Annotated in this window: 103 protein-coding genes, 3 tRNA genes, 1 pseudogene and 2 riboswitches (2 of these 109 cut by a window edge); of the genes and pseudogenes, 54 read left to right on the top strand and 53 right to left on the bottom strand. The window is 60.9% G+C overall.

Going from position 1 to position 115343, the window contains the following annotated elements:
- Nucleotides 1-433, top strand: partial view of a hypothetical protein gene (locus E3U23_RS02090; protein WP_279349524.1) — the 3' portion only. It extends 164 nt beyond the left edge of the window; 433 of the gene's 597 nt are visible here — the last part of the coding sequence; its start codon lies beyond the left edge, outside the window; its stop codon occupies nt 431-433.
- Between the two features lie 73 nt (nt 434-506).
- Here the strand turns inward: E3U23_RS02090 and E3U23_RS02085 are convergent, their stop codons facing one another.
- Nucleotides 507-812: a hypothetical protein gene (locus tag E3U23_RS02085; RefSeq protein WP_279349522.1), complete on the bottom strand. Its 306-nt coding sequence runs from the start codon at nt 810-812 to the stop codon at nt 507-509.
- Nucleotides 813-888: 76 nt separating this feature from the next.
- Complete coding sequence (locus E3U23_RS02080; RefSeq protein WP_279349521.1) at nt 889-3801, bottom strand: M16 family metallopeptidase; 2913 nt, start codon at nt 3799-3801, stop codon at nt 889-891.
- Between the two features lie 191 nt (nt 3802-3992).
- Here E3U23_RS02080 and E3U23_RS02075 point away from each other — a divergent pair, with 191 nt between their 5' ends.
- From E3U23_RS02075 to E3U23_RS02065, 3 genes are all read left to right on the top strand, one after another.
- Nucleotides 3993-5441 (top strand): ATP-binding protein, encoded by a 1449-nt coding sequence (locus E3U23_RS02075; protein ID WP_279349520.1) that lies wholly within the window; start codon nt 3993-3995, stop codon nt 5439-5441.
- 136 nt (nt 5442-5577) lie between these two features.
- Nucleotides 5578-8154: an ATP-dependent chaperone ClpB gene (clpB, locus tag E3U23_RS02070; protein ID WP_279349519.1), complete on the top strand. Its 2577-nt coding sequence runs from the start codon at nt 5578-5580 to the stop codon at nt 8152-8154.
- A gap of 293 nt (nt 8155-8447) precedes the next feature.
- Nucleotides 8448-11906, top strand: a complete 3459-nt coding sequence (locus E3U23_RS02065; RefSeq protein ID WP_347710003.1) for a TonB-dependent receptor domain-containing protein — start codon at nt 8448-8450, stop codon at nt 11904-11906.
- A 114-nt stretch (nt 11907-12020) separates the two neighbouring features.
- Here E3U23_RS02065 and E3U23_RS02060 read toward each other — a convergent pair whose 3' ends face one another.
- Entirely contained in the window at nt 12021-12461 is a 441-nt protein-coding gene (locus E3U23_RS02060) for a hypothetical protein (RefSeq protein WP_279349517.1), read from the bottom strand.
- Nucleotides 12462-12693: 232 nt separating this feature from the next.
- Between E3U23_RS02060 and E3U23_RS02055 the strand changes: the two genes are divergently transcribed.
- Nucleotides 12694-15414, top strand: a complete 2721-nt coding sequence (locus E3U23_RS02055) for a TonB-dependent receptor domain-containing protein (RefSeq protein WP_279349516.1) — start codon at nt 12694-12696, stop codon at nt 15412-15414.
- A gap of 95 nt (nt 15415-15509) precedes the next feature.
- Here the strand turns inward: E3U23_RS02055 and E3U23_RS02050 are convergent, their stop codons facing one another.
- The 3 genes from E3U23_RS02050 to E3U23_RS02040 all read right to left on the bottom strand — a co-directional run bounded on the left by E3U23_RS02050 (nt 15510) and on the right by E3U23_RS02040 (nt 18864).
- Nucleotides 15510-16259 (bottom strand): class I SAM-dependent methyltransferase, encoded by a 750-nt coding sequence (locus E3U23_RS02050; RefSeq protein ID WP_431732647.1) that lies wholly within the window; start codon nt 16257-16259, stop codon nt 15510-15512.
- Between the two features lie 173 nt (nt 16260-16432).
- Nucleotides 16433-18124, bottom strand: a complete 1692-nt coding sequence (locus E3U23_RS02045) for a 2OG-Fe(II) oxygenase family protein (RefSeq protein ID WP_279349514.1) — start codon at nt 18122-18124, stop codon at nt 16433-16435.
- Complete coding sequence (locus E3U23_RS02040) at nt 18121-18864, bottom strand: 2OG-Fe(II) oxygenase (RefSeq protein WP_279349513.1); 744 nt, start codon at nt 18862-18864, stop codon at nt 18121-18123. Before E3U23_RS02040 ends, E3U23_RS02045 begins: the two co-directional genes overlap by 4 nt.
- Nucleotides 18865-18993: 129 nt before the next feature.
- On the opposite strand from E3U23_RS02040, the gene E3U23_RS02035 reads away from it, so the two are divergent.
- Genes E3U23_RS02035 through E3U23_RS02020 form a run of 4 tightly spaced genes read left to right on the top strand, consistent with a single transcriptional unit; the run spans nt 18994 to nt 22341 of the window.
- Nucleotides 18994-20166, top strand: a complete 1173-nt coding sequence (locus E3U23_RS02035; protein WP_279349512.1) for an acetyl-CoA C-acetyltransferase — start codon at nt 18994-18996, stop codon at nt 20164-20166.
- 26 nt (nt 20167-20192) lie between these two features.
- Complete coding sequence (locus E3U23_RS02030) at nt 20193-20978, top strand: SDR family NAD(P)-dependent oxidoreductase (RefSeq protein WP_279349511.1); 786 nt, start codon at nt 20193-20195, stop codon at nt 20976-20978.
- The gene (locus tag E3U23_RS02025; RefSeq protein WP_279349510.1) at nt 20903-21622 is read left to right on the top strand and encodes a TIGR04282 family arsenosugar biosynthesis glycosyltransferase; all 720 of its coding nucleotides are present in this window, start codon (nt 20903-20905) and stop codon (nt 21620-21622) included. Before E3U23_RS02030 ends, E3U23_RS02025 begins: the two co-directional genes overlap by 76 nt.
- Nucleotides 21619-22341, top strand: coding sequence for a glycosyltransferase (locus E3U23_RS02020; protein WP_279349509.1), 723 nt, complete (start codon nt 21619-21621; stop codon nt 22339-22341). The genes E3U23_RS02025 and E3U23_RS02020 overlap by 4 nt, the downstream gene beginning before the upstream one ends.
- On the opposite strand, the gene E3U23_RS02015 is transcribed toward E3U23_RS02020, so the two are convergent.
- Nucleotides 22338-23351 (bottom strand): SDR family oxidoreductase, encoded by a 1014-nt coding sequence (locus tag E3U23_RS02015; RefSeq protein WP_279349508.1) that lies wholly within the window; start codon nt 23349-23351, stop codon nt 22338-22340. The genes E3U23_RS02020 and E3U23_RS02015 overlap by 4 nt on opposite strands.
- Entirely contained in the window at nt 23345-24400 is a 1056-nt protein-coding gene (locus E3U23_RS02010; RefSeq protein ID WP_279349507.1) for a methyltransferase domain-containing protein, read from the bottom strand. Before E3U23_RS02010 ends, E3U23_RS02015 begins: the two co-directional genes overlap by 7 nt.
- A 78-nt stretch (nt 24401-24478) precedes the next feature.
- Here E3U23_RS02010 and E3U23_RS02005 point away from each other — a divergent pair, with 78 nt between their 5' ends.
- The 3 genes from E3U23_RS02005 (at nt 24479) to E3U23_RS01995 (ending at nt 27464) form a co-directional block, all read left to right on the top strand.
- Complete coding sequence (locus E3U23_RS02005; RefSeq protein WP_279349506.1) at nt 24479-25894, top strand: dihydrolipoyl dehydrogenase family protein; 1416 nt, start codon at nt 24479-24481, stop codon at nt 25892-25894.
- Nucleotides 25891-26880 carry a radical SAM protein gene (locus tag E3U23_RS02000; protein ID WP_279349505.1) on the top strand — a complete coding sequence of 330 codons (990 nt, stop codon included), beginning with the start codon at nt 25891-25893 and terminating at the stop codon, nt 26878-26880. Before E3U23_RS02005 ends, E3U23_RS02000 begins: the two co-directional genes overlap by 4 nt.
- Nucleotides 26881-26948: 68 nt before the next feature.
- The gene (locus E3U23_RS01995; protein ID WP_279349504.1) at nt 26949-27464 is read left to right on the top strand and encodes a DUF421 domain-containing protein; all 516 of its coding nucleotides are present in this window, start codon (nt 26949-26951) and stop codon (nt 27462-27464) included.
- Here E3U23_RS01995 and E3U23_RS01990 read toward each other — a convergent pair.
- Entirely contained in the window at nt 27461-28144 is a 684-nt protein-coding gene (locus tag E3U23_RS01990; RefSeq protein ID WP_279349503.1) for a queuosine precursor transporter, read from the bottom strand. The genes E3U23_RS01995 and E3U23_RS01990 overlap by 4 nt on opposite strands.
- 149 nt (nt 28145-28293) lie before the next feature.
- On the opposite strand from E3U23_RS01990, the gene E3U23_RS01985 reads away from it, so the two are divergent.
- The 6 genes from E3U23_RS01985 (at nt 28294) to E3U23_RS01960 (ending at nt 36103) form a co-directional block, all read left to right on the top strand.
- Nucleotides 28294-29613 carry a NupC/NupG family nucleoside CNT transporter gene (locus tag E3U23_RS01985; protein WP_279349502.1) on the top strand — a complete coding sequence of 440 codons (1320 nt, stop codon included), beginning with the start codon at nt 28294-28296 and terminating at the stop codon, nt 29611-29613.
- 10 nt (nt 29614-29623) lie between these two features.
- Nucleotides 29624-30553: an isopenicillin N synthase family dioxygenase gene (locus tag E3U23_RS01980; protein ID WP_279349501.1), complete on the top strand. Its 930-nt coding sequence runs from the start codon at nt 29624-29626 to the stop codon at nt 30551-30553.
- Between the two features lie 258 nt (nt 30554-30811).
- The gene (locus E3U23_RS01975; protein WP_279349500.1) at nt 30812-33376 is read left to right on the top strand and encodes a TonB-dependent receptor; all 2565 of its coding nucleotides are present in this window, start codon (nt 30812-30814) and stop codon (nt 33374-33376) included.
- A gap of 121 nt (nt 33377-33497) precedes the next feature.
- On the top strand, nt 33498-34214 hold the full coding sequence (locus tag E3U23_RS01970; protein ID WP_279349499.1) for a TonB family protein: 717 nt from the start codon (nt 33498-33500) through the stop codon (nt 34212-34214).
- 60 nt (nt 34215-34274) lie between these two features.
- Nucleotides 34275-35300 carry a mannose-1-phosphate guanylyltransferase gene (locus E3U23_RS01965; RefSeq protein WP_279349498.1) on the top strand — a complete coding sequence of 342 codons (1026 nt, stop codon included), beginning with the start codon at nt 34275-34277 and terminating at the stop codon, nt 35298-35300.
- Between the two features lie 23 nt (nt 35301-35323).
- A complete protein-coding gene (locus tag E3U23_RS01960) occupies nt 35324-36103 on the top strand; it encodes a class I mannose-6-phosphate isomerase (RefSeq protein WP_279349497.1) in 780 nt (259 codons plus the stop codon).
- Here the strand turns inward: E3U23_RS01960 and E3U23_RS01955 are convergent.
- The 6 genes from E3U23_RS01955 to E3U23_RS01930 form a co-directional block, all read right to left on the bottom strand.
- On the bottom strand, nt 36087-38654 hold the full coding sequence (locus tag E3U23_RS01955) for an HWE histidine kinase domain-containing protein (protein ID WP_279349496.1): 2568 nt from the start codon (nt 38652-38654) through the stop codon (nt 36087-36089). The two genes, E3U23_RS01960 and E3U23_RS01955, sit on opposite strands and share 17 nt — an antisense overlap.
- Complete coding sequence (locus E3U23_RS01950) at nt 38651-39208, bottom strand: biliverdin-producing heme oxygenase (RefSeq protein ID WP_279349495.1); 558 nt, start codon at nt 39206-39208, stop codon at nt 38651-38653. Before E3U23_RS01950 ends, E3U23_RS01955 begins: the two co-directional genes overlap by 4 nt.
- A 137-nt stretch (nt 39209-39345) precedes the next feature.
- Nucleotides 39346-39648, bottom strand: a complete 303-nt coding sequence (locus tag E3U23_RS01945; protein WP_279349494.1) for a polyhydroxyalkanoic acid system family protein — start codon at nt 39646-39648, stop codon at nt 39346-39348.
- Complete coding sequence (locus E3U23_RS01940) at nt 39626-40408, bottom strand: hypothetical protein (RefSeq protein WP_279349493.1); 783 nt, start codon at nt 40406-40408, stop codon at nt 39626-39628. The genes E3U23_RS01945 and E3U23_RS01940 overlap by 23 nt, the downstream gene beginning before the upstream one ends.
- A gap of 1 nt (nt 40409) precedes the next feature.
- Nucleotides 40410-41618: a toxic anion resistance protein gene (locus E3U23_RS01935; RefSeq protein WP_279349492.1), complete on the bottom strand. Its 1209-nt coding sequence runs from the start codon at nt 41616-41618 to the stop codon at nt 40410-40412.
- Nucleotides 41619-41709: 91 nt separating this feature from the next.
- Nucleotides 41710-43443, bottom strand: coding sequence for a fatty acyl-AMP ligase (locus tag E3U23_RS01930; RefSeq protein ID WP_279349491.1), 1734 nt, complete (start codon nt 43441-43443; stop codon nt 41710-41712).
- Between the two features lie 132 nt (nt 43444-43575).
- Between E3U23_RS01930 and E3U23_RS01925 the strand changes: the two genes are divergently transcribed.
- Genes E3U23_RS01925 through E3U23_RS01910 form a run of 4 tightly spaced genes read left to right on the top strand, consistent with a single transcriptional unit; the run spans nt 43576 to nt 45624 of the window.
- A complete protein-coding gene (locus tag E3U23_RS01925) occupies nt 43576-44175 on the top strand; it encodes a regulatory protein RecX (protein WP_279349490.1) in 600 nt (199 codons plus the stop codon).
- Nucleotides 44130-44648: a DUF192 domain-containing protein gene (locus E3U23_RS01920; RefSeq protein ID WP_279349489.1), complete on the top strand. Its 519-nt coding sequence runs from the start codon at nt 44130-44132 to the stop codon at nt 44646-44648. Before E3U23_RS01925 ends, E3U23_RS01920 begins: the two co-directional genes overlap by 46 nt.
- Before the next feature lie 59 nt (nt 44649-44707).
- Nucleotides 44708-45130 (top strand): NADH:ubiquinone oxidoreductase subunit NDUFA12, encoded by a 423-nt coding sequence (locus tag E3U23_RS01915; RefSeq protein ID WP_279349488.1) that lies wholly within the window; start codon nt 44708-44710, stop codon nt 45128-45130.
- A gap of 2 nt (nt 45131-45132) precedes the next feature.
- Nucleotides 45133-45624 (top strand): DUF2155 domain-containing protein, encoded by a 492-nt coding sequence (locus E3U23_RS01910; protein WP_279349487.1) that lies wholly within the window; start codon nt 45133-45135, stop codon nt 45622-45624.
- Here the strand turns inward: E3U23_RS01910 and aat are convergent.
- A complete protein-coding gene (gene aat / locus E3U23_RS01905) occupies nt 45573-46259 on the bottom strand; it encodes a leucyl/phenylalanyl-tRNA--protein transferase (RefSeq protein WP_279349486.1) in 687 nt (228 codons plus the stop codon). The genes E3U23_RS01910 and aat overlap by 52 nt on opposite strands.
- A gap of 82 nt (nt 46260-46341) precedes the next feature.
- On the opposite strand from aat, the gene E3U23_RS01900 reads away from it, so the two are divergent.
- Together E3U23_RS01900 and E3U23_RS01895 are read left to right on the top strand one after the other, a co-directional pair.
- A tRNA-Trp gene (locus tag E3U23_RS01900) sits at nt 46342-46417 on the top strand.
- 52 nt (nt 46418-46469) lie between these two features.
- Nucleotides 46470-47354 carry an LOG family protein gene (locus E3U23_RS01895; RefSeq protein ID WP_279349485.1) on the top strand — a complete coding sequence of 295 codons (885 nt, stop codon included), beginning with the start codon at nt 46470-46472 and terminating at the stop codon, nt 47352-47354.
- Between the two features lie 5 nt (nt 47355-47359).
- Here the strand turns inward: E3U23_RS01895 and thiD are convergent, their stop codons facing one another.
- Both thiD and glmM read right to left on the bottom strand, forming a co-directional pair.
- Nucleotides 47360-48178, bottom strand: coding sequence for a bifunctional hydroxymethylpyrimidine kinase/phosphomethylpyrimidine kinase (gene thiD / locus E3U23_RS01890; RefSeq protein ID WP_279349484.1), 819 nt, complete (start codon nt 48176-48178; stop codon nt 47360-47362).
- A complete protein-coding gene (glmM, locus tag E3U23_RS01885) occupies nt 48175-49512 on the bottom strand; it encodes a phosphoglucosamine mutase (protein WP_279349483.1) in 1338 nt (445 codons plus the stop codon). The genes thiD and glmM overlap by 4 nt, the downstream gene beginning before the upstream one ends.
- 177 nt (nt 49513-49689) lie before the next feature.
- Between glmM and E3U23_RS01880 the strand changes: the two genes are divergently transcribed.
- Nucleotides 49690-50301, top strand: coding sequence for a superoxide dismutase (locus tag E3U23_RS01880; RefSeq protein WP_279349482.1), 612 nt, complete (start codon nt 49690-49692; stop codon nt 50299-50301).
- 53 nt (nt 50302-50354) lie between these two features.
- Here E3U23_RS01880 and E3U23_RS01875 read toward each other — a convergent pair whose 3' ends face one another.
- The 3 genes from E3U23_RS01875 to E3U23_RS01865 are packed head-to-tail and all read right to left on the bottom strand — an operon-like array spanning nt 50355 to nt 52351.
- Nucleotides 50355-51512, bottom strand: coding sequence for an AI-2E family transporter (locus E3U23_RS01875; RefSeq protein WP_279349480.1), 1158 nt, complete (start codon nt 51510-51512; stop codon nt 50355-50357).
- Between the two features lie 45 nt (nt 51513-51557).
- Nucleotides 51558-52163 carry a sigma-70 family RNA polymerase sigma factor gene (locus E3U23_RS01870; protein WP_279349479.1) on the bottom strand — a complete coding sequence of 202 codons (606 nt, stop codon included), beginning with the start codon at nt 52161-52163 and terminating at the stop codon, nt 51558-51560.
- Complete coding sequence (locus E3U23_RS01865; RefSeq protein ID WP_279349478.1) at nt 52163-52351, bottom strand: NepR family anti-sigma factor; 189 nt, start codon at nt 52349-52351, stop codon at nt 52163-52165. The genes E3U23_RS01870 and E3U23_RS01865 overlap by 1 nt, the downstream gene beginning before the upstream one ends.
- Nucleotides 52352-52658: 307 nt before the next feature.
- Here E3U23_RS01865 and E3U23_RS01860 point away from each other — a divergent pair, with 307 nt between their 5' ends.
- A complete protein-coding gene (locus E3U23_RS01860) occupies nt 52659-54209 on the top strand; it encodes a CHASE domain-containing protein (RefSeq protein ID WP_279349477.1) in 1551 nt (516 codons plus the stop codon).
- 75 nt (nt 54210-54284) lie between these two features.
- On the opposite strand, the gene E3U23_RS01855 is transcribed toward E3U23_RS01860, so the two are convergent.
- The gene (locus tag E3U23_RS01855) at nt 54285-55076 is read right to left on the bottom strand and encodes a response regulator (RefSeq protein ID WP_279349476.1); all 792 of its coding nucleotides are present in this window, start codon (nt 55074-55076) and stop codon (nt 54285-54287) included.
- Nucleotides 55077-55212: 136 nt separating this feature from the next.
- Between E3U23_RS01855 and E3U23_RS14325 the strand changes: the two are divergent.
- A pseudogene (locus E3U23_RS14325) lies at nt 55213-55530 on the top strand (cyclic nucleotide-binding domain-containing protein); the annotation flags it as partial.
- Between the two features lie 48 nt (nt 55531-55578).
- Nucleotides 55579-55959, top strand: coding sequence for a Crp/Fnr family transcriptional regulator (locus E3U23_RS01845; RefSeq protein ID WP_279349474.1), 381 nt, complete (start codon nt 55579-55581; stop codon nt 55957-55959).
- Nucleotides 55960-56188: 229 nt separating this feature from the next.
- Here E3U23_RS01845 and E3U23_RS01840 read toward each other — a convergent pair whose 3' ends face one another.
- Together E3U23_RS01840 and E3U23_RS01835 are read right to left on the bottom strand one after the other, a co-directional pair.
- The gene (locus E3U23_RS01840) at nt 56189-56614 is read right to left on the bottom strand and encodes a response regulator (protein ID WP_279349473.1); all 426 of its coding nucleotides are present in this window, start codon (nt 56612-56614) and stop codon (nt 56189-56191) included.
- An 81-nt stretch (nt 56615-56695) separates the two neighbouring features.
- Nucleotides 56696-57865 carry an N-acetyltransferase gene (locus E3U23_RS01835; RefSeq protein ID WP_279349472.1) on the bottom strand — a complete coding sequence of 390 codons (1170 nt, stop codon included), beginning with the start codon at nt 57863-57865 and terminating at the stop codon, nt 56696-56698.
- Nucleotides 57866-58018: 153 nt separating this feature from the next.
- On the opposite strand from E3U23_RS01835, the gene E3U23_RS01830 reads away from it, so the two are divergent.
- Complete coding sequence (locus E3U23_RS01830; RefSeq protein WP_279349471.1) at nt 58019-59116, top strand: fatty acid desaturase family protein; 1098 nt, start codon at nt 58019-58021, stop codon at nt 59114-59116.
- A gap of 190 nt (nt 59117-59306) precedes the next feature.
- Here E3U23_RS01830 and lptG read toward each other — a convergent pair whose 3' ends face one another.
- The 4 genes from lptG to E3U23_RS01810 form a co-directional block, all read right to left on the bottom strand.
- Nucleotides 59307-60404: an LPS export ABC transporter permease LptG gene (lptG, locus tag E3U23_RS01825; protein WP_279349470.1), complete on the bottom strand. Its 1098-nt coding sequence runs from the start codon at nt 60402-60404 to the stop codon at nt 59307-59309.
- Between the two features lie 5 nt (nt 60405-60409).
- The gene (gene lptF / locus E3U23_RS01820; protein WP_279349469.1) at nt 60410-61648 is read right to left on the bottom strand and encodes an LPS export ABC transporter permease LptF; all 1239 of its coding nucleotides are present in this window, start codon (nt 61646-61648) and stop codon (nt 60410-60412) included.
- Nucleotides 61649-61725: 77 nt separating this feature from the next.
- The gene (gene clpS / locus E3U23_RS01815; RefSeq protein WP_279349468.1) at nt 61726-62091 is read right to left on the bottom strand and encodes an ATP-dependent Clp protease adapter ClpS; all 366 of its coding nucleotides are present in this window, start codon (nt 62089-62091) and stop codon (nt 61726-61728) included.
- Between the two features lie 145 nt (nt 62092-62236).
- Nucleotides 62237-62686 carry a phasin family protein gene (locus E3U23_RS01810; protein WP_279349467.1) on the bottom strand — a complete coding sequence of 150 codons (450 nt, stop codon included), beginning with the start codon at nt 62684-62686 and terminating at the stop codon, nt 62237-62239.
- 46 nt (nt 62687-62732) lie between these two features.
- Here E3U23_RS01810 and E3U23_RS01805 point away from each other — a divergent pair, with 46 nt between their 5' ends.
- The gene (locus tag E3U23_RS01805; protein WP_279349466.1) at nt 62733-63002 is read left to right on the top strand and encodes a hypothetical protein; all 270 of its coding nucleotides are present in this window, start codon (nt 62733-62735) and stop codon (nt 63000-63002) included.
- Between the two features lie 169 nt (nt 63003-63171).
- On the opposite strand, the gene E3U23_RS01800 is transcribed toward E3U23_RS01805, so the two are convergent.
- Complete coding sequence (locus E3U23_RS01800) at nt 63172-65004, bottom strand: PHA/PHB synthase family protein (RefSeq protein WP_431732653.1); 1833 nt, start codon at nt 65002-65004, stop codon at nt 63172-63174.
- A 175-nt stretch (nt 65005-65179) separates the two neighbouring features.
- On the opposite strand from E3U23_RS01800, the gene E3U23_RS01795 reads away from it, so the two are divergent.
- Both E3U23_RS01795 and E3U23_RS01790 read left to right on the top strand, forming a co-directional pair.
- On the top strand, nt 65180-66382 hold the full coding sequence (locus E3U23_RS01795; protein ID WP_279349465.1) for an LL-diaminopimelate aminotransferase: 1203 nt from the start codon (nt 65180-65182) through the stop codon (nt 66380-66382).
- The gene (locus tag E3U23_RS01790) at nt 66379-67185 is read left to right on the top strand and encodes a crotonase/enoyl-CoA hydratase family protein (protein ID WP_279349464.1); all 807 of its coding nucleotides are present in this window, start codon (nt 66379-66381) and stop codon (nt 67183-67185) included. Before E3U23_RS01795 ends, E3U23_RS01790 begins: the two co-directional genes overlap by 4 nt.
- A 22-nt stretch (nt 67186-67207) precedes the next feature.
- Here the strand turns inward: E3U23_RS01790 and E3U23_RS01785 are convergent, their stop codons facing one another.
- Nucleotides 67208-67987: an acyl-CoA thioesterase gene (locus E3U23_RS01785; protein ID WP_279349463.1), complete on the bottom strand. Its 780-nt coding sequence runs from the start codon at nt 67985-67987 to the stop codon at nt 67208-67210.
- Nucleotides 67988-68086: 99 nt separating this feature from the next.
- Between E3U23_RS01785 and E3U23_RS01780 the strand changes: the two genes are divergently transcribed.
- Nucleotides 68087-68160 (top strand) — tRNA-Cys (locus tag E3U23_RS01780).
- Between the two features lie 13 nt (nt 68161-68173).
- On the opposite strand, the gene E3U23_RS01775 is transcribed toward E3U23_RS01780, so the two are convergent.
- From E3U23_RS01775 to E3U23_RS01745, 7 genes are all read right to left on the bottom strand, one after another.
- The gene (locus tag E3U23_RS01775) at nt 68174-69406 is read right to left on the bottom strand and encodes a serine hydrolase domain-containing protein (protein WP_279349462.1); all 1233 of its coding nucleotides are present in this window, start codon (nt 69404-69406) and stop codon (nt 68174-68176) included.
- A gap of 1 nt (nt 69407) precedes the next feature.
- Nucleotides 69408-70478, bottom strand: coding sequence for an acyl-CoA dehydrogenase family protein (locus E3U23_RS01770; protein ID WP_279349461.1), 1071 nt, complete (start codon nt 70476-70478; stop codon nt 69408-69410).
- Nucleotides 70479-70497: 19 nt separating this feature from the next.
- A complete protein-coding gene (locus E3U23_RS01765; RefSeq protein ID WP_279349460.1) occupies nt 70498-71709 on the bottom strand; it encodes an acyl-CoA dehydrogenase family protein in 1212 nt (403 codons plus the stop codon).
- A 107-nt stretch (nt 71710-71816) separates the two neighbouring features.
- Nucleotides 71817-73016, bottom strand: a complete 1200-nt coding sequence (locus E3U23_RS01760) for an ABC transporter permease (RefSeq protein ID WP_279349683.1) — start codon at nt 73014-73016, stop codon at nt 71817-71819.
- Between the two features lie 8 nt (nt 73017-73024).
- Nucleotides 73025-73744 (bottom strand): ABC transporter ATP-binding protein, encoded by a 720-nt coding sequence (locus tag E3U23_RS01755; RefSeq protein ID WP_279349459.1) that lies wholly within the window; start codon nt 73742-73744, stop codon nt 73025-73027.
- Nucleotides 73741-75063 carry an efflux RND transporter periplasmic adaptor subunit gene (locus E3U23_RS01750; protein ID WP_279349458.1) on the bottom strand — a complete coding sequence of 441 codons (1323 nt, stop codon included), beginning with the start codon at nt 75061-75063 and terminating at the stop codon, nt 73741-73743. The genes E3U23_RS01755 and E3U23_RS01750 overlap by 4 nt, the downstream gene beginning before the upstream one ends.
- On the bottom strand, nt 75060-76496 hold the full coding sequence (locus E3U23_RS01745; RefSeq protein ID WP_279349457.1) for an efflux transporter outer membrane subunit: 1437 nt from the start codon (nt 76494-76496) through the stop codon (nt 75060-75062). The genes E3U23_RS01750 and E3U23_RS01745 overlap by 4 nt, the downstream gene beginning before the upstream one ends.
- A 229-nt stretch (nt 76497-76725) precedes the next feature.
- Here E3U23_RS01745 and E3U23_RS01740 point away from each other — a divergent pair, with 229 nt between their 5' ends.
- Nucleotides 76726-78150: an aldehyde dehydrogenase family protein gene (locus E3U23_RS01740; RefSeq protein ID WP_279349456.1), complete on the top strand. Its 1425-nt coding sequence runs from the start codon at nt 76726-76728 to the stop codon at nt 78148-78150.
- Between the two features lie 3 nt (nt 78151-78153).
- On the opposite strand, the gene E3U23_RS01735 is transcribed toward E3U23_RS01740, so the two are convergent.
- Nucleotides 78154-80154, bottom strand: coding sequence for a glycoside hydrolase family 3 N-terminal domain-containing protein (locus E3U23_RS01735; RefSeq protein WP_279349455.1), 2001 nt, complete (start codon nt 80152-80154; stop codon nt 78154-78156).
- A gap of 250 nt (nt 80155-80404) precedes the next feature.
- On the opposite strand from E3U23_RS01735, the gene E3U23_RS01730 reads away from it, so the two are divergent.
- The 11 genes from E3U23_RS01730 (at nt 80405) to E3U23_RS01680 (ending at nt 93052) form a co-directional block, all read left to right on the top strand.
- Nucleotides 80405-81376, top strand: coding sequence for an ArsR/SmtB family transcription factor (locus E3U23_RS01730; protein WP_279349454.1), 972 nt, complete (start codon nt 80405-80407; stop codon nt 81374-81376).
- On the top strand, nt 81373-82293 hold the full coding sequence (gene metF, locus E3U23_RS01725) for a methylenetetrahydrofolate reductase [NAD(P)H] (protein ID WP_279349453.1): 921 nt from the start codon (nt 81373-81375) through the stop codon (nt 82291-82293). Before E3U23_RS01730 ends, metF begins: the two co-directional genes overlap by 4 nt.
- Nucleotides 82294-82296: 3 nt before the next feature.
- Nucleotides 82297-83337, top strand: coding sequence for a homocysteine S-methyltransferase family protein (locus E3U23_RS01720; RefSeq protein WP_279349452.1), 1041 nt, complete (start codon nt 82297-82299; stop codon nt 83335-83337).
- Nucleotides 83338-83433: 96 nt separating this feature from the next.
- On the top strand, nt 83434-86040 hold the full coding sequence (gene metH / locus E3U23_RS01715; RefSeq protein ID WP_279349451.1) for a methionine synthase: 2607 nt from the start codon (nt 83434-83436) through the stop codon (nt 86038-86040).
- Nucleotides 86016-86954, top strand: a complete 939-nt coding sequence (locus E3U23_RS01710; RefSeq protein WP_279349450.1) for a sulfite exporter TauE/SafE family protein — start codon at nt 86016-86018, stop codon at nt 86952-86954. The genes metH and E3U23_RS01710 overlap by 25 nt, the downstream gene beginning before the upstream one ends.
- Before the next feature lie 76 nt (nt 86955-87030).
- Nucleotides 87031-87121, top strand: a riboswitch (glycine riboswitch).
- Nucleotides 87122-87230, top strand: a riboswitch (glycine riboswitch).
- Nucleotides 87231-87283: 53 nt separating this feature from the next.
- On the top strand, nt 87284-88456 hold the full coding sequence (gene gcvT / locus E3U23_RS01705; RefSeq protein WP_279349449.1) for a glycine cleavage system aminomethyltransferase GcvT: 1173 nt from the start codon (nt 87284-87286) through the stop codon (nt 88454-88456).
- Between the two features lie 4 nt (nt 88457-88460).
- On the top strand, nt 88461-88832 hold the full coding sequence (gene gcvH, locus E3U23_RS01700) for a glycine cleavage system protein GcvH (RefSeq protein ID WP_279349448.1): 372 nt from the start codon (nt 88461-88463) through the stop codon (nt 88830-88832).
- A gap of 13 nt (nt 88833-88845) precedes the next feature.
- Complete coding sequence (locus E3U23_RS01695; RefSeq protein ID WP_279349447.1) at nt 88846-89238, top strand: RidA family protein; 393 nt, start codon at nt 88846-88848, stop codon at nt 89236-89238.
- Nucleotides 89239-89277: 39 nt separating this feature from the next.
- Nucleotides 89278-90639 carry an aminomethyl-transferring glycine dehydrogenase subunit GcvPA gene (gene gcvPA / locus E3U23_RS01690; protein ID WP_279349446.1) on the top strand — a complete coding sequence of 454 codons (1362 nt, stop codon included), beginning with the start codon at nt 89278-89280 and terminating at the stop codon, nt 90637-90639.
- Nucleotides 90636-92288 carry an aminomethyl-transferring glycine dehydrogenase subunit GcvPB gene (gene gcvPB, locus E3U23_RS01685; protein ID WP_279349445.1) on the top strand — a complete coding sequence of 551 codons (1653 nt, stop codon included), beginning with the start codon at nt 90636-90638 and terminating at the stop codon, nt 92286-92288. The genes gcvPA and gcvPB overlap by 4 nt, the downstream gene beginning before the upstream one ends.
- Nucleotides 92289-92308: 20 nt before the next feature.
- Nucleotides 92309-93052 carry a hypothetical protein gene (locus tag E3U23_RS01680; RefSeq protein WP_279349444.1) on the top strand — a complete coding sequence of 248 codons (744 nt, stop codon included), beginning with the start codon at nt 92309-92311 and terminating at the stop codon, nt 93050-93052.
- Here the strand turns inward: E3U23_RS01680 and mmsB are convergent.
- The 9 genes from mmsB to E3U23_RS01635 all read right to left on the bottom strand — a co-directional run bounded on the left by mmsB (nt 93036) and on the right by E3U23_RS01635 (nt 101122).
- The gene (gene mmsB / locus E3U23_RS01675; RefSeq protein ID WP_279349443.1) at nt 93036-93905 is read right to left on the bottom strand and encodes a 3-hydroxyisobutyrate dehydrogenase; all 870 of its coding nucleotides are present in this window, start codon (nt 93903-93905) and stop codon (nt 93036-93038) included. The two genes, E3U23_RS01680 and mmsB, sit on opposite strands and share 17 nt — an antisense overlap.
- A 275-nt stretch (nt 93906-94180) precedes the next feature.
- On the bottom strand, nt 94181-94963 hold the full coding sequence (locus tag E3U23_RS01670) for an enoyl-CoA hydratase-related protein (RefSeq protein ID WP_279349442.1): 783 nt from the start codon (nt 94961-94963) through the stop codon (nt 94181-94183).
- Nucleotides 94964-94984: 21 nt separating this feature from the next.
- Nucleotides 94985-96034 carry an enoyl-CoA hydratase/isomerase family protein gene (locus E3U23_RS01665; protein ID WP_279349440.1) on the bottom strand — a complete coding sequence of 350 codons (1050 nt, stop codon included), beginning with the start codon at nt 96032-96034 and terminating at the stop codon, nt 94985-94987.
- A gap of 4 nt (nt 96035-96038) precedes the next feature.
- Complete coding sequence (locus E3U23_RS01660) at nt 96039-97190, bottom strand: acyl-CoA dehydrogenase family protein (RefSeq protein WP_279349439.1); 1152 nt, start codon at nt 97188-97190, stop codon at nt 96039-96041.
- A gap of 55 nt (nt 97191-97245) precedes the next feature.
- A complete protein-coding gene (locus tag E3U23_RS01655; RefSeq protein WP_279349438.1) occupies nt 97246-98196 on the bottom strand; it encodes a polysaccharide deacetylase family protein in 951 nt (316 codons plus the stop codon).
- Nucleotides 98197-98252: 56 nt separating this feature from the next.
- Nucleotides 98253-98564 (bottom strand): I78 family peptidase inhibitor, encoded by a 312-nt coding sequence (locus E3U23_RS01650; RefSeq protein WP_279349437.1) that lies wholly within the window; start codon nt 98562-98564, stop codon nt 98253-98255.
- Nucleotides 98557-99063, bottom strand: a complete 507-nt coding sequence (locus tag E3U23_RS01645) for a hypothetical protein (protein ID WP_279349436.1) — start codon at nt 99061-99063, stop codon at nt 98557-98559. The genes E3U23_RS01650 and E3U23_RS01645 overlap by 8 nt, the downstream gene beginning before the upstream one ends.
- Complete coding sequence (locus tag E3U23_RS01640) at nt 99060-99596, bottom strand: hypothetical protein (RefSeq protein ID WP_279349435.1); 537 nt, start codon at nt 99594-99596, stop codon at nt 99060-99062. Before E3U23_RS01640 ends, E3U23_RS01645 begins: the two co-directional genes overlap by 4 nt.
- A 20-nt stretch (nt 99597-99616) precedes the next feature.
- A complete protein-coding gene (locus tag E3U23_RS01635; protein WP_279349434.1) occupies nt 99617-101122 on the bottom strand; it encodes a CoA-acylating methylmalonate-semialdehyde dehydrogenase in 1506 nt (501 codons plus the stop codon).
- 367 nt (nt 101123-101489) lie between these two features.
- On the opposite strand from E3U23_RS01635, the gene E3U23_RS01630 reads away from it, so the two are divergent.
- Nucleotides 101490-102767, top strand: a complete 1278-nt coding sequence (locus tag E3U23_RS01630) for a DNA cytosine methyltransferase (protein ID WP_279349433.1) — start codon at nt 101490-101492, stop codon at nt 102765-102767.
- Here the strand turns inward: E3U23_RS01630 and E3U23_RS01625 are convergent.
- Both E3U23_RS01625 and E3U23_RS01620 read right to left on the bottom strand, forming a co-directional pair.
- Nucleotides 102666-103577 (bottom strand): response regulator, encoded by a 912-nt coding sequence (locus E3U23_RS01625; RefSeq protein WP_279349432.1) that lies wholly within the window; start codon nt 103575-103577, stop codon nt 102666-102668. The genes E3U23_RS01630 and E3U23_RS01625 overlap by 102 nt on opposite strands.
- Complete coding sequence (locus E3U23_RS01620; protein WP_279349431.1) at nt 103574-105931, bottom strand: ATP-binding protein; 2358 nt, start codon at nt 105929-105931, stop codon at nt 103574-103576. Before E3U23_RS01620 ends, E3U23_RS01625 begins: the two co-directional genes overlap by 4 nt.
- Nucleotides 105932-105959: 28 nt before the next feature.
- Here E3U23_RS01620 and E3U23_RS01615 point away from each other — a divergent pair, with 28 nt between their 5' ends.
- Nucleotides 105960-106367: a very short patch repair endonuclease gene (locus tag E3U23_RS01615; RefSeq protein ID WP_347710002.1), complete on the top strand. Its 408-nt coding sequence runs from the start codon at nt 105960-105962 to the stop codon at nt 106365-106367.
- A 129-nt stretch (nt 106368-106496) separates the two neighbouring features.
- On the opposite strand, the gene E3U23_RS01610 is transcribed toward E3U23_RS01615, so the two are convergent.
- Complete coding sequence (locus tag E3U23_RS01610; RefSeq protein ID WP_279349429.1) at nt 106497-107036, bottom strand: hypothetical protein; 540 nt, start codon at nt 107034-107036, stop codon at nt 106497-106499.
- 427 nt (nt 107037-107463) lie between these two features.
- Complete coding sequence (locus E3U23_RS01605) at nt 107464-107592, bottom strand: helix-turn-helix transcriptional regulator (protein WP_279349681.1); 129 nt, start codon at nt 107590-107592, stop codon at nt 107464-107466.
- 49 nt (nt 107593-107641) lie between these two features.
- On the opposite strand from E3U23_RS01605, the gene E3U23_RS01600 reads away from it, so the two are divergent.
- From E3U23_RS01600 to E3U23_RS01570, 7 genes are all read left to right on the top strand, one after another.
- A complete protein-coding gene (locus E3U23_RS01600; RefSeq protein WP_279349428.1) occupies nt 107642-108442 on the top strand; it encodes a recombinase family protein in 801 nt (266 codons plus the stop codon).
- A complete protein-coding gene (locus tag E3U23_RS01595) occupies nt 108439-109119 on the top strand; it encodes a hypothetical protein (RefSeq protein WP_279349426.1) in 681 nt (226 codons plus the stop codon). The genes E3U23_RS01600 and E3U23_RS01595 overlap by 4 nt, the downstream gene beginning before the upstream one ends.
- A gap of 37 nt (nt 109120-109156) precedes the next feature.
- Nucleotides 109157-109726: a hypothetical protein gene (locus E3U23_RS01590; RefSeq protein ID WP_279349425.1), complete on the top strand. Its 570-nt coding sequence runs from the start codon at nt 109157-109159 to the stop codon at nt 109724-109726.
- 18 nt (nt 109727-109744) lie between these two features.
- Complete coding sequence (locus tag E3U23_RS01585) at nt 109745-110266, top strand: hypothetical protein (RefSeq protein ID WP_279349424.1); 522 nt, start codon at nt 109745-109747, stop codon at nt 110264-110266.
- A gap of 204 nt (nt 110267-110470) precedes the next feature.
- Entirely contained in the window at nt 110471-110974 is a 504-nt protein-coding gene (locus tag E3U23_RS01580; protein WP_279349423.1) for an HNH endonuclease signature motif containing protein, read from the top strand.
- Nucleotides 110975-111213: 239 nt separating this feature from the next.
- Complete coding sequence (locus E3U23_RS01575; RefSeq protein ID WP_279349422.1) at nt 111214-112323, top strand: tyrosine-type recombinase/integrase; 1110 nt, start codon at nt 111214-111216, stop codon at nt 112321-112323.
- A gap of 47 nt (nt 112324-112370) precedes the next feature.
- A tRNA-Gly gene (locus tag E3U23_RS01570) sits at nt 112371-112444 on the top strand.
- 24 nt (nt 112445-112468) lie between these two features.
- Here the strand turns inward: E3U23_RS01570 and E3U23_RS01565 are convergent.
- Together E3U23_RS01565 and E3U23_RS01560 are read right to left on the bottom strand one after the other, a co-directional pair.
- Complete coding sequence (locus tag E3U23_RS01565) at nt 112469-113815, bottom strand: efflux transporter outer membrane subunit (RefSeq protein WP_279349421.1); 1347 nt, start codon at nt 113813-113815, stop codon at nt 112469-112471.
- Nucleotides 113812-115343 carry the end of an efflux RND transporter permease subunit gene (locus tag E3U23_RS01560; RefSeq protein ID WP_279349420.1) on the bottom strand. Its footprint extends 1570 nt past the window's final position, so 1532 of the gene's 3102 nt are visible here — the last part of the coding sequence; its start codon lies beyond the right edge, outside the window; the stop codon is at nt 113812-113814. Before E3U23_RS01560 ends, E3U23_RS01565 begins: the two co-directional genes overlap by 4 nt.

Here is a 115343-nt window from a genome sequence, read left to right as displayed (position 1 = left end):
TCCGGTAAAAAAGAGCGAGATCTGGACCCTCGACGGGATCAATCTCAACGAAATGTATTTCGTCTCGGGTCTGAAGAAGGGCGAAACGCTCTACAAGGATGCGAACAAGAAGGCTCAGCCCCTCCCGAAATTCGACGGTAGCATGGATCTGACCGAGGTTCCGGAATTCATGGAAAGCTCGATCCGGCTCGCTCTGAACACCTCGGCTTTCACGACGACGAACGTCGCACCGACGACGCTGGGCGGCCATCAGGCGGTCCGTTTCGAATATGAATATTCGATCGACGGCAGCCCGCTTTTGCGAAAGGGGATGGCCGTCGGCTCGATCGTCAACGGCGAGCTTCACATGATAAGCTACACCGCGCCGGCGACGTATTTCTACGATCGCGATCTTGCCAAAGCGGAACGGATCATGGCGAGCGTCCGCTTCTAGGATTCCAAGCTTGGAGAAGAAAAAGGGCCGCCGGAGCATATCCGGCGGCCCTTTCCTGTTTCGGCGAAAATGATCAGCCTTTTCGTTCGCCCGTCAACGGCATGTCGCCGAAGGCGCCGGCATTGACGGTGCCGGTCAGCTGGTCGCCATTGACGTCGGCCTTGCAGTCCAGCGTCATCGGCATTGGCGAAGTCATGTCCATCTTCCAGTTCAACGTGTCGCCGTCGATGGTGCCGTCCTTCACGTCCATCGAGCCGAGGCCGCCTGCCATGGATCCGGTAAAGGTCTTGCCGTCATCGCCGGGGACGACGGTGAAGGTGCCCTTCTGATCGCCCATCGGGCTTTTGACGACGGTATCGTAGGTTCCGGCTACGGACATGTGTATTCTCCTCTGATTGCGATCGGCGGATCGATCGACCCGCCGATCTTATTTGCTGACACTTATGTCAATAACTCTACTGTTCGAGCGAACGTTCCTCGACATCGAGGCCGAGGCTTTCGAGCTGCGGGCGCACCACGTCCGCATCGCCCACCACGACATAGACGAGATTGCCTTCGTCGAAATTTTCGCGGGCGATGGCGTCGAGCTGCGGTGCGGTCAGGCTGCCATAGGTTCCCGCAAGCGTTTCGTAATAGTCGTCGTTGCGGTTGTAGCGCACGATATAGGTCAATCCGCTCAGCACGTCGGATGCCGTTTCGAACCGGCCCGGAAGATCGCGCATGTTGGAATTGACGATCCGCTCCAGTTCGTTGGCCTGCACGCCTCGGCTGTCGGTGAAGTCGTTGATCTCACGCCGGATCTCGCTGATCGAATCAGCGGTGCGATCGGCCTGGACCGGTGCGCGCACGCCGTAGAAGACCCGGTCGAGCGCCGTGCCGACGCCGCCGCCCGCCCCGTAGGACCAGCCCTTGTCTTCGCGCAAGTTCATGTTGACGCGGGCGAGGAAGCCGCCGCTCAGGGCCTGGTTCGACGCGTTGAGGATCGTGAGATCGTCCGTTCGGCCACTCAGCCCCAGAACGCTGCCGCCATAGATGATCGATTGCGGCGAATTGGGCCGGTCGATCAACACCACGCGCTGTTTCGCCGCCGGAATGGCCGCGCCATAGTTGCGCTGCGGAATGGCGGTGCCGGGTGCCTGCCAATTCCCGAAGCTCGCTTCGAGAAGGCGGGTGACTTCGGCGAGGTTCGTATCGCCGACGACATAGATGCGCGCATTATCCGGACGCAGCCACGTATCGTGGAACCGCTGGAGATCGGCTGCTTCGAGGTTTTGAAGAGTTACTTCCGTTCCAAGACCGGAACTGGGAAGACCATACGGATGATCGGCATAAAGCGTGCTGCGAAGCGCGCGATCGGCGATGCTGTTCGGGTCCTTCAATTCGGCACTGAGCGCGTTCTGCAACTGGGTGCGCTTGCGCTGGATATCGTCAGCACGAAAACCCGGCTGGCGGATGTATTCTGCCAGTAGTTCGAGCGAAGGCGCCAGATTGGGTGCGAGCCCGGCCAGCGAGAACGTGGTCCAATCGGCATCGAAACCGTTATACAGGTTGGCCCCCAGCCGTTCCTGCGCGATCGCAAATTCGTTCGCGGTAAGGCGCTGCGTTCCCTCGTCCATCGTGCTGAGCATCAGGCGCTGCGTGCCGAGCGTATCGCGCGTTTCGGCGGCGCGGCCTGCATCGAATTCCACAGTGACGGCAACCGTCGGGACGGCATCGCGCTGCGCGAAATACACCTCCATGCCGTTCGAAAGAGTGGCGCGCTCGATGTCGGGGAAATCGAGATTGGAGAGCGGGGCGAGATCGGGCAGGGTCGCCCGGTCGGCCTGCTGAAAGGTCGCGATCGCCATCATGTCGCATTCTTCGGGGCGGCAGTAGTTAGCCGTAGCGATGTCTGCGATATTGGCTTCGCCGACGACCGCACCGCCGCGGTTCTCGCCGCCTTCGGTCCGCTCGCCCGGCTGGAATTCGAGATTGAAGACGGGGCGCGTCAGCCACGTCTGCATCAGGCTGCGGACTTCTTCGGGCGTCGTTGCCGCCATCTGGGCAAGCTGCTTTTCGACGAATCCCGGATCGTTCATGTAAAGCTCGCCCGCGGCTAGCTGCGGGGCCTTGCCGCCGAAGCCGCCGACCGATTCCAGTCCGCGAATGACGCCGGCCATTGTGCTGATCTTCGCGCGCTCCAATTCGTCCGCCGTCGGACCTTCGGCGATGAACTTGGCGATTTCAGCGTCGAGCTTCTGCGCGACCGTGGCAGTGTCCTGCCCCGGAGCGACATCGGCCTGTACAAGGAACACGCCGGCGTCGTTCATCGTAAAATTGAACGAGGATACGCTGACCGCGACCGGATCGTTGCGCACCAGCGCCTCGTCGAGCCGCGAGCTTGCAAGACCGCCAAGCACGGAGGATGCAAGGTTGAGCGGTACCGATTCCTCAGCGCTCTCGCCCGGGACCGTCCACATGCGATAAAGCCGCGTGGTCGAGATGTTGTCCGTCGTCACCTTGCTCTTCGGGGCATCGAGCGTCGGTACCGTGATTTCCGGATGCACGACTTCGGGGCCGCGCGGGATATCGCCGAACCACGTCTGCACCTTCTCGCGCGCGGTTGCCGCATCGATATCGCCGGCCAGCACCAGCACAGCATTGTTGGGACCGTAGTGATCCTTGAACCAGTTTTGCACGTCGGTCATCGAAGCGGCGTCGAGATCACCCATCGAACCGATGGTCGAGTGGTGATAGCGATGACCCTGGGGGAAAAGATTTTCGAATATTTCGTAACGGAGCAGGCCGAAAGGCTGGTTGTCGCCTTGGCGCTTCTCGTTCTGCACCACGCCGCGCTGGTTATCGAGCTTCTCCTGCGTGATTGCCTCGAGCAGGTGCCCCATCCGGTCGGATTCCAGCATCAGCACCCGGTCGAGCGCGCCGGTCGGCACGGTCTGAAAATAATTCGTGCGGTCAGGGTTGGTCGTCCCGTTCACATCGGTGCCGCCCATTTGCTGGATATATTCGAACCAGTCGGCCGGCGCGTTTTCGGTGCCGTTGAACATTAGGTGTTCGAACAGGTGGGCGAACCCGGTCTTGCCGGCGGGCTCATCCTTCGAGCCGACATCGTACCACACCGAAACGCCGACGAGCGGGGCCTTGCGATCCTCGTGGACGACGACGGTGAGGCCATTGTCGAGCGTGAACTTCTCATAGGGAATATCGACCTCGGCCACGAGTTCGTCGAGGCTGGCAGGCTGGGGCGCAACATCGGCTGCGGCTTGTGTCGGGCGCTCCGATGCCGAAGCGACCGAGTTGTCCATCGGCGCGGTCGAACATGCCGATAGCGCAAGCGCGGCGGTGCTTGCCGTTACGAGTAGAAAACGCATTGTTGCAACTCCCCTGAAATCCGTGCGGACGGTAGCCTATCGGTTTACCTTTAGTGCGTCACCGTCTTTTACGGATCGACGCGAAACTGCAAGCATAGTCGGACCAACGACATAGAACGCTCGGCATAAGATGGGCAAAACCGCGTGGGGGGCCTTCACGCCGATGGATTCGCCTCGCTAGCCCGGCCACCGTGACAGCCACCATCACCATCGGACACGAAGCGGGCGGCAAGCCGGTCGACTTCGATATCGAGGAACTGCTCGCTACCCGGCTGCTCGTTCAGGGCAATTCGGGCAGCGGGAAGTCGCACCTCCTGCGCCGGTTGCTGGAGGAAAGTGCCCGGCTGGTGCAACAGGTGGTAATCGATCCGGAGGGCGATTTCGCCTCTCTGGCGGACGAGTTCGGCCATATCGTGATCGACGGATCGGCCTATTCCGCCGGTGAGATCGAGGCGCTTGCCCGACGGGTGCGCGAACATCGCGCCAGCGTCGTGCTCGATCTGGAAGGGCTCGAAGTAGAGCAGCAGATCCGCTGCGCCGCGGGATTCCTCACCGCCCTGTTCGATGCGCCGCGCGAACACTGGTTCCCTGCGCTGGTGGTCGTGGACGAGGCTCAGATGTTCGCCCCCGTCGCGGCGGGCGAGATGGCGGAAGATACGCGCCGCATGACCTTGGCCGCGATGACCAACCTGATGTGCCGCGGGCGCAAGCGTGGATTGGCAGGGATCGTGGCGACGCAGCGGCTGGCAAAGCTTGCCAAGAACGTCGCCGCCGAAGCCTCGAATTTCCTGATGGGGCGCACCTTTCTCGATATCGACATGGTCCGCGCCGCCGACCTGCTTGGGATGGAACGGCGCCAGGCGGAGCGTATCCGCGAACTCGACCGCGGCCATTTCCTCGCTCTCGGACCGGCGATCACGCGACTGCCTGTGGCGGTGAAGATCGGGCCGGTGCGCTCCGGCCTGAAGGCGCGCGCAGAGGGCCTGATGGCGCTTCCCGAAACCGCGCCCGCCGATATGGAGGCGCTGCTGACCGGCGACCTTGCTGCAGATATTCGAGAGACCGCTCCGCCGCCTCCGCCCGCTCCGCGCATCGAGGAAGTGAGCGAGGCGATCGACCGGGCCGAGGCGCGGCAGGTCGCGCCCGAACCGCTCGAACCCGATAGCAACCCGAATACGGTGGCCGAACGGATCGCTGAAATTATCGCCCACCTTGCGCGCGACGAGAGCGTAGCCTTTCAGTCCTCCAGCGCGCAATACCAGACGTTCCTCACGCGCTGCCGCCGCGAACGCCTGATTGGCCCCATGCCCGACATGCGTGCCTTCCATCGCCGCTTTTCGATAGCGGGCGCCGGCCTCGCCGAACTGGCGGACCAGACGCAATCGGCGATCCTGCGGCTTGCGGAAAGCGTGGAGGAGGATCTGCTTGCCCCGTTCCTCGTCATCGCCAAGGCGGCCCATGCGGGGGAAACCAAGGTGGACGAAAACGCCATCGCCCGCGCCTACGGCACCAGCTCGCCGGGCCGCATCCGCCGCCTGCTCGATCATCTCGAACGGCAAGGCATCATCGTGGTACGCGAAGAATACGGGGGAGGACGCACCGTTCTCGTCCCCGGGCTGGATCATCTACCCGCCGAATAATTCCGGCACCTCTGGCGATTTGCCGCATTCGACTCCTATATACGACTAACACACCGTTTCATGCGGAGTAGCGTCTTGTGTTGCGATTATGCAACACCATATCGGATGTACCAGTTTCAATGGGGCAATCGACAGTATGAATATCGAAAAATTCACCGACCGCGCGAAGGGTTTCCTGCAGAGCGCGCAGACCGTCGCAATCCGCATGAACCACCAACGGATCACACCGGCGCACCTTTTGAAAGCCTTGCTCGAAGATAGCGAAGGCATGGCTGCGCAATTGATCCAGCGCGCCGGGGGCAATCCCGGGGTGGCGATCACCGAAGTCGATACGGCGCTGGGTAAGATTCCGGCCGTTTCGGGCGGGGGCGCACAGCAAACGCCCGGACTGGACAACGACGCCGTGCGCGCGCTCGACCGTGCCGAGCAACTGGCCGAAAAGGCGGGCGACAGCTTCGTGCCGGTGCAGCGGCTGCTGCAGGCGCTCACCATGGCCGATGACGCTGCGGGCCGTGCACTTAAATCCGCGCACGTGGATGCGAAGGCGCTGGAAGCCGCCATCCAGGAAGCGACCGGCGGCCGCACCGCCGACAGCGCGGGCGCGGAAGAAAGCTACGACGCGATGAAGAAATATGCCCGCGACCTAACCGAAGCGGCGCGGGCCGGCAAACTCGACCCTGTAATCGGCCGCGACGAGGAAATCCGCCGCACCGTGCAGATCCTCGCCCGCCGCACCAAGAACAACCCGGCCCTTATCGGCGAACCCGGCACCGGCAAAACCGCGATTGCCGAAGGTCTCGCCCTGCGCATCGCCAACGGCGACGTGCCCGATAGCCTGAAGGGCCGCACCCTCATGGCGCTCGACATGGGCGCGCTGATCGCCGGCGCGAAATATCGCGGCGAGTTCGAAGAGCGGCTTAAAGCCGTGCTCGACGAGGTGAAGGGCGCGGAAGGCCAGATCGTCCTGTTCATCGACGAGATGCACACCCTGATCGGCGCGGGTGCGTCGGAAGGTAGCATGGATGCAGGTAACCTGCTCAAACCCGCGCTTAGCCGCGGCGAACTGCACTGCATCGGCGCGACCACGCTCGACGAATACCAGAAATATGTCGAGAAAGACCCCGCGCTCCAAAGACGTTTCCAGCCCGTCTATATCGACGAGCCAAGCGTCGAGGACACGGTCAGCATCCTGCGCGGCATCAAGGACAAATACGAGCTGCATCACGGCGTGCGCATCACCGATGGTGCGATCGTCGCGGCGGCGCAGCTTTCCAATCGCTACATCCAGAACCGGTTCCTGCCCGACAAGGCAATCGACCTGATGGACGAGGCCGCCAGCCGCATCCGTATGGAGGTGGAGTCGAAGCCCGAAGAGATCGAGGCGCTCGACCGGCGGATCATCCAGCTGCGGATCGAGGAACAGGCGTTGCAAAAGGAAAGCGACAGCGCCTCGCAGGATCGGCTGGCCAATCTGCGCAAGGAATTGTCCGAACTCGAGCAGCAATCGTCCGAACTCACCACACGCTGGCAGAACGAGCGTGACAAGATCCACGCCGAAGCGCGGGTCAAGGAAGCGCTCGACCAGGCACGGATCGAAATGGAGCAGGCGCAGCGCGCCGGCGACCTCGCCAAGGCGGGCGAGCTGCAATATGGCAAAATTCCGCAACTCGAAAAGCAGCTTGCCGAAGCCAGCGGGCAGACCGAGAACGCGCTTCTGAAGGAGGAAGTGACCGAGGACGACATCGCCGGCGTGGTATCCCGCTGGACGGGCATCCCGGTCGATCGGATGATGGAAGGCGAGCGCGAAAAGCTGCTCGATATGGAAAATATCCTGTCGAAGCGGGTGATCGGCCAGAGCCAAGCTATCGACGCGGTTTCGAAGGCCGTTCGCCGTGCGCGGGCAGGCTTGCAGGACCCGAACCGGCCGCTCGGCAGCTTCCTGTTCCTCGGTCCCACCGGCGTCGGCAAGACCGAACTGACCAAATCGCTCGCCGCATTCCTGTTCGACGACGACCAGGCGATGGTCCGCATCGACATGAGCGAGTTCATGGAGAAGCACGCGGTCGCCCGCCTGATCGGCGCGCCTCCGGGCTATGTCGGATACGAGGAAGGCGGTGTGCTGACCGAAGCTGTGCGTCGTCGGCCCTATCAGGTTGTGCTGTTCGACGAGGTCGAAAAGGCGCACTCGGACGTGTTCAACGTCCTGCTGCAGGTGCTGGACGACGGGCGACTGACCGATGGGCAGGGCAGGGTGGTCGACTTCTCGAACACACTGATTATCCTGACCAGTAATCTCGGCAGCCAGTACCTTGCCCAAATGACCGACGAGCAGCAGGTCGAGGATGTCGAGCCGCAGGTGATGGACGTCGTGCGCGGCCATTTCCGCCCCGAATTCCTGAACCGGCTGGACGAGATTATCCTCTTCCACCGCCTGGCGCAGGAGCACATGGCGCCGATCGTCGATATCCAGGTTGCCCGTGTGCAGAAACTATTGCGCGACCGGAAGATCACGCTCGACCTCACGGAGGCGGCGAAGAAGTGGCTCGGCCGGGTGGGCTACGATCCAGTGTACGGCGCACGACCGCTGAAGCGCGCGGTGCAACGCTACGTGCAAGACCCGCTGGCCGAGCGCCTGTTGCAGGGAGAGGTGCCAGACGGCTCGACGGTGCACATCGACGAGGGGGATGGGGCGTTGGAGATGCAGATAGATTGAGAAACGCTAAGCAAACGTGTCGGCGTCGCTCGAACTCACCCTTAAATTTATGTCAGCGATTTCCCCGATGAGAAGGGGAAGTTCGACCAAACAGACGTGCCGAATTTTTGGGCTTCGTCGTGGCCGGTTGCTTCACACAACAACAATGCGTGGGAATTACGCAACACCCTGATGAAAAGCGAATTGGCGCTTTGACAGTCATCAAAGCTTAACGCAGAAGGAACGTGTTGGGACTGGGGGTCTCTTGCCCGGAAATTTCACGCATCGTGTAGCATTGATAGGAATGTTGCGTGATGCTGGGGGGAGATACAGTCCAGTTGTCGCGACTGGAGTATCAAATGCGCAAAACTCATACGAACACGTTTAGAGGTCTCGCCTTTACAGCCTCTGCTCTGGCTCTCGCTGTGGCGGGTCAGGTTTCGGCTCAGGATAGTGATCAGGCGGATGGCGTTGTCACCAACGATCCGCTGGATGACGAGGTTCTCGACGAAAGCGAAACCGACGCGGCAGGGGAGCCTGCTTCCGGTGCAATCGTCGTTACCGGTTCGCGTATTCAGCGCGACGATACGTATAATAGCATTTCGCCGCTGCAGGTCCTCGAAACCCAGACCCTTCAGGATACGGGGCAGTTCGATACGACTGCTATTCTTCAGCAGAGTGTGGCGGCAGCCGGCCAACAGATCGATGCCTCGTTCCAAGGCTTCGTTCTCAACAATGGACCGGGTTCGCAGACTTTGAACCTTCGCGGCCTTGGTGCGGATCGTACCTTGGTGCTGCTCAACGGGCGGCGATTGGCGCCAGCAGGTGTTGAGGGTGCGCCGACCAACCCCTCTATCAATCTGATCCCGTCAACGCTGGTTCAGCGGTATGATCTTCTTCTTGATGGTGCGTCGTCGGTCTACGGCTCGGATGCTGTGGCCGGTGTTGGTAATATCGTACTTCGCAAAGATATCGACGGCGTAGAACTGTTCGCCAGTGGCAATCTGAATGAGCAGGGCGGAGGCGACGATTATCAAATCAGTGCCGCCTTCGGTCGCTACGGATCCAACTGGAACTTCGGTATTGGTGCGGAGTACGCAAAGCGCGACGAGATCCAGCTTGGCGACCGCGATTTCCTCGCCGGGTGTAATACCAATTACGAAATTACCCAATCAGGCGAAATCCGTACGCTCGGAATTGCAGATGATGCAAACACGCGTGCGGATAGCGGCGGCGCAATCGGCGAAATTCCCACGTCATGCACGATCGACGCGGCCGCGCGCCGGATAATTCCGGGTAGCCCGTTGTTCTTCAGTTCCATTTATTACGATGAACAGGTTTATCCGAACACGGGTATAGCCGGGAACACGGGAATTCCGTTCTTTACCGATGCACTCGATGCGTTTGGCCTACCCGTCGATCGGGATGGCGACGGCCTTCTCGACGTGAATTTTGCCAATGTTACGCGTAACGGCACCGATCTGACGCCTTCCTTCATTTCGCCAGAAGATCGTTACAATGTTCTCGCATACGGTGAGTATACATTCGCAGGTGCGGCGAATATCACTCCGTATTTCGAGGCGAATTACAGCCGTTCCGAGGTTGCTGCCCGTAGCAGCGCCCCGCAGCTTTTTCCCTATGTTCCCGGGAATAACCAATTCAATCCTTGTAATATCGCAAATAACGACTGCGGCGATTTGCAGAACCAGTTCGACGGTCTTTACGACTTTCAGGGAGGTGCTTTCGCGATCCCAACCGGGCGTTCGTTCACAGTTCGGCCTGTCGTAAGTGTTCAAGGTGACCGTAACTTCACCGAATCAACGTTGGAGCAGTATCGCGGTGTCGTCGGCGTTCGCGGCGAACTTCCGTTCATCGACTTCGGTCGCGCAAACGATTGGACGTTTGACGTTTCAGGAAGCTATTCGCGCTCCGAGGGTACGTCCTCGCGTAGCGGCATCCGGAATGATCGACTGGCTCTCGCCTTGGGAATTGATCCGACCGTTTCGAACCCGACTGGGCGGGCAACTCCGATCACCTTGGCGGGCGGCGCTTGCGCAACGAGCGGTTTCTTCGATCCGGACGCGCTTCAGCCCGACGTAATCGACGGCTGTGTGCCGGTGAACCTTTTTGCGCCGTCGCTCTACCAAACCGCCGTGGGTGACTTCGCCACACAGGCGGAGCGCGATTATCTTTTCGATACGCGTGATTTCGACACGACTTACGAACAAACTATCGTGTCCGCATCCGTGCAGGGCAGTCTATTCGATCTTCCCGGAGGCGTAGCGAAAGCGTTCGTCGGGGTGGAGTATCGCAACGACACGCTTAATTCGCAGCCTGACGTTGTAGCTTCCGAAGGTTTGTTCTTCGGCTTCTTCGCCGATCAGGGCGCTCAAGGAAGCAAGAACATCTATGAGGCGTTCGGCGAACTCGACCTTCCCCTGATGGCAGGTCGCACGCTGGTCGACGATCTTCGACTCAACCTTTCGGGTCGTGTAACCGAAGATGAATTCTACGGTACGAACTTTACGTACTCGTTGAAGGGCGGTTGGCGTCCGGTGGAACAACTTCTGTTGAAGTTCTCCTATGGTACTTCGTTCCGCTCGCCGAACCTGCGCGAACTGTTCCTGGCCGGGCAATCGGGCTTCGGTGGTATCACCGATCCTTGTGCCGTACCTACGGATGCGTATGCCCCCTTGAACGGCGGCTACATCGAAGCGAACGACGATCGTGATCCTTTCGTCTTGCGTAACTGTCTCCGCGAAGGCCGCGATCCGACACGGGTGGGTACGGACGGCGCCAATACGGTTCAGGTTCCGAGCGTTGAAATCACGTCGGGCGGTAGCTTCGATCTCGATCCCGAAACCTCGACCTCTATCACCACTGGGTTCTCTTTTGGTGAGAGCTTTGGCGCAGCCGACGTCGACTTCAACTTCAACTACTACGACATCCAAGTCCGGGGTGCGATCGCGGAACCGACGGGTCAGTTCGTCGTCAACGAGTGTTTCCTGAGAGAACAGGAATCCCGTTCGTCATTCTGCGATGACATCTCGTTTGATGACGATCCTGCTTCGCGTCAGCTAATTACGGACGTTTTCGCAGGGTTCGTTAATATCAATGCCGAGTCCGTCCGTGGTCTGGATCTGAATACCAACCTCGGATATGATTTGAACGCGTTCGGCAAGGACATCAGGCTTGGGCTTAACGTGCAGGCCAACCATCTGATCGAACGTACTTCGGTATTCCTCGATGATTTCGGCGTTCCGGATATTGAAGACGAAACTGGAACATTCGGTTTTCCGGATTGGACAGGTCGGGCTACCTTCTCGGCGAACGTCGACTTCGTGACTTTCACCTGGTCGACCCGTTACATAGGCAAAACCGAACAGCAGGCCGACGGGATCGACGATTTTTCGGATGCGTTCGGTCGTGGTCCGGACGGTCAGCCGACCGGATTCATCGGCGATACCTGCCTCGGTAATGGTTCGGGCATCAATGATCCGGTAACCGGTGAATTCATTCCTGATGGCGTGGTGCAAGGTGATGGCGTATTCTGCCGGGATGTCGGGTTTGCCGATGATTATTTCGTCAGCACGGCCTCGCTTCGTTTCGACTTCGACCAGTTCGACGTTCGGGTCGGTGTCTCGAACATTTTCAACGAAAGTCCTCCGCTCGTCGACACGAACGAGGTGCTCGGAATCTCGAACTTCCCGATTGGCAACGGCTATGATTATGATGGTCGCGAATACTTCGCGTCGGTTGGTTTCAAGTTCTGATAGATGTCAGAACAGGACTGATTTCGGATTAGGTTAGAAGTATTTTCGAGCACGCTACGAGCTAACAGTAGCGATCAATAGAAACCCGGCGGGCGACCGCCGGGTTTCTTTTCTTTAATTAACTCTCCGTCCCTTGACACCGGTCTGCCCGTCAATTCGGATGAAATACGAACCTAGAGATGCTTTCCGGAAGATCACGGGATCGCCGACTTCGGGAGGCTTGAGGCGCATGGGGGCGCTGTTGATCTGCCATTCGCTACCTTCGGCAATTGTCAGCACATAACCATTGCGACCGTATCGGCGAACACCGGTTATCGTCGATTCCAGTTCGGTCAGCTCGTCGTCTCCGCCACCGAAAAGGCCTAGCTTTGGCAACGAGAAGCCGAACAAACCCCGCCGGGTTTCCTCAACACCCTCTTTTGAGACCAAGCTAACCGACCCTTCCTCACTCGCGTCGACGAGTGCGGACACCCCTTGATCGTAGCAGGCCAATCTGGCGCGATCGTCGTCCAGCCTTCGGCAACTTTCGAGAGCACTCAGGAGAGTTTCGGGCATTTTCGTTTCGGAGCCATCACCCGAAGATTGCGCTTCAACCGGGGCTGCTACCAGGACGGTTACGGTTAACGCCGCGGCCGTCAAAAGGGCGAGGCTTCCGCCCCTTCGGGGCAAAGACAGTCGGCACAGTCTCATCCTTAAATCCTTCCTTGAATGGCGAGAAAGCTAATCGGTAGTCGACATCCCTGCGTGCGCAAAGCCGCACGGACAAGGGGTGTAACTTCGATGCAACATGACCCAAGGAACGCTCGGCCAAACAGTTTGTGCAGTTGCGGCATCTGAGGAACATCCCGTAAGGCGGCGAAATTCAGCCTATTTCCGAATTGGTTTGCAACGGTTTTCGCCTGCGGGTGAAACAATCCGGGGGACTTTAATGTCTACTTTCAAAAAATCCTCGCTGCTCGCGGGTACGTTTATCGCCGGCGCCATGATCGCCTCGCCTGCCTTCGCGCAGACGACCGACGACAGCACGACCGAGCCTGGCTTCGAAGCTGCGCCGGATGACAGCATTGGCGCCCCCATTGTCGTCACCGGATCGCGTATTCAGCGCCGCAACGTCGAAACGGCTGCGCCGATCGCGGTCGTGAATGCCGAAGAGTTCGAGCTGTCCGGGACGGTCAACGTCGAAAACGTAATCAACACCCTTCCGCAGGTCATTCCGGGTACGACGTCTTTCTCGAACAACCCCGGTAACGGCGCGGCGACCCTTAACCTTCGTGGTCTGGGCGCGGCGCGTACGCTCGTCCTCGTAAACGGTCGACGTTACCTTTCGTACGACACGAACCAGATCGTCGACCTTAACACGATCCCGTCTTTCTTGGTTGAGTCGGTTGATGTTGTGACCGGCGGTGCTTCCGCCGTCTATGGTTCGGATGCACTCGCCGGCGTCGTGAACTTCCGTTTGAAGCGTCTCGAAGGCCTCGAGATCGGTGGTCAGTACAACATTACCGAACGTGGCGACGGTGCGCGCTATAACATCAATGGAGCGATCGGCTCCAGCTTCGACGACGGTCGCGGCAATGCGACGGTCTATGCCGAGTACTTCAATCGCGAAGCGATATTTCAGGGTGACCGCGGTTTCTCGAACTTCGCTCTTGGTGGAAGTCAGGCCAATGGCACTCTATCTCAAGGTGGTTCTTCACTGCCCCCCGAAACACGCTTAACCTACCTGGGTGATGGCGACACGACTGGAACGGCTTTCGATACCAACGGCCTTGCAATCTTTGGAACGCCGGGCACCCTTCGTCCTTTCCAGAGCCCGGGCGATCTTTATAACTATGCTCCTGCAAACTATTTGCAGTTGCCGCAGGAACGTTACCTGTTCGGCGGCTATGCGGATTATGAGATTTCCGACGGGCATTCCGTCTTCGGCGAAGTTACATATGTGAACAACCGGGTCGCGGCCGAACTCGCGCCGACTCCGATCCTCGTGAACATTGGGCTTCCAATTGATCGCGCTGCTCCTTTCCTTAGCGACGAGACCATCGCGGATCTCCGCGCTCTCGATGCGAGCGAAGAGTCGACGCTTCAAGTCGCAACTGCAGCAGTCAGCGGTACGTTCGGCGATTTCGCGATTGGCGACAGCACGCCCGTTGGTTTTGCTCTTGGTGGCGAATACCGGAAAGTTTCGGCGAACTATACGCCGGATGAGTTCTTGTCTTCCGGTGACGTGCAGGGCTTCAACGCTGGTCAGCCGACTGGTGGATCCTACGACGTGAAAGAATTGTTCGGCGAGCTCAATGTACCGATCGAGTTCGGTTCGGCTCGTTTGGAACTGAACGGCGCTGCCCGCTATTCCGATTATTCGCTGGATGCGGTCGGAGGTGTCTTCACCTATGCAGGCGGCGTTCAGTTCGCCCCGATCCCTGATGTCGTCTTCCGTGGCCAGTACCAGCGTGCCATCCGTGCGCCTAACATCGCAGAGCTCTACCAGGGCCTCGCGGTCAACTTCCCGAGTGCACTCGATCCCTGCGCGGATGAAGACATCAACGCCTCCACGGCTGCGTTCTGTATCCTTGCGGGTGTGCCCGAGGCGAATATCGGGGAGGGCGCGCAGGGCCCTGGCGACCTACAACCCGATACGCAGATTCAGTCGCAGCTTGGCGGTAACCCTGCCCTGCAGGAAGAGACTTCGGAAAGCTTCACCTTTGGTGTTGTTTTACAGCCGAGTTTCGTACGTGGATTGACGATCACCGCCGACTATTTCGACGTCAAAATCGAAGATGCGATCAGTACACTGGCATTGCAGACGGCTTTGGATCTCTGCTTCATTCAGGCACAGGATCTGAATAGCCCTCTCTGTGCGAACTTTATCGGTATCCGTGATGAGACGACCGGCGCGTTTAACCGTATCAATCCGCCGCAGCAGATCGGTGCTAACATTGCGGAGATCGGGGTGTCGGGTATCGACCTTGAGGTCAGCTACGACTCTTCGCTACCCTTCTCATTCTTCACCGATACGGGCGAGCAGCGTGTGAATCTCTCGTTCCTGGGAACATGGACCGAAAGTTCGACGTTCAGCCCAGTTCAGGGTGGTGATCAGACCTTCGAATGCTCGGGCTTCTTTGCAGGTAACTGTGGTCAGCCTACGCCGGAATTCAAGTGGGTCAGCCGTGCGTCGTTCATCGACGGTCCGGTCACGAGCTCGCTTCGCTGGCGGCACCTCGACGGCGTCGATGGTGAGGGTATCCGCGCGGCCGAGCGTATTTCGAGCTACGACCTGCTTGACGTGACGTTCTCGTTCCGGGCTGCCGATGCGCTTACCCTGACGGTTGGTGTGAACAACGTGTTCGACACGCTCCCCGATACGCCGCGTTTCGACGCTGCCGGCAACGTGATCAACAATGTGAACAACCTGCTCCAGGGTGATGCTCAGGAACAGGCCAACACTTACCCGAGCACATACGACGTGCTGGGTCGTGACTTCTTCGTATCGGCAGCCTTCCGCTTCTGATCGATCAAGGCGAATGAAAAGAAGGGCGGCGGACTTCGGTCCGCCGCCCTTTTTCGTTATCTTTCAACAAGGGTGTCGCTAAGATAAGTGAGAGTTCACTCGCATCGAGCCTTCAAAACGCGGAAGGTGGCAAAGGCACGACTTTCGCCTGGGGCGCAAACTTCGTTTTCTTGTTGAATAACGAGTCCAGCGTTTTCGAAAGCAGAATTTAAAGCACCTGCATCCCCCGCTTTGTGGCAGGCCTTTTCCAGTGACGCGATGCGACCCATTTCGTTTTCGGCCTGTTCTGTTATCCGGCGCAATATAGCGGCGACATTTGCCGCATGATCGGTAGCACCCAGTTCAAGGGTCTGAGCCACCGCTTCGGGAATTTCCCATGCGGCGCTTCCTGCGCCAAATCGGCGATGTCCTTCTTGCGCGATCGCACGAATCTGCTCCGGGATTGCTGACAGTCCGGTCGCACGTATTTGCAAATGCCGCTGGGCCATTGCGAGAACATTCTTCTCTTTCAAAGCCCATTCGATCTGCCTCCGTCGTCGAAGGTTGTGTTCCAAGATCGGGCTGTCGGGCCGATGCATCAGAAGACCGATCAATCCGCCTTGGACCAGCACGCGAGCCAGTTCACGAGCCGCGATAGACATATCGGCATATTCGAAGCCGAATTGACTGGTCACTGCAGCGAACCGGTTGTCGGGGAATGGCAACTCCTCCATCGAAACACCGGCTTTTAGGCGCGTCCCGCGTGGCGGCTCTGGGAGCCGGGGGGCGAGATCGGTTCCGATAAGCTTTAGGTCTCGGCGCTTGGCCAGCAGATGGGCCATCACCCTGCCATCGCCGGTTGCCACATCCAGTACGCGCGCGTTTCGCGACAGATTTTCCGCAAACGCCCCCCAGACCTGCCTTTGAGCCGCATCTATCGCAGCGTAGGCATCGGGAAGGCACCCGCCGCTTTTTCCGCCTTTCGTCTTGTTTGCCGCCTCACGAGTCCAGAAATCGCCCCAGGCACGCTTCTGGTCCATCACGCAAATTCCCTTGAGATCGACACGTCGAAGGCGACACTCATACGGCTTCCGGACTGGAATGGTCTCGTTCCATGGAAGAAAAAGCTTGGAAACAAGGCAAGCAATCCCGGTTCCGGTTTGATCATGGTCAAGGGCTCCAAGTCGACATTCAGGTTGGGAGGCGGGCGGCCAAGCTCCAGCCATCCCGCCTTTTCGTCAGCTAGTGCGGTGTCGTCGGGAACGCGGACGTACAAGGCGCTCGATAGGACTCCTCCTGGATGGATGTGGGCAGCATGATAAGTTCCGCCTCCCTGCAACCGGACCGACCAGGAACCGCGCAATTCCCACGGGGCATCCCGGTATCGTAGAAATGGATGGCTTGGGTCCGCGGGGGGAAGCATATCACGATACTCTTCGAGGGCGTTTTGAACCGCCTCTCGCAGATTCCCTAATTCCGCTTCGGTTCGATCGAAAAGTATACCACGCGTCTGCGTGCCACCCCGCAGCGACTGACCCAACGGGAATGGCGACCTGTCGTGTAGCTCATCCAGAACCGGAATTGTCGCCGCAAGCAACTGATCCGCGTCCGCGAGGCGAACAGGCCGCGCTAATTTGCCGCCCCCCGCAAGCCAATCTGCCCGTGGATCATCCTTCAATCGCCAGCAAACGAGGCGGAGTGCCCACGCCTGCTGATCCCATGGCTTGCGCTGGAGCGCTGTATCCAGTCGTCGGCAAGCGAGGTAAAGTCGGCCCGTCCTTATGGCGTGCCGTGCCAATTCCACGGCAATATCTCGTTCGGGCATTTCTAGACGTTCGAAAATAGCCGCGGCGGTTTGATGATCTCCGGCAGCATCTCGCGCCGTCGCCTCTAGCAGTGCGAACTGCACGTCGCCATGATGCGACCAATTTTCAGAAGCGATATTCGCTGCATCGTCGTATCGTTCGACCGATATAAGCAACGAGATATGACCCAAGGCAATCCGCGGATCATCAGGCGCCGACTTGGCCGCACGCGCAAAGATTTCGTCGTAACCGTGCTCGCCACGATCCGAGCGAAGCTGCGCATTGAAGCGTAGGCCATCGACAAATCGCGGTGCTTTCTGCGCGAGTTGTTCCGCAATGGCAAAGGCGCCGTCTTTATCACCTATCATGTCGAGCGCTTGGGCTTTGCCGAGCCATAAATTTGGATCTTGCGGTGTTTGCGCAAGCAATTGGTCGTAAAGATGGGTGGCCATCGGTTCGCCGCGTTCCAGTGCAACCCGTGCTCGCCCGTGCAACGCTTTGGTTCTGTGCGGTTCAAGGGCAAGTGCCCGATCGTACCAAACCGCCCCATTGCCTGGTCGCCCGGCACCGCGCTCCGCCGTTCCGCGCGTTGAGCAATAGGAGGCGGACTCTCTTCCCATCTGTTCGCATTGCCGCAACTTTTCGCAGGCAGTTTCGTGCTCGCCTGCTCGCGACAATGCGATGGCTGCGTTGACGACCAGATCAATTCGTGATGGGTCGAGGGCGGCTGCCTTCGAAAACCACTTCGCAGCTTCGATTGCCTGGCCTTGCCTCATACGAAGATTGCCGCCCAGATTATGCAGATCGGCGGACTTCGGATGAGCATCTACCGCTTGGATGGATAGAGCGTTTGCTTCGTCGGTGTCACCAGCGCGCTCTGCATTCGTGATGCGGCTGGCCCATTCAAACGGCGTGGCTGAACTCATCGATCACGTAACCAGCCGGTGATGGCGAAGCGGCTTGCCGGGGCGAATGGAGACACGAACGATACGGCATGAGGGCGAGGCACCAGAAACATGTTCAACGCATTGAACCGCGGTTTGTAACCAGCGGTGATATCGCCGTTCTCGTCGTAAAAATTTAGATAGCCTCCCCAGTCGGGATGCCAATCGTCCGGGGCAAAATTGAGCACATAGGCTATACGCCAGCCTTCGGCGACATGACTATCGATGTGGCGGCCAAGATAATGCTGTGGCCCGAACAGCGTGGCCTGCCCATCCGTTTTCACAAGGTCGGAGATTCCGGTCACCTCGCGTACCAACCCGAGAAACGAAGGGGCATTTAGGTGTTCGAGAAGGATCTCGAAGGGGTTGCCGTCCTGTCTGGCTGCGGCCTCCACCAACGAAAAATGCGCGTAGCGAAAGGCGTAGGCCCCGTTCTGTGATGCTTTGTGGGTCGCGAGTAACAATTGCTGCGCGTGCTCACGTCCGGCTTCACTGGTCAAGAAGGGGGCATCGATCTTTTGCGCGCCTTTGATGCCGCTTCCATCGGCCTGAGCGGCCATTCCCCATGGCGTATGTCGAGACAACACTTCGCGTATCTCCGTCGCGCTTTCGGCCGTCAGAACGTTGCGTACCTGGATGCGATTATCTTCCGCAAACTCCCGCGCCAATGCCGCCCGATCAAGGTCCGGGTTGAGAGCGAACAAGGTTTTCGGTTCCGCCATGAAGCATTCGCATAGTCTGAAGGTTAAGCCGGGAGCAAGCACGGGCTGCACGTCGGACCGCTGATGCCTTGACTCTCTCCGTCGCTCTCCTAACCGGTCTCGAAACGAAACCGACAGCCGGAGAGAGCCATGCCAGAAGCCTATATCGTCGAAGCCGTTCGTACGGCCGGGGGGAAGCGGGGCGGGCGGCTTGCAGGTGTCCATCCGGTCGATCTTGCCGCACACTCGCTCGATGCGGTGATGGCGCGCAGCGGGCTCGATGCGAAAGCGGTCGACGATGTGGTGATGGGCTGTGTCAGCCAGGGCGGTGAGCAGGCGATGCAGGTCGGGCGCAATGCGGTGCTTGCGGCGAAGCGGTTGGGCGAAGGCGTGCCCGCCGTCACGATCGACCGGCAGTGCGGTTCCTCTCAGCAGGCGATCCAGTTCGCCGCGCAGGCGGTGATGAGCGGGACGCAGGACGTGGTTATCGCCAGCGGCGTCGAAAGCATGAGCCGGGTGCCGATGGGCTCGACCGCGATGTTCCATATGAAAGAGGGCCTCGGGAACTACAAATCGCCCGGCCTCGAAGAGAACTATCCTGGCATCCAGTGGTCGCAATTTGCCGGTGCCGAGATGATCGCGCAAAAGCACGGCTTCTCGAAAGACGATCTCGACCGCTTCGCCCTGCACAGCCACGAGAAGGCGGCTCGGGCGACGAAGGACGGCGCGTTCGAGGACGAGATCGTGCCCGTCGAGGTCGACACGCCCGAGGGCGAACAGATGCATACTGTGGACGAGGGAATCCGCTTCGATGCGACGCTGGAGGGCATCCAGTCGGTCAAGCTGCTGAGCCCCGAAGGCAAGATCACCGCCGCCTCGAGCAGCCAGATCTGCGACGGATCGAGCGCGGTGCTGGTCGTCAGCGAGCGGGCCTTGAAGGAGCACGGCCTCACCCCGCTTGCGCGCATCCATAATCTCACCGTCACCGCCGGCGATCCGGTCATCATGCTGGAAGAGCCGTTGTTCGCGACCGACCGCGCGTTGGAACGGGCGGGCATGACGATCGGCGATATCGACCTATACGAAGTCAACGAGGCCTTCGCTCCGGTACCGCTAGCCTGGCTCAAGCACACCGGCGCGGACCCGGAGAAGCTCAATGTGAATGGCGGGGCCATCGCCCTCGGACATCCGCTGGGCGCCAGCGGGACAAAGTTGATGGCCACGCTGATCCATGCGCTGAAGGCGCGCGGCAAGAAATACGGCCTGCAGACGATGTGCGAAGGCGGCGGCGTCGCCAACGTCACCATCGTCGAGGCGCTTTGATCACCGATAATTCGAGAGGATATTACATGGAAGTCAGCAGCAATACCCCCGCCATCGTCACCGGCGGCGCATCCGGCCTTGGTGCCGCCACCGCCCGCGCGCTTGCAGCGAAGGGCGCGAAGGTCGCTCTGTTCGACATGAACGAGGAAAAGGGCAACGCGCTCGCCAGCGAACTCGGCGGCGTGTTCTGCAAGGTCAATGTGACCAGCGAGGAAGAGGTCGACGCCGCCTTCGCCACGGCGCGCGAAGCGCACGGGCAGGAGCGCATCCTTGTCAATTGCGCGGGCATTGGCAACGCCATCAAGACTGCCAGCCGCGACAAGCAGACCGGTGAGATCAAGCACTATCCGTTGCAGGCGTTCGAATTCGTCATCCAGGTGAACCTCATCGGCACTTTCCGCTGCATCGCCAAGTCGGCGGCGGGCATGATGACGCTCGACCCGCTTTCCGACGACGGCGACCGCGGCGCGATCGTCAATACCGCTAGCGTGGCGGCGGAAGACGGACAGATGGGTCAGGCGGCCTATTCCGCATCGAAGGGCGGGGTGGTCGGCATGACGCTGCCCATCGCGCGCGACCTGATGCGCGAAGGCATCCGCGTGAACACCATCCTCCCGGGCATCTTCAACACCCCCCTGATGAACGCCGCCCCGCCGCAGGTGAAGGACGCGCTGGCCGAAAGCGTTCCCTTCCCCAAGCGCCTCGGCAATCCGGACGAATACGCCAAGCTCGCCATGTGCATGATCGAGACCGGCTATTTCAACGGCGAGGACGTACGCCTCGACGGCGCAATTCGTATGGCGCCGCGCTAAATCGCCGGGAGGGAGCGGACTGTCAGCACGGTCAGTCCGCTCCAAATCCGATCGCGCGAAAGCATAAGAGTATCACACCGAAACTTTCCATTTTCGCCCGCCTACCTGTACCCGGCAAGGTCAAGACGCGGCTGATCCCGGCACTGGGCGAAGAGGGGGCGGCGCGGCTTTATGCGCGGCTACTGGCGATGACGGTTGAGGCGGCACGAGAAAGTGACGTCGATTTCGAATTGCGGGTCACGGGCGGTGCGCCCGAACTTTTCAAGCGCATCTATGGCAAGGATGTTTCGGTCTGCGAGCAGGGCGAAGGCGATCTCGGCGAGCGGATGGCGCGGGTCGAGGCACCGGCGCTCATCATCGGGAGCGACTGCCCCGCCATGTCGCCCGAATTGCTGAACGCAGCCGCCGGGGCGCTGGACGATCGCGATGTCGTGCTCGGTCCGGCGACGGACGGCGGCTATTATCTTATCGGGTTCAACCGGGCCGTGCCGTTCCTGTTCGAGGATATGGAATGGAGCACGCCCAAGGTTTTCACCGAGACCCTTTCGCGGCTCGCGGACCGGCGCATCGGCCCCGCCATCCTGCCCGAGCTTGCCGACATCGATACCGGCGAGGATCTCGCCCGTTGGCCCGAGCTCCAATGAGCGTCACGATTCTGGTGCCGACGTTGGACGAGGAAAAGGCGCTTCCAGCGTTGATCGAACGATTGGCGGCACTGGAACCGGCTCCGAGCGAAGTCCTGCTTGTCGACGGCGGCAGTGCGGATGGCACCATCGCGCTGGCCGAAAGTATGGGATGGCGAATACTCGAAACTCAGGCTGGTCGGGCGATCCAGATCAATTCGGGTGTCAAGGAAGCGCGGGGCGACATCGTCTGCATACTTCATGCAGACACCTTGCCGCCCGCCGACATGATCGCGGTGATCGAACGCACGCTGGCGGACAGGCGCATTGCGCTCGCCAGTTTCACGCCACTGATTCGCGGGCCGCAGCGCACCCGATGGGGCACCACGCTGCATAACTGGGCGAAGACTTGGTACGCGCCGCTCCTAACCCGGCCGCACCTGTTCCTGCGCGGCGTGCGCCTGTTGTTCGGCGACCATGCGATGTTCTTCCGCCGGGACGACTTTCTGGCCGTCGGGGGCTGCACGTCGGGGGACGCGGTGATGGAGGAGGCGGACCTGTGCGTAAAATTTGCCGCGCTGGGCCGGGTGAAGATGGTGCCGCGATTCGTCGAAACGTCCGACCGCAGGATTGCCGCGTGGGGTGTGCTGAAGGCGAACTGGATCTATTTCAAGGTCGGGATGCTGTGGGCGTTCGGTCTGCGGCACCGGATGGCGAAACACTATCCGCATATCCGCTAAGGCGAGGGCAGGAAGCCGGTGTCGATGCAATAGTTGATCAGGCGGCGGATATAGGCGGGGCCGGTCGGCGGGCAGCCCTCGCCGAGCAGGGTTCGCGCATTTCTGTCGTCGAACTGCGGGCTGCGCGCGAAGTAGCTCGCATAGAGGCCCGCGATGCGCGTGTAGAGGCGGCGTTCCAGCGGGGCGAGCGCGGCAGGGTCGAACCGATCAGGCGGAACTAGGTTCGGCTCGTGGAAATGCGGATAGGCGCCGATGGCGGCGGCGAAGCCCTCTACCGGTAACGGTTGAGCCGAGACGAGATGTACGGTTTCGCCGCGCGCATTCTCGCTATCTACCAAGGCGGTAATACCTTTCGCCACATAATCCAGCGGCACGAAATCGAGCGTCGCGCCGGGGCGCGCGGGCATCGAGCGCACACGCCCCTCCGCGATCAGTTTGAAGGCGGCGTAGGTCGTGTCGAACTGGCGGATCGCGCCGCTGTCATATTCGCCGACGACGATGGAGGGACGGGCGATCGTCCAATCGAGACCGCTTGCCCGAACCAAACGCTCCCCCGCCGCCTTGCTCGCCTCGTAGCCATTGGCGAAGCCGGTTTCGGGCAGCGGATCGTTCTCGCTAACGGGGCCATCGCGCGCGCCGCAGACATAGGCCGTGGAGACGTGAAGGAATCGCATCCCGCCTGCCTCGGCCAAGGCGACGGCATGGCGGACCCCGTCCACGTTGACGGCGCGGTAGTCCTCTTCTGCCAAATCGAACCGCACCGTTGCGGCGCAATGGACGATGAGATCGTGCTCGGCTGCGACGGCACACCATTTCGCCTCGTCCCAGCCGAAGCGCGGCCGGGACACGTCGCCACTGAGCGTGCGGATGGGGACGGCCGTGCCGCTATTGGCACGCACATCGGGATTGCGATGGACGAGGCCCGTCACTCGGTGCCCAGCCGCCAGTAGGCGCGCGCAAACCTCTCCGCCGAGCAGGCCGGCGGCTCCGGTGACGAGGACGCTCAGCAACAGGCGGTGTTGGCCATATCGCTCGCGATGCCGTCCGCGCCGAACGGCACCGCGATACCGCAATCGGGAAAGACCCCGTAATGGGTCGAGAAATCGCCGAAGAATTCGAAGTGCGGCGCGAAGCGGGTATCGGCCAGCATCTTCCAGCTATTGCCGCAGATCGGGAACATCCGCCCCGCCTCGATCCGGTGATGCCCGTCGAGCAGGAAAGCGCGCTCCTCACCCACCACTGTGCCCTTGTAGCGGACCGCCTGCCCGTAATCCTCGCACTGGCTGTCGAGGTCCGGTAACTTGAACAGGCGGTAGGTCGCGGAATGGAAGGCGATCTTGTCTAATTTCTCGGCCACCTCGGCATTCTCGATACCCAAGGGTCGGCTGGTGACGAGGCGCGGATCGGCGAAGCCTGCAGCCTTGGCGAGCGCGATGAAGTCGCCCCAATAGAGCGCGCCGGACAGGCATTCGCCGTGCAGCACCGGATCGTTCAGCAAATGCTCGGGCACGCGGCGTTCGGAATAGACGTCGGAGAAGTAGAGCTCGCCGCCGTCCTTCAGCATGCGAAACGCGGCTTCGAACACGGCGCGCTTGTCGGCGACGAGGTTGATGACGCAGTTGGAAACGATGACGTCGAAGCTACCTTCGGCAAGGTCGAGATCGCCGAGCTTCTCGATGTCGCCTTCGAGGAAGCGGACGTTGGACCGGGCGTAGCCGAACCGTTCCCGGTGCCATTCCTCGTGCTGCCGCGCGACGGCGAGTTGCTCGGGCGTCGCGTCTACACCGGTCACGCTGCCGTTTTCACCGACCATTTGCGCGAGGATGTACGCATCCTGTCCGCTGCCGGAACCGAGGTCGAGAATGTGGCATCCCTCGATTGCCTGCGGGGCGACGAGGCCGCAGCCATAGTAGCGGGCGCGGACGTCCTCGTGCACGTTGCGCATTGCCGCCATGACGGCAGGCGGCGGGGCTTCGGCGGTGCAACAGGCATCGGTCTGCAAATCCGCCGAGCCGGTCAGCACCTTGCCGTAATAATCCTGCGAGTTCTGGAGGTTCATGGCCTTGCCCGTTCCGTTTGCGCGGCGAATGGCCGCATTCGGTTCGCATACAACGCAAACTCGGCTACGGGGCAAGAGATGAAATTCACGCATGACGTTATCGTGATCGGCGCCGGGGCCGCAGGGCTTACGGCAGCGGGCGGCTGCGCGCTGTTCGGACTCGACGTGGCACTGATCGAGGCGCGAAGGATGGGCGGCGAGTGCCTGAACGATGGCTGCGTTCCGTCGAAAGCTTTGCTGGCAGCAGCAGCGCGGGCGGCGAAAGCGCGGACGGCGGAGCGCTTCGGCGTGACTCTGGGCAAGCCGCAGGTCGATTGGGCAGGGGTGAAGGCGCATATTCGCAGCGTGATCGCGGCCATCGAGCCGCATGATTCCAAAGAAACCTTCGAAGGAATGGGCTGCGAAGTGTTGCGCGGCTGGGCGAAGGTGACGGGGCGGCAGAGCGTGACGGTAGACGGGCGAGAACTGCGCGCGCCGCGCATCGTGATTGCCACAGGTTCGAAGCCGGCGGTGCCTCCGATAGCGGGCATCGCCAACGTGCCGTATCTCACCAACGAGACGATCTTCGACATTCCAGAGCTGCCGCGCCACCTCGTGATCGTGGGCGGCGGCAATATCGGCATGGAGATGGCGCAGGCGTTTCGCCGACTGGGTAGCGAGGTGACGTTGGTGGAGCCGGGCGAGGTCCTCTCGCGCGACGATCCTGAAAATGCGGCCGTGGTGAAAGCAGCGCTCGAGGCCGAAGGTGTGCGCTTCGTGAAGGGCGAAGCCGGAGCGGTCGAGCGGGCAGGCGGCGGGGTGGTGCTGACTGCGGGCAGCGAACGGATCGAAGGCTCGCACCTCCTGATCGCGGCGGGGCGCACTGCGAATTGCCGAGGCTTCGGTCTCGAAGAGATCGGGGTTGCGATGGGCGACAACGGCATCGCGGTCGACAAACGGCGGCGCACGTCGGTGAAAGGCATTTACGCTATCGGCGACTGCCGCGACGGACCGCGCCTGACCCATCTTTCGGGCTATGAAGGATCCAATGTCGCGCTGGAGATTACGCTCGGGATACCCACCAAGGTCGATTGGTCGGCGCTGCCGTGGTGCACCTATACCTCGCCCGAAATCGCTCAGGTCGGAATGACCGAAAGCCAGGCGCGTGAGCGGCACGGCGATGCGATCACGGTCGTCACCGAAGGCTTCGACGACAACGAGCGCGCGATGACCGAGGACGCCACCAGAGGCCGGCTCAAGCTCATTCTGAAAGGCAAGAAGGTGCTGGGTGCCAGCATCGTCGGACGCAGCGCCGGCGATCTTTTACTGCCTTTCAGCCAGGCGATCACCGGCAAGTCCTCCACCTTCGCGCTCGGAAGCGCGATCATCGCTTATCCTACTCGCAGCGAAATCGCCAAGGCAGCGGCATTCAGTGCATGGGAGCCGACCGTGTTCGGCCCGATCCCGAAGCGTTATGCGCAGTTCATCGCAAAAATGCGACGGCGCTTCGCATGAGCGAAACACGTACCAAGTCCCGCAACGCGCCTGCCGGTGCATCGCCCTTTGCGGTGGAGGCCGGGGCGCTCCCGGCAGAGAAGTTCAGCGATCCGCAGGTGACGGCGAAGGGCGAACCGCGCGCCTCCGTTCCCCTGACCAAGCTTGAAACGCTGTGGCTCAATACCGGCACGCTGTGCAATCTCGCCTGCGCCAGCTGCTATATCGAGAGCAGCCCGACCAACGATGCGCTGCTCTACCTCTCGCAGGCCCATGCGGAGCGGTTCATGAACGAGGCGCGGGGGATGGGAACGCGCGAGATCGGGTTGACCGGCGGCGAACCGTTCATGAACCCTGATATTCTCGCGATCCTGTCCGGTGCGCTGGACAGGGGGTTCGACGTGCTCGTCCTCACCAATGCGATGAAGCCGATGCGCCGGCACGAAGCCGCCTTGCTCGCTCTGCGTGCGGAGGCGGGCGACCGGCTGACCCTGCGCGTCAGCCTCGACCATCACACCAAGACCGTCCACGAGGCCGAGCGCGGACCGAGGAGCTGGGACGCGGCGATGGACGGGCTCCGTTGGCTGTCGGTATGCGGCTTCTCGCTCGCCGTCGCGGGGCGCCTGCTGCCGGGCGAAGGCGAGGGCGAAGCCCGCGAGGCCTATGCCGCGCTGTTCGAAGCCGAGAGCATACGTGTCGACGCGCACGATCCCGCCCGCCTCGTCCTCTTTCCGGAAATGGACGAGAGCAAGGACATCGCCGAAATCACCACCGCCTGCTGGGGTATCCTTGGCAAGCGCCCGGAAGACATCATGTGCGCCACCAGCCGCATGGTCGTCCATCGCAAGGGCGAGCCCTCCCCGCGCGTCGTTTCCTGCACGCTCCTCCCTTATGCCGAGGGCTTCGATCTTGGCGAAACGCTCGCCGAAGCGACAGAGGACATAGCTCTCAACCATCCCCACTGCGCGCGCTTCTGCGTACTGGGCGGAGCGAGCTGTTCGGCCTGATATCGGTTTGTTCGGAGGCAACCCGCCGCGCCATGCGTTGATGCTCTGACACGAAACGGGGCTCTTGCATGTTTTTTACTGATCCTACCGCCGATCTCATCACGCGTGGCATACTGCTGACAGCGTTCGGCCTGATCTTCATCGTCATCATGATCCGTATCGTCGGGCTGCGATCGCTATCGAAGATGACTACTTTCGATTTCGTCATGACGATCGCGCTCGGCTCGCTTCTGGCAGGCGGAGGCCAGGCGACCGACTGGAGCACGTTCGCGCAAATCGCGGTCGCCATCGTAACGCTGTTCTGCGTTCAGGTGACGGCGGCACTGATCCGGCGCAGTTCGGATACGGCGGAATCACTCATGCAGAACAAGCCGATCATGCTGATGCGCAACGGGGTTATCAACGAAGCTGCGCTTGAAGAAACCCGCGTGGCGCGAAGCGATCTCATTGCGAAATTGCGCGAGGCGAATGTGCTCGAGATGTCGAAAGTGCGGGCAGTCGTGCTGGAGTCGACGGGAGACGTCTCCGTCCTGCACGGCGACGTGCTGGAAGATGAATTGATCGAAGGGGTCGAAAAGACCTAAGTCGTCCCATCCAGTTTCCGCGCCAAGGCCACGCCGCCCGTGATGAGGAATGGCACGAGGACGATACTGAGCGCTACCTTGGCTAGCACCTGGCCGATCAGCAGGTTCGTTATGTCGAACTCGCCATAGAAGGCGAGTGTCACGAAAATCACCGAGTCGATCGCTTGGCTGAGCGCGCTGGCGATCGCTCCGCGCGCCATCAGGCCGAGCGTATTGACCTCACCCGAACCGCGCAAGCGGGAGAAAATCCACACATTGAGCAGCAGTGAAACGATATAGGCGGCAGGCCCGGCTGCCATGATCCGCGGCGTTTGCGCCAAAACGGTGTTGAACGCCTCGAGATCGGGACCACGATACGCCACCATGTCGGGCGAGGGGGGCAGCGACAGAACGAGATAAATCAGCGCCGCCGATATCGCGAGCGGCAGGAAGCCCCACCATACGAGCCGGCGTGCAAGCTTCTCGCCATAGAGCTGCGCGATGGTACTGGAAATCACGACCAGCCCGAGAAACGCGAAGATGCCGGATTCCACCGCCAGATCGGTCGGCCAGAGCTGCACCTGCTTGAAGGCCAGCACCCCGGCAATAACGGTCAGCCCGCCATACAGGACGAGGAACACGAACAGGCCGCGGGGTATCGCATTCGCATGGATGCGCGTTTCGTTATGGGGTTCGGGCATGGTCTTGATCCGCTTTCTGGCGCGAAGCTGTTGACGGCCACGCTTCGATTGGCCTGCGGAAATTGACTATGTGCCGCGCACGCGCAAGACAGCGCGGCGATTCTTCCGCAGATTGTCGGGGAACGCCGAATTTGGTTTGAGGGGTCCTCGTGCCGCATATCCTGATCAATATCGCGGGCATCGCGGCCATCCTGCTGATCGCCTTCCTGCTTTCGACCGGCAAGCGGCGCATAAAACTGCGCATAGTCGGCGCGGCTTTCGCACTTCAGGCGCTGATGGCATTCCTCGTGCTGGCGACCGGATGGGGCCGGGCAACGATCCAAGGCATGTCGAACGGCGTGGCCGCGCTTCTGTCCTATGCCGACCAGGGGACGCAATTCCTGTTCGGGCCGAACGAGACGAACCCGTTGGCCAACACCTTCGCGCTCGGCGCACTGCCGGTCATTATCTTCTTCGCTGCGCTTGTCTCGATCCTCTACCATGTCGGCATCATGCAGCGCGTGGTGCGCTGGGTCGGCGGGGCAATCGGTTGGGTGACCGGCATTTCCAAGGTCGAATCGCTCGGCGCGGCGGCGAACATCTTCGTCGGCCAGTCGGAAAGCCCGCTGGTTGTCCGCCCCTATCTCGCGGCGCTCGCGCCAAGCAGGCTGTTCACCCTCATGAGCGTTGGGATGGCCGGTGTCGCGGGTACAATCCTTGCCGCCTATGCGGGGCTGCTCGGCAACGACTACCTACCCTTCCTTCTTGCCGCCGCCTTCATGTCGGCCCCGGGCGGGATACTGATGGCCAAGATCATCATGCCCGACGACGGTGAGCCGTCGCCGCAGGCCGAAGGCGAACTTGCCCTGCCGCGCGGCCGGATCAGCGCGGAAGGACCCGCCGCGATAACGGAGAGCCACCGCGCGCACGAAGTGGAGGTGGCAGAAACCTTCGAAGACGGCGAGAAACCGGCGAACATAATCGAGGCGGCGGCGCAAGGGGCGCAGACGGGCGTGAAGCTTGCCGTCGCAGTCGGCGCGATGGTGCTGGCTTTCGTGGCGCTGGTGGCGCTCGCCAACGGTCTTCTCGGCTGGGTCGGCGGTTTGGTCGGCTATCCCGGACTGAGCTTCCAGATGGTGCTCGGCGCGGTGTTCGCGCCAGTCATGTACCTGCTCGGTATTCCATGGGACCAGGCAGGTATCGCGGGCGGTTTGTTCGGGACGAAGATCGTGCTCAACGAATTCGTCGCCTTCATCGAACTGGGCGCGCTCGATCCCGGTGCCTTGACCGAGCGCAGCCGCGCCATCGTAACCTTCGCGCTGTGCGGCTTCGCCAATTTCAGCTCGATTGCGATCCAGATGGCGGTGACCGGCGGCTTGGCACCGAACCAGCGGCCCGTTATTGCACGTCTCGGCCTCCGGGCGCTCGCCGCCGGATCGCTCGCGAACCTCATGAGCGCCGCGCTCGCCGGCCTGTTCCTGCCCTATTGAGATCCAAGCCATGTCCGATATTGCCACCGTTTCCCTCGCCCGCCCGCTGGAAGATGTGGCCGACGAACTGGGTCGCAGCTTCGAGGAATACGGGTTCGCGGTGGTCCGCGATCACGGTATTTCTCAGACCTTGATCGACCGGGCGGAAGGGCTTTCGAAAGCCTTCTTCGCCCTGCCGGACGAAACCAAGCGCGCCTATCACATTCCGGGCGGAGGCGGCGCGCGCGGCTATACTCCGTTCGGGACGGAAAAGGCCAAGGACGCGAAGGTTCACGACCTCAAGGAGTTCTGGCATGTCGGACGCGAACTGCCCGAGGGTCATGAGTTGGCGCAATACATGGCCGACAATGTATGGCCGTCCGAATTGCCCGAATTCCGCGAAACGTTCCTTTCGCTGTACGATGCGTTCGACGAAGCGGGCGGCCGGGTGCTGGAGGCCATCGCCATCCATCTCGGTCTGGCTCGCGATTTCTTCGCGCCCACGGTTGCGGACGGCAATTCCGTCATGCGCCTGCTCCGCTATCCACCCATCGAAGGCGCGGAAGCCGAGGGTGCGATCCGCGCCGCCGCGCATGGCGACATCAACACGATCACGCTCCTGCTCGGCGCGGAGGAAGCGGGCCTCGAACTGCTCACCGCGCAGGGCGAGTGGAAAGCGATCGATGTGCCCGAAGGCGCGCTGGTCATCAATGTGGGCGACATGCTCGACCGGCTGACGGCGGGCAAGCTCCGCTCGACCCAGCACCGCGTCGTCAATCCGCGGGGCGAGGCTGCGTACCGGGCACGCTATTCCATGCCGTTCTTCCTGCATTTCCGGCCGGACTACGTGATCGAGCAACTGCCCGACTGCCGCGCGGAGCGTCCGGAGAGCGAAAGGCTGCCGCCGATCTCGAGTCACGATTATCTGATGCAGCGACTCCGAGAGATCAATCTCGCCTGATTGTTGCGGTGCAGCGAAAGCTGAAACCAAAAGCTCGATAAACAAATTGAAGCAGTGGTGTGATGATTCTGCCACATGCGTAAATGACGGATTTCAGGCTCTAATTCACCTTATGCTGCGATGCGGCAAAATTGATGGGTGGGCCTGTCTTGACTGTGTAACAAAACCCCCGCTTTGGGCGTCGTCGAACCGGCGACGGGGCCGGTCGGCTTGCCTCGGCAGGCCAAACCGAACGAAATTGACAAGGGATCTTCGTCCATGAAGTGCAAGTTTTTGCTGGCGACCAGCCTCGTCGGCATCACCGCAGCCACCGCTACACCGGTATTCGCGCAGTCGACCGGCTCTGTTGAATTCGAAGAAGACGTGATCGTCGTGACGGGCGCCCGTGCTAGCGACGTCGGTGGCATCAATATCCCTGATACGCCTAAGGCGCAGCAAACGCTCGAAGCTGAAATCATCCAGCGTCAGCGCCCTGGCCAGACGATCAATGATATCGTGAACCTCGTTCCCGGCGTCAGCTTCCAGAACAACGATCCCTGGGGTTCTTCGGGGGGCGGCTTCACCATTCGTGGTTTCGGTGCCGACCGCGTTTCGCAAACGCTCGATGGTTTGCCGCTGAATGATTCGGGCAACTATGCCCTTTATACGAACCAGCAAGTCGATTCCGAAGTACTCGAGCAGGTGAACGTTAATCTTGGTACGACGGACATCGACAGCCCGACTGCATCTGCAACGGGTGGTACGATCAACATTCGGACCCGCGAACCCGGCGACGATTTCGGCATCTTCGGCACGATGACGTTCGGTGACGTGCTCGCTGAAGGGGCAGAAGACACCGTCTTCATGCGCGCATTCGGCATGGTCGACACTGGCGATCTGACCGGCATGGGCACCAAGGCGTTCGGATCGCTCAGCTATACGACCTACGGGGTTCCTTACAATCCGTACGGCAAGATCGACAAGACGCAGGTTAATGCCCGGATTTGGCAGGACATCGGCAATAACGGCGATTTCGTTTCGGTCGCTGGTCACTTCAACCAGAACCGCAACAATTTCGCCGGTTCGGAATCGCTGAGCGATCTCTTGTCCTACTACGATGGCGACTTCACCAAGGAAGAGCGTTTCACCGTTTATGCGAAACCTGCAGAGGCACCGTTTCCCTGCTCAGTTCCGCAGGGGCAGCTTTTCGGTCAGGGCGGTGTCAACGGCGTGGCCGAGCAATACGACGATCGTAACGGTTGTGGCGCGCCCTTCTATCGTCGCTATAATCCGTCCGACACGGGCAACATTCGCGGTGCTTCGCGCTTTACGCTTTCCGATAACCTGATCTTCACGTTCGATCCTAGCTACCAGTACGTGAAGGCAAACGGTGGCGGTCCCGATGATCTTCGCGAAGCATTTTTTAACGTCGGCGGTACCGGTTACACCGGCGCCTTCAATGGCGGCTATTATTTTGGCCGCGACCTAAACGGTGACGGCGATCTCCTGGACCGCGTTGCCGGCAACGATCCAAGCCAGACGCAGACCAATCGTTATGGCGTGGTTGCGAACCTGATTTACGAAATTAATCCGGATCAACGTGTTCGTTTGGCCTATACTTGGGATCGTGCGCGCCACCGTCAGACCGGTGAGACGACTTTCATGCTTCAGAACGGCGAGCCGAGCGATGTATTTGCGATCGACAACCCCGTTCTCGATGTGAACGGCGTGGAAGTGAACAAGCGTGACCGTCTGTCATTCGCCATACTGCATCAGGTCTCGGGCGAATATATCGGTCGTTTCGGAGGCTTCACGGCGAAGCTCGGCCTGCGCGCTCCGTTCTTCAAGCGCGAATTGAACCAAAACTGCTACACAACGTCCGTAAACGGTTTCGTCGATTGTCCCAATCCTGGTGCCGATCTTGCTGCCTACGAAGCAGCGAATCCAGACTATGCGCCGCCTCAGACGCGTACTTATAATTACGATAGAGTCCTTCCGCAGGCCGGATTTACGTATGAGTTCGGTGATGCCTTCTCGACCTTCGTGAACTACGCAAAGGGCATCTCCGTACCGGGCACCGATCCGCTTTATGACTCGCTCTACCTCCCGGACAGCGACTTCGCGCGCCCCGTTCCGGAAACGACGGATAGCGTCGATGTCGGCCTTCGGTACATCACGCGCCGCATCGAAGCGCAGTTGGGAGTATGGTACACCCGCTACGAGAACCGGTTGGCGTCTGCCTTCGATCCGAATGCAAACCGCGGCGAAGGCGCGACGGTTTTCCGTAACCTCGGCCGCGTCGACAAATACGGTCTCGACGGATCCATCGCGTTCCGCCCGACCGACAACACCCTGCTTTACCTGTTCGGCTCCTTGAACGAATCGGAGATCAAGGCAGACGTTCTCGGTGGGAATTGCTCGCTTGATCGTGATGGGAATGTCCAGAACACGGAATTCGGATGCACCCTAGATACTATCGGTGACCCCTTCTTCTTCCCGACCGAAGGTAAGAACGAATCCGGCACACCGAATTACTCCTTCGGTGGTCGTGCGCAGGCAAGCCTTGGCCCCATCGAACTTGGAGTTCAGGCAAAGCGTACCGGACGGCGTTTCGTTGACGACATCAATCGGACCGAAGCCCCGGCTTACACACTGGTCGATCTCGATGCCCGCTTCGTTCTCGGCGAAGGACCGACGGGTGGCGATGCTGCTATCCAAGTCAACATCACCAACCTGTTCGATGAATACTATATCGGTTTCTTCGGTGGCGGGGTGACTGGTGAGGGTTTCGCGCAGATCGGTTCGCCGCGCGCGGGAAGCATCTCGTTCACTCTGGGCTTCTAATCAGCCTTCAAAAAGGTAAACGAAACGGCGGCCTTCGGGTCGCCGTTTTTTTATGTGAAGCGTAAGGGTGAAGCAGGAACGACGCACGTTTCGAGCGAGTATTGTTCGAGTGAACCGAAGCGTGTCCAAATTTTCCGAAGGCAGGGTTCGCCCGAATGTTTGGGTGATAATCGCCACCATTCTCCTGCATCTCGCCATCCTTTACGCTTTCATTCGCGCTCTTGCGCCGGAGACTGTTGCTTCGGTGGAGGGCGAGGTTATGGCGGTGTTCGATGTGTCGGATTCCGTGACCGAGGCAACACCTCCACCCGATCCCGAACCGCAGGCCGATGAAGGGGCGCAAGGCGAGCCGGGACGCGAGGCTGTGCCGCGACCCGTGACGGCACCTCAGCCCAAACAGGTTTTACGGGAAGACCGTCCGGCACCGCGCGCTTCTTCGACCGGCGAGGCATCCACGACTGGAGCAACCGCAAGCGGCGAAGGGACGGGAGCAGGTGGCTCGGGTTTCGGAACCGGCGCAGGCGGATCGGGCAGCGGGCAGGGCAGTGTCGCCGTATCGAAACCGCAATTGTTACAGGACATTCGAGACATCAGGGCGTTTCCCATACCGCCGGGTGGACGTCAGGCGCGGATTGGGGAGTCGGTAATCGTAAGGCTGCAGGTCTCGGCCCAAGGTCGGGCTACTTCATGCTCGATCTATCAGCCGAGCCCTTTTCCCGAAACCGATGCCACGGTCTGCCGCCTCGCTATAGAGCAGACGCGTTTCGAGCCGGCCCGCGATGCAAACGGAGTGCCTGTCGCAGCTTCATTCTATTATCGGCAGCGCTTCTTTAATTGACGGATCGCGTTGCGCTCTTAAGCGTTGAATTTGCTGCCAGAAGGAGGCGCGATAGACTGAATGCAACGCATCCATCCTGTAATTCTGTGTGGGGGCAGCGGAACACGGTTATGGCCGCGTAGCAGACCTGCTTTACCCAAGCCCTTTCTCCGCTTGCTCGGTGAGCGGACCCTGTTTCAGATGGCGCTGGACCGGGTAGAGGATGGGGTACTTTTCGCGGAGCCGCTGATTGTCGCCGGATCGGGACATGCGGATCATATCTCCGATCAGGCCAACACGCACGACCTCATCGTAGAACCTGCCGCGAAGAACACGGCCGCCGCAATTGCTCTTGCTGCACATCGTTTACCCCCCGAAGCACTCATGCTCGTTTGTCCAAGCGACCATCATGTGGGCGATGTCGAAGCGTTTCGCGCTGTGGTGCGTAAGGGCGCGGCGCTGGCAGAGCAGGGTTATCTGGTATCGCTGGGTATCGCGCCGACGCGACCCGAAACCGGTTACGGTTATATCAAGCAGGGGGAACGGTTCGGCGAAGGATTTCTCGTCGAGCAATTCGTCGAGAAACCCGACGCGGTGCGCGCCAAGGCGTTTCTCGACGATGGTGGCTATGTCTGGAATGCAGGGATCTTCATATTTCGCGCGGGAGACCTACTCGAGGAACTCGAACGTTTCCGTCCATCCCTTGCTTCCGCTGTTGCCCGATCCGTGAGGATCGGCCGGGAAGATAGGCACGTATTCTACCCTGATGCAGATAGCTTCGGCAAGGTGGAGGGTGAGTCGATCGACTTCGCCGTCATGGAGCATACGGAACGAGCGGCAGTCGTGTCTGCCGAGATGGGCTGGTCCGACATAGGGGATTGGGATGCGCTGATGGCGGCGCGTGAGGACTGGGACAGGCGCGACTGGTACAATGCCCGCGGCGACGTGGTCGAAGGGCGCAATGTGACCATCGATAGCGACGGGCCGAGGGTGTCGGTTGTCGGGTTGGACGATGTAATCGTCGTTGTGGACGGCGACGAAATACTGGTGATGCGACGCGGCGCGGCGCAACACGTAAGAAACTTACCGGGAGCGAACGGACAATGAGCGCCTTGTTATCAACGAAGCGAGTGGAGAAGCCTTGGGGGCGATCGACGCTGCCGGACCCGTTCGAAAACGCCAATCGCGACAGCAAGACAGGCGAAATCTGGTTCGAACCGACCGCTATGACCGATGCCTTGTTGGCCAAATATTTGTTCACCTCGGAAAAGCTGTCGGTTCAGGTCCATCCGTCGGACGAGACCAGTCCAACCGGAAGGGGAAAGGACGAATGTTGGCTGGTCCTCGATGCGGACCCCGGCGCCGTCTTGGCTGTCGGCTTTCGGGAGGAGGTTTCGCCGGAGCAGATCCGCAAGTCGGCAGAGGACGGTTCGATCGAGGAATTGCTCGAATGGCATCCGGTCAAGGCCGGCGATTTCGTCTATCTGCCCTCCGGTACTGTTCACGCGATCGGCGCGGGGCTGACCTTGCTGGAAATTCAGCAAAACACCGATATCACATACCGTTTGTACGACTACGGCAGGCCGAGGGAGTTGCATCTCGACGAGGCGCTTGCCGTCGCGAAGACTGGGCCTCATCCCGCGGAAAACTGGCAGCAAATCGACCCGGATCGTTCGAAGCTTCTTGTCGATGGTCCGAAGTTCCGCCTGGCTCATATAGCGGGCAATTCGAGGCCCGAAGACTTCGGGTTCGATGAAAACTTGCTCGTCTTACCTCTTTCGGGAACGGTCAGGGTCAATGGGCAAGAGATCGAAAATGGCAGTGCGGCCGAAGCTTCCGCGGCCGCAAAGGTAGAAATCGATAGCGAAGCGCGATGCATGATCGCGTCGGTCGTCAGGAACGCTGATTGAGCTCCGCAATCAATTTCGCGAGTTCGTCCTTGCCATAGGGTTTGGTAAGCAATCCACTTGCGCCGATCTCATCGAGGCGTTCGCTCATCTCGCCGTAACCGGTCGCGAGCCAGAACGGCACGCCCTTTTCGGCGAGCCTTTCCGCGACCCGTTCGCTGCTTTCCTTGCCGAGATTGTAGTCGAGGATAGCGAGGTCCGGCAAACCGCGGTCCAAAGCAGCCAAGGCACTTTCGACCGAGCTTTCCACCTGCACTGTCTTTACCCCAAGATCGCGCAGGCAATCCTCCGTATCCAGGGCAATGATCATGCTGTCTTCGACCAGCAGCACGTTTTCGGGCGGCTGTAGCGTATCGACGTCCTCGCCCGTGTGACCAGATTGGGCCGCGGCGACTTTCGCCTTGCGTGCCTTTGCCGCTTTCCATGTGATGTAGCGTGCCGGGATCATGAAGCGCGCCTCGACACCAGATAGCTTGTATTCGATTTTCGCCTCACCGCCGAGTTCGAACGGGATCGAGCGTTCGATGATCGTGCTGCCGAAGCCCCGGCGGGTCGGCGGCTTCACCGGAGGGCCGCCACGCTCCCGCCATGTAATAACGAGACCGTCGAGATCGTCGCGCGTCACATCGATGTCGAGCATGCCGGTGGAATCGGTCAGCGAGCCGTATTTTGCGGAATTGGTGATCATCTCGTGGATGACCAGTGCGAGGACCGTGTAGGCTTCGGGCGAAACCAGCGGTTCCGGCCCGGTTAACGCCACACGGTCGCTATTGCCCGAAGTGTAGGCTTCGACTTCCGTTTCGATCAGTTCGCTCAATGGCGCGGACGACCAGTTCCCCTTGGTGATATTGTCATGCGCCGATGCGAGCGAAGAAATACGTCCGCCAACAATTTCGGCAAAGGTTTCGATATCCTCGGCCTCGCTGCGCGACTGGTTGATGAGGCCGCGGATGAGATTGAGGATATTGCGCACGCGGTGGTTGAGTTCGGCAATCAGCAATTCCTGCTGCTGCTGCGCTTTCGCCCGCTCCTGAACAGCCTCGTCGGTCAGGCGCAGGATAATTTCCAACAGGGTGACCCGAAGGCCTTCCGCGATGCTCACCTCGGCATCGGTCCAGGGGGAACTACGCCCTTCGACCGATTGCTGCCATGCCTCGAAACTCTTGCGCGGCGTGAGACGCTGCCCGTTCGGCCCGAACTCGACCGGCTTTTCAGGATTGCCAGCCCAGGTCACCGTCTGCGTCAACGGTTTGCGCCACAGAACGAGGAAATCGCGCGGTGTGCGCGAGACCGGAATGATGAGAGCGCCCGTCGCGCGATCGGCGAAGGCTTCCGCGCGCGGCATGCGCTCCGCAACGGAATCAAGCGCGAGCACCTTGCTGGTCGCCGCACTGTTCAATTGCGGGAGCAGTGCGCGAAACTCTTCCTCGTTCGGGGTGCGGCCGCGCGATTGGTAGCGGTCTTCTAGGAAGATACTCGCCCCGTCATGCGGGATGATCTTCTGGATGACCGGATCGAGCGTCGGCAGGCTTTCCGTCAAAGGCGTGCCCGCAGCGATATCGCGCATCAGGCGGTTATGCACTTCGCGACCCTTGTCGCGCAGCGCCCGCTGTTCGGCAGAGATAACACGGTCGAGAACGAGCGAAAACAGTTCGGAGAAGAGCTCCGCCGCCGTGCGCTGCGAATAGGGCAGGACCTTGGGTGAATAATGGTGACAGGCGAACAGGCCCCACAATTTTCCGCCGATCACGATCGAGATCGAGAGCGAAGCATCGACGCCCATATTGCGCAGATACTCGATGTGGATGGGCGAGACGGCGCGCAACGTGCTCATGGAAAGGTCGAATTCCTCGCCTTCCATCGAAGTGCCCGGGACGATGTCGACTGGTTCGCTCTGCACATCGCTGATGATGCGGAAGCGATTGCGCACGTAGAGTTCGCGCGCCTGTGCCGGAATGTCGGTCTTTGGATAACGCAGGCCGAAAAACGTCTCGAGATCGTCGCGCCGCGCTTCCGCGATCACTTCGCCCGACAGATCGCCATGGAAGCGGTAGACCATGACTCGGTCGATCCCGAGCGTCATGCGAAGCTGCCTCGCTCCTTCGGCGGTCAGCGTTTCGACGGAATCGTACTTTTCGAGCCGTGTCATGATCGGACGCAAAACGGCGATTTGCCGGTTCACGTCGCCGTCGACGTGCGGTTCGATTTCGATAACGGAATACGGACCCGAGCAATGCAGCGCGCAATCGAACAGCTTGCCGTTATCGAACAGGTCGACGCCGAACAAACGCTCCGTCTGGTCGCTGTCGAGCAAGGCGGATACGCCGCTGCGCAGCCGCCGGACGGCGGCGGGCGAGAATACGTTTTCCAGCCTCGCACCGATCTCTGGCTGCTGCGAAGCGCCCGTAATCTCGCGGAAATTCTCGGAAAGCTGCGCTAGAAACCAATCGCTGTTGACGGCTAGAAGCGCGCCGAAAGGCTGTATCTTGCCGAGCTTGTGGATCGGTTCGCGATCGCAGTTGGTGAGATCGACCTGCATGTCCTGCGTATTCATTCGACCTCTTCCGCCAATTCCCGTTCCGCCACGCTTTCGAACCGTGCGAACACGGCCTTGGCGCCTTCTATGGCATTCTGCTGATGTTCGGATGAATGGCTTTTCTGCAAAAACGACAACATCTTATGAAAATACGCGGCCATATCTTCCGAAGCAAGGAAGCCCACCGGACCATCGAGATCGCGACGACGACGTTGCTTGAGGAGCATCCGATTGCCGAGAGACGATCCTGCAAGCACCCAAGCCGCTCCGATCCAGCCAGATTTATCGAGTTCAAACGGGGCTTGCACGTTCGGCGTCGGAATATCCAGGACCCTCAAATCTTCCGCAATCAGGCCGCACTGTGGGGGAGGCGCTGCGATAGCGTCATCGTCTAGTCGCTCGAACCATGCTTCGATCGGTTTGCGCGCCCGGTACTGGATGCGCAGGAAGCGCGTGTATTGCGCGTCGTTTCTGACAGGCAAATCGCCCAGGGTTGCATCGAGCCTGTCATGCTCTTCGCGCGTGTGGCGCCGCAGCGCGTCTCTCAGTTTTTCGGTAGCCAACTGCTGCAAAACGACCCGCCTGTATTCCGATCCGGTGATGGGATCGTTACCCCGAATACAACGCGAATCATCATGTCCCAAATCTATGGGGACTGTCTCCAGTTCACAATTCTTCAGCTAGGATTCTGTTCCGCTTCCGATCGGTCTTACTTCGGCGCAAGCAGCTTCTGTCCCTTGCTTTCGATTGCGCCGCGGATCAGCGGTTCGACGAAGGAGAGGGCGAGCGGCAGGTCGACCTCGAACACGACCTGCCGTTCCTCGATCAGGACCCGCCCGTCGACCGATTGGCCGAGTGCACGCACATTCAAGGTCATGCAGTCCTCGTTCGGCCAGGCAGTGGTTACATCTGCCATGCCGCCCGGCACCGCATCCTTGATTTCGGGGCTGCGCGTCCTGAGGCGGTGGCGCACTTCCTCTTTCGAAAGGCTATGCTGGATCGGTACGCGCATCGTCGGGGCCCTTCAATTGCGGTGCGCCATCCTGGGCGGAGCCGAACTTATAATCGAGAAAACGGTGGCGGATGGCGAGATCGTCGAGCGAGCCTTCGGCCAGCTGACGCGTGATCGAATCGATCTCACCGCTGATTTTCGACAGACTGTCGGTCAACTGCTCGTCCGGCGTTTCACCGCTGCGCTTCTCGCCCCGCAGGTTGGCGGGAATACGGCGATAGCTGTCGATCATTTCGGGCAATTGCTCGCCGACCAGGCTGCGCACCTCACGCGCTTTCGGATGGTTCTGATCGAGACCTTGAAGCTGCAAGCCGAGCGCGTCGAGCTGCACGCCCATATCGTCAACGATCCGCGCGGCGGGCGGGGGCAGGGCGGGGCGCTGGGCTTCCAGCCACAATTCCGTGCGAGTGACCATCTGGCCGACATCGCCCTTGTTGAGATCGGCGCGCTTGGGTGTCGCCATTTTTGGGTAGTTCGCGAATAGGGCCACAGCGACGACGCTGGCGACGATCAGCGCCATCACCCCGAGGAAGCCAATCCCGTCGAGCATCATGCCGAGCACGCCGGTCGACACCCAGATTGCGAGCAGGGCGATCGCAATGTTGCGCCCCCGCTTGATCCAAAGCTTGCGCCGCGCATCGGCGGAATGCTTGCCGATCGATTTCCCGCCACGCCGATGGCGCCCGCCCGCACGGTTGTCGTCGCGCACGACCCGCGCGTCCTGCATGATCCGGTCGCTGTCTCGGGTGAGGTCGGCCATCTCAGCCTTCGATGCTTAAGAGGCCGCTTTCGGCAACCTGGCGATCCGCCTGCGCTTGTCCTTCGGCACGGGCGATGTAGCCTTTCGACTTCTCGACCTCGTCGGACAGGACATTGACCGTCTGCTTCATCGAATCGAGCGCGCGCAGTTTGAAGCTGTCGACCTCGTCCATTGTGTCGTAGATGTTCTGGAAGGCGCGCTGCAGCGTTTCCATCGGGATGGTGCTAGACGCGGCCTGTTCGTGGATCTTCGCCGTCTGGTCGCGCAACAGCGTGCCGGTGCTGTCGATGATGCCGGCGGTTGTGTCGTTAAGCGCCGTAATCTGGCCGAGGACAAGGCGCTGGTTGGTCATCGCCTCGGCCACCGTCACTGCCGTGCGCAGCGCGCTGACCGTGGTGGTGCTGGCCCGGTCGACGCCCTTCACCAGTTCCACATTGTTCTTCTTGACGAGATCGAGCGCGAGATAGCCCTGCACGCTCACCGCCATCTGGGTCAGCAGGTCCTGCGTGCGCTGACGGATGTAGAACAGGGCCGTTTCGCGCAGCGCTTTGGCTTTGGCCGGATCGGTCATGTCGAGCTCGGCAGCTTTCTCTTCCAGCCGCGTATCCAGCGTCTTGGAGATATGGATCATCTGTTCCAGATTGCCCATCGCCTCCCACAGCTTCTGCCGCTCGACGTCGATCGCCGCATTGTCCATCAAGAGCTCGTCGCGCCCGCTGGCAAGGTTGCCGAGGATCGACTGGATATGCGTCTGCGCGCTTTGGTAACTGCGGAAATAGTTGGTTAGCTTGTTGCCGAAAGGGATGATGCCGAGGATCTTGCGCGTGCCCGACAGCTTGCCGCGCTTGCCCGGGTCAAGGTCTTCCACCACGCGGCGCAGTTCGGCGAGGTCGGAGCCGACGCCCTCGTCCTTGTCCATCGCGCGCACCGGGCGGTCGAGGAAGCGGTTCGACATGCCGGCCGCGGCCGCGATTTCCTTGCGGCCCATATTGGTGAGCTGGTCGACCTTCTTGCCGAATTCGGGTGAGTTCGCATCCTGCGAGACCAAGTCGTTCACGAACCCGTCCACCTTGGCGTCGAGCTTGCTTTTCACCTCGTCGCTGACCGGGACCAGTCCCGCGGCCTTTTCCGCCGAAACGGTCGGCACGGGATCGGGCGGCGTGAGATCGAAATCGGTCGCCGTGGCGGTCTGCGTCTGGTTCTGGCTCATCGAACTCCCTCACGAACGGTCTCGCGGGGGGATGCCCCGCCTCATTCTGTATTAGGGCGATAAGACAGGGCTTTCAAGTCGCCAGTCGCCGCTAGGCCGCGATGTCGAGCGGCTGCAATTCGCCCGAAAGATACAGCCGCTTCGCCTTGGCGCGGCTCAGTTTACCCGAACTCGTACGCGGCAGGCTGCGCGGCGGAACGAGTTCGATCACGCAACTCATGCCGGTGACCCCGCGCACCTTGTCGGCGATCTGTTCGCGCAGCTTAATGCGTTCTTCGGGGTCGGACACGCGGCAGTGCACCAGCACGGCGGGCGCTTCCTCGCCGTCCTCCGCCTCGATTGCGAAGGCGGCGATATCGCCATGGTTGAAGCCGGGCAGCTGTTCCACGGCCCATTCGATATCCTGCGGCCAGAGGTTCTTGCCATTGATGATGATCATGTCCTTCGCTCGCCCGACGATGAACAGGTAGCCGTTTGCCATGTATCCCATGTCGCCCGTATCGAGCCAGCCGTCGACGAGACAGGCGCGGGTCGCCTCCTCGTTGCGGAAGTAGGAGTGCATGACGCTTTCCCCGCGGCACCAGACCGTGCCGATCTGGTGATCCGCCTTGGCCGCGCCCTGTTCGTCACGGATTTCCACTTCCATACCCGGCAGCGCCTTCCCGCAATTCACGATGGCGCGATAGCGGGCCGGACGGGCAAGGTTGCGGGGCGCGCCCGAGAGGCGTTCCTCCTCCACCAGTTCGACGCGGATGCCTTCGCCCGGCGGCATGACCGTGACGGCCAGCGTCGCCTCGGCAAGGCCGTAACTCGGCGTAAAGGCGGCGGCCTTGAAGCCGGCGGGCGCAAAGGCGTTGACGAAGCTCTGCATAACGTCGGGCCGGATCATGTCCGCTCCGTTCCCCGCGGTGCGCCAGCGCGACAAGTCGAACCGATCGGAGACGCTGCTCTGGCTCGAGATGCGCCGCGCGCAAATGTCGTACCCAAAGGTAGGCGAATAGCTGAGCGTATTTCCCCGGTTGCGGCTGATCAGATCGAGCCATGCAAGCGGACGGCGTGCGAAATGTTCGGTTTTGAGGTAATCGACCGAAGCCTGGTTCGCGATAGGCGAGAGGAAGCAGCCAACCAGACCCATATCGTGATACCATGGCAGCCAGCTAACCACGCGGTCGTTCTCGCCCAGATCGACGCCTGCGGCATGGCCGTGCAGGTTATGCAGAAGCGCCTTGTGCGTCACCGCGACCCCGGTGGGAAACCGCGTCGATCCGCTGGAATATTGGAGGTAACAGATGTCGTCCGGCTGCGCTTCGGGCAGGTCGCATTCGGGATCGGGGCGGGCGGCGAAGTCTTCCCAACTCGTACCTTCGCAGCCTTGTTTATTCGCCGCCGCTTGCGCCATTTCGGCAATGTCGCCGGGATAGATCAGCATTTTCGGATCGCTGCTTTCGAGCTGGACCGAAAGCTGATCGATATAGCTTTCCTTGCCGCCGAAGGTTGTTGGCAGCGGCAGGGGCACGGGCCATGCACCGACATAGGTGCACGCGCAGAACAGCGCAGCGAATTCGGGGCACGTTTCGGCGATGAGCGCCACCCGATCCCCCTTCGCGATGCCCGATGCGACGAGCTGCCGCGCAAGCTTCAGCGCATCGCCGCGAAGTTCGGAAAACGGATAGGGTCGGGCGAGATCGCCGCGCATATCATGGAAATTGAGACCCTTCTCGCTTTGCGCCGCATAATCGATCGCTTCGGTCAAAGTCGCGAAATCGGACCGCCGACGAGGCAGGCTGCAATCGTTCGGCGTCGGCGTCAAAGCGTCGTCGGTCATAGAAGTTACCTGCAAAATCCGTGAAATTCTCGCACCCTGCGGTGCTTTCGGCTATTTGTTCAGCCGCCTCTCCCTGGCGGTCGTGTCTTCGATCTTTCCCATTTCATAAGGAACATGGCAGTAATATGGCAAATGGGTGAACCACGAACAACATACGATAAGAAACGCCGCGCGCCTAAACCGCTCGATCCGGTACGGCTGAACGATCTGGCGCTGGCATACGTGGCACGTTTCGCGACGACGGCCGCCAAATTGCAGCGTTACCTTATCCGAAAAATACGGCAGCGAGGCTGGGAAGACGAGACGCAGCCCGACATCGACGGTCTCGTCGCCCGGTTCGTGGAGAACGGATATGTGGACGATGCCGTATACGGACGGGCAAAAGCCGGCGGGCTGGTCGCCCGAGGTTATGGAGAGCGCCGCGTCGAGCAGGCGCTGCGCGCCGACGGTATCGACGAAACCTTGCGGGCGCGCTTCGCTCCGGGCGAATACGAGGCGCGCGGGGCAATCCAGCATCTCGCGCGGCGGCGGAAATTCGGCCCATTCGGGCAGCCGCGCGCCACGCTAGACCGGGAAGCGGGTGCCAAGCTCTACGAAAAGCAGCTTGCCGCGATGATCCGTGCGGGCCATAATTTCGAGATGGCGCGCCGCGTACTCGATGCCGCCACCGAGGAGGAGTTGGACGAATGGGTCGCCGAAGCATCGGATTTGGATTACGAACGGCGGGATTAAGCGCAGCATTTCTCGCGCTTGCGGCCTGTTCGCCGCAGGCACAGACGGCCAATGCCACGCAATCATCCAACGCACCGGCAGAGGCGTCGGTCCACCCGGTCAGCGGGTTAAGCGTCATTCCCCTGACCGTGACTAGCGGAAACACCGTTCACCGCTTTCAGGCCGAACTCGCCGATACGCCCGCGGCGCAGCAGCGCGGTCTAATGTTCCGTACCGAACTCGGCCCGAATGAGGGGATGATCTTCCCCAGCAACCCGCAGACCGCGCGCAGCTTCTGGATGAAGAACACGCCGCTCCCGCTCGACATTATCTTCATCGGACCCGACCGGCGCATTCTCAATATCGCTGCCGAAACCCCGCCCTATACCGAAGAAAGCGTATCGTCGGAGGGAATCACCAGCGGCGTGCTCGAACTGATCGGGGGGCGCGCGGCGGAATTGGGACTGGAGCCGGGCGACAAGGTCGACTGGTAACATGCGGCTCGCGATTCATCAGCTTGGCCAGCGGCGTGTAATCGGCTAACCGGCGGCCCATGAACTTTCTCGGCAAGATATTCACGTGGTGGAACGGCGCCACCATCGGCACGGCGCTTTGGAGCTGGCGCAATGGCGAGCATGTCGGCACCGATGCGATGGGTAACAAGTATTATCGCTCCAAGAACAAGCGCGACAATCTTACCACCGACGGTTCCTATACCGGCAAGGAACGACGCTGGGTGATCTATGACGGCGCCAACGATGCGAGCCGCGTGCCTGCTGAATGGCATGGCTGGCTGCACGGGGCGGGCGAAGATGTGCCCGAAAGCTTCCTTCCTCCGCCGCGTATCTGGGAAACGGATTATTCGCCCAATGCGACCGGCACGAACGAAGCCTACCTTCCGCAGGGCGCCTTGCAGAAAGGCGGCAACCGCGCGCGGGCTGTAGGCGATTACGAAGCCTGGAACCCGGACGCCTGACCATGCGCCGCGCCGCCGCGCTCATCCTGCCGCTTGCGGTGCTGGCGGGCTGCGACGCCGAAGCGCCTCCCGCGCAGCCGACAGAGACGGCTACCGCTATTCCCGCCGATCTCGAGACGGTCGAGATGCCCGATATCCCCGCGGAAGAAGTCGGCATCGGCACCCCGCTTCAGGAGCGGGTGGCTACGCTCGGCATATTGAACAAGCGCAACAATTTGAGCGAGGATATCGAGCTTAGCCCCGGCCAATCCCGCCGGATCGGCGATGTGATCGTGCGCCTGCAATCGTGCGAGCGAACCGCGCCTTGGGAAATGCCGAAGGAGACCGGTGCGTTCGTGCAGGTTCTGGTCAAGCAGCGCGGCACTGAAAATAGCTTCCGAAAGATCTTTTCAGGCTGGCTGTTCAAGAACTCGCCCAGCCTCAACGTGGTCGAGCATCCGATCTACGATGTCTGGATCAAGGACTGCGCGATGGAGTTTCCGGGCGAGGAGTGAGCGTTGAAGGCCGCGACGGCTTCGGGAATGCCTGCCCGAGGTGATCCGCGCGCTTCGATCAACTTCGCGACATAGGCGCTTTGCGTCATGGCGACCGCGCCCATGCTGGCGAGATGGTCCGTCATGAACTGGCAGTCCAAAAGCGCGTAGCCCGCGTCCCGCATCGCCGCGACCAACCAAGCCAGCGCCACCTTGCTGGCATTGTCCATTCGGCTGAACATGCTTTCGCCGCAAAAGACACGGTCGAACGCAACGCCGTAAAGCCCGCCGACCAGCGCCCCGTCCTGCCAGACTTCGACGGAATGGGCATGGCCCTGCTCGTTTAGCGCAATGTAGCTCGCCTCGATCTGGCGGCTAATCCAGCTTTCGGCATGATCTTCGCGCGGGGCGGCACATTCGGCGATGACGGCCTCGAAATCGCTGTCTGCACTCACCTCGAACCGGTTCTGCCGGATGACCTTGCGCAAGGATCGCGATAGCCGGAAGCCGTTCAGGGGAATGATCGCCCGCTCTTTCGGCTCGACCCAGTACACTTCGCGATCATCGCGAAAGTCCGCCATGGGGAAGATACCGCTGCGATAGGCGCGCAGCAGCAGTTCGGCCGGAATCGGGGGCGGTTGCGGCGGGGCATGCATGGGTGCCGCCTTAGCCGAGGATTGTGATCCGCGCATCCCGCTTGCATTGCGCCGCACCCCGGACTAATGCGGCGCGCGCTGCAGGGGTGTAGCTCAGCTGGTAGAGCATCGGTCTCCAAAACCGAGGGCCACGGGTTCGAATCCTGTCACCCCTGCCATTTTCCTCTTGCCGCTTGTCGCATCGGAACGAGCGCTTTATCGCGCCGAGCCATGGACGAAACATCGAAAGACCGCGATCTGGCGGATCGCAAATTCTACCCGGCGGAAAAAGAAGCCGAGTTCGAGAAAACTCTCTCCAAGCAGACGCCGCAGACGCTGCATCCGGCTTACAAGCTGGCGTTTCAGGACAACGATTTCCTGTTGCGCGAGGAATTGCGCCCGGTCCGTTTTCAGCTCGAACTGCTGAAGCCCGAAATGCTGCTCGACGAAGCGGGCGTCGGTTCCACGCTCGTAATATACGGTTCCGCCCGCATCCCGCCGCCGGAAGCAGTGGAGACGGCGCTGGAAGGCGCGAAGGACCTGCCGGACGACGAACGGATCGTGGTCGAGAAGCTGACCGAGAAAGCGAAATACTACACCGAGGCTTACAACCTCGCCAAAATGGCGAGCGAACGCTCGATCGTCGAGAACGGCAAGCGGCAGTTCGTGGTGTGTTCAGGCGGTGGTCCATCCATCATGGAGGCTGCCAACCGCGGAGCGAGCGATGCGGGGGCCGAAAGCGTCGGCCTCAACATCATCCTCCCGCACGAACAGGCGCCCAACCAGTATGTCACGCCTTATCTTTCGCTGAACTTCCACTATTTCGCGTTGCGCAAGATGCACTTCCTGCTGCGCGCCAAGGCAGTGGCGGTGTTCCCCGGTGGCTTCGGCACGTTCGACGAGTTCTTCGAACTGCTGACATTGATCCAGACCGGCAAGATGAAGCCGATGCCGATCCTGTTATTCGGCAAGGACTTCTGGACGCGCGTGATCGATTTCGACGCTCTGGCGGAGGAAGGGACGATTTCGCGCAAGGACCTCGACCTGTTCCGCTGGTGTGAAACGGCGGACGAGGCTTGGGGGCATATCTCCCGCTTCTATGATCTGAAGCGCTGAGGCCGTCAGTCTATTTTGCGTACGGCCTGATGCCCCATCGGTCCGGCGCCTGACCCGAAGCCGGGCGCCGCGCTGATGGCCTCGCGCGTGAAATTACGGGCAAGGCGCACGGCATGTTCGAGCGGCATTCTGTGCCCCAGAAACGTAGCCAGTGCGGCAGACAGGGTACAGCCCGTGCCGTGCGTATGGCGGGTGTCGATCTTGGGATCCGTAAAGCTGGCATAGCGCCCTTCGGGATCGAACAGGCGGTCTGTCACGTCCCGTCCTGCTGCATGGCCCCCCTTTACAAGAACAGCGCAGCCATGGCGTGCAATGAGCAATTCCGCCGCCTCGGCAATTGCCTCGTCGCTGTCGCATTCGATACCGGTCAGCGCGGCAAGTTCAGGGAGGTTCGGTGTGACCACACGGCTGATTGACATGAGCAGGTCGAACCCACGGATCGTCTCGTCGTCTGCCAGAACCGATCCGCTGGTGGCGACCATGACCGGATCGAAGACGACGGGCGCCTTACTATCGACCAGCGCGCGTTCGATGGCGTTAGCAATCGCACGGCTGCCGACCATTCCGATCTTGATCGCGTCGGCGCCGATATCGCTCAAGCAGGCAGCGATCTGATCCGCGATGAACGATGCGGGCAGGGTTTCCACTCCCAAAACGCCCGTCGTATTTTGCGCAGTAACGGCGGTGATAGCCGTCATCCCGTAGCCGCCCAGCATGGTAATGGTCTTGAGGTCGGCCTGGATGCCCGCGCCGCCCGAACTGTCCGATCCGGCAATGGAGAGAATGCGCGGCGGTTTGCGCGTTTGCGATGGCGCCCAACTCATGCCGCGTCGCGCACGGCTTCGCAGATCCGATCGACTACGCGTTCGACCTGCGCCGCATCATCGCCTTCCGCCATTACGCGAATGACCGGTTCGGTGCCGGACGGCCGGATCACTAGTCGACCCGTTCCCGCCAGTTCCGCCTCGGCGTCGGCGATGCAGCTTCTAACGCTCTCCGCTTCGAGCGGCTTGCCGCCGTCAAACCGTACGTTCTTGAGAAGCTGCGGCACCGGATCGAATACGTGGAGCAATTCGCTCGCCGGTTTGCCCGATCGCACCAAGCTTGCCAGCACGCGCATCGCGGCGATGGTGCCGTCTCCGGTGGTCGCGTGATCCAGCAGGATCATGTGGCCCGATTGCTCGCCGCCAACATTGAAACCGCCCTGTTTCATGCGTTCGAGCACGTAACGATCACCGACCTTGGTCCGCTCAAGCGAAAGGCCTTCGCCTTGCAGATAGCGTTCGAGGCCGAGATTGCTCATCACCGTCGCCACCACGCCCCCGCCGGTCAACGCATCGCGCGCTTTCAAGCGCGTGGCGATGAGCGCCATGATCTGATCACCGTCGACCGGCTTGCCCTTTTCGTCGATCACGATCAGCCGGTCGGCATCGCCGTCGAGCGCAATGCCGATATCCGCCCCTTCCTCGACTACGCGCGCGCAGATCGCATCGAGCGCGGTGGAGCCGACATCACGGTTGATATTGGTTCCATCGGGTTCGACGCCCATCGAGACAACGTCTGCTCCCAGTTCCCAGATCGCGGCGGGCGCCACCTGATAGGCCGCGCCGTGCGCGCAATCGACGACGACCTTTAGATCGTCGAACCGCACGTCGCTTGAAACCGATTGCTTGACCGCATGGATGTACCGTCCGCGGGCATCATCGATCCGGCGGGCCCGACCGATGCGCGAGGCCTCGACCAGCAGTGGTTCCTGTTCAAGCAGGCGTTCGATACTGCTTTCCGCATCGTCGGACAGCTTGAACCCGTCCGGCCCGAACAGCTTGATCCCGTTATCCTCGTAAGGATTGTGACTGGCGGAAATCATTACGCCGAGATCGGCGCGCATCTCGCGGGTGAGAAGGGCAATGGCGGGCGTCGGCAGCGGCCCGGTCATAATGACGTCCATGCCGACGCTGGTGAAGCCGGCAACCAGCGCGCTTTCCATCATGTAGCCCGAAAGGCGGGTGTCCTTGCCGATAACGACCCGGTGCCGGTGCCCGCCCCGCAGGAAATGCGTACCGGCCGCTTGGCCGACCTTCATTGCCATCGCCGCTGTCATCGCGCCTTCGTTTGTGCGCCCGCGAATGCCGTCCGTGCCGAAGAATTTGCGTGCCATACGTCCCGCCGTGCCTGTGTTCGGAGAAATCGCGTTGTAAGGATGCGAAGGTCGAAGGGAAGGGGGCAATCGCGTAATCGGCCCGGAATATCGAGGCTGATGCAACCGTTGACCGTCCCGCTCGTTAGGTAGGCAAAGCCCTTTCTATTCACTCAATGGCATTTAGAGGACCAGACTATGGCATTCGATCTCATCGATCTCCCGTACGAAAAGACCGCGCTCAATCCGGCAATTTCGGAGGAGACGCTAAACTATCACCACGGCAAGCATCACAAAGCTTATATCGACAAGACCAACAAAGCGATCGAGGACAAAAGCACGTCCGACGATTCGCTGATCGCGGTAATCAAGAGCGCCCGCGGTAGCGACCAGGGGTTGTTCAACAACTCCGCTCAAAGCTGGAACCACGGCTTCTACTGGCATTCGCTTGCCAGCGAAGAAACGGCTGCGTCTGACGAGTTGACGAGCATGATCAAGAGCGCGTTCGGTTCGGTCGACGAGCTGAAGGATAAGCTGAAAGAGCGCGGCGCAGGGCATTTCGCCAGCGGCTGGGTTTGGCTTGCCGAAAAGAACGGCGAACTGACCATCATGGAGACGCATGATGGCGATACCTTGGCCGATCAGGAAGGCATCAACCCGCTGCTCACGATCGACCTGTGGGAGCATGCCTATTACCTCGATCACCAGAATGCGCGTCCGGAATATCTCGAGCAGGTGACCGACAAGCTCAACTGGAGCTTCGCGAGCGAGAACCTCGCGCGTGGCACGACTTGGGAATATCCAGGCTAAGACTAGAGCAACACGATAAACAGGCCCGTCGCTCTTCGGAGCGGCGGGCTTTTTTATTGCGCTTGGGTTATATCCGCTTCTTCGTCGCCGATTGGAAGGGACGGGAACAATGGTTCGCCGAAAATGAAGCCGATCAGGTTCGGGCGACCGACATGGTCGAACAGAGCCGTCAGGATCAGCAGGATTGGCACAGAAAGTAGTGCGCCCAATACGCCCCAAACCCATGTGAAATAGGATAGCGCGATCAGAATCATGACCGGGTTCATTGTGAAGCGCGCACCGAGGATCGATGGAGTGACAACATTCGCTTCTACGGCATGCAGCCCTAGATAGGCTGTCGCTGGGATGAGGCCCACGATCACCGTTTCGCTCGTTCCGATGCCGTAAAGGGCAAGTAATCCGATCATGACCGTCGGCCCGATATAGGGGAGGAAGTTCAGGATCGCGGCCAGCCCGCCCCACATGATCGGCACTTCCAAGCCGAGCAGCCATGCGCCCAGTGTCACCACCGCTCCCACCAGCGCATTGATCCACCCCACCGTGAGGATGTAGGCGGCAACCCGGTCCTGCACCTCGCGCAGAACGCGGGCGGCCTTGATGCTCGATCCGAAATTGGAGCGACCAAGAAGGAGCTTCTGACGCAGACGGACACGCGCCTCGATCATGAAGAAGGCCATCAACAGCGTGAGTATGGTCTCGACGACGACCGTCGGCGTCGCGAAGGCGACCTCTTCCAGCCAACTCGGCCCTGCGAGAACGACCTCGCGCCCGCCGGATTGAGGAAGAAGCTCGCCGAGCTGCCGGTTGATATCGCCGATCCAGGCGAACTGGTTGCGCAGCTCGGAAAACCGCGCGCCGACCCCGTCGACCAGAACGGGAAGCCCTTCGAACAGAACGACCGCCGGCTGGAGTATCAAGCCTAATGCGGCGAGTACGATCGCAAAAAATACGATCAGCGAAACGAGGGCAGCCAAGCCATTTGGCACGCCGACGCCGTTCATCCGGTCGGCCAACGGAGACAGGATGATCGTCAACACGATTGCCGTGACGATCGGCAGGAACACGACTGCACCGATCGAAAGCACAAAGGGCAGGGCAAGGAATACGCCAAGGCCGATAAGAACGACGAGCGCGGAGACGAGGCGCAGTTCCTGCTCGGCCAAGGCATTACCGCGCCGCTCGGTTTCCTCTTGTGTGTCGGGATCGCTCATCCGGATGTTCGCGGGACCGTCGGCGACATGCCCCGCGTCATCCTGCTATCGCGATACAGAGCCATTCCCGGCGGCCACATCGTCGAGTTCTTCGAGAATAGCGCGATGGGCGGCCGCATCGTCGGTGGATCGTTGAGGAATGCTTCCGTCCGTCAACATGGCATTCAACGCGGCCCTCGCGCGCCCGACGCGACTTTTGATCGTACCGACGGCGCAGCCGCAGATATTCGCCGCTTCCTCATACGAAAAGCCGCCAGCGCCAACCAATAGCAACGCTTCACGCCGTTCGGGCGGCAACGTAAGCAAGGCGCGGTGCATGTCCGAGAGGTGGATCGGTTCTTCCTGTCCGGCAGGCGCGGTGAGGATCCGTTCCGCCACGGTCTCGTCGTAATCGCCGCGGAAGCGATTGCGGCGCATATCGGTGAGATAGGCGTTGCGCAGGATCACGAAGGTCCAGGCGCGCATGCTCGTCCCCGGCTGAAACCGCTCCTGTGCGGCCCACGCCTTCAACAGCGTTTCCTGCACCAGATCGTCGGCCATGTCCGCACGCCCGCACAGCCCGCGCGCAAAAGCGCGCAGGTGTGGAACGACGTCGGTCAGTTCCTGTTTGAAGTCGGCCTTCTCGGAGGCCGTTCTCGTCGTACCCCCCATCAGTCCTTCTTATCCAATCGCGAGAGCAGTTCGGTAAATTGATCCGGAAGCGGTTCTTCCACTACCGAGTCGTATAGCTGACGCAACCCGTTCGTCCAATCGGGTTGCCTGCCGGGCCGTGAATCTTTTTTTTTCGTGCGACCATCGTCGGCCTTCACCGTGCCGCCCGAGGGTTTTCCATCAGTCATGTTCGCAAAAGCGCCCTTTTTAAGGAATTCTGGCGATCGTAAATGTCGTACCCGCTCAAAGTTCGATCCCATAGGTTTGGCCCAAACGCAACGTTCCCGAAAGCGTTCCACACATAAAGATAGGTTGCGACGAAAGGTGGAACGAACATTCCCACCCGCGTTGAACCATAAGGGGCCAGGTCGTTAGCATATGAGAGATTAACTGACTCGAATGGATACACAGCGAAGGGGGCGAGGCACGCGGTGGCTGGTGGAATACCCGCGCGCCGTTCCCATTTTGATTTTTTTGCTCGTACTGAGTGTCACCGTGCTTAGCGTTTTTGCAATCGAGCGCGGCGAGCGTGTCCGCGAACGCGCGGAAATCATCCGTGACACACAGGCAATAGCAACGGCGATCGAGCGCCGCATCTACTCCCATTCCTCTTATCTACGTGCCGGAGCTGCGCTTTTCAGTGCGCAGGATAGCGTGGATCCTGCCACGTTCCGGCGTTTCGTCACCGAATTGCGATTGGATACGGATTATCGAGGCGCTGAGGGTTTAGGGTACGCTCCGGTCATCGATGCAAGCGAAGTTGTGGCATACGAGCAACGCCTGAATATGGGGCGAAATACGACCCGATCGGTCTGGCCCAGTTTGGCACAGCAGCCTCGCGACAAGCTCGTACCCGTCCTTTTCTTGAGGCCGGATACACAGCGCAACCGCCGCGCCTTGGGCTTCGATATGTACAGCGATCCGGTCCGTCGTGAAGCGATGGACGAAGCCGAACGAGACGGGCGACCGACGGCCACCGGTGAGATCGTTCTGAAACAGGAAGGGACGGGAGATGCCGCCGGCTTCAATATCTACATGCCTATATTCAACAATTCGGCAGTCGGGCGCGAACTGAAGGGCTTCATCTACAGTCCATTCAATGCGGCGCAATTTCTAGCGTCGACGTCGGAAAGCAGCTTGGGCGACGATATGGCTGTCCAACTGTCGGACCTCGCAACTGGGGATCTCATGGCACGTCGCGGCGAGTGGCGCGAAGAGGGTACGAGCATTTCCAGGCAGATCGACCTCGCCAATCACCCGGTCCGGCTGACGGTGCAGAGTGCGGTGGATACGACGCTTTCGCCGCTCTCGCTTATTACGTTGCTCTCGGGCCTCGCCGTTGCCAGCCTGCTCACCATTGTCGCACGATTGCTGACAAAACAGGCGGCGGAAGATCACCGATCTTTGCAGTGGTTCGCCGAACAGAATTCGATCCGCAATTCCCTGACTCGTGAGCTCAATCACCGGGTGAAGAATACACTCGCCAACGTGCTGTCCATCGTTTCCATGACACGTCGGCGGGCAACGTCGCTCGACGAATTTGCGGAAGGGATCGATGCGCGCATCAGGGCGCTATCCGCTACGCACGATCTTCTGACGCAGTCCGATTGGGGTACGACGCCGGTACGAGCGGTCGTAGAAGCCGAACTTTCGCCCTATGCGCGCGACGAGGACCAGCAGATCGTGCTCGACGGGCCCGAGGTGGAACTGGCGCCGAACGACGCGCTGTCTCTCGGACTTGCGGTGCATGAGCTTGCCACGAATGCCACCAAGTATGGATCGTTGAGCGTGCCGGGCGGCCGTGTCGAGGTTCAGTGGGATCTCGTCACACCGGCTCTTGCCCAGATCGATTGGCGCGAGAGCGGCGGGCCCGATGTCACCCCGCCAAACAAGCGAGGCTTCGGTACGGATCTGATCGAGAAGATCGTCGCCCATGAATTACGGCAGCCGGTGGAGCTGGAGTTCGATCCGGCCGGTGTGCGATGCTCTTTACGCATCCCGGTCCGCGAGACCGGTGATTTCGAACTACGCAAAAAGAAGCTGTAAGACATTGCCGAAGGACAAAGAAAAGGGCCGCGGGAATTGCTCCCCGCAGCCCTTTCGATACCGTTCGTAATCCGGTTAGTTCAGCGGACGGCTCGATCCGAAGAACAAGGCTTGGCTGATCGCCGCGCGCACCGTCTGCTCCTGGAACGGCTTCGTCACGAGATAGGTCGGCTCGGGCCGGTCGCCCGTGAGTAGGCGTTCGGGATATGCGGTAATGAAGATTACCGGCACGCTGTCGATGGCGAGGATATCGTCCACCGCATCGAGGCCCGAAGACCCGTCGGCAAGCTGGATGTCGGCGAGAACGAGACCCGGGGTCTTTTCCGCAACGACTTCCTGAGCCTGCGTCCGCGTTGCTGCGGTGCCGCAAACTTCGTGCCCCAGCGACGTCACCAGATCCTCAAGCTGCATCGATATGAGCGGCTCGTCCTCGATGATAAGGACGCTGGTCGACGATTCACGATCGATTTCCTGCACCGCTTCCTGCACGAGCTGCTCGATCTCTTCGGTATCGAGATCCATGATCTCGCCTGCCTGCTCGACCGAAAAATCTTCAAGCGTCGTCAACAGCAGCGCCTGCCTGTTAAGCGGTGTGATCGATTTCAATCGGTCTTGCGCTCCGCCGGCACTATCGCTTTCATTCCCGTTATCGGGAACGTCGAGATAGGCGCTGGACCATACTTTGTTAAAGGCACGGTAAAGCGGAACGCGACCGCCTTCGAGAGAGCTTTTCAGTTTCTCGTCCGCAAGAGCGGCTTCGAGTGTTGCGCGAACGAATGCGTCCCCCGTTGCTTGCGAGCCCGTGAGGGCACGAGCGTAACGGCGGAGATAAGGCAAGTTTCTGGCTATTTGGTCACCTAGTGACATAGGACCCCTTCCGTGGTTGCGTGCGATGAACGAGCGCTCCAGCCTTAAGTTCCTTACTGCCGAAGCAATCCGTAGATTTGACAAAACGCCCTATTTTGGCGACGAAAAGGAATAGACGGGAAAGAGGGCGCTGAGGGTGATCGAGGTCGACAATCCATATGTATGCGAGGATTGTCCCCTGGCAAGGCATGAGAGGCTGCATGCCCCCAACAGCCGCCAGCGCGCGTTTCTCGAAACCTTCAAACATGGCGAGATTCAGATTTCGAAGGGTGAATTGCTTTTTGGGCAAGGCGATCATGCCGCCCACCTCTTTACCCTTCTTGAAGGGATACTTCTTCGCTACCGGACCTTGCAAGATGGCCGTCGGCAGATCGTCAATGTCATGTTTCCGGGTGAATTGATTGGTCTGCATGGGGCGTTCGAAGAGCCGCTCGATCATTCCGTCGAGGCTTTGCGACCGGCAAGGCTGTGCGTATTTCAGCGTTCGCGTTTTACCGAACTGGTGTCGGAGAACCCGCGGCTGGGATATGATGTGATCTGGCTCGCCGCGAAGGAGGGTACTTCGCTCGAACAGCATCTCGTTTCTCTAGGCCAGCGTAATGCCAAGGAGCGAGTGGCGTATCTCGCGGTTTGGCTGATGGACCGCGCGCGTGCGACGGGCTTGGCCGACCGCTCCAACCGGCTGGACTTCGCGATTACGCAAACCCAGATTTCCGACATGCTTGGTCTTTCGCTCGTCCATACGAACCGGACCATTCGCGCGTTGGATCAGGAAGGGATCGTCATCTGGCGGGCGAAAGAAATTGACATCCCGAACTTCGACCGCGCCGCCAAGTTCGCGGACTACGAAAGTTCGGAGATGCACGGACGGCCTTTCATCTGAGCCGAAAACAGCGGCAATCTGCGGCTACTCAAAAAAATCGATATTCACGGGAACCCCATTCCGGTCCGGCCATTTCCCTTATGTCACCGCCGAGACCCCCCCCTCCCGTCCAAGCGGCTGGTGATACGATCCCGAAAGGCCTTCGCTCAAAAAAGAGCGGAGGCCTTTTTTTGACCGGAGCCGGGCAGGTTCGAGGTCTGCCACCATATCTGATCGCTAAGCGAGTCGCTCAGCGTAGCACGTTTCTCAATCGCGAGAGTAGTCCCGGCGTCTCTGGCTGACAGATTGCATCTAGCAGCACGCTCTTGTCATACGGCTTTTCGAGCACGATCCCGATCGCTGCAATGTCTTCGGGAATATCTGTCGGACTTCCGGTTGAGAAAATAACCCGTGGCCCCTTCGGGCCGAGCGTTCGGACCAGTTCGGCGACGGCCCATCCATCGTCGCTATCAGCGAGGTGCACATCAAGCACCAGCACATCGGGCGTTTTTTCGCGTAGGGCGACGAGACTTTCCTCGGTTGTCGAGCAGAGGGTGACATCGTTCACGCCCGCCTCACGCAAGATTTCCTCGATGTCGAGAGCCAATACGGCATCGTCCTCCACGACGAGTACGCTAGTCGGAGGATCCGCGCAGTTCGTAGATGTCCCTTTCACCGATCCCTCCGTCATACCGGTCCAGACTTTAGGCGCGGCCAAGCAAGAACGAGGGAACTGGAAGCCCAGTTCCCTTGCGAATTATTCGCGTTCCACGAGCGATTTTTCGTAGATCACGTATTCGCGATTGACCTTGCTGTCGATAGCATCGGCAATGGCCATCATGCCTTTGTTGTCATCGAGGATCCACCCGATCTCCGCCCGTTTGCTGTGGTAGACGTTGCTTGCATTGTCACGAATGCGACTGATGAGCATGAAGGCGAGTTGGCTTGCTAAGCGCGAATTCTGCAATTCTTGCAAGACACCCATCAAAGGTACGCGCATGCCCATGCCGCGGGGCTTCTTAAGCCAACGGAGAAGACGGACCCAGCCGAAGGGGAAGAGCTTTCCATCGATGCGGGCAAGAAGATCGTTGATGTCGGGTAGCGTCAGCATGAAGGCGACAGGGCGTCCGTCCACCTCCGCGATCATGTTGAGATCCTCGAAGATTACGGGCTTCAATTTCTTGCCTGCATAAGCAATTTCGGATGGGGTGAACGGAACGAAGCCCCAGTTTCGCGACCAGGCATCGTTGAGGATCGCGAGAATAGTAGCGACCTCTTCGTCCCACCGCGAGGTATCGACTTCGCGTATCCTTATTCTGGGATTGCGTTCGCCGGACTGTACGATCCGGCGCACGAGGGGAGGTGCCTCCTCGTCGATCTTGAGATCGTAGGTCAGCAGGCGCTTTGCCTCGGCATAGCCGCGCCGTTCTATCCAAGCGGCATAATGCTCCGGATGATGGCCCATCATGATCATCGGCGCATGGTCCTGGCCGCGCACCAGTAGACCGGGTTCTTCCCAGATCGACAGGGAAATCGGCCCGAGCACGCGGGTCATGCTTCGTTCGCGAAGCCATTCTTCGGCGCGTTTGAGAAGTGCGGCGGCGACGTCCTCGTCCTCCGCGTCGAAATAGCCGAACATGCCGGTTCCCGGCCCCATGCCTTGCTCAGGCGGCAGTTCGAGGGCGACATGATCGACATGTGCCGCGATGCGGCCCATCGCTTTGCCGCCGCGATGGGCCATGAACAGCGCGACGGTCGCGTGTTGGAAGAACGGATTCTTTTTCGGGTTCACGAGTTCCAGCTGCTCGGAGCGCAATTGGGGCACCCAATGCTCTTCGCGCGCCGAGAAGGCCCTGCCGAGGTCCACGAAGGAGGCCCGCTCGCGCTTGCTGCGGACCGGAGTGATCACTATTTCGGGGTGGGTCACGGGGTTCCGTTCTCGTTCAGTACCGCCTTGCTCTGGAGGGCCTGCGGTCGAATTGTCAAGAATGGCCGAAGGGCGAACCGATTACTGTTATGCGATCCTTTCGCTATACAGACCGGGATGCCATACCCATCTCCCCGGCATCAGGATTGGATCATGAACGCACATCGAGCCTTGGATACCGGAACTCGCAGACGCGCCGATGCGAGCGGTCGCGGTTGGCACTCCCAAATCGCCGACGATCGGGAGATGCTGCGCGGCGCGCGCGATCTCACGAAGGATATCGCAGATGCTCGTCCGGCCGTCTATTGGCCCGATATGATCCTGTCCGCGATCGTCGGATATGCCGCGATGGCCGGGGCCATCCTCGTATCCAATGTGCTGCTGGCAGTGGGCCTCGGTTTGCTGTCGGCGCTGGCACTGTATCGCGCTTTGCTGTTCATCCATGAGATTTCACATATCCGCAACGGTGCCTTGCCGGGCTTCCGTGCGGGTTGGAACGCGTTTGTCGGAATACCGCTTTTGACCCCGTCCTTCATGTACGAGGGGGTTCACACGCTGCATCACAAGCGTACGCAATACGGAACGGTCGAGGATCCGGAATATCTGCCGCTTGCCCTTATGAAGCCTTGGAGCTTGCCCGCTTTCGTCCTGGTCGCGGTCTTGGCACCAATTGGGCTCTTGTTCCGCTTCGCAGTTCTGGTTCCGCTCGGAGCCATCGTGCCCGCCGTCCGCCGGATGACCTGGCAGCGCTTCTCTGCCTTGGCTATCAATCCCGCCTTCCGGCGGCGCCCGGCGGAAGGCGATCTGCGACCGCGCGTGTTGCGGCAGGAAGCTGCCGGCGCAATCTGGGCCTGGATCGTGATCGGCGCTGCGTTTACGGCAGGCTGGCGACCCTTGCTGATCGCGCTCGCGATCGTCTCGCTGACCGCCCTCCTCAATCAGCTGCGCACACTTGTTGCGCATTTGTGGGAGAACGAGGGCGAGGCGATGACAGTCACCGCGCAATTCCTTGATTCGGTCAATGTACCCCCGCCCGGCATCCTCGCCGAGATATGGGCGCCGGTGGGTCTGCGATATCATGCGCTGCATCATTTGATGCCTTCGATGCCCTATCATTCGCTTCCCGAGGCGCATCGCCGCCTCGCTCGGGAACTGGGTTCCGATTCGACGTATCACGGTGCGAACCACAAAGGCATGACGGTTCTCGTCCATCGGATCGCCCGCAATACGATGGGCCGCAAACCCCAGTAATCGGCGGGTTGAAAGGAAAAGGCCGCCCCCCTCGGTGCAAGGAGACGGCCTTCCTATTCCGCCGAACCTTAAGCGCGACGAAGATAGTGGTGAGGGTTTATCACCCGCCACTTGTCGCAACCTTAAACAGGCCGGTGTTACGCTTCCATAACATGTATTGCAGCCATCCCGTTTCGGGAATGGCTGCGTGTTATTCTTCGGTTCGAACCAGAACCGTCTCGCCGATCAGGAAAAACAGGATGAACGGTGACCAGGCGGCAAGAAACGGCGGGTAGCCGCCGAAACTGCCAAGGGCGAGCGCTGCGTTGTCCACCACGAAATAGGCAAAGCCGAGCGCCATGCCGATAATCGCGCGCACGAAAAGCTGGCCGGAGCGCGCCAGGCCGAAAGCCGCGATGGCGCCGAGCAAGGGCATGAGAAAAGCCGCTAGCGGGCCCGAAAGTTTGTGCCACCATTTCGCCTGCATCTCGCTCGTCCGTCGGCCTGCCTCGCGATAGGCGTCGATCGATGTGCCCAGTTGCCAGAACGGCACGGCGTCGGGCTCGATATTGGCAAGATCGAACTGGCTGGGTTCGATCGACGGTGCGACGGTGACCACATCGGTTTGCGTCGTACTGGCCGAGCCGACATCGAAGCGCGTCGCATCGAGCAGTGTCCAGCCCGGACCGGCAAAACGCGCGCGCGGGGCTTCGATCTGTTCGGCCAGCGTGCCTTGGTCGGATCGGCGATAGAAGGTGACGCCGGTCAGCGCCACATCGGTTCCCTGCCCGGTGACCTGCCGTGCGGTCAGGACGTTCGAGCCGTCGGTGACATAGACATTCGCGCGCACACCGGAATCGAGCGGTATCGGTCCGAAATCGGCTGCGTCCCAAGCGGAAAGCGTCGCGGTGGCGCGGGTGACGACCCGTTCGTTGAACACGAAGCTGAGCCCGGAAAGCACCAGCGCCGTTAGCAAGAGCGGCGCCAGAACCTGATGCGCCGAAAGGCCTGCCGCCTTCATCGCGATCACCTCGCTGTTCTGGTTCAGCGTTACCAAGGTGATAAGCGTCGCTAGGAGGACCGAATAGGGCAGGAACCGCTGGACAAGCTGCGGGATACGCAGCCCGGCATAGGTCAGTAATTCGCCCTGGCCGTTGCCCGGTACTGCAAGGATGTCTCCGCTGCTCGACAGCAGATCGAGCATCATAAGCACCAGCACGAGCATCATCAGCACCGCGACGATGCGTAAAAGGAACATCTTCGCAAGATAGACGGTCAGCGTGCGCGACGGGAAGAAATCTAGCTGCATAAGTCTTATTCGGCCGGCATCGCTTCGGCGTCGCTATTCGGGTAGCGGCGTCGCCGTTTGCGGCGAAATATCCGACTGATCCGTGCGACCAGTTTTCCGAACCATGTTTCGAGCGCCCCGATGGCCTGCCCGCCCGGAACGAACGCCACGCGCCAGTACATCCACAGGATCAGCGCCGCGAAGACGAGGAACGGCCCCCATAGGGCAAGGATCGGATCGACCCGTCCGAGCGTCGCGATATCCTCGCCGTATTGATTGACCTTGTGATAGGCGACGACCATCACGATCGACAGGAACACGCCGAGCGCGCTGGTCGATCGCTTGGGCGGGATACCCAAAGCCACGGCAAGCAGCGGCATCAAGGCCATCATGACCACCTCGACAAGCCGGAAATTGAAGCTTGCCTGGCTGGCATCCCGCACATCGGACGGCTGCTCGCGCGACCAGCCGATCTGCAACAGTTCGGGCAGAATGAATTCGCGCGTTTCGTCGCCGCGCGCACGAAACCGTTCCATCGCCGGAAGGTCGATCGGGAGGTCATGGCGGGTGAAAGTGAGGACGCGCGGCGTGGCGGTGCCGTTGTCCTGAACGATAGTGCCGTCGTTCAGGCGCAGGATGATCGTATCGGGATTGTCTTCCGTGGCGAGAAATGCGCCCTGCCGGGCCGAGATCGACAGGACTTGCCCGTCATCGCTACCGACCCGTGCGAAGATACCGTTGAGCTGACGCCCGTCATCCTCGCTCTCGTCTATCCGAAGCGCCATCTGGTCGCCCAGCGTGGTGAATTCCCCGACTTTGATCGACGCACCGAGCGCTCCGGAGCGCAGTTCGTATTCTAGCCTTTCATAAGTATAGCGCGAGATCGGCTGGATAAAGAAGACGATGGCAACGTTCAGCGCCATCAGCGCGAGCGCGATCATGTATGGGACGCGTAGCAGCCGGCCGTAACTCATGCCCACCGCGCGAAACACGTCGAGCTCGCTCGAGGTCGCCAATTTGCGGAAAGCGAGGAGAATGCCGAGCAGCAAGCCGAGCGGAATGGCGAGGCTGGCATATTCCGGGATCATGGTGGCCAGCATCTTGAATACGACGCCCACCGGTCCGCCCTCGACCGCGACGAAATCCAACAGGCGCAGCATCTTGTCGAGGGTGAGCAGGGACGCCGCAATCGCGAACACGCCCAGCATCGGTACGATGACGAGCTTGAAGATATAGCGATCTATGGCGGGAAGGAAGTTGAACACGGAAGGTCCGCTCGCAGGAAAGGGTTGAACGCGGCCCTAACGAATATCGCGGCGGCCGTCATGCCGCCATTACGTCGTCATGCCTTTTCGAGCGTACATTGCAGCGGATGCTGATTTTCGCGCGCGAAATCCATGACCTGCGTCACCTTGGTTTCCGCGACTTCGTAAGGAAAGATACCACAAACGCCGACGCCTTTTTGATGGACGTGCAGCATCACGCGCGTCGCTTCTTCCATGTCCATGCGGAAGAAGCGCTTGAGGACGATGACGACGAATTCCATCGGTGTATAATCGTCGTTCAGCAGCAGCACTTTGTACTGGCTTGGCTTCTTCGGCTTCGTTCGCGTTTTCGTCGCGATGCTGACCTGACCGTCACCCTCGTTCGGATCGTCTTCGCCGGGTTCGGCGGCGGTGATCGGGAAAAGAGGGTGCTGAATCGTCATGGGTCGCTGCACTATCGTATGGGGGAGGGCGTTCGCAAGCCGCGAGGGGCCTATATGGGGCGAGGCTTGCAATAGAAAAGGGCCGAACGGTTTCCCGCTCGGCCCCATCGGTGCTTCGTAGTGCCCGCCGGGGCGGGCAAGCCAGTTACGCGGCCTTCGAAACCTTTTCGGCAGCCAGGCTCATGCGGTTCGACATCGGAGCGAACGCATCGTTGGCGAGCTTCATCATGGCTTCGGTGTTCTTCGAGGCGGTGGCGACCATCGCGTCGAAGTTGCGGCGAGCGATTTCGCCCTGAAGCTGGAAGAGTTCGGTCGGCGACTTGATCGCGGCCATTTTCTTCACGTCGTCCTGCATCGCTTCGGCGGCGCTGCGCGCTTCCTCGACATAGGTGCGGCCCATGTTCTGCATGCCGGATACGAGGATACGGCTGGATTCGACCATCGCTTCGACGTTGCCCTTCTGGAACTCGACGGCTTCCGAAGTCATTTCGGAGCTCTTCTCGTAAGCAGAGGTCATGCGGTTCTGCATGTCGCTGGCCATTTCCTTGGTCTTGTCGGCGATCTGTTCGGCATTCTGCTGGTTCACATTTTCCATGACGGATTCCTTGGTTTCAATAGGGGGGGTAGGCGCTCGATCAGAAGTGGCAGTTCTGACCACCTTCTTTTTCGAAACGGACTTCTTAGCGGACGGCTTGGCGTTTACCGGCTTTTTGGCCGGGCGTGTCGCTTTCTTTGGTTCAGGTGTTTCCGCCAGGGTAGCTTGGGCATTCACCGTATCAAACGACTCAGACGATCCTGCGTCGGGCGTACTGTCGACCGCCTCTGCCACCTTCTCGGCTTCCGCCGGGGCGGACGTCTTGGCTTCGACCGCTGCCGCAATAGACTTTAGATCGACGGTATCGCCGCTTTGACTATCGGCAGATTTCGAATTCCGCTTCTGAAACTTCCCGGACTTGTTCTGGCTTTCGGCCATGGTTCACCTGCTTTTGTTGCAGTGCACAATTTAGTAATCCGCCAGCTGCGGTCAAGCGAATTATTGTGCACTGCACAAAACGTGCGATGAACCGTGTTGTAGCGGCGCTATCTCGCCATGACGTAACGTCCGGGTGCATCCTCAATCACCCTGTCACCCTTTCCGCCAGGTTTCCTATTGCCATTTGCTGCAACCGTCTCGGGTGCCTGTTCGCGCAGCCATTCAATCCAGTCCGGCCACCAGCTTCCGGGATGTTCCTCCGCTCCGTCGCGGAATTCATCCAATGTGCGAACCGATGCATCATTGGTCCAGTACTGGTACTTCTTCGCGTCGGGCGGATTGACGACGCCGGCGATATGGCCGGATCCGGCAAGGACGAATTTGACCGGACCGCTGAAATGGTGGGTGATCTTCCACACGCTTTCAGCAGGCGCGATATGGTCTTCCTTGCCTGCCTGAACATAGGTGGGGGTCTTCACACTGCCGAGGTCGATCTTCTCCCCGTCGACCGACAAGGTACCAGCCTCGACCAGCTTGTTGTCGCGGTAGAGATCGCGCAGATATTGCTGGTGCCACTTGGCAGGAAGATTGGTGACGTCGCCATTCCAATGCAGCAGATCGAAGGCGGGATATTCCTCGCCCAGCATGTAATTGTTGACGACGTAGTTCCAGATAAGGTCGGTGCCGCGCAGCATGTTGAAGGTCGCAGCCATGTATCGCCCGTCGAGATACCCCTCGGGGCTCAGCGCCTCGACCGTCGCCAGTTGCTGATCGTCGACGAAATTGAGAAGGTCGCCAGCCTCTTCGAAATCGACCTGCGCGGTAAAGAATGTCGCGCTCTTCACCTTGTCGGCATCGCCGCGTGTATGCATCAGCGACAACGTCGCGGTGAGGGTGGTACCGGCAACGCAATAGCCGATGGTGTGGACGTTCTCCACATCCAGTCGCTCGCGAACGACGTCGATCGCTTCGATCTGTGAACGCACGTAATCGTCCCAGACGACGTCTTTCATGCTCGCATCGGCGGACTTCCAGCTGACCATGAAGACGCTCACGCCCTGCTCGACTACCCAACGCACGAAACTTTTCTTCTCGTTGAGATCGAGGATGTAGAAGCGGTTGATCCATGGCGGGAAGATCAGGAGCGGGGTTTCCAGCACCTTCTCCGTTGTCGGCGTATACTGGATTAGCTGATACAGTGGGGTTTCGTAAACGACCTTGCCGGGCGTGGTCGCGATATTCTCGCCCAGTTTGAACGCGCTTGCATCGGTATGGCTGAGCTGGCCTTTGCGCATGTCGGCTAGCAAGTGCTCCATGCCCTTGACCAGGTTCTCACCCCGGCTTTCCAGCGTCCGCTCGAGCACGACCGGATTGAGCATCGGGAAGTTCGCTGGGCTCGCCGCTTCGGTCACCGCCTTGGTGGTGAAGCGCAATTGCTCGCGCTGCTGGGGGGTGAGGCCTTCCATGTTCTCAACCATTTCCGAAACCCGTTCGGCGAGGAAAAGATAGGTCTGGTGGATCAGCGCGAAGGCGGGATGCGCACGCCAGCGCTCGTCGGAGAACCGACGATCCTTGCGCGGTAGGTCCGGCTCGCCCTCGCTCTTTTCCCCCGCTTTCGGACCAAAGCCGTATTGACCCAGGACCTGTTCCCACAGCCGGAACCCTTCTTCCATTAGCGCCTTCTGTTGTTCCGCCTGCGCAATCGGCATCTGCTTGTACCAGCTGGAGGCGAGCGCCATCCAGCGCGACGGGTCGAAATAGGAGACCAGCGCCTGCGGATTGGCCATTTGCTCAGCCTGATACTGCATCCACATCGTCTGCAGTTTCGTGCCGACTTCGGCCCAGTGCTGCATATCCGCGGGCGCGGAGCTCTGAGCCGTCATGTTGCCGAGCATCGGGGCGAACAGCGCCTGGCTCATCTTCATCTGGTCTTCGAACATCTTGGTCATCTGGTCGGCGGACTCGGTCACAGGCTGGCTCCTCTTCGCAGGGATAGGCGACGTGCAAGGCCGCCTTTGGTCTCGTGTAGAAGATACGCGCAACCTTTGCACCAGTGCCGTTGCGCCGTCCGCGCGATGTTCTATCACCGGCGGGCATTTGCCAATGAGAGGGACGATGTCCGAGGAATTCTACCGCATCAAACGCCTGCCGCCCTATGTCATCGCGGAAGTCAACGCGATGCGGCATGCGGCGCGGCAATCGGGGCGGGACATCATCGATCTCGGCATGGGCAATCCCGACCATCCGCCGCCCAAGCACGTGACCGACAAGCTGTGCGAGGTCGCGGCGAAGCCGGGCGCGCATGGCTATTCGCAGTCGAAGGGCATTCCCGGGCTGCGCAAGGCGCAGGCGAATTATTACGCCCGGCGGTTCGGCGTCGAGCTCGATCCGGAACGCGAAGTCGTCGTCACGATGGGTTCGAAAGAGGGGCTGTCTTCGATGGCCACCGCCATCACCGCACCGGGCGATGTGGTCCTCGCGCCAAGCCCGAGCTATCCCATCCACACCTTCGGCTTCATCATCGCCGGGGCCACCATCCGCAGCGTGCCGACGACGCCGGACGAACATTACTGGAAGGCGCTCGACAATGCGATGGCGTTCACCGTGCCGCGCCCGACCGTTCTGGTCGTCAATTATCCGAGCAACCCCACCGCCGAGACGGTCGACCTCGCCTTCTACGATCGGCTGGTGGACTGGGCACGCGAAAATTCGGTGTGGGTCATGTCCGACCTTGCCTATTCCGAACTGTACTACGACGGCAAGCCGACCCGCTCGATTCTCGAAGTGCCGGGGGCCAAGGACGTCGCGGTCGAGTTCACCTCGATGTCGAAGACCTATTCGATGGCCGGCTGGCGCATGGGCTTCGCGGTCGGCAACCAGAAGCTGATCGCAGCCTTGACGCGCGTGAAAAGCTATCTCGATTACGGCGCGTTCACCCCGATACAGGCCGCGGCGGTGGCGGCGTTGAACGGGCCGCAAGATGTGGTCGAGGAAAACCGCAAGCGCTACCAGCATCGGCGCGACGTGATGGTGGAAAGCTTCGGCCGCGCCGGGTGGGACATTCCCGTGCCCCCCGCCAGCATGTTCGCGTGGGCGCCGATCCCAGAGGCTTTCCAAGACGTCGGCAGCCTCGAATTTTCCAAGCAATTGCTCGAACGGGCCGGCGTGGCCGTGGCAGCAGGTGTCGGCTATGGTGAGGAGGGCGAGGGCTATGTCCGCATCGCCATGGTCGAGAATGAACAGCGCATCCGGCAGGCGGCGCGTAACGTGAAGCGCTTCCTTTCAGAAGGGGCGGCCAAACCGGGAGAGACGGAATGAGCGAATTTTCGAGCGATCGGGTCGCGATCGAGGTGAGCGATAATGGCGTGGCGCATGTGCGCTTCACGCGCGGCGACAAGATGAACGCGCTCGATCCCGAGCAGTTCGACGCCATAATCGCGGCGGGGGAACACGTATCGACGCTGAAGGGCGTGCGCGCGGTCGTGCTGTCGGGCGAGGGCAAGGCCTTTTGCGCCGGGCTCGATACCTCCAGCTTCGCCGCTGCTCCCACTGGCGAAAACCGCCCGCTGGCCGACCGTACGCACGGGAACGCCAACCGCGCGCAATATGCCGCGACCGTGTGGCGCGATTGCCCGGCGCCCGTCATCGCGGCAGTCCACGGCGTATGCTTCGGCGGCGGGCTCCAGATCGCCAGCGGGGCAGACATCCGGATCGTTCGTTCTGATACGCGGATGGCGATCATGGAGATGAAATGGGGACTGGTTCCCGACATGGGCGGCTATGCCCTTTGGCGGGGACTGGTGCGCGACGATGTGCTGCGCGAACTCGTCTATACCAATCGCGAATTTTCGGGCGAAGAAGCCCGGCAGTTGGGCCTCGCAACTTTCGTGGAGGAGGATCCGCTCGCCCGCGCCAATGCCATTGCGGATGAGATCGCGACGAAGAACCCGCATGCCGTGCGCGGGGCAAAGCGACTGTTCAAGGCGATGCACGACGAGAACGGCGACGCCATCCTGCTGGCTGAAAGCGAGGAGCAGGATCAGGTGATCCGCAAACCCAACCAGATCGAGGCGGTCATGGCGGCAATGCAGAAGCGCGCGCCGACTTTTCCGGAAGACTAGGTTAGCCTTCCGGAGGACTAGGTCAGCCGAAAATCGCGGCGCTCTGCATCCCGTCGAGCACCTGCTTGCCGTCGACGTTCCACAAGCGCAGCCGCTCGGAAGAATAGCCCGCGTCGGCGTGCTGGCACGCGGCTTCGGCCAGCCACCAGCCGTCGGTCGTCGTCGGTTCGGGATCGAGCAGGTTGAAGCTCCAGTTGATCGAACTTAGCGGTCCCTGCCGCTGCATCGCACGCATCGCGCCGGGCGGCAGGACGTCGCCCATCAGGATGATGCCCGATACGGGATCGAGCGTCTCCCGATCGGTCAGCCGTGCCCAGCGGCGCACTACCGGCTTGCCGGGACCGCGCTCTTCCTGAGCACGGCGGATCTCGAAATTCTCGGTGATGAAGGCAGGGCCCTTGCCGTTCATGGCATCCTCGCGCTCGCCGGGCGGGCCGGGCCAGTCTTCGACCGGGTCCGCCGCGTGCAGGGCGTTCGCTTCGCGCTCTTCACCGAACAACCAGAGGGCCGTCAGCAGCACGCCTTTCTCGCCGACCAGTTCGCTGCGCACCTGGGTGACATTGCGCCCCTGCCGCACGATCTCGCGCCTGACTTCGAAACTTTCGCCGACCGGTCCGACGAAGCCGATCTGGGCTGCGCGCAGTGGTGGCAGGTCGGAAAACGCACGCCGGACCGCCGTATAGGCGACGAGGGCGGACGCGCCGCCGTAAAGTGTGCGGCCCTGCATCCATTTGTCGGCATCGGGGAGGGTGACGGGACCGCCATCGGCGGTAACGGGCTCGGTGAGCGAGGCGATATTCATGCCGGGATGCTTGGCCAATCGCCGTGCCGGCGTCCAGCCCTCAATAGCCGATTGCAAAGGCGCGTCAGACCCGCTACCTCGCCGCTTCTCGCACATCGGGGCCCGATGGCGGAGTGGTTACGCAGAGGACTGCAAATCCTTGCACGCCGGTTCGATTCCGGCTCGGGCCTCCATTCTCCCCGCAGGTCAGACATAGCTTTCGGTTAGCGCCGAATAGATCAGCGTCTTCAGCTGTCTGCGCACCGGATAGGTGGAGGACGGATAGAGCTGCGTCATGAAGACCATGGTGATGCGCTCCACCGGATCGACGAAGAACGCGGTTGAATAGGCGCCGCCCCAATAGAATTCGCCTTTACTGGCCGGCATCAGTGTCTTCGCCGGGTCCATCACCATGGCAAAGCCCAAGCCGAAGCCCGTGCCGGCATTGTTCGCCTCACTGAACAAACTTTGGCTGATTTCGGTCAGGTCCGCCCCGCCGGGCAGGTGATTGGCAGTCATCAGGTCGAGCGTCTTGGGCGCGACGATGCGTGCGCCCCCGAATTCGCCCCTGTTGAGCAGCATGGTGCAGAAGCGGTGATAGTCAGCGATAGTGCCGATCAACCCGCCGCCGCCAGAGTGAAATTTGGCTGGATACACCATGCGAGATTTCGCTGCTTCGTCGACCAGTCGTGGGTCCTTGCCGGGTCTGTAGGCATAGGCGTCGGTCAGTCGGTCCTGCTTGTTTGGATCGACGTCGAAACCGGTATCGGTCATCCCCAGCGGGCCGAAAATGTGTTCCGCAAAGTAGTCGCCGAGCTTTTTGCCCGACAGGCGTTCCACCGCCACGCCGAGTACATCGGTCGAGATCGAATAATTCCAGCCCGTTCCCGGCTCGAATTCGAGTGGAATGGCGGAGAGGATCTTCATGTATTCGTCGGACTCCAGCTGCCCACGAGCGAAATCGAGTTCTGCATCGCGATAGGCCGCATCGATGCTGGAGCGGTTCTGGAAGCCGTATGTCAGTCCGGACATGTGCGTCATCAAGTCGACGAAGCGCATTGCCCGTCCGCGTTTCACGGGGGCGAAGGGGACGCTGCCCCCCCCGCCGGAGTAAGCGCCGACATCCGCCAGTTCGGGCAGCACACGCGCCACCGGATCGTCGAGCGCGACCTTGCACTGCTCGACCAGTTGCATGAATGCGATCGAGGTGACCGGCTTGGTCATGCTAGCAATCCGGAACAGCGCATCCTCGCGCATCTCCGTGCCGTCCTCACGCAAACGGCCTTGATGCGAATAATGCACCGGCTCGCCGTTCCGGGCGACCAGAACCTGGGCGTTCCGGAACCGTCCGGTATCGAGATACTGCGTCTTCAGGAAGGCGTCGATGCGCCTCAGGCGCTCGGCATCGAAGCCATGCGATCCGGCGTCGGCAAGTTCCACTTCAGTACCCGCTCAGAGTGGCGTAGCGGTCCTTGAGGTAGGACGTGCTGCCGAAGCTTGCTTCCAGCACCCGGGCGCGCTTCAGGTAGAAGCCGACGTCGTATTCGTCGGTCATCCCGATGCCGCCGTGAAGCTGGATGCCTTCATTGCTCACGATCCGCAACACGCGGTTGGCCTCGGCCTTCGCCATGGTCGCCGCCTGGGCCGGGCGGAAGCCGGCGTCGAGCGCCTGCAGCCCGCCTTCGACCGCACTGCGCATAAGGGCGAGATCGGCGAAGAGGTCGGCCATGCGGTGTTGTAGCGCCTGGAAGGTCGCAAGCACCTGATTGAACTGCACGCGCTGCTTCAGGTAATCGAGGGTGGTATCGAACACGTGCTGCGCCATGCCGAGCATTTCGCACGCCGTAAGAACGCGCGCCCGGTCGAGCACCTTGTCCAGCAGGTCGTCACCGCCGTCCGCGAGTTTGTCGGCAGGCGCACCGTCGAACATGACGTCGGCATGGCTGCGCATATCGGCCAGCTTGCGATCGGTGAGGGTGACCCCGGCGCCCTTTTCAACCAGATAGAGCCCGTCTTTCGCCGCGACGACGAACAGGGTTGCGCCATGGGCTTCGTGAACGAATTCCTTGGTGCCAGACAGCTTGCCATCGGAGACGCTTGCTTCGATCTTGGACGGATCGTGGCGGCCGCTTTCGTCGATCGCGAAAGTGCCGACCGTTTCGCCAGTGGCCAGCTTAGGAAGCCATTTCGCCTTCTGCTCGTCGCTTCCGCCCAGCATGATGGCGCTGGCGGCAATCGTGCTTGCGACAAGAGGGCTGGCGGTCAGTGTCTTGCCGAGTTCTTCGATCACCAGACCGGCCGAAAGCCAGCCGAAGTCCGATCCGCCATGCTCTTCGGGAACGACGATACCCGTCCATCCCATTTCGGCCATCGTGCCGTAGACGCTATCGTCATAGGCCTTCGGGTCGCCGCTGCCGCGCACCTTGCGCCATTCGGTGACCGGGCTTTCATTGGTCGTCCAGTCGCGCGCCATGTCGCGCAGCATTTCCTGTTCTTCGTTGAGAACTGCCATTGTCCTGTCCCCTCTCGCCTTACTGGTGGTCGAGCATGCCAAGCACACGCTTGGCGATGATGTTGTTCTGAACTTCGGTCGATCCGCCGTAAATCGTGGTGGCCTTGCCGAAGAGCCATGCGCGTGTGCCGTCGAGTTCGCTCTTGGAAAAGCCTTCGCCTTCCCAGCCGAGGCCTTGCATGCCCATGATCTCGATGGCGAGTTCGGCGCGTTCCTGCCCGAGCTTGGTGCCGACCTTTTTCAGGACGGAACTGATTTCGGAAACGCCGCCCTGCGATTTGCTTTCTTCCGAGGCCCGCCGCGCGGTCAGCAGGAAGGCGTTCCAGCGAATGTCGAAATCCGCGATCTTGGCGCGCAATACAGCGTCCGCGATCCGGCCATTCTCATCGGTTTCGACATATTTGCGCGCGATGTCCGCTAGGCTCGACCCCATAAGGCGCGCCATGCTGCCGCCGCCCGACAGGTTGGTGCGTTCGTGCTGGAGCAGGCGCTTGCCGATCGTCCAGCCTTGTCCTTCCTCGCCGACGAGGTTCTTCTTCGGCACTTTCACGTCGTCGAAGAAGGTCTCGCAAAAAGGGCTCATCCCGCTGATCATCTGAATCGGGCGGACTTCGACGCCTGGCGCATCCATGTCGATCAGCATGAAGGAGATGCCCTTGTGCTTATCGCTTTTGTCGGTGCGCACGATGGCGAAGCATTTGTCGGCCCACTGGCCGCCGCTCGTCCAGGTCTTCTGTCCGTTGACGACATAATGATCGCCTTTGTCCTCTGCGAAGGTCTGCAGGTTGGCAAGGTCGGAGCCGGCATTGGGTTCGCTGTATCCCTGGCACCAGCGGATCTCGCCTCGGCAGATCGGAGGAATGTGCTCCTTTTTTTGCTCTTCGCTGCCGAATTCCAGCAGGGTGGGACCGAACATCATCACGCCCATGCCGCCGATCGGGTTCCATGCGCCGGCTTTCGCCATTTCCTCGTTGAGGATGGCCGCTTCCTTGCGGGTTAGGCCGCCGCCGCCATATTCCTTCGGCCAAGTGGGCGTGCCCCAGCCTCTCTCGCCCATCGCCTCGCGCCAGCGCTTCATAGCGGGGTTCTCGTCGTCCGGTCCTTCGACCGAGGACATGGCGTTGCCCTGGCCCTTCAGTTCCTCGGGGAAATTCTGCGCGAGGAACTGGCGGACCTCTTCGCGAAAAGCTTCTTCGTCGCTGTGGACGTCTACGTCAGGTTGCGTTGCCATACTTCTCTCCAAGCGTGAGGGGGCTTTGCGCCCGTACCCTATTTTCGAACTACACCATAGTGTTGCCGCAGCGAAGGTCTAGCACATTCAGAACGGCGGAGCTTTCGTCATTCGTGTCGGAGCGCATCGATCGGATCGAGTTTGGACGCGCGGGCCGCGGGATAATAGCCGAAAGCGATGCCCATAAAGGCGGAGAAGAGGAAACTGGCGATATTGATGGCCGGATCGAACACGAACGGTACGTCGATCACGCCGGCGAGCGACCAGGAAAAGAGGAATGCGAGCCCGATGCCGACTAGGCCGCCGAAGCAGCACAGCACCACCGCCTCGGTCAGGAATTGCAGGCGCACCTCCTTCGCCAAAGCCCCGATGGCGAGGCGGATGCCTATCTCTCGGGTCCGTTCCGTTACCGACACTAGCATGATATTCATGATGCCGATGCCGCCAACAAGCAGGCTGATCCCGGCGATAACCGCGACCATCGCGGTTAATGCGCCCGTCGCAGCACCGATGGCCTGATTGACCTGCGCGGTGTCGATGATGTTGAAATCGTTGTCCGCGCCTTCTTGCAGCAGGCGGCGTTCGCGCAGCAGATCGATCAGCGATTCCTGAATGGACGCGCTGGAATACGCGCTGTCATATTTGACGACGAAATACTGGATGTCGTCGCTGCCGGTGAAGCGACGCTGCACTGTTTTCAGCGGCATCATCACCGTATTGTCCTGATCCTGGTTCGGTCCGCCGCCTTGTCCCCGCTCTGCGAGAACCGCGATGACGGTGCAGGACACATTGCCGATCCGCATGTTCTCGCCGAGCGGGCTAGCGTCCGGCACGAAAATCGCATCGCGAACCTTCGGGCCGATCATGCACACGTTCTGGCCCGAGGCTTCCTCCTCGGCGGTGAAGGGGCGCCCCTGTTCGATGTCGATCGATTGCGCTTCGAGGAAGGCGTTGCCGACGCCTTGCACGCTGGTCGACCAGTCAGCCCCGTTGTGGAAGGCGACGGCGCTGCTCGACACGCTGCCTGCCGTACGCACGACGCCGGCGATCTGGTTGCGCACCGCCTCGACATCGCTTTCGCGGAAAGGGCGGGGGGCAGTGCGGTCCCCGGCGACGGGGAAAACGATGTAGACGTTGGAGCCCAGCGAACTGATCTGGTCCTGTACCGAAGCGGTCACCCCCTTGCCGAGCGTGACCATGGTGATGACCGCGGCAACGCCGATGATGATGCCGAGCGTCGTCAGGAAACTGCGCAGGAGATGGCGGCGGATCTCGCGAAAGGCGAGCAGCAGGGTCGCGCCGAACATGGTGAACATTACACGTCCTCCAGCGGGGCGCCGGACCTGTGGCCGCGCTCCACGCGTTCGACCAGCCCATCGCGGAAATGCACGATGGTCTTGGCGTACGCAGCCATTTCCTCCTCGTGAGTCACCATCAGGATCGTGATGCCCTGCCGATTGAGATCGGTGAGCAATTCCATGATCTCGAGGCTGCGTTCGGTGTCGAGATTGCCGGTCGGCTCGTCGGCCAGCAGGACCGCAGGATCGGTCACGAGAGCGCGGGCAATGGCGACGCGCTGCTGCTGACCGCCCGACAGTTCGGCGGGGGTATGATCGGCCCAGGGTGCCAGCCCGACCTTGTCGAGCGAGCGCATCGCGGCGGCGCGGCGGTCCTTCGCCGTTTCGCCCCGATAGAGGAGGGGCAGTTCGACATTCTCGACCGCCGTGGTGCGCGCGAGGAGATTGAACCCCTGAAATACGAAGCCGAGATATTTCCGGCGCAGCAGGCTGCGCTGATCGCGATCGAGCGATTGGACCTCCACGCCGCGAAAGCGGAAGACCCCGCCGGTCGGCACGTCGAGGCAGCCGAGGATGTTCATGGTGGTCGACTTGCCCGATCCCGACGGCCCCATGACCGCGACGAAATCGCCTTCGGCAATCGCCATGTCGACGCCCTTCAGCGCCTGGAACGCCGCCGCCCCCTGGCCGAAGGTCTTGGTGATACCTTCTAGGTGGATAAGCGGCGCGCCCGTCACTGCGCGCCCGATTCGACGCCGACCACGACTTTCATGCCGCGCTTCAGTTCTGCAGATCGAACGGCGGTCAGGCGGCCGTCGCTCTTGCCGGTGACGACCTCCATCGGCTCCAATGTGCCGTCGTCCATCAGGACATAAACCTGCTGGCGACTGCCTTCGCCAATGGTCGCGCGCTGTTCGCCTTGTTGCAGCCCGATTTCGGGATTGAGCACGCTGCCGCCCTCGTCGGCCCCGGCATCGTCGGGACTGAAGCGCAGGGCGCTGTTGGGCACGAGCAATTGCTCACCGGTGCTCTGGGTCGCGATGGTGGCGGTGGCGGTCATGCCGGGGCGGAGCAATCCGTCGGGGTTGTTGACCGCAAGCCGCGCTTCGTAGCTGACCACCGAATTGCCGCTCGCGGCCGCGGCGGCTTGCTGGCTCGCTTGCTGAGCAGTGTTGGAGCTTGCCTGGTCGACCCGCTCCACGACGGCGGGAAAGCGGCGACCGGGATAGGCGTCGACGGTAAAGGTCGCCTGCTGACCTTCGTCGACCTGGCCGACATCCGCCTCGTCGATATCGACGCGCAGCTGCATGGCCGAGAGGTCCTCGGCGATGATGAACAGGGTCGGCGTGTTGAAGCTCGCGACGACCGTCTGCCCGGGTTCGACCTGCCGCGCGAGGACTACGCCAGAAACCGGCGAACGGATCACCGCGCGGTCCTGCTGCGTACTGGCCGTATCGAGCTGGGCCTGGGCTGCACGCACGCTCGCCTGTGCGGAAGCCAGCGCCGCACGGTCGCGGCGCACGGCGGCTTCGGCCTGTTCGAGTTCGACTTGGCTCGGCACGCGGCCGCCGGATGCCTCGAACACGCCGCGTAGTCGCTGAAGCTGGGCCTGATCGACATCGAGCGTGGCGTTGGCCTGTGCCACCTGCGCCCGCGCTGCATTCACGTTGGCCTGGCCTTGCGTGATCTGATCGCGGATGACGTCTGTATTGATGATCGCCAAAACCTGGCCCTGCGATACCCGGTCGTTCACATCGACGAGCACGCGATCGATCCGGCCGGAAACTTCCGAGCCGACTTCGACCTGATTGGTCGGGCGCAAATTGCCGGTGGCGGAAACCGTGAGGTCCAGCGAACGGGCCGCGACCTCTTCGGTGATGTATTGCGGCCCTTCGTCGCCTCCGGCGCAGCGGGAGATGATGAGGACCAGTATCAGCAGGATCAGGGCCGGGAGCCAGAACTTCATCCAGCGGCGCCAGCGCGGGCGCGGCTTGGTCCCGAGAAATTCGTCGACGGATCCGTCCTGGGGGGCAGAACTTGTGGCGGTTTCGGTCATTGGGCTGTTCTTTCGGAACCGGTCAGAATGATCTCGGGAGGATCGATGGCGAATTCGACAGTTTCGGGATCCCATCCACCGCCGAGCGCCTGCGTCAGCCGGACGAAGGCATTGGCGCGTTCCGCCTCGCTTGCGGCATAGGCATTGCGCGAGTTGAGCAACTGGTTCTCTGCCGTCAGCAGTGCCTGGAAATCGACGAGGCCCGCCTGATACTGGCTGCGCGCGAGGATTGCGGCGACATCGGCGGCGTCGCGCGCTTCAGCGAACAAAACCACCCGCTCGCGGGCCCCGCGAAGGGCGGCGGCGGCCGACTCTACATCTTCCAGCGATTGGAGGATCGTTCGCTCATACGTTGCAAATGAACCGGCAGCGATTGCCTCGGCCACATCGACTTGCGCCGCGAGCCGTCCGCCGTCGAAAATCAGCTGGCTCAACCCCGCGAACAGATTGCCGGTAATCGTATCGAACAGGCCGCCGAGACCGAGCGAGGCGGTATTGATATTGCCGGTGACCTGCAGCAGCGGCAGCAATTGCGCGCGGGCAAGGCCGATCTGCGCCGTATCGGCGGCAAGGAACGCTTCCGCCTGCTGCACGTCGGGCCTGCGCCGGATGACGGCGATCGGCACATCGTAACCTACCTCTTCCGGCGGTGCGGGTATGTCCGCCGCGTTTTCAGTAAGAAGGCTGAGGACGCGGCCCGGCGGTTCGCCGATCAGGGTCGAGATGGTATTGGCGCTGGCGGCAAGATCACGCTCCAGCGCGGGTATCGTCGCTGCGGTCTGCGCGCGCTGCGCACGGGCCTGCTCGACATCGAGGCTCGAGACCAGCCCGGCCTCGTTCCGCCATTCCGCGATCTGGAAATTGTCGTCCTGGACGCTCAGCGTCTGGCGCGCGATGGCAAGTTGCACGGCGAGCGCGCGGGCGGAGACTGTGGTCTGCGCTACTTGCCCCACGATCAGACGCTGAACGTCGCCGAGACCGTATCCTGCCGCAAGGAGATTGGCGCGCGATGCGGCGACATCGTATCGGATGCGACCAAACAGATCGATCTGCCACTGCACGTCCGCGCCCAGCGAAAAAGCGAAATCGTCATCGGCAAAGTCCCCGACATCGCGGCGGACCCCAGCATTACCGAATACGCTAGGCAAATAGCCGGCCCGCGCCTGCCGCACGCCGGCCCGCGCCTGTGCGACGCGCGATGCGGCAACGGCCAAATCGCGATTCCGGACAATGGCTTGTTCAACGAAGTCGGTAAGCAGCGGATCGCCGAACCGGGTCCAATAATCGCCAACCGGCAGTTCGGAACCCTCGGATGGCTGCGACCAGCCTGCGGGAATATCGACCGTGGATGGCGCACTTTCGACCACGCCGCGGCCACCGCACGCAGCGCACAGGGCCGAACCGGCCAGAGCATGGAATAATCCCGATCTCAAATCAACCCCCCGGTCTTTCGAGAGGGCTTCTCTATCCAGCCAGCCGAATAAAGAAAGGCCAAACCTCCGAAATGGAGACGATTATCGACAAAAGGCTTTTTGAATAAGAGTGCCGAAAGAATTTCGCATGCTGCGAACGGTCGAGACTGCAGCGCGCTTCGCCACTGCCGGATTGAAGAGGCGGACCGCCGCCCCTACACTGAATGCGACAGCAATCCGGAGAGACGCGATGACGAAGACCTATGCCAACCTGATCGGCGGCGAAATGATTACGACCGACAGCACGCTCGATGTAATTAATCCGGCGACCGAGGAGATCATCGCGCAGGTTCCCGCATGCGGTAAGGACGAGCTCGATCGCGCGGTCGCCGCAGCGAACGAGGCGTTCAAGAGCTGGCGCAAGACCTCGCCGCAGCAACGGCAGGAGGTCGTCCTCGGCATCGCGAACGCAATCAAGGAGAACGGCGAGGAACTCTATCGCCTGCTGACCAGCGAGCAGGGCAAGCCCCATCAGCAGGCCCAGCAGGAGATTTACGGCGCGGCCGGCCTCGCCAAGGCGCAGTCCGCTCTGACGCTGGACGACGTTATCAACCAGGACGACGATACGCGCCTGTCGCGCACGCGCCGCGTCCCTGTCGGTGTGGTCGGCGGAATCGTGCCATGGAACTTCCCGATCATGATGGCGATCCAGAAGATCGTGCCCGCCCTGATCGCAGGCTGCACTATTGTTCTAAAGCCGTCGCCCTTCACGCCGCTGACGACGTTGCGGATCGCGGAACTGATCAAGGACGTCGTTCCGGCGGGCACGGTGAACATCATCACCGGGGAGGACAGCTTGGGCCCGCTCATTACCGGGCATCCCGATATTGCCAAGATCACCTTCACTGGATCGACCGCGACCGGCAAGAAGATCATGGAATCCGCCAGCGCCGACCTGAAGCGCATCACGCTGGAACTCGGGGGGAACGATGCCTCGATCGTCCTGCCCGATGCCGATGTCGAGAAGGTTGCCGAGCAGCTTTTCTGGTCGAGCTTTTCGAATGCCGGACAGGTCTGCATCGCCGCCAAGCGCATCTACATCCACGAGGATATCTACGACGACTTGTCAAAGGCCATTGCCGATTACGCCGCGCAGGTGAAGGTCGGCGACGGATCGCAGCAGGGCACGGGCGTGGGGCCGATCCAGAACAAGAAGCAGTTCGAGCGTGTGTGCGAACTGATCCAGGATGCGAAGGATCAGGGCTACAAGTTCCTGACCGGCGGCGATGTCGACCCTTCCGGCACCGGCTATTACGTGCCGATAACCATCCTCGACAATCCGCCCGAAGATGCACGCATCGTCGCCGAGGAACAGTTCGGCCCGGTCATGCCGCTCATGAAATTTTCGAGCGTCGACGAAGCGATCGAGCGGGCAAACAATTCGGAATACGGCCTCGCCGGTGCGGTCTGGTCGAAGGACACCGACAAGGCCGTTGAAATCGCGGAGCAGATGGAAACCGGCACGGTGTGGATCAACGAATTCATGCACCTCTCGCCGCTTGCGCCGTTCGGCGGGCACAAGCAGTCGGGTTTCGGTGCGGAATACGGGATCGAGGGCCTAAAAGAGTTCACCTACCCGCAAGTCATCACGATCAAGCGCGACGCCGTGGTCTGATCCTCAGGCGCGGCGGCGGAACGGGGCGACGGTCGGCGACAGGCCGGCCATCCCCCTTGCCACGTCCGGCGTCACTATGAGGTGGGTGTTGAGCATCGCCGTGCTGCTGAGGCCAATGCCGACTTCGAAATAGCCCGGCTCCACCGAAAACCGCCCATCGGTCAGATGCCGCCCGATCGCTGCGGCGGCGATGGCAAAGGTAACATCCTGTCGTTCTCCAGTGCGCAGCGACACGCGCTGGAACCCGGCCAGCCGTGGTACGCCGGCCCTGCCGCGCTCGTCGGACCGGGCGAGATAAAGTTGCACGGTTTCGGTTCCGTCGAAGCGTCCGCGATTGGTGAGGGTAACGGTGGCATCCGCCGTGCGCCCCGACATTTCGATCCGGATGTTCGAGACATCGAAATCGCCATAGGTCAGGCCGTGGCCGAACGGCAGGGCGATCTCCCCGCCCGCTCCACGAACTGCGATAGGAAGCTTTCCGCTCGGACCGCTTTCGCCCGTCAGCACTTCCGCGATCGCATGACCGCTCATCGAGCCCAGCCTGCCTGCATGCAGAATGCAGTCGAGCGGCGCGTCGCCCACGACGGGATCGACCGGCAACCCGCCGGTAGAAACGAGAATCAGGCGGTCGTTCGCGCGGCGCAGGCTTTGGAGTAGAGCCATCTGCGCGGCACCGATCTGTCCCGGCCGATCGCTGTCGCCGAGAACGAGGATCACGGTGCGAGATCGTTTCGCTGCCTCGGACGCCATCGCGATCGCGATCTTGTCCGCTTCGACCAATCCTTCGTATTTCGTGCCTTCCTCGCGCAGCGCGAGACCGGCCGCGTATTTGTGCGGAATGCCCAATTGCTCGAGACCGTCGATAACGCTGGCTGCGACGCCCGCTTTGCCGTCGAGCGCTTCGCGGCGATCTGCCGCCGCTGTGCCGACGACAAGGATGTCTCCTGAATCGACGTCCAGCGGCAGAAGGGCGGGGCTGTTCCGGATGAGCACCATCGACCGTTTCGCCAGCGTCAGCGCCGCTTCCCGGTTATGCGCAGGGGTGGAAAGTCTACGGTCGCCAAGCCTACTCTGAATGCCTAGTGCTGAACCGAACAGGCCGAGAGCGAACTTCGCCCGCAATATCCGTGCCACCGCATCGTCGAGGCGGGATTTCACGATCCGGCCGGTTTGCACAGCGGCAATCAGCGCGTCGACGGAAATATCTTCGAACCCTGTTCCACCGACCGATCCGTCCGCGCTTCCGAGCAGTCGCTCCCATTCCGACAGTATGATGCCCGAAAAGCCGCCCGGACCGCGTAGGAAGGCGAAGGCATTATCCATCGCGGTGCGCGCATGACCGGTCAGCTTGTCGAACGCGATCACGCCGAGTCCAGCGGTTTCGATCGCTCGCTGCGCAATAGCCAGCGCGTCGGTCGCCGTCCGGCTCCCGTTGGGGGCATGCCGCGGCATGATTCCCGAAAGGTCGAGGCTGGCGAGGATGCCATTGCCTTGCAGGCCGCGCACACGTGCCGCCGCTATTTCTGCCGCGAGATGGATGTCGTCGCCGAACGAATGGGAGCCGTCCGGTCCCGCCGTATCGGTGAAAAGGATTTCCGGCGAAAGAGCCCAGTTGATGCCGCGCATGGCCGCCTCGCTCGCCACGACGCGCTCTGCCTGTTCGATCGCCGCCATGTCCCAGCTGCATGCGGACGCAAAATGCGTGGGCAGGACGGTCTGGAAGCCCGTTCCCGTATCATCTGCAAACAATAGCGGGATGCCAAGGCGTGATCTTTCGATGGCGACTTTCTGCAATGCATCGGCTTGTTCCGAAGAGGCGATCCCCCGGATCATGCCGACCCTGCCATTCTTCAACTGCCGTACCAATGCATCGCCCGAGGACCGGTCGGCCGGTTCGTTGAGGTGGTGCACGCCGAGCTGCCCGGCTTTCTCCTCCACCGTCATATGGTTGAGCAGGTCCGTGACCAGCCTGTCACATTCCGCCGAACGGAGCGCACGGGGCATATCAACCGGCATCAGTCTTTCCACGTCGGAAAAACGGCGATCGCGTGCGGTGCCATGCTGCGTTCTTCCCTCGAATGGCCGCGCGGTGGTCGGCGCAATCGTTGCATGCCGGGCGGGCGGGTCCCGCTGCGGTCAGAGAAGAATCTGGATGAAAATGGTTAACGCGAAGTAACCATAAGCGCAGAAAAGCTTTTCGCCCGGTAACGGCGCGGATTTACAGATATAAAAATATCTTTATATCGATCGGGCGATGCGCACCGAAACCCTCTTCCGCGCCCTTGCCGATCCCACCCGGCTTCGGATCCTGCGGCTGCTCGGGGCCATGGAAATGGCGGTTGGCGAACTTGCACAAGCCCTGGGGCAAAGCCAGCCACGCGTTTCGCGCCATGTCGGCATCCTGTGTGAGGCGGGCCTCGCGGAACGGCGACGCGAAGGCAGCTGGATATTCCTGCGTGCCACGGCCGAGCAAGGTTCGCTTTCCGCCGAGATCGGAAAACTCCTCGCGCTCGCCGAAACGCACGATTCCGAATTCGCCAGGCAATGCGGGAACGATCGCCGCAAGCTTACCGAAATCCGCGAGGGGCGCGAACATCACGCGCAAAGCTATTTCGCCGAGCATGCCGACGATTGGGACGAGCTGCGCCGTATGCATTCCTCCGACGAGGCGGTCGAGGCCGAACTCGCCCGGCAACTCGGCGATAATTCGCTCGGCCGGCTGCTCGATATCGGGACGGGCACGGGCCGGATGGCCGAACTGTTCGCCCGCAATGCGAATCGCATCGTCGCGCTCGACAAAAGCCTCGCCATGCTGCGGGTCGCGCGCGCCCGGCTTCAGCATTTGCCCCCCGAACAGGTCGAACTTGTACAGGGCGATTTCACCGAACTTCCGTTCGACGACGGCGCGTTCGATACCGTGGTGTTCCACCAGGTCCTCCATTTCGCGCAAAGCCCGGTGACGGCTTTGGCCGAAGCGGCGCGTGTAACGGCGGGCGGGGGGCGGATCGCGATCGTCGATTTTGCCGCGCACCAGCGCGAGGAACTGCGGGAGCGGCACGCCCATGCGCGACTAGGGTTCGCCGACGATCAGATGCAAGATCTGCTCGAACAAGCAGGCTTTTCAGGCAACGCTCCCGTTGCACTGGACGAGGGACAATTGGTCGTGAAGATCTGGATTGCCGAGAAGCAACCGGCGGGCGACGCCGAACGAAAGGCCGTATCATGAGCCCCACACTCGACCAGATGCGCGAGGCGCAGCGTGCTCTGGAAGCTCCGATGTTCGCCCAGGTGCCCGGCGATATCGAAGTAAGCTTCGAGTTCTTTCCGCCCAAGAGCGAGAAGATGGCCGAGACCCTGTGGGACAGCGTGCAGACGCTCGCGCCGCTCGGCCCCCGTTTTGTGTCCGTTACCTACGGTGCGGGGGGCTCGACCCGCGAGCGTACGCATGAAGCGGTGCGGCGGATCGTCGGGGAAACCGCGATGCCGGTTGCGGCGCACCTTACCTGCGTTGATGCGACGCGCGAGGAAGTAAATGCGGTCGCACAGGAATATTGGGACGAGGGTGTGCGCCATATCGTTGCCCTGCGCGGAGACCCGAGCGATCACGACCGGGGCTATCGGCCTCATCCCGATGGCTATGCCAATGCCGCTGAACTGATTACTGGACTGAAGGAGGTGGCGCCGTTCGACATCTCGGTCGCCGCGTATCCCGAGATGCATCCCGACAGTAGTGACCGTCAGGCCGATCTCGACAATTTGAAGCGCAAGTTCGACGCCGGGGCGACCCGCGCGATCACCCAGTTCTTCTTCGAGCCGGAATGCTTTTTCGACTTTCGCGACAAGGCTGCCGCCGCCGGGATCGAAGGCGAGATCGTGCCGGGCATCATGCCGGTGATGAGCTTCGCCGCCGTCCAGAAAATGAGCGGGCTGTGCGGCACCGCCATCCCGCACTGGATGGAAGGTCTGTTCGAAGGGCTGGACGAAAAGCCCGAAGCGCGCCAACTCGTCTCCGCCACCATTGCCGCCGAACTGTGCCGCCGCCTCTATGCGGGCGGAGTGCGTCAATTTCACTTCTACACCTTGAACCGCGCCGAGTTGAGCTATGCCATCTGCCATATGCTCGGTGTGCGAGCGAAGGCCTGATCCATGACCAAACGCGAAGAATTCGAAGCGGCCGCCACGCGCCGCATCCTGATCAAGGACGGGCCCTATGGCACCGCGATCCAGCGCGCCGGCCTCTCGCCGGAAGATTACGCCGCCGGAACAGACCTTGCGCAGGAGCAGAAGGGCAATAACGACCTCGTCAATCTGACGCAGCCGCAGGTCATCCGCGCGATCTGTGATAGCTATATTGATGCGGGCGCGCATATCCTCGCCACCAACACCTTCAACGCCAACCGCATCAGCCAAGCCGATTACGGGGCCGAAGGGCTGGTGCGCGAAATCAATGTCGCGGCCGCGCGCATCATCCGTGAAGCAATCGAGGCGCGGGGCGATGGCGTGCCGCGCTTCGTGGCTGGCGCGGTCGGGCCGACGAACAAGACCCTTTCGCTCTCGCCCGATGTCGAAGACCCGGGTTTCCGCGAGGTGACGTTCGACGAGATCGTGGAGGTCTACCGCGAACAGTGCGCCGCGCTGCTGGAAGGCGGAGCGGATTTCATCCTGATCGAGACGGTGTTCGATACCCTGAACTGCAAGGCTGCCATCATGGCGGTGAAGCAGCTCGAGCGCGAGTTGGAGCAGAATATTCCGCTGATGATTTCGCTCACTCTCACCGACCTTTCGGGTCGCAACCTTTCGGGCCATACGGTCGAGGCGTTCTGGTACACGGTACGCCATGCTCGGCCCCTGACCATCGGTCTCAATTGCAGCTTCGGCGCGGAGCAGCTTCGCCCGCATGTGCAATTGCTGTCCGATATCGCGGACACCTATCTGATGGCCTATCCCAATGCCGGCCTGCCCAACGACCTCGGCGAATACGACGAGATGCCGGAGACGACCGCCGCGTTGACGAAGGTGTGGGCCGAGAACGGCCGGGTCAACGCGCTTGGCGGTTGCTGTGGTTCGACGCCGGCGCATATCGCCGCGATGGCTCAGGCGGTGGAGGGCATAACGCCGCGCGAAGTGCCGGACGCGGAGACCGAGATGCATCTCGCCGGGCTGGAGCCGTTTACCATTGCCGCGTGATAAATCACGCAGTCCCAGCAAACGCCGGGATACCGTTCAACCCTGTCCTGCCACTTTGGATAAGATTCCATTTTTCGCCGGGATGACGGATACATAATGTCAGACCTTTCGACCGCCCGCTTCGTCAATATCGGCGAGCGTACCAATGTCACCGGCTCCGCCCGATTCAAGAAGCTGGTCATGGCGGACGATTACGAAGCCGCCGTCGAGGTCGCGCGCGACCAGGTGGAGAACGGCGCGCAGGTGATCGATGTCAACATGGACGAAGGTCTGCTCGACGCTGAAAAGGCGATGACCACCTTCCTCAAGCTCATCGCCGCCGAGCCCGATATCGCCCGGGTGCCCGTGATGATCGACAGCTCGAAGTTCCATGTGATCGAGGCGGGGCTAAAATGCGTATCCGGCAAGCCGATCGTCAATTCGATCAGCATGAAGGAAGGCGAGACGCAGTTCCTCGACCATGCGCGCATTTGCATGGATTACGGCGCGGCAGTGGTCGTGATGGCGTTTGACGAGACGGGGCAAGCCGACACCAAAGAGCGCAAGGTCGAAATCTGCGCGCGGGCCTACGACCTGCTCACCGGCATCGGCTTTCCAGCGCAAGACATCATCTTCGATCCCAACATCTTCGCGGTCGCAACCGGCATCGAGGAGCACAACCGCTATGGCCTCGACTTCCTCGAGGCGGTGGCCGAGATCAAGCAGCGCTGCCCCCGCGCCAAGACCAGCGGCGGGCTCTCCAACCTCAGCTTCAGTTTTCGCGGCAACGAAACCGTGCGCCGCGCGATGCATTCGGTGTTCCTCTATCACGCCATTCCCGCAGGGCTCGACATGGCGATCGTCAATGCCGGTCAGCTCGATGTGTACGACCAGATCGACCCGGAATTGCGCGAAGCATGCGAAGACGTGATCTTGATGCGCCGTGCGGATGCCACCGAGCGTCTGATCGACCTCGCCGAAAGCTACAAGGGCAAGTCCGCGGCCGACGAGAAGGCGGCCGAGGAATGGCGCGGCTGGGACGTCACCCGGCGGTTGGAACATGCGCTGGTAAAGGGCATCGACGCGCATGTCGTCGCCGATACCGAAGAAGCGCGCCAGCAATACAATCGCCCGATCGAGGTGATCGAAGGGCCGCTGATGGACGGCATGAACGTCGTCGGTGACCTGTTCGGCAGCGGGAAGATGTTCCTGCCGCAGGTGGTCAAAAGCGCCCGCGTAATGAAGAAGGCGGTCGCGCATCTCATCCCCTTCATCGAGGCGGAGAAGGAGAAGAGCGGGCTCGCCAACCAGTCCAAGGGCAAGATCGTGATGGCGACGGTGAAGGGCGACGTGCACGATATCGGCAAGAACATCGTCGGCGTGGTATTACAGTGCAACGGCTACGAGGTGATCGATCTCGGCGTCATGGTGCCGTGGTCGCAAATATTGCAGGCTGCGAACGAGAACGATGCCGACATGATCGGATTGTCCGGCCTCATCACCCCGTCGCTGGACGAAATGGTAACGGTGGCGGAGGAGATGAAGCGCGCCGAGATGTCTATGCCGCTGCTGATCGGCGGGGCGACAACCAGCAAGGTCCACACCGCTTTGCGCATCGATCCGGCCTATGACGGGCCGGTAATCCACGTGCTCGACGCCAGCCGCGCGGTGGGCGTCGTCAGCCGTCTCCTGTCCGACACCCAGCGCGACGACTTCGTCACCACCACGGCCGACGAATATGTGAAGGTGCGCGATGCGCGGGCCGGCAAGGGACAGAGCGTTCTCCTGTCGATCGAGGAAGCGCGCGCGAATTTCTACGATGCCTTCCTGTCCGACAAGGCTGCCCCGCCGCTGAAGCCCGGCATCCACAGCTTCGACGATTGGGACCTGGCGGAACTGCGCGACTACATCGACTGGACGCCGTTCTTCCGGGCGTGGGAACTGCACGGAACCTTCCCGAACATCCTCAAGGACGAAGTGGTCGGCGAGACGGCGGAGCAATTGTTCGCCGATGCCAATGCCATGCTCGACCGAATCATCGCGGAGAAATGGCTGAGGGCGAAAGGCGTCTGCGGTTTTTGGCCCTGTGCGCGCGATGGTGACGATGTGACGTTGCACCTCGACAGCGGACATGTGGCGCTGCCTTTCCTGCGCCAGCAGGTGAAGAAGAGCCGCGATCGTGCCAACATGTGTCTCGCCGATTTCATCGATCCGGCAGGCGATTGGCTGGGCGGTTTCGCGGTCGGCATTCATGGCATCGAACCGCATTCGAAGGCTTTCCTCGCAGACAAAGACGATTACTCCGACATCCTCCTAAAATCGCTGGCCGACCGTTTCGCCGAGGCTTTTGCCGAACGGCTGCACCAGCACGTCCGAACCGATCTGTGGGGCTATGCGCCGGGCGAACAGCTCACCAATACCGCGCTGATTAAAGAGGAATATCGCGGCATCCGTCCTGCGCCGGGTTATCCCGCATGCCCGGATCACAGCCTCAAGCCGATCCTGTTCGACTTGCTCGATGTGCCGGGGAACGCCGGTCTCGAACTCACCGAGAACTTCGCCATGCTGCCGACCGCGGCAGTGAGCGGCTTTTATTTCGCCCACCCGGAAGCCGCCTATTTCGGGGTCGCGCGGATCGGGCGCGACCAAGTGGAAGACTATGCACGGCGGCGCGGCGTCGATATGGCGACCGCCGAGAGATGGCTGCGACCCAACCTCGACTGAGCGCCGAGCCGCGCGGGCGATTGGCGGCATGGGGCGCAGGCGCCTTGCTGATGGCCTATGTGCTGGTCTGGATGCTCGCGCCCTTCGATCCGGCACTGATGCGCGATGTGTGGTTCCTGCCGGGCATCGGCGTAATCGGCGCGATCATCGCCAATACCTCGGGCACAGGGGGCGGGGTGGTGTTCGTGCCGGTGTTCAACGCCTTGCGCGAGTGGCGAGTGATGGACTTGCAGCCCTTGCAGATTGTCGGCGTCTCGATGGCGATCCAGAGCTTCGGCATGACGATGGGCGCGCTGCGCTGGACCGATCGCCTGTTCCACCAGCCGCCGCCCGAACCCCTGCACGCCGCTGTAAGCCCGCGCGATTTCTTTATCGTCGTCGGCGCGGTGCTGGCCTTGTCGTTGCCCGTCATGCTGCTGACCCAGCGCGCGACCGCGTTCGGCCAGCATGCGGTGCTGATGGCGTACAAGGCGTTTTCGATCCTGTTAGGCCTTTCGCTCATCGCTACCACATGGACGGTCAATCGCGAGCGGACCGAAAACGCGCGGCTGGCGAAAAGCGATCTTGCCGTCCTTCTCCTCCTTGCTATTCCAGGCGGAGCGATCACCGCACTGTTTTCGGTCGGGATCGGCGAGTTGGTCGCGCTGTATCTCTTTATCCGCCACTATCCCGTCCTGCTGTGCACAGGAGCGGCGTGCCTGATCTCATCGGTGAGCGTGATCGCGGGGAGCGTCTGGCACGTCGAGGCCGGCACGATCGCATGGGAAGTCGTGCTGCTCGCTGCGCCGGGCGCGGTGTTGGGCGGCTTCCTCGCCCGTCCGATCGCGCTGTGGCTCGGCGCGCGGCGGCTGAAGACGCTGGACGGGGCGTGGATCGTACTGTCGGCCTGCTATTTGTTGTGGCTGAACACCTGAAACCGCGCTTCCCCGATTGACCGCACCCGCCGCTTCGCGCAGGGACTGTGCGTCGGCCAAGGAAGCGATTCTAAGGCGGGCGCGCACGGGAGAGCCCGCTCGAAACAGCGGCGCCGAAGGAGCAACCGCCCCGGAAACTCTCAGGCAGCATGGACCGTGCGCGTTCATCGACACTCTGGAAAGCGCTCCGACCACGCGGGTCGGCGCCACCGAAGGGGTAAGCCCCGCGCCCTTGCGCGAGGTCAGTCTCTCAGGTTCTCCGACAGAGGGGGCATGGGTTGTAACGGCGCCTTTACGGGCGTTGCCATGCTTTACTGTAAGGACGGGCTTTGAGCGACGATACCGACACACCCCAAGAGATCGAAACGCTCCCGCTGGATGCGTGGCATCGGCGCAAGGGCGCGCGGATGGTCCCATTCGCAGGTTATCATATGCCTATCCAGTACGAAGGCATCGTTACCGAGCATGACTGGACGCGCGAGCAGGCCGGCCTGTTCGACGTCAGTCACATGGGCCAATTGATGGTGCGGGGCGAGAACGTCGCCGCCGAGCTGGAAAAGCTGCTGCCCGGTGCGATTGCCTCGTTGAAGCCCGGCAAGGTACGCTATTCGCTGTTGCTGAACGATGAGGGCGGCATCCTCGACGACTTGATGGTCACCAATGCCACCGAATGGATCGAGGCGGACGAGGAAGCGGGCACCGAAGGCCATTGGGGCGATCCGGCCTATTACATCGTCGTCAACGGGGCGACCAAGTGGGACGACATCGCCTGGATGCGCGAGCATCTGCCGGATGAGATCACGCTCACCCACATGGACGATCACGCGCTGATCGCCTTGCAGGGGCCGAACGCCGCAACCGCTCTCAATCGCGTGATGCGCAACGTGATCGACGACATGGTGTTCATGGAAAGCGTCTGCCACGATTTCGGCGAATGGCCGCTGCGCATCACGCGCGCAGGCTATACCGGCGAGGACGGGTTCGAAATCTCGCTGCCGAACGAGCATGTCGAGACGCTGTGCAACCGCCTCTGCGCCGAGATCGAGGTGCGCCCGGTGGGGCTGGGCGCGCGGGACTCTCTGCGCCTCGAGGCCGGCCTTCCGCTATACGGCCACGACCTTACTGCCGAGATCGACCCTGTTAGTGCCGACTTGACTTTCGCGCTTACCAAGACCCGGCGCGAGAGCGGTGGCTACAAGGGCCACGAATATGTCAGCGCCGCCCTGCGCGGCGGGACGAAGAACCGCCGCGTCGGCCTTGTCTTCGAAGGCCGCCTGCCCGCGCGCGAAGGCGCCAAGGTGTTCGCCGGTGCCGAAGAAGTCGGCCGCATCACCAGTGGCGGCTTCTCGCCCACGCTCGGCCACCCTATCGCGATGGGCTATGTCGCCAAGGCGCAGGCCGAACCGGGAACCGAGCTCGAGGTCGAGGTTCGTAACAAGAGACTACCGGCGAAGGTCGCGACGCTGCCCTTCGTCCCCCACCGCTATCACAGAGGGAAGTGACACGATGGCCCGCTATTTCACCGACGAACACGAATGGATCGAGCTGGACGGCGACACCGCCACCGTCGGCATCACCGATTATGCGCAAGGCCAGTTGGGCGACATCGTGTTCGTCGAACTGCCCGACAGCGGCAAGACACTGGAAAAGGGCGGTGATGCCGCAGTGGTCGAAAGCGTCAAGGCGGCGAGCGACGTCTACGCCCCGATCAGCGGCGAGGTGACCGAAGCCAACGCCGCACTCGAAGACGACCCGGCGCTGGTAAACTCGGACCCAGAAGGCGAGGGCTGGTTCTTCAGGATGACCGTCGCCGACAAGAGCCAGCTCGATGGCCTGATGGACGAGGCGAAATACAAGAGCTTCGTCGACGGGCTTTGAGGAAATCCGACAAATGGGCAAACCAGAAGCGATCTATCCTGCCGATCCGCACGCGCTGTTTGACGAACATCGTTACTCCCCGGCGATCAAATCCGGCGAATTTCTGTTCGTTTCAGGACAAGTAGGAGCGCGCAAGGACGGTTCGCCAGAGCCCGATGTAGCCAGGCAAACCAAACTTGCTTTTGAGAATTTGGAAGCGGTTCTTGAAGCAGCCGGAGCTTCGTTTGCCGATGTCGTCGACGTAACAGCCTTCGTGGTGGACCCGGAGGCAAATTTGGAAGCTGTCATGCCCGTTATCGGGGAGTATTACGGCGACAAGCCTTACCCCAATGCGACCCTCGTCGGGGTGACATGGCTTTCCGGTTTCGTATTCGAGATCAAGGTTACCGCTCGCATACCGAGTTAGATCCGCGGTCGCAGTGAACCGCGAAGCTAGGAAACACCCATGCGTTATCTCCCCCTGACCGATACCGACCGTTCGGCGATGCTCGAGACGATCGGTGCATCCGACATCGACGCGCTGTTTGCCGACGTGCCCGAAGAGGCGCGGCTGTCCGGCCCGATCGAGGGTCTGCCGATGCATGCGTCCGAAATGGCGGTCGAGAAACACATGCGGCGGCTCAGCAAGAAGAACCTTGCGGCCGCGGATGCGGCGTTCTTCCTCGGTGCGGGGGCCTATCGCCACCATGTGCCGGCATCGGTCGATCACATCATCCAGCGCGGCGAGTTCCTCACCGCCTACACGCCCTACCAGCCGGAAATCGCGCAGGGCACGTTGCAGATGCTGTTCGAGTTTCAGAGCCAGGTCGCGCGCCTCTATGGCTGCGCGGTGGCGAATGCGAGCATGTATGACGGCTCCACCGCCTGCTGGGAAGCGATCAGCATGGCGGGCCGCATCACCAAGAAGCGCCGCGCCCTGCTCAGCCGTGGGCTGCATCCGCATTACGTCAACGTTGTGGAAACGATGGCGAAGTTCACCGGCGACGATATCGCGAGCGACTGGCCCCGGCTCGAAGCGCAGTACGACGAAGACGCGCTGATCGCGCAGATGACCGACGATATGTCCTGCGTCGTCGTGCAATATCCCGACATCCTTGGCCGCCTTCCGGACCTGCAGAAAATCGCCGACGCCGCGCACGATAAGGGTGCGTTGCTTATTGTCGCAAATACCGAGCCGGTGGCGCTTGGCGCAATCGAGGCACCGGGCAATCTCGGCGCGGACATCGTGGTGGGTGAGGGGCAGGCGATCGGCGTCGGCCTGCAATTCGGTGGGCCGTATCTCGGTCTGTTCGCGGTGACGAACGAGAAGCATGTGCGCCAGATGCCTGGCCGGCTGTGCGGCGAGACGGTCGATGCGGAGGGCAAGCGCGGCTTCGTCCTCACGCTGTCCACGCGCGAGCAGCATATCCGGCGCGAGAAGGCGACGAGCAATATCTGCACCAATAGCGGGCTGTGTGCTCTGGCGTTCAGCGTCCACATGACACTGCTAGGCGAGAAGGGGCTGCGCGCGCTGGCGGCGGAGAACCACCGTCTGGCCTGCCTCGCCGCGGACCGGTTGGCACAGGTGCCCGGCGTTACGGTGCTGAATGAGAGCTTCTTCAACGAATTTACCGTGCGGCTGGGGCAGGATGCGCGCGCCGTGGTGCGCCGTCTCGCCGATGACGGGGTGCTTGCTGGCGTCTCGCTGGGCCGCCTCTATCCCAACCGCGAGGAACTGGCCGACGGCCTCGTTGTCGCGGTCACCGAAACGACAAGCGAGCAGGATATCGAAACCCTCGCGGCCGCACTCGAGGAGACGCTGACATGAACGCTCCCAACAAATCGGGCTGGAAGCCGGAAAGCCCCGTTGGGCATGAAGGCGTCCATGAAGGGCCGGCCACCGTCACCGGCAACCGCGCGTTGATGCTGGAAGAGCCGCTGATCTTCGAGATCGGCACGACCGAGACCACCGGCGTGGATTTCGAATTCGCCGGCAATCTCGATCTCGCAGGTGTCGAACAGCCTGCGAAGCCGACGCAGAACGTGCCTAGCCGCCTCGGCAGCCATGCGCGCAAGGGCGAGATCGGCCTGCCCGGTCTGACCGAACCGGAAACCGTGCGCCATTACACGCGCCTCAGCCGCCAGAATTATGCCATCGATCTTGGATTGTTTCCGCTCGGCAGCTGCACGATGAAGCACAATCCGCGCCTCAACGAGAAGGTCGCGCGGATGCCCGGTTTCGCCGACGTCCATCCGCTTCAGCCTGTCGATACGGTGCGCGGCGCGCTCGAGGTTATGAACGAGTTGGCGCATTGGCTGCTTAAGTTGACCGGGATGCACGGCGTCGCGATGAGCCCCAAGGCGGGCGCGCATGGAGAGCTGTGCGGTATCCTGTGCATCCGCGCCGCGCTCGAAGCGCGCGGCGATGCGCGCAAGGTCATCCTCGTGCCCGAAAGCGCGCACGGCACTAATCCTGCCACCGCCGCTTTCGCCGGCTACGAAGTCGAAGACATTCCGGCGACTGCCGAAGGCCGCGTCGACCTCGAAGCGTTGAAACAGCGCCTCGGCCCGGATGTGGCGGGGGTGATGATCACCAACCCGAACACCTGCGGCCTGTTCGAACGCGATATGAAAGCGATCTCCGACGCGGTGCATGCGGCAGGCGGCTTCGTCTATTGCGACGGCGCGAATTTCAACGCCATCGTCGGTAAGGTGCGCCCCGGCGACCTCGGCGTGGATGCGATGCACATTAATCTGCACAAGACCTTCTCAACCCCGCATGGCGGCGGCGGTCCGGGGTCGGGGCCGGTGGTTCTGTCCGAAGCGCTCGCGCCCTTCGGTCCACTGCCCTACACCGCCCGCGATGGCGACGGCGTCGTCCACCTCGTCGAGGAGGAGAATGCGGACGAGTTCGAGCATCCGCGCGCCTTCGGTCGGATGACGGCGTTCCACGGACAGATGGGAATGTTCACTCGCGCGCTGACCTACATCCTAAGCCATGGGGCGGACGGGCTGAAGCAGGTTGCGGAAGATGCGGTGCTCAACGCGAATTACGTTCTGCGCAGTCTGGACGAAGTGCTCGATGCGCCGTTCGGCCCCAGCGGGCCATGCATGCACGAGGCGCTGTTCAGCGATAAGGGCTTCGGCGAGGGGATGAGCACGCTCGATCTCGCCAAGGGTTTGATCGACGAAGGTTTCCACCCGATGACAATGTACTTCCCGCTGGTGGTGCACGGCGCGATGCTAGTCGAACCGACTGAGACTGAGAGCAAGGCCGGGCTAGACCAGTTTATCGCCGCGCTGCGCAGCGTTGCCGAACGGGCGAAGGCGGGGGACGAAAGCCTTAAGGCTTCGCCCTATTACGCCCCGCGCCGACGGCTGGACGAAACGCAAGCTGCAAGAAAGCCGGTGCTGGCGTGGAAGGAACCTTCGCCGCCTGGCGGGCCCGCAGCGCCGAGCGAGGTCGGAGGGCGCTAGGCGCCCGGAATAGTCGGGCATTGCGCATCATCTTCAGCCGCAAGGGGTTCGACAGCGCGGCGGGCGGCGGACCCTCACCGATCGTTGACGGCCGCCCGGTCAGCCTGCCGATCCCCGACACGAAAGGCCTCGCGCCGACCACCTATGGTGAGCGGGGCCTCGGCGAACTGGTCGGCACCGCGAGCCGGGGGCGGCTCTCGCACGCAGACCTGTGCCACGACGATCCGATGTTCCTGCCCGGAGGCCGCTGCATCTTCGGCCAGTGCGGGGGTGCCCAAACCCATCTCGACCGGCAGGGGGTCGGCATCGGCGATGTGTTCCTGTTCTTCGGCTGGTTCGCGGGCGTAGGGCAGGGTGACCATCACCGCATCTTCGGCTATCTCGAAGTCGAGGAAATCGTCCGGCTGGACGGTGCGGACAAAGCGACCCGCCAGCGCTTCGCCGATTTTGGCCACCCGCACGCCTTCGGCTTTCACCACGCCAATCGCAGCGACACCCTGTATGTCGGCAAGGGGCGGACGGCGTCCCATGCCAGCGATGCACTGCGTCTCACGCGAGAAGGCATGTCACGCACGCATTGGAGGGTGCCGGAATGGCTGCACGAGGTCGGCCTGTCCTATCACCGCGGCGCGAACCGCTGGCCTGCGCCAAACCACCTGATCTCGGTGGCACAGGGACAGGAATTCGTGGCGGATATCGGCGGGCGCGAAGAAGCGCTTCAGTGGCTCGCCGCCATCATTGCCGAGATCAATAGGTCTGGATGATCGCCGAGAAGTCGAGCCCGCCATTGCCCGCCCCGCTGAAGTCCTCGTAAAGCGAGGCTGCCCGCGCGCCCAGCGGCACGGCGGCATCCGCCTCATCCGCCGCCGCCATGGCGAGGCGCAAGTCTTTCAGCATTAGCGCAGTCGCGAAGCCGCCCTGGTAGTCGTTATCCGCCGGGCTATCGACGCCGACGCCCGGCATTGGGGTGTAGGCGTTTAGCGACCAGCAATAGCCGGAGGACTGGGAAGAAATCTCGTAGAACTTCTGCGGATCGAGGCCGAGCTTTTGCGCCATCTTCATCGCCTCGGCCGTGCCGATCATGCTGATAGCGAGCAGCATATTGTTGCAAATTTTCGCCGTTTGTCCCGCTCCCGCATCGCCGGCATGGATCACGGCCTTGCCCATGTCCTGCAGCACCGGCTCGGCGCGCTTGAACGCCTCGTCGCTGCCGCCGATCATGAAAGTGAGTGTGCCGCCATTCGCCGCCGCAATCCCGCCGGATACGGGCGCGTCGACCATTGCATAGCCCGCGCCGTCCGCCGCCGCTGCGACCTCTTTTGCGGTGGCGACGTCGATGGTCGAGCAGTCGATCAGCACCGCGCCCTGCGGCGCATGGCCGATGACGCTGTCGATATAGACCGTTTTCACGATCTCGCCATTTGGCAGCATCGAGACGATCGCGTCCGCGCCTTGAACCGCCTCCCGCGCATCGGTGAAAGTCGTGCAGCCTTTGTCCTTCGCCGCGGCGAGCGCGTCTTCGCTAAGGTCGAAGGCGTTAACTTCGTGGCCTGCCTTCGTAAGGTTCGCGGCCATCCCGCCGCCCATATTGCCGAGGCCGATGAAGGCGATTTTCATTTTGAGTTCCTCTCTAGCTTCTTAGCCATTTCCCCAACGCAGCTGCAGCGAAGATAAATGGTAGAATGAATAGCGACAGTCTGAGCAGAGCGCCCGGGAGATAGGGGCTGTCCCAAGGGAAAACCGGAAACAAAGTCGTGCTCACGATAACGGAAGCAAAAAGGCCTATCGACGTAGCTAAAATGATGTTGGTTTTGCCGGTTCTCGTCAAAATCGCACTTACACCGGCGCCAAGAAGAAGCGTTGCTAATGCGACGAGACCCGTTCCCACAAGCTCACCGCCCCTTCCACTTGCCCTCGCGCTTTTCGACGAAGGCGGCCATGCCTTCCTTCTTGTCCTCGCTCGCGGTGAGGATCTGGAAGATGCGGCGCTCGATCGTCAAGCCCTGATCGAGCGAGGTTTCGAAGGCGGCGTTGACCATTTCCTTATTCGCAATCGCGGCCATTGGAGGCATCGAAGCAATCTGCGCGGCGGTCTTCATCGCTTCGTCGAGCAGGCTGTCATGCGGCACGACGCGGGCGACGAGATTGCTGCGTTCGGCTTCTTCGGCGTCCATCATCCGGCCGGTGAGGCACATCTCCATCGCCTTCGATTTTCCGACCGCCTTCGTCAGCCGCTGTGATCCGCCCATGCCGGGGGCTACGCCGAGCTTGATTTCGGGCTGGCCGAACTTGGCATTCTCGCTCGCGATTATGAAATCCGCCATCATGGCGAGTTCACACCCGCCGCCAAGCGCGAAGCCGTTGACGGCCGCGATCCACGGCTTGCGAGTTTTCTTGACGATCTCGCTGGTCCAGGGGCTGAAGAAATCCTCGAGATAGAAGTCGGCGGCCGCCTTCTCGCTCATTTCCTTGATGTCGGCCCCGGCTGCGAACGCCTTGTCGCCCGATCCGGTGAGCACCGCGCAAAGCTGACTGCTATCGGCCTGATAGACGGCAAACGCGGCGGTCAGGTCTTCAAGAACCTGGCTGTTCAGGGCATTGAGCGCCTTGGGTCGATTGAGCGTGATAAGAGTGACAGCGTCCCGCTGTTCGACGGTGATGGTTTCGTAGGTCATTCGTACTCCGTGGGATGACGATCAGGTGCGCGGCGTCCATTCCTCGCCTTCGGGGAGGGGGGCGAAGATGCTATCGAGCAGATCGTCGCTCACGCCTTCTGGGGTCGGCGGGTTCCATTCGGGATCGTTCGTCTTGTCGACGATGACCGCGCGGACCCCTTCGGCGAAGTCGGGCCGGGTCAGCACGCGGCTGGCGATGCGATATTCCATCCGCATGTTGTCGGCGAAGCTTTCCAGTTTCTCGCTGTCCGCGAGCTGCCGCAGTGCGACCTTGCAGGTCTGCGGGCTCTTGGTGCGCAGCGTGGCCAGTTCCTTCGCCGCCCATTCGCTATCGTCGGCTTCCAGGCTGGCAAGGATGTCTTCGTAGCGGTCGGAGGCGAAGTGCCGGTTGATCCGCTCGCAATTGGCTTCGATCCGCGCCTCTGGCGGCTTGACCGACAATTCGGACAGGATGCCGCCGACTCGCGAGGGATTGTCAATGATGCGCGCCTTTGCTTCGGCGAGCTTCTCGGTCGGCAGGTAATGGGTAGCGAGGCCGGCGAAGTGGCATTCCGCTCCGTCGAGCCGGGCACCGGTCAGCGCGAGGAACTGGCCGAGCCGCCCGCCCAGTCGCGAGAGATGCCAGCCGCCGCCGACATCGGGAAACAGGCCGATGCCCGTCTCCGGCATGGCGAAGCGGGTATTCTCGGTTGCCACCCGGTATTTGCAGGGCAGCGCGATGCCGACGCCGCCGCCCATCGTGATTCCGTCCATGAAGGCGACCACCGGCTTGTCGTATTCGAACAGCTGGTGGTTTAGGCGGTATTCGTCGTGGAAGAACTCGCGACCGCTTTTTCCGTCATCGTTCAGCGCGGAGTGGCGCAACAGGTTGATATCACCGCCCGCGCAAAAGCCCCGACCCTCGGCATGGTCGAGAATGACTGCTTCGATCGCATCGTCCGCCGCCCAATCGGCGAGCGCGTCGCTCATCGCACGGCACATATCGTGAGTGAGCGCATGGATCGCCTTGGGTCGGTTCAGCGAAACATGGCCTACGGGGCCATGGGTGTGGATGAGAAGCTCTTCGGTCATCCGATCAGGCCCCCTGCCGCAGCAAATCCCGGCCAACGATCATGCGCATAACCTGGTTGGTGCCTTCGAGGATGGAATGCACCCGCAGGTCGCGCCAGAAGCGTTCGATGGGGTATTCCTTGAGATAGCCGTAGCCGCCGAACAATTGCAGCGCGTCGTTCACGACCTTGCTGCCATTGTCGGTGGCAAGCCGCTTGGCCATGGCGGAAAAGCGCGACTTGTCGGGCGCGTTGTCCGTTACCTTGGCGGCGGCAAGGTAGAGGAGGGCGCGAGCCGCTTCGAGATCTGTCGCCATGTCGGCGAGCATGAACTGCGTGTTCTGGAACTCGGCGATAGGCTGGTCGAACTGCTTGCGGTCCTTGGTATAGGCGACCGCTTCGTCAAGACAGCGCTGGGCGCCGCCAAGCGAGCAGGCGCCAATGTTCAGCCGTCCGCCGTCGAGTCCCATCATAGCGAAGCGGAACCCTTCGCCCTCGTCGCCCACGCGATTGGCGACCGGCACGCGCGCATCCTCGAATATCACCTGCGCCGTGGGGGAGGCATTCCAGCCGAGCTTCTTTTCCGGCTTCCCGAATGAAACGCCCGGCGTGTCCTTGTCGATTACGAGGCATGTTATGCCCTTGGTCTTGTGCTCGCCGGTGCGGACCATCGTGACGTAGACGTCGTTCACGCCGCCGCCGGAAATGAACTGCTTCGTGCCGTTGAGCACATAGTGATCGCCGTCCAGCACGGCCTGCGTCTTCAGGCCAGCCGCATCCGATCCGCTGCCCGGTTCGGTGAGGCAGTAGCTCGCAAGCTTTTCCATGCTGACGAGATCGGGGAGGTAGCGATCCTTCACGTCCTGCCCGCCGAAGCAGTCGATCATCCAGCTCGCCATATTGTGGATCGAGATGAACGAGCTGGTTGTGGGGCAGCCATAGGCCATGGCTTCCATGATAAGCGCAGCTTCGAGCCGGCCGAGACCGATGCCGCCGCTTTCTTCGCTGACGTAGATCGCACCGAAACCCAGTTCGGCGGTGCTTTTAATGACGTCGCGCGGGAAGTGGCTTTTCTCGTCCCATTCGCCGGCATGCGGCGTGATGTTGTCGGCGGTGAATTTGCGCGCCATGTCCTGTATCGCGCGCTGTTCTTCGGTAAGCTGGAATTGTCCTGTCATGGCGCTGGCTCTAGCGGGCGAAAGCCGCGATTGCCAGAGGTGCGCGCAGCAAGAGTCAGTCCTCTGTCTCGGCCGCTTTCTCTACCACGCGCCGATCGAACAGCAGGCTCATCATATCGGTCGACATCCACAAGGGATAGGCGGGCGGCGGCACGTCGCGTTCCCATGCCATCGAACCGATAAGCGTGCCATAGGCATAGGGTACGTCGGGCTGCTCTGCCGCAATCGGATCGGCATAGGCTTCTTCCGCTGCAATGATCGTCCAGCCCTGCTTGCGCATCTCGTCGACGAGTTCGGGGAGGAACAGGGCGGCAAGATCCGTCTCGTGCATCAATAGCACGTGGGCGGGCGAGCGGCCGATCGTGTCGCGCGCCAGCTGGTCGTGATATTCGAGCGCGCTTAGTTGCGCGCCGATATAGAGGCGCGCGAGCTGCGTCATGTTTATCGTTTTACCCGCGGCTTTGGCGTCGAGGGTCAACTGCTCGAGATGCCAGTCCGACCCATCGGCCGTAACATAGCCATTGCGCAAACCGCGTGCGGCAAGGTCGGCGCGAATGGCATCGCGCTTGTCTAGGTCCCTGCCGCCCTCGTCGAGATAGGGAAAGCGGAACCACGGACGATAACCCTCCCTGCCTTTCAGCCAGGCTTCGGCGCGGTCGATATCGGCAAGGTAGGTTTCCACATCGCTGGTGCGCAGGTGGGGATGGCTGAAGGAATGGTTGGCGATCACATGCCCAGCCGCGACATAGGCCGAGATATGTGCGTCCCCGTTGGCCCCGTCAGCGGTCGAAAGATTTCCGGGATTGACGAAGAACGCAGCTTGTTCGACGCCGCTTTCCTCCAACGCGGCGATGATCCTTGCCGTGCGTTCGTCAGGAGAAAGAAATGCGCCCGCCGAACGCGGCACATCGTCGAAGGTGAGCGCAACGCGCTTTTCCGCGAGCGCGGCTGAAGGCACGCCGACCAGCAGGATCAGGCAGAGCGACAGGACGGTGCGGGAAGACATTCCGCGAGAATAGCAAGCGTGGCGTGGGAAGTAAGCCGCCTTCTGCCGCCGTGGGTTCAGCCACAATAGATGCGTTCGATGGAGCCGCCCGCATCGTAGACGATGTTCAACCGGTCTTCGCGGAAGTCCATCGTGAAGGCCGTATCCGGGCCGCCCCAGCGCATGGTCCGCGCGCCGCTCATGGCCAGCGCGCTGCGACCGATCGCTTCGCTCGCCTGTCGGCCGATGAATTGCTGCGCCTCGGTCGCATCGCACGTCGCGCCGGCGGCGGGCGGGGGCGCGGCGTCGAGCGAACCGGTGGGCGGATTGCCGGTTGTCATGCAGGCAGCCAGCGGCAGGGCGAACAGCGACAGGGCGAGGTTACGCATTATCTCCTCCACGATCGGGGCATTTCTTCAATGGCATGGGTTCGTAGGCATCGGCTTCATCCACATGCTCGGGTGTCAGCGTGTTGCCGTTGTTACTCAGGACAAAGCGATTGGTCGTCTGCCATGTTTCACCTTCGCCCGACATGTCGAGCGTAACCAAAGCGGTGCGCGCATCCCGCACCTCGACATTCGCCACCCGTCCGAGCGATTCGTAGAACTCGATCTCGCGCGGGCGAACGGCCATGCGCAGATCGGAACTGGACGAGCAATTGCCGTCGACATTGTCCCATATGCCGAGGAACTGCGCGGGAATTGCATCGGCCTGCCGAGTGACGCCGTCGGTCGTCGGATCGGCGAGCGACTGCCCATCCGGCCCAGCGCCCACGTCTTGCGGATCGCCGTCTGCGCGAACTTCGGTATCGACGGGTGCACTTTCGTCCTGCGACGAACAGGCGGTCATCGTCAGGGCGAGAAGGGCGAACGGGAATGCTGGTTTCACGAGCCGGTTCCTTTCGGACAACGGATATATTGCTTCGTCGACATCTGCCCATCGCCGTCGTCCTCGTTCACCGCCATGGTGTCGTTGGACTGCAGAGCGAAATCAAGGCGCGCCTGTGTCGGCGTATCGGCATAGGTCGTATCGAATGTCGCATCGATCAGGGTATCGGTACGATTGTGCACTTCCATGATCCGCCCGCCGGTCTCGAAATAGCTGTAGCCGTTTTCGTCCACCGTGATCAGGCGATCCCAGTCGATCGTACCGCGAAGCCGTGGATCGCAATCTTCGGCCCCCGGCGCGCGACCGAGATCGTCCTTGTGCCAGTCGCCGCGTAGCCGACTCGGCATCGTTTTCACGGTGGACTGCGAAGCTGCCTCCAACGGCGGAGCGCCGCTCCCATTGCCGCCATCGGGCTCGACCGGCATCATGGTGGGCGACGGTGTCGGCGTGTCCGGCGGTGTCTCCGCAGATTGCGAGCAGGCCGCAAGCGCCAGACACGCACCAACGATCCCGAAGATTGAGGGGTGTGCCATGGCGTTACGTCTCCTTCGGGTCAGCCCATGGTCGGGATGATGAAGGCGTCCTTGTTGTCGGCATCCGCCGTGCCGTCGGGCCAGCGCTGGGTGACCTTCTTCGCCTTGGTCCAGAACTTGAGGCCTTCCTGCCCGTACTGGTCGGTATCGCCGAAACCCGAGCGCTTCCACCCGCCGAAGCTGTGATAGCTGACCGGTACAGGGATCGGCACGTTGATGCCGACCATGCCCACATTCACGCGGTGTGCGAATTCGCGGGCGGCGTGGCCATTTCGGGTAAAGATGGCGACGCCGTTGCCGTATTGATGCTCGCTCGGCAGCTTGAGCGCTTCCTCGAAATCCTTGGCGCGCACGATCTGGAGAACTGGGCCGAAGATCTCTTCCTGGTAGCTCTCCATCTTTGGCGTGACATGATCGAGCAAGGTCGGGCCGACGAAGAAGCCGTCTTCATGGCCTTGCAGCGAGAAGCCGCGCCCGTCGATCACGACCTCGGCCCCTTCCTTCTCGGCCGTTTCGATCCATTGCTCAATGCGGTTCTTGTGCTCCGGCGTAACGACCGGGCCGTAATGCGCATCCTTGTCGGTGGCGACGCCGACACGCAGGGCGTTAATGGCCGGAATGAGCTTCTCGCGCAGCCGCCCTGCCGTGTCCTCGCCGACCGGTACCACCACGGGCAGCGCCATGCAGCGCTCGCCCGCCGAGCCGAAGGCGGCTCCGGCAAGGTCGTTCACCACCTGGTCGAGATCGGCATCGGGCATGACGATACCGTGGTTTTTCGCGCCACCCATCGCCTGCACGCGCTTGCCTGCGGCGACCCCGCGCTTGTACACGTAATGCGCGATGTCGGACGAACCGACGAAGCTGACCGCGGCAATGTCTTCATGATCGAGAATGGCATCGACCATCTCCTTGTCGCCATGCACCACCTGCAGCAGCCCTTCGGGCGCACCGGCTTCGACGAACAATTGCGCGAGGCGGACCGGCACACTCGGATCGCGTTCGGAAGGCTTCAGGATGAACGCGTTGCCGACCGCGATCGCCATGCCGAACATCCACATCGGGATCATGGCGGGGAAGTTGAACGGTGTGATGCCCGCCCCGATGCCGAGCGGCTGGCGCATCGAATAGACATCGATCCCCGGCCCGGCGCCTTGCGTGTACTCACCCTTCAGCGCCTGGGGAATGCCGCAGGCATATTCGATGACCTCAAGTCCGCGCTGAACGTCGCCATGCGCGTCGTCCACGACCTTGCCGTGCTCGCTCGACAAGAGTTCGGCGAGCGCCTGCTTCTCGTTCTCGACCAGCCGTTTGAACTCGAACATCACCCGCGCCCGGCGCTGCGGATTAGTCGCCGCCCATTCGGGCTGCACCTTCTTCGCCGCGTCGACCGCCTTTTGCAGCAGTGCCGCATCGCCAAGTGCGACTTCGGCCTGCACTTCGCCGGTGGACGGGTTCCACACCTGGTGTGTGCGATGGTCGGTTCCGCCGCCCTGATGGTTGGCGATGACGTGGTCGATAATGCGCATGGATAAACCTCTCTTTATTCGCCCAACGGCCTAGGCGCGCGAGAGGTCCTAGAGCAACCGGTTTCGTTTGTAACAAGAGGGCGGCGGTGACCAATCCGGTTGACCATGGAACGGATTACGCGCAAAAGCCGGCGCGCTCTTGCGGGTGTAGCTCAATGGTAGAGCAGCAGCTTCCCAAGCAGCCTAGAAGCCCAGATTTCTGCAGCTCATGCTGTAAACCGCGATCAAATTGGGGCCAATCAAATCAGTAGCTTGTGATTTCGATGAAAACTCGATGTGCGGATTTTCTGCAACGAGTTGCAAGGCAGTTGCGCGACGGCGCGCATTGTCCTGGTTTTCTTAATCGCCCCCGGTATAAGAAACTCCCGTGCCAAGGTTCATCGATCTTTTCGCGGGTTGCGGCGGGTTATCGCTCGGTCTCCACAATGCTGGATTTGATTGCGAGTTCGCCATCGAGCAGCATCAAGATGCGTTTTCCACCTACCGAAAAAACCTGTTGGATGCCGCAAGGTTTGAGGTTCAGTGGCCCTCGTGGCTAGAGATGGGCCCGCATGACGTGACGCATGTTGCTCTTGAACAGGAAGCCAATCTCCGCACTTTGGCGGGAAAAATCGACCTGATTGCAGGAGGCCCCCCATGTCAGGGCTTCTCGATGAATGGTCGACGCGACCCCGATGATCCTCGCAGCAAGATGGTCGGGGCCTATTTGCGGTTCGTAGAACTTGTGCAGCCTCGGCTCGTATTGCTGGAGAATGTTCGCGGGTTTACCTCAATGCCACATGCAGATGGTGGCACTTACGATCAGGTTGTGAAGGAGAGCCTTCGACGATTGGGATACGATGTCTGGTCAGAGGTGCTAGTGGCGTCGGACTACGGTGTCCCCCAAAAGCGACCGCGCTTCATCCTGATAGCGGCCTTAAAGGGCACACTACCCGGCGTCGATCCCCTCGTCAGGCTCCACACATCCAGGCGGCGCTTTCTCCAAGAAAGGGGTCTCGGCACGCGGGCGGTTTCGGTTGGCGAGGCAATTTCCGACTTCGTTGTTGGTGATCGCCAACCACTGTTGGATGAAGAATGGGGAGAGAGGGGCTATTGCGCCGTCAACCGTGCGAAGGACCCGGATAGCGCCTATCAAAATTTGATGCGCGATGGGCAAAACTCGCAGCCCAGTGATCGCAGATTGGCAAGGCACAGCGAGAGAACGATAGCGCGCTTTTTGAGAATACTTGCGACTTGTCCACGCGGGCGCAGCATATCGCCGGAGGACCGTGCGCGGCTAGGGATCGGGAAACGGTCGACGACGCCTCTCGACGAGCAGCTACCTGCACCAACAGTCACCACGCTACCTGACGATATCATTCATTATTCCGATCCAAGAACTCTAACCGTCAGGGAGTTGGCCCGCATCCAGTCTTTTCCCGACTGGTTCTCCTTTTCTGGCCCCTACACCACGGGTGGAGAGCGCAGGAAGACTGCGTGTCCGCGCTACACTCAGATAGGCAACGCGGTGCCTCCACTTCTTGCGGAGGCCATCGGCTGCATGTTAATCGGCTTGTTGCGGGACCAGTCGCCCGTGCAATCTAGTCACGTCCCGCAGGACAATGGCGAACTCTTCTCGATAGCCGATGAAATCGTCACGAGTTAAAGGCTCGCCGTTCTGTTTTCGGACAACAAATCCCTCTGCCGTTCGCTCTTCCACGACGTGCGCGAGGGCATGTCGTCGAGCCGTGAGCATAGGATAGAAATTTTTCTTGATCGATCTATGAAGATCGAGGATTTCGTCATCTCCCTCCCCTGCTTTACGCGCAATGCGTAGGGCTTCTTTCATAAGCGCGGCGGTCGGGACATACTGCTGAAAAAGCTCATCCAGAGTTGTGAGTTTGCGTAGCTCTTCCGCTCGATTTTCGGCATTCTCAACGAGATTATCTCTTAATGACGCGAAAATTTCATCCTTGCGTTGATCATCCTCTGCCGCATTCATGATAATCTTGCGGAAACGCTCGTCACAATCGGCGACGGTCTGTGCGGCAAGACCCCTCATGGAGTTCAGGCGATTGAGTGCCGGGGATAATTCTCCGACCAGTTCCCGAACTCTATTCGGCAGCTCTCTCCGATGGATGCAATAAACGCCCTCTATTCCCGCCTTATACATCAATTGGCGGAGATCAACCTCGTCAGCACCGCTGTAAAACAAGAGGGGCGTTGATCGAAAATGTCGCCTAACCGATTTCGCGATCTCATCGCCCTTCGTCGCGCCGAGCTGCAAGTCCAGAAGGATCAGCTCGTAATCGTAAAACTGCTCCTGCCGATGCGCGAACTCGGCAATCTCCTCCTGTGTCGCGATCCGCTCGATCCTCGGATCAAATCCATTCGCGCGGATGGCTTCCTCTACGCTCTCAACAAATGCATCGCTCGCCTGATCCTCTATCCAGCAAACGTTGAAGGTGAGGTTCATTTCTTTGGCTCTGGCAAGATCATTGCAAACTCAACCCGCCCAGTATGCCTCCTAGCATCTAAGATTAGACCACCGCCCATATCCTCCATGACCTTTTTGGCGTGATACAGTCCCAAGCCTGTCCCCTCGGCCGTCGATGAATATCCCTTCTCGAAAATCCTCTCCGGATCGACCAACTGTTCGTTAATGCCACGCCCATCGTCCGAAATGGCCACATGCACGCTGCCCTTTTTGCTGCCCTTTCGAGCCTCCATGGTCATCATTCGCGCTCCATGTTTCCTCGCGTTGTCGAGCAGGTTGTCGACCACTACGACTAGGTCGACAGGGCGGAAACGGGCGAAAAGTTCGAGGCCATTGGCATCAAACACCACAGTGGAGGTTGCGTCTCGACCACCTCGGACCTGATTTACATATTCATCGAGGAAGGCGATAACGTCTCCTTCGAGAAGATCGGTCTCGAGGTCAAAGCGTGCATTTGATGCGAAGCGTGCCACCGCTATCAATCTATCATTCTCAAGATGTATATAGTCTAGGTCATCGGCCACACGTCGTGCACGACTTCGGATCGCTGCGGCGGCGTCTTCCAAATCTTCATCCTCTACACTCTCGGCAATTTCCACTGCGGCATCGACAATTACACGAGCACCTTTGAGCGAACGATCAATTGCGGCTCCGATATGGCCGGAATAGATCATCACCTGATGTAGAAGGAGTGTCATCTGCTCGACGGTTAGGTCTTGTGTCGAGGCTAGGTATTTCGCTTGGCGCTCTAGCTTTTCGATGCGTGCATCGGCCCGCGCCTTCGCCTCTCGCGCCTCCTTTGCCGCTTGGGCCGCCTCGGCCTCAGCCTTTTCCAGCTCGGCAATGCGAGCCTTGGCACCTTCGATCCTTTCGAGAAGTCGCTCGTCGCCCTGTCTTTCGGCGATTGCAGTCAGCGACTTTATGGCCCCGTCGATGGTTTCCACATCATCATCGACAAGATCGACAATCTCTGGATCGAAATAGAGGAGTTCCAAGTCTTTCGTTGCAGCTAGATTCGCAATGATCTGCGCTACACGCCCCTTAGTCTCCCCAAAGCGCAGCCCGCTTGCATCCTCGCGAAACATATCGGCCTTATCGGGCCAGGTCACGCCTACAACATAACGTTCAAGCCTAAAAATCGCCTTCCTACGAATAGCATCAAACAACTCGCGGGAACGTGCATCTTCGATCAACCCGGCATCACGGCTGGACGCTTCACGGAACATACGGTGGGGTGCCGTCACATCGACCCGGCCCATTATGTCGCGGGTTCCTAAATATCTTGATGTGCCCTGTTGCTTCCTCCTGTTGAGGCCTAATGTGTCGTCTGTCTCTTCCCCGATTGGAAAGATGCGGAAGCCATTGAGGAAAAGGAACACGCTACCAAACTCGATGGGGCGGACCTTCATGCGAGAGGTGAACGTGTGCTTGGCGCTCCGATTAAGATAGAATATTTCGATCCGGATCTTGGCGACATCGAGGGTGTCGTAAGCGTTTGCCTCGCGGATGCGATAGATTGTTCGGCCACGGTCTATGAGTTCAGTATTGATGCTGTCGCCTTCGAGGTCGACGACAATCCGCGTGGTTTTTTCCGCAAGCAGCTCTTGGAGGTCGTTGCCGACCTTGCCACTTAATTCCTTTATCTCATCATCGTCGAGCTCGTCACTGACGACAGATATGTAGACCGGAGTGTCTTTTGTTGTTCCGAAGGGGTCGATCAGCTTTTCGAGGTAGCGACGCAACCTGCCGATATCGTCAGCATCCCAATCCATGCGAAGCTGCTTTATGCGTAAGATGGTGCCGGATTTCTTTGGAAGTTTGACGGGAGCCTCGGTGGGAAAAGATGCTGAATCGTCATGGGTCACGTTGACATTTTGGAACAGCTTCTTGCTGTTTGCCTCGAACTTGGCCCATTCGACGTCAAGCCGTTGTACGCTATTGCTCCCCTTCTCGCGGGAATAGAGTTCGAGCTTGGCTCCAAGGGTGTCGCATGAAAACCGCCCTATTCCCTTGCTTCCGGCATATTGGCCCTGTGGCTTGATCTTGTTTCGATAGTCTTGGCTGGCTTCTTCGTCCTCGGAGCCGTCAGCCTTTGCCGAGTAAGCAACGAAGAGCCAGCGGTCCTTGACGCCCGCTTCGTCCATCCCCTTGCCGTTGTCGACGATCCATAGCTCGTCATTGATAAGGTCGAAGGCGATATCCACACGCTTGGCCTTTGCATCGAATGCATTCTTAACCAGCTCGAACACTGCAACGAACTCATTCGTGACCAAGTCACGCCCGATGATATCCTTGAGGTAGGAACTTACCTTGAAGTGCTCGGTGGTAGCCATCTGCGCCTCCATACCCCATGTGAACGCTATGGCCAGAATGAACGATATGCAGCGGCGGGAGCTTATGGCCAGGTTCCGTAGCAAGGACACACGGCCCGAAATGATAGTGAGGCGCGCGCTTCATCGCGCAGGACGCCGCTTTCGCCTGCACAGGAAAGACCTTCCCGGCCGTCCCGATATCGTATTGCCGAAGGATAAGGTCGCGATCTTGGTCCATGGTTGCTTTTGGCACGGGCACGAAGGATGCTCCATCGCGCGGACACCAAAGACACGGCAGAGTTTTTGGATCGAAAAGTTTACGAAAAACCGTGAACGGGACGTGCGCGTGAAAGACGAACTCGAAGGAATGGGTTGGAGGGTCGTCATCCTATGGGAATGTGATGTCAAATCGACCGACATCGAGGAACTTTTGCGAAACAACGGCCTGATCGCCTAATTAAATCCCGATACGGATTATCCCAGTTGGACGCAGCACCCCTGCGGTCACTGTTCGCACATGGATTGGTCCGAAGTTTCGGATGCATGAAACCCCACCCCTAGAGCCTCGTTGGACAACTTGGCCGTCTCAGCGTCGCGATCCACGCCGGCCCAGCATGGGCTTCAACTCACCAGATAGCCAATCTTCGACTGCAAGAACGGTATTTCGAGCAACGTCATCCCCCTCAGGGCCGTCGCCGCGGGAAGGAAATTGCCAAGCCTGAACGAAAAACGCTCCCGAAAGATGGCTCGTCCATTCCGATAGAGACAGAGCATAGGTCCCTTTCGGCGCTTTAATTAGATGTTGCCGAAGACGACTGCGCAACGTCCGCTTCCTCGCTCCCGTCGCGTAGGAACTTCCGACATAGAGAACCGGACCAATATCATGATTGTCTTGGGGAAGTTTCAGATTGTCTCGGCTCTGAGCCTCGAAGAACGCTTCCTTGAAAGCTGAAAGGTCAACATCTCGATCCAGCGTAATGATGTAGATACAGCGATCTCGAACGATTTGCTCGGGGTTGGTCAGGCTTTCGATTGCGTCATCCAATTCCGCCAATGTCGCACCGAACTCAATGCGCTCAACACCAAGTTTCTCTGGGGCTCGGCTTTTCTCGACCATCTCGGCCATCGCACGTAGTTTCGCACCCGTTCCAAAAGTCCAGAGTGTGGTAGCAGGGATTAGTGCATCAGAACTCACTCTAGCCATCCTTCCCTCTTTAGATACATTCTGAACGCGCGGACTTGGAAGCCGCAAATCCACCCAAAAGGTTGGCCAGTGCCTGACCTCCGGAATGGGCGCTGTTCTGCTCATCGGCAATTTGCTGTGCAACTGTTGCAACGCTCTGCCAACTGCGATGGCAACCAAGAGCCGCGTACTCGCCATAAGCGTACGTTGGAGGCGGAGAGTTATGCCTCGACTTGATCGAGGCAAGAGGAAGGTGAGTGTCGATTGCCATTGTCGATGTTAGTTTGTGTCGGTCCGCGGCCCCGAGAAGCAGTAAGCGAGCCGTCTTGAAATTCATGAACCCTAAAGCTGACCTTATGGTCAAACTCTGCTATGGGTTGCGCACTCTGCGTTCCAGATCGCTCGCGTAGGTTCGGTGGATGTCGCACTCTTCGGCTAATTGCTTCTGCGACCACTCACGTTCTGATCTGAGCTCCCTCAGGTTTTTTGCAAGGCGCATGCGAACGTCCATCGCCAACACCGGACACCCGCTTTTGCTATTTCATTAAGTGGCTGAATCTAAACGCAATTTGCGATTGACTAAAAATCGTTCGCTGTTCAATCTACTGCTACGGGCGTTGCTGTTGGAGCAACGCATTCAGATATCACGGATAACGATGCAACGAACAGCGGACCAAAGACGCTTCGTCGGATACTTTCGCGTATCTACAGGAAGACAAGAACAGTCCGGCCTTGGGCTCGACGCTCAACGGGAAGCGGTCTCTCGTTTTCTCATTTCGCGCAACGCAGAACTTCTATTCGAGATCGTTGAGATTGAGAGCGGGGGAAGGGCGGATAGGCCTAAGCTAGCCGAAGCACTCCGATTGTGCCGCGTGCACGGTGCCACGCTTCTGATCGCCAAGCTGGATCGGCTCGCCCGCAACGTCGCCTTCATTTCGAACCTTATGGAAAGTGGTGTCGAGTTTCGAGCGGTCGATTTCCCCTCCGCCAACAGGCTTACGATCCATATCCTCGCGGCAGTCGCTGAACATGAGGCGCAGATGATCCGGGATCGGACTAGAAGTGCGCTGGCAGCAGCAAAGAAGCGCGGTCTGAAGCTTGGGGGTGATCGAGGCAACCTGAGGGGCGTCGCACACGAGGGAGCGCGAATAAGCGCACAACGAAGGCATGACCGCGCTCGGGCAAGAGCAGCCGATCTGAAGCCGATGCTAAGCGAGCTTGTTGGTAGAGGCCTTTCCTATCGGCAAATAGCTGACGAACTCAACCAGCGCGCGATTGCAACTCCTCGCGGCGGGCCGTGGGGGCCGTCGCAGGTCTATCGCTTGGTGCAACTGGTTGCAGCGGCATGACGCTGTTTCCGATGCCGCGCTTTAACCGCGTATCGCCCACCGGTGAAATTCTCGCGCTCGCCTCGCGTGGTCGAGCGATGGGCAACCGTGGCCCGTTGCTCGACGCCGAAGGGAAGATCGCTCGACGATGGGCCTACAAGCGCTGGATCTGCTGCACGCTGCGCGAGGTGAATGGCCGAAAGGTCCGCTTCGACGATCCGGAAGTATATACGCCGCTCTTCTTCACGGACGAAGCAGTCGCGTTGGCAGCGGGACATAGGCCCTGCGGAAGCTGTCGGCCCGATGCCTATTATCGCTGGCTGGTTATCTGGAAGGCCTTGGCGGGCGTGTCGAAGTTCGAACGGGTGCGAGCTTCTACAATGGATCGCGAGTTGCACCGGCGAAGGGCTGCACAACGCACCCGGCCGCCGATCAGGTTGCGCCTGGACGAAGTCCCAAATGGCGCGTTCGTCAAACTCACGGCTGCTCATTCCGGGCCGCTTCTATTGTACGAAGGTCGACTGTGGCCGTGGATAGACGGCGACTACGGCGCACCGACAATAGTCAACCGCTCGCTCGTCGACCTTGAAGCCTTCGTTTTTCCGAACGTCGAGTTCCTGATCAGCGGCTTTCGCTTCGATGACGAGCTCGCCCCCACTCCAGCCGACAGAACCGAAGAAGTAGACCGTGGAAGATGAATTGCGCCGAACTCCTAGACAGCTTTCAAAGCGGCTGATGGCGGGACTGCTGGTGCTGCCGGTCATCACTGTCTGGCTTCTGTTTCGGCGGCGGTATTCGGTTAAGCACCGGCTCGGCGGCCTCGCATTGGCAATCGTCGGATTGGCGATCACGATTTTTGCATTTGCATTGGTCCAAATCGCAAACATGACGTCGGAAGAGCGCCAGAAACTCGATGAAAGGGCGTCAGGACAAGAGGCAGGAAGACGGGAGCGCCGGGGGCAGGAAGAAACTCAGAAGCCTTCAGAAGCCGTCGAGAAAGCAATGTGCGGCGGTGACATCGAGTGCGCCGCAAAACGGACGCGTTCCCGTGCAGAACCGCGATGCACTCGCTTGATCGAGGACATCGCTCGCTATCGTTACGAATGGACAGAAGGCCTCAGCTTTAAGTTTTTCCGGGCGGAATGGTCACACTATGACGTTTACACCAAAGAGTACGGACCCAAGAGGATCATCTGGTTTGCGGCAACTCTCTCCGGCTTGAGAACGGCTTCGGGGCATTCCGGAAAGTCGTCTACGAGTGCGATTTCGACCCGGTTGAGGAGGAGGTGCTCACCGTTCGGATAAAAACTTGGAGTTCGCCGAGTGGCACTCGTCGAATACGAGCGTGAAGTCTCGACATGGGTCACCGAAGAAGAGGAAGCCCTCTTCAAGATGATCCCCGCCGCCGTGCGTCGTAAATGGCTCACGGGTCCAGAAGCCACCGCCGCGACCGCCGACCGCAGCGTGCAGGACATTCTGTTCGGCAAAGACAAGTTCATCATCGACGTCTTGTTCGAGCAGCCGTGGGGCCACCCCGATGGCTTCAAGCTGACCCCGCGAGTATTCACCCCATCCACCGCCGAAGAGGAAGACCTCAACAAGCGCGTCCCGAGCGTCTCGACCAAGGATCACCTGCCTTACTTCGAGAGCGCTGTCGCCAAAGAGGGCACGCCGGGGAACTTCGTCTTCCGCCTGATCCAGTTGAAGAAGGCGAAGAAGCTTCTCTCGACCTACATCAAGGGGTTCTACAAATACATCAAGCCGAGCATGGATGGCTCGAACTACGAGAAGATATACCCCTCCTACAATTTCCGCACGAACACCTTCCGGACCAACCGCCTTTGATGTACCAAGGGTCGCGGGAAGAATAGGTTGGTCATTCTGTATTTGAATTATTTTTGAAATAAATTAAAATACCATTAGATTTTGAGAGTTGCTGTCTACATATCTAGAAAACAAGCAGTAGATGTTTGATTTTATTCTTGAAATCAAGATTTTTTCATTAAATATGATTTTACGGGAGGCGAACAAAGGATAGGGAAGCGGTTTATGAGCTACTCCAAGGTAATTGTGGGAAATCCCATGATCGCAGGCGAGGTCATGCAAATTTACAGAGGGACAAACCATACGATGAAGCAAATCGCCGTACACCTTAAGATAGGTTTGGGGAGTGTTCATGAAATTATTAAACGAAGCACAACGCAGGAAGAGCGAAGGGAACTGAAACGTCGGCGGCTACGTGACAGCAAGTTAGGTAGGTTAAATCCCATGGCGGGAAAGAAGCCCGGAAATTTCGTGGGTAAATGTGACGATGGACGAGGCTATGTGACTGAAGTTGTCGATGGTCGACGCTACTTTGTTCACCGCATCGTGATGGCAGAGATGATCGGTATCCATCCAAGAGACCTGCCGCCGTGTCTCGAAGTCCATCATATCGATGAAAACAAGCGAAATAACGAGCCGGATAACCTTATGCTCGTCACGCCGGCAGGGCACCGGTCAGCTCACTACCTTATGGCGTGGACGAGCGCCCTTAGGGAAGAAGTGGACTGATCGATGCCCATCAGAGCTGTGCAACCTTTTGCAAGGATCAGAGCGAAAGGATCAATTGGACGAAAGCCGTCGGCGTTCAAAAAGGTCGACGTAAAGAGAGCGATTGATGGAGTGAGGAAAGAGGGCCTGGTCGTTGCTTCCGTCGAGATCGGTCCAGATGGGACGATACGCATATTAACACCAGAGGGAATAATGGGGCCGTCTAGCGGCGCGCTCTTTGACCAATGGCAGGATGCGTTGTGACGTCCGCTCCGCATTTCGTCCGCAAGAAGCTTCGCGATGGCATAGTTTGGTATGTGTATGCGTGGCGCGGCGGCCCACAAGTGCTGCGTTCGGAAGGCCCGAAAAAGCCAAAATTGGCGTCTGCCATCTGGGCGCAGATACATGAAGCAGAACTTTCAGAAAGCCGACCGCAAACTGATCTCGTTGGGGGCGCTCTAACGGCATTTCGCGGTTCGACCAATTGGAGGGACTTGGCGGACAGCACCCGGCGAACGTGGGGCAGGCATCTGGACCTGATAGAGGCAAAGTGGGGCGATGTTCCGCTGGCTATCTTCGATGATCCGCGAATGAAGGCGAAGATCGTTGCATGGCGCAACACCATGAGCGCGAAGCCACGGACCGCCGATATATCGGTCACGGTGCTTTCCCAGTTTCTTAATTGGGCAAACCTCGAAGGGCTTTTAATTCTCAACCCAGCGCGGGGGGTGCCAACTCTTTATCGAGCGGAGAGCCGGGCCCCAATCATTTGGCTCGCAGAGGACTTGGAGGCGATAAAGCGCGAGGCTCTGCAACCGCTCTGCGATGCTATCGAATTAGCGACCCTGACTGGGATGCGACGCGCTGATCTTGTGGCAATCCGATGGGACGAAGTTGGCGACCTTGCGATCCAAAGGACCGCCGCGAAGCGGTCACTTCGCAAGCGCTACCGGGTCACAATCCCTCGCTTGCCGGAACTTGATGCTTTACTGGAGACGCTCCGTGGACGCTCAAGAAAAGCTGGCGTCGAGACTGTTCTAGTCAACTGCTATGGCAAGCCGTGGACCGGAGATGGTCTCAACTCCAGTTTCCACGATGCCCGGCGTAGAGCCAATAACGGGAAAGGCATCTGGCATGTTGAGCGCGATCCTGTGTCCGGTGAGAAAAACCGAACGCAGAAGCGGCTTCACGACCTGCGCGGAACCTTTGCAACCCGTATCATGGCCCATCCGAGTGCGAACCTCACCAATCGAGAGGTCGCGGACATCATGGGCTGGTCGCCTGAACAGGTCGATCAGATCAGGAAAAGATACGTTGACGATAGCGCCATCGTGGTGTCAATCACGCGCCGCTTGGCAGGCGATTTGTAAACCGCTGTGTAAACTGCCGAGGTCCGAGGCTGCTAAGTCTTTAAAAAGCGGGTGTAGCTCAATGGTAGAGCAGCAGCTTCCCAAGCTGACGACGAGGGTTCGATTCCCTTCACCCGCTCCAGCCTCAACGATGCAGAACAGTGCCTCAGCTCGAACCGATCGCGGAATGGAATGCCACGAATGAGCTGGCGAGCGCGGCTTCGCTGTCGATCAGCGACTGGCGACTGGCGATGAGCTGGCGCTGAGCGTCCAGCACGTCGAACAGCGATGTGAGGCCCTCGCGATAAAGCGCGTTCGATTGACTGAAGGCGGTTTCGCTTTGCTCGATCGCTTCTTCGAGCGAGGCGTTGCGCTGGCGGTAGGCATCGATTGCGACGAGCGAATTTTCAACCTCGCCCAGCGCAACCAGAAAAGCTAGTCGGTATTCGGCGAGGCGGGCGTCGGCTTCCGCCTCGGCGGCGGCGACTTCGGCACGGCGGCGGCCACCATCGAACAGCGGGAGATCGAGCGCGGCCCCTAATGTCACGAAAAAGTCCGAGAACAAGCCGCCGAGCGAGCCGTCACCGATCGCGAGCGTTCCCGGGATGGTAAGCGAGGGGCGCAGGTCCGCCTGCTCTATGCCGATATCCGCAGCGGCGCGGGCGAGGCGGGCTTCGGCGGCGAGGATATCCGTACGGCGGCGCAGGAGATCTGCCGGGACGCCCACCTCTGGGCCGAGGCCGTAATCGGGGATGGCTGCGGTTTCCGTCGGCGAGGTCGGCGCGAAGGTTCCGGGTTGCTCGGCAAGCAGAATGGCGAGTGCGTTGACGGCATTGGCGCGGGCGATCTCCACCAGACCGAGCCGGGCCTGCGTTTGCGCAAGGTCGGCGGCAGCGCGGCGAACGTCGAGATTGGCCGATAACCCCGCTTCGAAGCGGAGCGTTACGATGCGTAGCGTGCGTTCCTGCAATTCGGTCGATTCTTCCAGTAGATCCAGCTGCGCGCCGGTGCGGCGATATTCGATGTATTGGTTCGCGACCGCTGCGGCGATCAGCCTGCGCTGGTCGGCGACGATGTAATCGGCTTCGGCGTAATCGGCCGCCGCGGCTCGAATTTCCGCCGCCAGCCGCCCGTTGAGGTCGGGATTGAAGAGGCCGAACAGCCCGCCCGTCGCGGCCACGCCGTTATCGGAGCCGAGATCGACGCCCGCTTCGGCCGCTCCGTCGACGCTCGGCAAGCGATCGGCGCGTTCGGCGCGCAGGAACGCGGCGGCGGAGCGCAGGCGGTCGGCGGCGGCATCGATCTCCAGATTGGCGGCTAGGCCCTGTTCCACCAGTGCATCGAGTTCGGGATCGCCGAAACCGCGCCACCAATTGTCGTCCAGCCCGGCGGGGGGCAGGTCGGAGGCATAGACAGGCGGGGGCACCGTAACCGCCACCCGTTCGACCGGAGACGTGCGTGCACATCCGGTGAGCGCGAGCGCGGTCGCAAGGACGAAGCCGATGCGCCTCATGCCGGTGCCATCGTCGTATCTTCGTCAACCGCGTCGATTTCCTCGCGCACCTTGGCGAGATCGACGCTGCGCGGTTTGCCGAGCCGGGCGACGCCGAGATAGATCACCGGGGTGAGGAACAGGGTGAACAGGCCGGCAAGGCCGAGGCCGCCGAAAATCACCCAGCCGATCGACTGCCGTGCTTCCGATCCCGCCCCGCTGGCGAGGATCAGGGGCGTCGCACCCAGCACCGTGGAGATCAGCGTCATCGCGATGGGACGCAGGCGGATCGCCGCCGCCTCTTCCACCGCTTCGCGCACGCTGCGGCCCTGGTGGCGCAACTGGTCGGCGAATTCGACGATCAGGATGCCGTTCTTCGCCATCAGCCCGATCAGCATGACCAGCCCGATCTGCGAATAGATATTGAGCGAGACGCCGGAAAGATACAGCGAGAAGATCGCCGCGGCGAGCGCGAAGGGCACGGTAAGAAGGACGACCAGCGCGCTCGTCAGGCTCTCGAACTGGGCGACGAGGACAAGGAAGACGATGACCAGCGCAAAACCGTAGGTCAGCAGCAGGTCGTTCGAGGTTTCCTCCAGACTTTCCGCCTCGCCCTGGAGCAGCATGTCAATGCCCGGGCCGACGCTTTCCTCGGCCAGCCGCTCTATCTCGGTCACCGCGTCGCGCAGCGGAGTGCCGGGGGCGATATTCGCGCTGACTTCGATCGCGCGGCGCTGCTCGGTCCGGTCGAGTTCGGCAGCGATGCCCTGTTCGTCGATCTGGGTGACGCTGGACAATGGGACCAAAGCGCCATCCGTACTGCGAACGGAGAGATTGCGCAGGTCCTGCGGGTTGGTCACGCTGACGGCTTGTGCGGTCAGGAAGATCGGCACCGCCTGATCGCCGACGTTGAGATCGACGAGGTCTTCGCCCCCAACCATCGCGCGCAGGGTTTGCGAAAGATCGTCGAGATCGACGCCGAGATCGGAGGCGCGCTGGCGATCGATGCGGATCGAAAGCTGCGGCTGGGTCGGCTGATAGGAGATGTCGGCGTTCGAAAGGATGTCGGAATCGGTGTCGATGGCGGTGGCCAGAGCATCGGCGGATTCAAATATCGTATCGTATTCCGCACCGGTCAGCGCGACTTCGATCCCATCGCCGCCGCCGCCAAAATTGAGCGTTCCGCGCCCCCGCGCATTGGTGCGCGAACCGGGGATCTCCTGCAGCGGGGCGTCCAGTTCCTCGACGATTTCGGTCTGGCTGCGGTCGCGATCGTCCCAGTCGGCGAGCTGGGCGGTCACGCGCACCCGGTTGGGATCGTAGCGGCCGACGATGGAGAAGGTGCTCTCGATTTCGCCGCTGTCGAGATAGGGCTGGAGCACCCGCTCCACCTCATCGAGCTCGCCGTCCATGAAATCGATGCCGACCCCGTCCGGCCCCGTCGCGTCCACAGTGATGACGCCGCGATCCTCGTCCGGCACCAGTTCGTTGTCGAGCTGCGAATAAAGGAGGCCGGCGGCCCCCGCGATCACGATCGAGACGATCGCGA

This window comes from Erythrobacter litoralis (genome assembly GCF_029760855.1).
Taxonomy (GTDB): Bacteria; Pseudomonadota; Alphaproteobacteria; order Sphingomonadales; family Sphingomonadaceae; genus Qipengyuania; species Qipengyuania litoralis_A.
The sequence above is the reverse complement of the archived record's forward strand: the minus strand, read 5'-3'. Positions and strand labels throughout refer to the sequence as shown.

Bases quoted from the DNA above. Each gene is read 5' to 3' on its own strand.
- E3U23_RS02085 (WP_279349522.1), bottom strand. From the start codon at position 812: ATGTCCGTAGCCGGAACCTACGATACCGTCGTCAAAAGCCCGATGGGC.
- E3U23_RS02080 (WP_279349521.1), bottom strand. From the start codon at position 3,801: ATGCGTTTTCTACTCGTAACGGCAAGCACCGCCGCGCTTGCGCTATCG.
- clpB (WP_279349519.1), top strand. From the start codon at position 5,578: ATGAATATCGAAAAATTCACCGACCGCGCGAAGGGTTTCCTGCAGAGC.
- E3U23_RS02065 (WP_347710003.1), top strand. From the start codon at position 8,448: ATGCTGGGGGGAGATACAGTCCAGTTGTCGCGACTGGAGTATCAAATG.
- E3U23_RS02060 (WP_279349517.1), bottom strand. From the start codon at position 12,461: ATGCCCGAAACTCTCCTGAGTGCTCTCGAAAGTTGCCGAAGGCTGGAC.
- E3U23_RS02055 (WP_279349516.1), top strand. From the start codon at position 12,694: ATGACCCAAGGAACGCTCGGCCAAACAGTTTGTGCAGTTGCGGCATCT.
- E3U23_RS02045 (WP_279349514.1), bottom strand. From the start codon at position 18,124: ATGAGTTCAGCCACGCCGTTTGAATGGGCCAGCCGCATCACGAATGCA.
- E3U23_RS02040 (WP_279349513.1), bottom strand. From the start codon at position 18,864: ATGGCGGAACCGAAAACCTTGTTCGCTCTCAACCCGGACCTTGATCGG.
- E3U23_RS02035 (WP_279349512.1), top strand. From the start codon at position 18,994: ATGCCAGAAGCCTATATCGTCGAAGCCGTTCGTACGGCCGGGGGGAAG.
- E3U23_RS02030 (WP_279349511.1), top strand. From the start codon at position 20,193: ATGGAAGTCAGCAGCAATACCCCCGCCATCGTCACCGGCGGCGCATCC.
- E3U23_RS02020 (WP_279349509.1), top strand. From the start codon at position 21,619: ATGAGCGTCACGATTCTGGTGCCGACGTTGGACGAGGAAAAGGCGCTT.
- E3U23_RS02010 (WP_279349507.1), bottom strand. From the start codon at position 24,400: ATGAACCTCCAGAACTCGCAGGATTATTACGGCAAGGTGCTGACCGGC.
- E3U23_RS02005 (WP_279349506.1), top strand. From the start codon at position 24,479: ATGAAATTCACGCATGACGTTATCGTGATCGGCGCCGGGGCCGCAGGG.
- E3U23_RS02000 (WP_279349505.1), top strand. From the start codon at position 25,891: ATGAGCGAAACACGTACCAAGTCCCGCAACGCGCCTGCCGGTGCATCG.
- E3U23_RS01995 (WP_279349504.1), top strand. From the start codon at position 26,949: ATGTTTTTTACTGATCCTACCGCCGATCTCATCACGCGTGGCATACTG.
- E3U23_RS01990 (WP_279349503.1), bottom strand. From the start codon at position 28,144: ATGCCCGAACCCCATAACGAAACGCGCATCCATGCGAATGCGATACCC.
- E3U23_RS01980 (WP_279349501.1), top strand. From the start codon at position 29,624: ATGTCCGATATTGCCACCGTTTCCCTCGCCCGCCCGCTGGAAGATGTG.
- E3U23_RS01975 (WP_279349500.1), top strand. From the start codon at position 30,812: ATGAAGTGCAAGTTTTTGCTGGCGACCAGCCTCGTCGGCATCACCGCA.
- E3U23_RS01965 (WP_279349498.1), top strand. From the start codon at position 34,275: ATGCAACGCATCCATCCTGTAATTCTGTGTGGGGGCAGCGGAACACGG.
- E3U23_RS01955 (WP_279349496.1), bottom strand. From the start codon at position 38,654: ATGAATACGCAGGACATGCAGGTCGATCTCACCAACTGCGATCGCGAA.
- E3U23_RS01945 (WP_279349494.1), bottom strand. From the start codon at position 39,648: ATGCGCGTACCGATCCAGCATAGCCTTTCGAAAGAGGAAGTGCGCCAC.
- E3U23_RS01940 (WP_279349493.1), bottom strand. From the start codon at position 40,408: ATGGCCGACCTCACCCGAGACAGCGACCGGATCATGCAGGACGCGCGG.
- E3U23_RS01935 (WP_279349492.1), bottom strand. From the start codon at position 41,618: ATGAGCCAGAACCAGACGCAGACCGCCACGGCGACCGATTTCGATCTC.
- E3U23_RS01930 (WP_279349491.1), bottom strand. From the start codon at position 43,443: ATGACCGACGACGCTTTGACGCCGACGCCGAACGATTGCAGCCTGCCT.
- E3U23_RS01925 (WP_279349490.1), top strand. From the start codon at position 43,576: ATGGGTGAACCACGAACAACATACGATAAGAAACGCCGCGCGCCTAAA.
- E3U23_RS01920 (WP_279349489.1), top strand. From the start codon at position 44,130: ATGGGTCGCCGAAGCATCGGATTTGGATTACGAACGGCGGGATTAAGC.
- E3U23_RS01915 (WP_279349488.1), top strand. From the start codon at position 44,708: ATGAACTTTCTCGGCAAGATATTCACGTGGTGGAACGGCGCCACCATC.
- E3U23_RS01910 (WP_279349487.1), top strand. From the start codon at position 45,133: ATGCGCCGCGCCGCCGCGCTCATCCTGCCGCTTGCGGTGCTGGCGGGC.
- aat (WP_279349486.1), bottom strand. From the start codon at position 46,259: ATGCATGCCCCGCCGCAACCGCCCCCGATTCCGGCCGAACTGCTGCTG.
- E3U23_RS01895 (WP_279349485.1), top strand. From the start codon at position 46,470: ATGGACGAAACATCGAAAGACCGCGATCTGGCGGATCGCAAATTCTAC.
- thiD (WP_279349484.1), bottom strand. From the start codon at position 48,178: ATGAGTTGGGCGCCATCGCAAACGCGCAAACCGCCGCGCATTCTCTCC.
- glmM (WP_279349483.1), bottom strand. From the start codon at position 49,512: ATGGCACGCAAATTCTTCGGCACGGACGGCATTCGCGGGCGCACAAAC.
- E3U23_RS01880 (WP_279349482.1), top strand. From the start codon at position 49,690: ATGGCATTCGATCTCATCGATCTCCCGTACGAAAAGACCGCGCTCAAT.
- E3U23_RS01875 (WP_279349480.1), bottom strand. From the start codon at position 51,512: ATGAGCGATCCCGACACACAAGAGGAAACCGAGCGGCGCGGTAATGCC.
- E3U23_RS01870 (WP_279349479.1), bottom strand. From the start codon at position 52,163: ATGGGGGGTACGACGAGAACGGCCTCCGAGAAGGCCGACTTCAAACAG.
- E3U23_RS01865 (WP_279349478.1), bottom strand. From the start codon at position 52,351: ATGACTGATGGAAAACCCTCGGGCGGCACGGTGAAGGCCGACGATGGT.
- E3U23_RS01855 (WP_279349476.1), bottom strand. From the start codon at position 55,076: ATGTCACTAGGTGACCAAATAGCCAGAAACTTGCCTTATCTCCGCCGT.
- E3U23_RS01830 (WP_279349471.1), top strand. From the start codon at position 58,019: ATGAACGCACATCGAGCCTTGGATACCGGAACTCGCAGACGCGCCGAT.
- lptG (WP_279349470.1), bottom strand. From the start codon at position 60,404: ATGCAGCTAGATTTCTTCCCGTCGCGCACGCTGACCGTCTATCTTGCG.
- clpS (WP_279349468.1), bottom strand. From the start codon at position 62,091: ATGACGATTCAGCACCCTCTTTTCCCGATCACCGCCGCCGAACCCGGC.
- E3U23_RS01810 (WP_279349467.1), bottom strand. From the start codon at position 62,686: ATGGAAAATGTGAACCAGCAGAATGCCGAACAGATCGCCGACAAGACC.
- E3U23_RS01800 (WP_431732653.1), bottom strand. From the start codon at position 65,004: ATGTTCGAAGACCAGATGAAGATGAGCCAGGCGCTGTTCGCCCCGATG.
- E3U23_RS01795 (WP_279349465.1), top strand. From the start codon at position 65,180: ATGTCCGAGGAATTCTACCGCATCAAACGCCTGCCGCCCTATGTCATC.
- E3U23_RS01790 (WP_279349464.1), top strand. From the start codon at position 66,379: ATGAGCGAATTTTCGAGCGATCGGGTCGCGATCGAGGTGAGCGATAAT.
- E3U23_RS01785 (WP_279349463.1), bottom strand. From the start codon at position 67,987: ATGAATATCGCCTCGCTCACCGAGCCCGTTACCGCCGATGGCGGTCCC.
- E3U23_RS01770 (WP_279349461.1), bottom strand. From the start codon at position 70,478: ATGGCAGTTCTCAACGAAGAACAGGAAATGCTGCGCGACATGGCGCGC.
- E3U23_RS01765 (WP_279349460.1), bottom strand. From the start codon at position 71,709: ATGGCAACGCAACCTGACGTAGACGTCCACAGCGACGAAGAAGCTTTT.
- E3U23_RS01760 (WP_279349683.1), bottom strand. From the start codon at position 73,016: ATGTTCGGCGCGACCCTGCTGCTCGCCTTTCGCGAGATCCGCCGCCAT.
- E3U23_RS01750 (WP_279349458.1), bottom strand. From the start codon at position 75,063: ATGACCGAAACCGCCACAAGTTCTGCCCCCCAGGACGGATCCGTCGAC.
- E3U23_RS01740 (WP_279349456.1), top strand. From the start codon at position 76,726: ATGACGAAGACCTATGCCAACCTGATCGGCGGCGAAATGATTACGACC.
- E3U23_RS01735 (WP_279349455.1), bottom strand. From the start codon at position 80,154: ATGCCCCGTGCGCTCCGTTCGGCGGAATGTGACAGGCTGGTCACGGAC.
- E3U23_RS01730 (WP_279349454.1), top strand. From the start codon at position 80,405: ATGCGCACCGAAACCCTCTTCCGCGCCCTTGCCGATCCCACCCGGCTT.
- metF (WP_279349453.1), top strand. From the start codon at position 81,373: ATGAGCCCCACACTCGACCAGATGCGCGAGGCGCAGCGTGCTCTGGAA.
- E3U23_RS01720 (WP_279349452.1), top strand. From the start codon at position 82,297: ATGACCAAACGCGAAGAATTCGAAGCGGCCGCCACGCGCCGCATCCTG.
- metH (WP_279349451.1), top strand. From the start codon at position 83,434: ATGTCAGACCTTTCGACCGCCCGCTTCGTCAATATCGGCGAGCGTACC.
- E3U23_RS01710 (WP_279349450.1), top strand. From the start codon at position 86,016: ATGGCTGCGACCCAACCTCGACTGAGCGCCGAGCCGCGCGGGCGATTG.
- gcvH (WP_279349448.1), top strand. From the start codon at position 88,461: ATGGCCCGCTATTTCACCGACGAACACGAATGGATCGAGCTGGACGGC.
- E3U23_RS01695 (WP_279349447.1), top strand. From the start codon at position 88,846: ATGGGCAAACCAGAAGCGATCTATCCTGCCGATCCGCACGCGCTGTTT.
- gcvPA (WP_279349446.1), top strand. From the start codon at position 89,278: ATGCGTTATCTCCCCCTGACCGATACCGACCGTTCGGCGATGCTCGAG.
- gcvPB (WP_279349445.1), top strand. From the start codon at position 90,636: ATGAACGCTCCCAACAAATCGGGCTGGAAGCCGGAAAGCCCCGTTGGG.
- mmsB (WP_279349443.1), bottom strand. From the start codon at position 93,905: ATGAAAATCGCCTTCATCGGCCTCGGCAATATGGGCGGCGGGATGGCC.
- E3U23_RS01670 (WP_279349442.1), bottom strand. From the start codon at position 94,963: ATGACCTACGAAACCATCACCGTCGAACAGCGGGACGCTGTCACTCTT.
- E3U23_RS01665 (WP_279349440.1), bottom strand. From the start codon at position 96,034: ATGACCGAAGAGCTTCTCATCCACACCCATGGCCCCGTAGGCCATGTT.
- E3U23_RS01660 (WP_279349439.1), bottom strand. From the start codon at position 97,190: ATGACAGGACAATTCCAGCTTACCGAAGAACAGCGCGCGATACAGGAC.
- E3U23_RS01655 (WP_279349438.1), bottom strand. From the start codon at position 98,196: ATGTCTTCCCGCACCGTCCTGTCGCTCTGCCTGATCCTGCTGGTCGGC.
- E3U23_RS01650 (WP_279349437.1), bottom strand. From the start codon at position 98,564: ATGCGTAACCTCGCCCTGTCGCTGTTCGCCCTGCCGCTGGCTGCCTGC.
- E3U23_RS01640 (WP_279349435.1), bottom strand. From the start codon at position 99,596: ATGGCACACCCCTCAATCTTCGGGATCGTTGGTGCGTGTCTGGCGCTT.
- E3U23_RS01635 (WP_279349434.1), bottom strand. From the start codon at position 101,122: ATGCGCATTATCGACCACGTCATCGCCAACCATCAGGGCGGCGGAACC.
- E3U23_RS01625 (WP_279349432.1), bottom strand. From the start codon at position 103,577: ATGAACCTCACCTTCAACGTTTGCTGGATAGAGGATCAGGCGAGCGAT.
- E3U23_RS01620 (WP_279349431.1), bottom strand. From the start codon at position 105,931: ATGGCTACCACCGAGCACTTCAAGGTAAGTTCCTACCTCAAGGATATC.
- E3U23_RS01615 (WP_347710002.1), top strand. From the start codon at position 105,960: ATGGCCAGAATGAACGATATGCAGCGGCGGGAGCTTATGGCCAGGTTC.
- E3U23_RS01610 (WP_279349429.1), bottom strand. From the start codon at position 107,036: ATGGCCGAGATGGTCGAGAAAAGCCGAGCCCCAGAGAAACTTGGTGTT.
- E3U23_RS01605 (WP_279349681.1), bottom strand. From the start codon at position 107,592: ATGCGCCTTGCAAAAAACCTGAGGGAGCTCAGATCAGAACGTGAGTGG.
- E3U23_RS01595 (WP_279349426.1), top strand. From the start codon at position 108,439: ATGACGCTGTTTCCGATGCCGCGCTTTAACCGCGTATCGCCCACCGGT.
- E3U23_RS01590 (WP_279349425.1), top strand. From the start codon at position 109,157: ATGGCGGGACTGCTGGTGCTGCCGGTCATCACTGTCTGGCTTCTGTTT.
- E3U23_RS01580 (WP_279349423.1), top strand. From the start codon at position 110,471: ATGAGCTACTCCAAGGTAATTGTGGGAAATCCCATGATCGCAGGCGAG.
- E3U23_RS01565 (WP_279349421.1), bottom strand. From the start codon at position 113,815: ATGAGGCGCATCGGCTTCGTCCTTGCGACCGCGCTCGCGCTCACCGGA.